Source organism: Dialister hominis, from assembly GCF_007164725.1.
Lineage (GTDB): Bacteria > Bacillota > Negativicutes > Veillonellales > Dialisteraceae > Dialister > Dialister hominis.
Window position 1 is genome coordinate 2,020,001 of the sequence record NZ_AP019697.1, and the last position, 107,500, is coordinate 2,127,500.

The following is a 107,500-nucleotide window of genomic DNA, read 5'->3' on the forward strand; positions in this document are numbered from 1 at the left end:
GTTTTCAAAGAATCATCGCTCTTCAAGCGACTTTAGTAGTATACCACACTGAAGCGATGATTGCAAGTACTTATTTTTAAGTAAGATTTGAATCAAGCTTTTCAGCGGGGACGCTGCATCAGCGACGTGTATGATAATACCACCTACGGCAGCCGGTGTCAACGGCTTTTTTAAAGAAATTTCAAAGGCGGATTGTATAATTAAGTTGAACACTTAAAAATCCATAGCGAACCCTTGTGGTAAAATGTAGTTACACAAAAAACACAACCACAAAGGAGAATCGCTATGGATCAAAATCATTTTACCACGGATACGTTACGCAAAAAAGGGGCTCATTTAACTTTTGAGGAACGAGTCATTATCCAAACGCGTCTCCGCGACAAGCAATCGTATCGGAGCATAGCCCGTGAGATTGGGTGCTGTGTCAATACGGTACGCAACGAGGTGAAGCGTGGCAAGGTTCTTTGCTATAACGGCAAGGTGGAACGCTATCGCGCAGCAGACGGGCAAAGCACCTATGAGGCGCATCGCGAAAACTGTGGTCGCAAATGCGACGCCATAGCAAAGGGAGCATTCCTCGACTATGTGCAGAAGAGACTTCAGGAACATCACTGGTCGCTCGATGCCTGCTTTGGCAGGGCACTGGTTACGGGAGAATTTCAACGTGGCGAGATGGTCTGTACGAAAACCCTGTACAACTATGTCACGCTGGGGCTCCTAGGAAAAATCAAGAGTATTGACCTGCCCTTGCGCGTCAAGCGAAAAAACGCCAGGAAGCGGGTTCGTGAGCGTAAGAAGAAGTTCGGACGCAGTATAGATGAGCGCGATCCTTCTGTGGATGAGCGTCAGGATTTCGGGCATTGGGAGTGTGACCTTGTACTGGGATCTCGCTCAAAGGACGAAGTACTGCTGACTCTGGTTGAGCGCAAGACACGCTGTTCCCTCATCAGAAAACTGCCCAACAAGGAAAGTGCCTCTGTAATAGCAGCCTTCAGAAAATTGAAGGATGGAATGTTCCGCGGCTGTTTCAGCCGAGTGTTCCTCAGCATTACGACAGACAATGGCAGTGAGTTTTCCAGCCTGTCGGAGCTAGAGAAACTAAGTCACACACGGATCTATTATGCGCATCCGTACTGCTCCGGCGACAAAGGTACGAATGAGAATCACAACGGCTTATTCCGTCGATTTCTTCCCAAAGGGAAGAAAATCCAGGATTACCCAGTGGAACACATTTCCAGAGTAGAGTGCTGGGCCAACACCCTGCCAAGAAAAATACTCGGCTATAAGACACCCGAGGAGTGCTTTAGGGAAGAAATGCTTGCAGCACTTACTGCATAAAGGTTCGCCGGGTGTTCAACTTATTATTGCAATTCGGGAAGAAATTTCAAAAACTTTTCAGATGGAATCGATGTTCTGAGGATTGAAGAGATGAAATTTTTGATGAACACTAGCTTTTTTAAGATTAGTAAGGAAATGGAAAGAGCTGCATCATGCTCAAAAATGAAGGGGATATATATATATAAAGGAGGACAAAAAAATAAAAACAAATACCGAGAAGAAAAAAACCTTTACCGCCTGGAAAACAGAATGCAGCGAATGAAAAGAAAAACCTTTACAACCAGCCTGACGGCTGAAGAAATGCAACTCATCCGTCTCGTACACCAACTTACTAGGCATTTGTGCAATTGCCATTATTGTCAACCGGTATACGAGCCACCTAGTACAATAGAAGTGTAGTAGATAGGTCGCTCCTATCCGCTGCGCTTATTGCATATAATTAGGGGAGTAGATGGCTTGACGGCGAACCACCGGTCCGTTTACTGGACGTGGAGAAGAGGGTCAGCCTTCCCCTTATTATGTGTGCTCGCGTTAGGCGGGTTTATCTCCGTGTTCGTGTAAAAAAACTAGTTTGAGTGGTAATAAGTGTGTGAAGGATTAGCGTCTACCAACTACAAATATCTTTTATAGGAGGTCACTTATGATCTGTGTAGGTATTGATGTATCCAAGAGAAAAAGTACGGTGTGTTTCATGGCGCCTGGCGACAAGATCATCCGCAGGCCCTTTGATGTTAAGCACACAAAAGAGGAACTTCAGCCTCTGGTCGATGAAATTCGGGTACAAGCAAAGTATGACGAGATAAAAGTCGTCATGGAATCAACAGGCGTCTATCACCTGTCGATAGCCTATTTCTTGCAGCAGAATGGGATTTTTGTATCTGTCGTCAACGCTCTGAAGGTTGCTAATTTTAATAAGGCAGAGAACTTCAGACACACAAAGACAGACTCCATCGACTCCACGAATATTGCCAGATATGGAATCGCTTATTGGGCAAAGTTACCGCAATTCGATCTTAATGGAGATAAGTATTTCCTCTTAAAGAGACTCTGCGATGCTTATCTTAACTTTTCGGAGGAAAGAAGCCGCATCCTTCTCCAGCCGCAAAGTCAATTGGAGCAGACCATGCCAGGAATCTTCGATCTCTTCGGAGGATTCGACATAAACAGCGGTAAAGACAAACTGCTGGATTTCCTGGAAAGGTATTGCCACATTGAGGATATTATTGCTAAATCGGAAGCAGAATTTGTCGCATCTTATCGCGAATGGGCAGAAGAAAAAGGATACCGTTCCAATGAGAGTAAAGCAGCGACGATCTACGCTCAAGCAAAGAATGGTATCCCTTCCATCCCCAATAATCCAATTGTTAGAGAAACCATCATGTGGTATGTCGGATTACTGAGAAGAGCCGACGAGGCTCTTATGGCTAGTTTAACACGAATGGAAGATATAGCCAAGGATCTGCCGGAATATGAACTCGTCGGCGAGATGGGCGGAGTCGGAAGAGTTACCAGAGTAGCGCTTATTGCCCAGATCGAAGATGTGAGACGCTTTAAAAACAAGCATTCTCTGATCTGCTTTGCAGGCCTGACCCCATCAATACATGAATCAGGGAAATTCCGAGCCTCGCAGAATCACATAGTAAAGAAAGGTCCTGCGCGGCTGCGGAAAGTATTGTATCAAGTAATGATGTCGTTAGTTATGCATAAAATCCCCAAAGATGATGCAGTATATAGGTTCATAAAGAAGAAAGAGGCAGAAGGAAAGTATAAAAAAGTAGCAAAAGTAGCAGGAATGGCTAAGTTTTTACGAATATACTACGGCCGGGTGATGCATTTGTATCGCGACTTAGGCCTTGCTGCGTAAATAAGGCAAACAAGTGAAGAAAAGCGAAAAAAGCCGAGTGTGAGATCGGCTTTTTCGTAGTGCAATGAATTAGTCGGCCAAACTCCAAAATCTAATCAGTTAGGATCAGTCAGGAAATCCGACAAGAAATTCTATAAGAAATTCAAAAAATACCAAAAAATTAAAATTGGGGCTTGTTCTTGTGTAGCAGGTCTTCTCCTTCGGAGCAAGGTAAAAGGCATTCTTCCCTCCGTCGGGGGCAGGTCAAAACCTTCCGCTACGGCACGTACCGCTATTATCACTATCAAAAGTCAACGCTCAGGAATGACGAGCGAAGCGAGTTCCACATTTTCGTAAGCACCGCTAACACTTGCCTTCCCAGACGGGGAAGGTGCCGGCCTCAAATTCTGATGCCGGCGGATAGGGTTGATTACCAACAGCCAAAGGCTGGTTTGCTTGTTTTTTTCGAGCGAAGCGAGGTTTAAGGGTGTTAACCTTGCTCCGAAGGAGAAGGTCCGGTCGGAGACCGGGAATGAGATGTAGTTCCCCAAGGCTTCAGCCTTGGTTGTCTGGTTTTATCTTTTATCTTTTATCTTTACTTTCCCCACGATGCTGCTCTGCAGCGAGCGATTTCTTTGCTCTACTCCTTGATCCTCTTTTCTTTCCATATATAAGGAAAATAAAATAGCAGTTTGTTTTCCTGGCTGTTTTTTATTTTCCGAAATGCTTTTCTATTTTCCAAATGCGTTCTGTATTTTAAAATCCTGCTTGTTTTCCGCGGAGCGCTTTCTGTTTTTTCCAAGCGCAGCGTCGTCCGGTTTTAATCATTTCCTTCAAGGCAACGCCTTGGTTTAAGGGTGTCAGAGCTCGCCCCGCAGGTGGAGCTGGCGACGGAGTCGACTGAGGAGGTTCATTTCTGCGAGCAGCGCGAGGTCGTATTGTGTTTTCAGCCAACGCCTGGTTGGCTTGTTTTCCTTCTTGTACGGTTTTCCCTTTTATCCATTCCCCTCCCTTTTCCTTTATATAGGTTTCCCCCCTTTACCATCTTTTTACTGATCCTGCTCTTTACTTCTTATCTTTACCGTGGTAAAGTATAACTACATTAATTAATAAACGCGTTAAATTATTGTAGTGGGGCGGTGTTTCGATGAATAAGACACTGGATGAGATGAAGATGATCCATGAGGAGGAGATGCAGAGTTACGGGCGGATCCAGGATCGGGTGATTTCGGTGATGCTGTCTCATGGTTGCAAGATTGTGCAGACGCCAAGTTTTGAGGATTATGACTCTTACGGGACGTATTTTCCGTCGCTGCGCAAGGAGATGATCAAGACGATCGATTCGGACGGGTCGGTGCTGGTGCTTCGGCCGGATGTGACGCTGCCTCTGGTGAAGGCGGCGGCGATTGAGTTTCCGGACGGGTCGGAGCTTTTGAAGTACGGGTACGTGACGACGGTGTTCCGCAATTATTATGGCATGACGTCGCATGGCAGGGATTTCCTGCAGGCAGGTGTCGAGGTGCTGGGGGATCCTACGCCGGAGTGTGACGGGGAAGTGATTGTCACGGCGGCGGAGTTCCTGGAGTCGGTGGGCATCGAAAGCATGCGGATCGACCTTGGCACGGTGGCTTACATGGATGCGCTTTTCGAGGCGCTGGAGCTTTCAGAACGGCAGGCGGATGAGCTTCGTTCGTGCATGGAGAAGAGAAATCTGGTTTCCTTTAGGGAAATCGCAGAGTCCCTCCCCCTTTCTGGCAAGCGGCGCACGGCGCTTTTGGAGCTGCCTTCGCTTTTCGGGCCGTACGGGCCGACGATGTCGCGGGCGCGTTCGCTCTGTCTGAACGGGCAGATGGATCAGGCGCTCGACCGGATCAGCCGGGTGTATGAGTATCTGGCCAGTGCGGGATATGAGAAGCTCGCGCACCAGGACTTCGGGTTTGCTTCGCACATGGGATATTATTCGGACCTCGTCTTCCGCATTTACGTCGACGATGCGCTCTATTCGCTCGTGAGCGGCGGACGTTATGACAAACTTTCCGAGCAGTTCGGCCCGGCGCGTCCGGCCTGTGGGTTCGGGATGAATATGAATCTCCTCTACGAGTACATGACGGACTCAGGGCTTCTCGATGAGGAAGGACCTTCCTTCCAGCTGGCGGTTTCCTACGACCGCTTCTCGAAGAACCTCGCCGCCGACCTCACGCGCTGGAGGAAGAAGGGGTACCGCGTGATGGGGTACCGTCTAGGAAATACAGTCGATCCTTCCGATTACGCCGCCATGGCCGTGTACCGGGACGGATCGTATGAAACGGGCGGGGAAATCCTCTCGCCGGATGAAATGGAAAAGAAACTGGAGGCGATGAAATCATGCTGCACATAGCTTTCGCAAAGGGCCGTATCGCAAAGACGGTCATGAAGAATCTCGCCGCCGCGGGTTTTAATTTCCCCACATACGACGATGACAGCCGGAAGCTCATTTTCACCGATGAAACAGGCATGCTGAAGGTGACGCTCGTGAAATCTCCGGACGTCGTGGTCTATGTCGAGCGCGGCGCGGCGGATGCCGGAGTCGTCGGAAGCGATGTCATCGAAGAAGACGGGGCCGGCGACACGTACGTGCTCCTCGACCTTAACATCGCAAAGTGCCGGATGGCCGTCGCAGGCATCAAGGGCCGCCAGAACGTCCTCGAAAAAAGGATGATCACCGCGGCATCGAAGTACCCGCGCATTGCCCGTGCCTATTTCGAAAGCAGGCACAAGAGCGTGGACATTATCAAGCTGAACGGATCCGTCGAGCTGGCGCCGCTGGTGGGGCTCTCGGATGTGATCGTGGATATCGTGGAGACGGGAACGACGCTGAAGGAAAACGGCCTGGAAGCCTACGATTTCTTCATGGACCTCTCGGCCCGTCTCATTTGCAATAAAGTATCGTACAAGATGAAACAGGATGAGCTCAAGAAACTCATCAGCAGCATAGAAAAGAAAGGATGACCGATATGAAATGGATTACCGTGCCGGAGGAAGGCCTCTCCCTCCGCGACGTACGCCGCCTGACCGAGCGCAGCGTCAATTTGTCAGCTGAGGTGGAAGCATCTGTTTCCGCCATTTTGAAGGACGTGCGTGAAAACGGCGATGCGGCCGTGCGCGCCCTGACAGAAAAATTCGACGGTGTCACCCTTTCTGACTTCCGCGTGACGGAAGAGGAAATCGAGGAAGCGCTGACCCTGATCGAACCGGGAATGCTTGACGTCCTGAAGGAAGCGCGTGACAATATCGCCGCTTTCCATCAGGAGCAGAAGAAGGAATCCTGGATCAAGGAATTCCGTCCCGGCGTCCGCTTAGGCGAGCAGTACGAACCGATTCAGAGAGTCGGCGTCTACGTGCCGGGCGGTCTCGCGGCCTATCCGTCGACCGTCCTCATGGATACCGTTCCCGCCTTCGTGGCCGGCTGCCCCTCTGTCGTCATGACGACGCCTCCCGGGAAGGATGGCGAAGTAAATCCGAACATCCTCGCCGCTGCCTACGTTTCCGGCGTGAAGGAAATCTACAAAGTCGGCGGCGCGCAGGGCATTGCGATGCTGGCGTACGGCACCGAGACCGTCGAACCTGTCTTCAAGATTGCAGGCCCGGGCAATGCCTTCGTCGCTATGGCCAAGCGCCTCGTCTTTGGCACCGTCGGCATCGACATGATTGCAGGCCCCTCTGAAGTCTGCTGCGTCGCTGACGGCAGCGCGAATCCGGAATGGATTGCCGCCGACCTCCTCTCTCAGGCAGAACACGACCGCCGCGCGGCTGTCTTCCTCATCACGCCCGATGCCGATTTCGGCAAAAAGGTCGAGGAAGCCATGACTCGCCAGACGAAGGAAAGAAACCGCAAAGACATCATCGAAAGCTCGATCGGCGACTATGCGAAAGCCTTCCTCTGCCAGACGCCGGAAGAATGCTTCGACATCGTGAACAAGATTGCTCCCGAGCACCTTGAAATCGAGCTTCCCGATCCGGAGAAGTACCTGCCCCTTGTCGTCAATGCAGGCGCCATCTTCCTTGGGAAATGGACATCCGAACCCCTTGGCGACTACATGGCTGGCCCCAATCACACCCTCCCCACGTCCGGGACGGCCGCCTTCTCTTCCCCATTGGGCGTGTACGATTTCATGAAGCACAGCAGCGTGGAAATCTACAATAAGGAAGCCTTCCACGCCGTCGCTCCGAAAGTCATGAAGCTGGCGCTCGCCGAAGGACTCGACGCTCACGCCGCTGCCGTGGAGGTACGATACAATGAACAATAACTGGCTTAGAAAAACACTGAAAGACTTCGCTCCTTACGCTGTCGCTCCGATCCATGAAAAGACCGTCATCAACGCCAACGAAAGCTACTTCAATATCCTCTCCCTTCCCTCCGTCATGAAGGACGCCGAGGAGGCCCTTGCGAGCCTCAAGCCGCAGATTTATCCGGCGCCGATGGCAGACACGCTGCGCGAAGCCATCGCTGATTACCTTTCCGTCGATCCCTCCTGGATCCTGGCAGGAAACGGCGGCGATGAAGTCATCACTTACATTATTAATACATTCCTCGACCCCGAGGACATCCTCCTGACGCATGCGCCGACCTTCGACATGTACGATACCGAAGCTGCCGTCATCGGGGCAAAGACCATCTCCGTTCCCGATCTTCCTGGTTTCAAACGCGACTGGGACGGGATTGCCAAAGCGGTCGAAAAGTACCAGCCGAAGCTTACCGTCCTCTGCGATCCGAACAACCCGACAGGCGAGCTCGCGCCCCTTTCTGAAATCGAAAGGATCGTTTCCCTTTCGAAGAACCCCGTCCTTGTCGACGAAGCATACATGGAATTCGCCCAGGCAGAAAGCGCCATTTCCCTGATCAAGAAATATCCGAACGTCATGGTCATCCGCACCCTTTCGAAAGCCTTCGGGCTGGCCGGCATGCGCTGCGGCTACATGGTGGCGGACAGCGACATGATCGATGCCGTTTCCAAAGTGAAGAGCCCGTACAACCTGAACATCTTCACCCAAGCCTTCGGCGCCATTGCCTTAAAGCACAGGGATGAAATCTTCAAGGTACGAGACGGCATCATTGCAGAAAGAGACCGTTTCCTTGCTGAGCTCTCTTCCGTCAATGGCATCCGCGTATACCCCTCTTCCACGAATTTCTTCCTCATGGACGCAGGGACGTATGCGCCTGCTCTCTTCGAAGCGCTCCGGAAAGCAGACATCCTCGTCAAGAAGTACAAGAGCCCTGAGATGGCCTCCTTCTTCCGCATCACCGTCACGACAAAGGACGTCGACGAAAGGGTCCTCTCCGTCATCCGGGAGGTGATCCCCAATGCGTGAAGCCTCCATCACTAGGACGACAAAGGAAACGGACATACGTCTGTCCATATGCCTCGACGGAAAAGGAACCTTCGAAGGCACATCGGGCATCGGATTCTTCGACCACATGCTGACGCTCTTTGCTGCGCACGGCGGATTTGACCTGAAGCTTTCTGCCAAAGGCGACCTTGAAGTCGACAACCACCACACCGTCGAAGACATCGGGATATGCCTCGGGCAGGCGATTGCCAAAGCCCTTGGCGACAAAAGCGGCATCACCCGCTACGGCACCTTCTTCTGCCCCATGGATGAAGCCCTCTCACGCATCGTCCTCGACCTTTCCGGCCGGCCGTACCTCGTCTTTGACGTCGATATCGCCGTCGAAAGGATCGGGACCTTCGAGACAGAAATGGTCCGCGAATTCTTCCTCGCCCTTGCGTCAAACAGCGGCATGACGCTTCACATCGCCTGCCTCTACGGCGTGAACGGCCACCACATCGTCGAATCCCTCTTCAAAGGCTTCGGCCATGCCCTTGGTGAAGCCGTATCCTTCAGAAAGGATAAGAGCGTCCTTTCCACGAAAGGAGTCCTCGTATGAAAATCGTCATCATCGATTACGGCGCAGGAAATATTGCCAATGTCTATCACGCCCTGAAAAGAGCCGGGAGCGAAGGCATCGTTTCCTCCGATCCCCTGGTCATTGCAGACGCGGATGCCCTCATCCTTCCGGGCGTGGGCGCCATGGGAGACGCCATGAGCCGCCTCACCGAAAGCGGCCTTTCCGAATCCATCAGGGACTCGGTCGAAAAAGGCACGAAGCTGGCCGGCATCTGCCTTGGCATGCAGGCCCTCTACGACTACTCCACGGAAGGCGGCCACGTCGAAGGGCTCGGCTTCCTTCCGGGCCACATCGAAGAAATTCCCGCTGCTCCGGGGCGCAAAGTCCCCCACATGGGATGGAATGAGCTCGTATTTGCCAGGGACCACTGGATTTCCAGAGGCCTTCCCGCTCATCCCTACGTCTACTTCGTTCATTCCTACTATAAAGTCCCCGCAGACACCGAAGACGTCATTGCGACGGCTGACTACGGCGTCCCCATCCCCGCGATCGTCGGGAAAGGAAACGTCATCGGCCTCCAGTTCCATCCGGAGAAATCCGGCGCCATCGGGGCCCTGTTGTTACGAAACATACTGGAGTGGTTCAAGCTATGATCGTATTTCCTGCTATAGACATCAAGAACGGCCGCTGCGTCCGCCTCCGCCAGGGAGAGGCCAGCGACGTCACCGTCTACGGGGAAGACCCCGTGGAAACCGCGCTCTCCTTCGAGGAAGCCGGCGCGGAATTCCTTCACGTCGTCGACCTTGACGGCGCCTTCGAAGGAAAGGGCGTGAATACGCCCCTCATCCGCTCCATCTGCGAAGCCGTCTCCATCCCCGTCGAGACGGGCGGCGGCATCCACACCATGGACGATATCGAAGAAAGAATTGATGCCGGCGTCTTCCGCGTCATCATCGGGAGCCGCGCCGTCGAGGACCCCTCCTTTGCAGCAAAAGCTGCAGCGCGCTGGAAAGACCGCATCGCCGTCTCCATAGACGCCAGAGGAGACGAAGCCGCCGTACACGGCTGGACAAAAAGCGGCGGCGTGAAAGTTATGCCGCTCGCAAAGGAGCTCCTTTCCTCCGGCGTTTCCACCATCATCTACACAGACATCAGCAAGGACGGCATGCTCACCGGGCCGAACTTCGAGATGCTCGAGATGCTTCAGGCACTTCCAGGCATTTCCCTCATCGCCTCCGGCGGCGTCAGCTCCCCTGATGATCTGAAGAAATTACAGGACATGGGCATTTATGGTGCCATCTGCGGCAAAGCCCTCTACGAAGGGCGCGTCACCATGGAAGACATCCGGAAACTGAAGGAGTGATACTATGCTGACAAAACGAATCATTCCCTGCCTCGACGTCAACCACGGCCGCGTCGTGAAGGGCAGACAGTTCAAGAACCTCCGGGACGTCGACGATCCCGTCGCCCTCGGCAAGGCCTACTCCGATGCAGGCGCCGATGAACTCGTCTTCTACGACATCACCGCCACCCACGAGAACCGCCCCGTCTTCACCGAGACCGTCAAAGCCATTGCCAGGGAAATTTCCATCCCCTTCACCGTCGGAGGCGGCATGAGGACGACAGAAGACTTCCGCGAAATGCTCCTTGCCGGGGCTGACAAAGTCTCCGTGAACTCCGCCGCCGTCCTTCGTCCCGAACTCATTTCCGAAGCCGCCGAACGCTTCGGCCGCCAGTGCGTCGTCCTTTCCATCGATGGAAAAAGAAACGATAAAGGCAGCTGGGACGTCTACGTCGAAGGCGGAAGAAAGAACACAGGCATCGACGTCCTCGAATGGGCAAAAAAAGGCGAAGCCCTGGGCGCCGGAGAAATCTGCATGAACTCCATGGACGCCGACGGAGAGAAGAACGGCTATGACCTTGAGCTCCTGAAAGCACTCTCAGAAATCCTCACCATCCCCGTCATCGCATCCGGAGGCGCAGGGACCATGGAAGACTTCAAGAAAGCCTTCGAAGCAGGAGCCGACGCAGCACTCGCCGCATCCGTCTTCCACTTCGGAGAAATCCCGATTCCCGATCTTAAAAAATACCTGGCAAAAGAAGGCATCCCCATCCGCCCGGCAGAATAGAGGTACACATGGAAAACGTCAAACCAGAAAACATACACTTCAACGAAAAAGGCCTCATCCCCGCCATCGTCCAGGACGCAAGAAGCGGTGAAATCCTCATGATGGCGTGGATGAATAAAGAATCCTTACAAAAGACCCTCGAAGCAAGAGAAACCTGGTTCTACAGCCGGAGCCGCCAGAAACTCTGGCACAAAGGCGAAGAATCCGGCCACATCCAGCACATCGAGCGCCTTTACATCGACTGCGACGAAGACACCATCGTAGCCCAGGTCCTCCCCGAAGGCCCCGCCTGCCACACAGGAAACTGCACCTGCTTCTTCCGCGGCATCGAGGGATTTACGAACCAGGAAACAAAAGGGACCCTTTCCATCCTCCACGCCCTCAGCGAGGAAATCAAAGACAGAAAGAAAAATCCCCAGCCCAAATCCTACACGAACTACCTCCTTGCCGAAGGCAGCGACAAAATCGACAAGAAAATCGGAGAAGAAGCCAGCGAAGTCATCATCGCCGACCAGCACAAAGACAAAAAAGAAATCACCTCCGAATCCTGCGACCTCCTCTACCACCTCTTCGTCCTCTGGGAAAACGCAGGCATCGACCTCTACGACATCATGGCCGAAATGGAAAGAAGAGACGAAGTCAAAGGAAACAAGAAAACAGTAGGACATTTGGACAAAACATTTTGAGGGAAAGAATAGGGAATAAAGAATATGGAACACAAAAAAGAGGCCCATCGAGAGCCTCTTTTTTGATGGAAGAAATCAACTCGCTCCCCTCGCCGTCCAGAGCTTTGATTTTTTGGAGCGAAGCGAGGCTTGCCTTCCCCGTCTGGGAAGGAGGGCCACGAAGTGGCGGTTAGGGTGGATTTTCAACGAGCGAAGCGAGGTTTTTTGGTTTTGCTTTTCCTCAAGGCGTTAGCCTTGGTTTAAGGGTGTTTGACCTTGCCTCGTAGAGGAAGGTGGTCCCGGAGGGACCGAATGAAGTTCATTTCTTCGAGCGACAGCTCGGTTGTATGGTTTTAAAGCCGAACAACCAGCCTTCATCTGAATGAAAACCGCACAACCTCACGTTGCTCGAGGAACCTTTTTATAAAAACCAATGAATAATCAACCCTATCCGCCCGGCCTTTTTAGAAACTGCACCTCTTTCGCCCTTCGGGCACTTCCCTCCGTTGGGGGCAGCTTGCGATGTGAAAAGAAAAAGCTCAAATCAAATTTGTCTTGAACTTATATAGGTTCCCCTTGTTCCGAGGCAGGTTTTCTCGATTCTGACGGATATCATCGAACGAGTGTCATACGATTTTCATTTACGGTGAACGTATTTAAATCACCCTCGATAATATCGGTACTAAATGATTTCGGAAGGTTCTGACCTGCCCAGCGGGGTGGATCCAGCCTATCCTTATACTGACGCTGGTGAAAGGAGTGCAGTTCTACGAGCGCAGCGAGGTTTGCTTGTTTTCCTTCAGCCGTCCGGCTGGTTTAAGGGTGTTTGACCTTGCCTCGTAGAGGAAGGTGGTCCCGGAGGGACCGAATGAAGTTCATTTCCTACGGACGAAGTCCGGTTTTATGGTTTTCTCAACCACAAAAAGCCCATGACGAAATATTTGTTCATTCCGTCATGGGCTTTTTCTTGGTTCTTCACGCTTTTTTGTGGGATAAAAATAATAACATATAAAATTGGCATTGAAAAAAGAGCATTATCTACTCCGAAATGTAAGTTGCCTAAAACTACGCACGGAGGTCGAATAATGCTCTTTTATTACTATAATGAAATCACTTTTAATTGTCAATATTATCGCACAGAAAATATCACTAACCATCCAAATCCTCATTGCCATACCCGAGTTACCAGTTTACGGACTGCCAGAGATTTTTCCTGTCTGCACTGTCACTCCCGTATGTATAGTTATGGGGCTTTTTCTGTACTCATCAAGGATTTTCCAGATCTTCCTAAGCAAAAGAAGTATATAGGGTTCTCGGGGCACAGATTCCGCTGCACATCCTGCGGGGAGACCATAACGGAAGATATCCCCTGCCAATGCCCTTTCACACGCGTTACTTGGGATATGGCCTTGTGGATTATCCATCTGCTTAAGTGTCATACATCCATTTCTGCCATTTCGGCCATGCTCTCTGTACATTGGAGTGCCATACAGAAAATACAAAAGCATATCATGGATAAGGCGTTGGCTGCCTTTGAAACCTGCCTGAAGAAAAGTAACTATCGCCCACGGTATTTGGCCGTAGATGAGTTCGCTATCCATAAGGGCCATCGCTATGCCACCTGCGTTATGGATTTGGAAACGGGATTCATCTTGTGGGCCGGCCTGGGTCGCTCCATGGCAGATTTTGAGCACTTCTTTAAGAGCATTGACCTTTCGCTTCTTTCCAGGCTAAAAGTGGTGGCCATGGATATGAACGCATCCTTTAACAGGCTGTTCCAGAAATATTGTCCGAAGGTCCCCATCGTTTATGACCGGTACCATATGCAGGCACAGTTTGGGCGTGATGTTATGGGAGCCGTGCGCCTGGAGGAAGCACAAAAGCATAGGCAGGAAGCAGAAGCATTAAAGGAATATACGAAAGAAACTAATAATCCAGAGCTCCAGAAGATGGCCAGGGAAAAGAGCCATGAAGAAAGGAAGCTTTATACCGAATTAAAGAAATCCCGATGGATACTGTTAAAGAAGGACGACCACCTGAATGAAAGGCAGAAAACTCATCTGTTGGATATCCTGAGCGAGCATAGGGATTTGGCGATTTGTTATGCCATGAAGCAGGAGATGACTCGTCTGTTCACATTGACTGACTATGAAGAAGCTCTCGCCGGATGGACAAAATGGATTCAGGCTGGACTGGAGAGCGGGATTCCTGCCCTGGTAAAGTTTGCCCGGCAAAAGCAGAAGCGAATCAAGGGACTGGCTGCTCATGCCCTGTATCCTATCAATACGGGGAAGCTTGAAGGATTCAATAATAAGATCAAGGTACTAAAAAGAATCGGATATGGGTACCGAAACATAGATTATTTCTTTACCCTTATCCGATTCCATTCTTTACCTAAAAATTATTCATCCCCCAAATTTCCGTGAAGAGCCTCTTTTTCTTCTTCTTTTCCTTTTATATCCCCTATATCGACTCTATATATTTCTCCAGCAGATCCGGGAGTTCTTCGTTGCCTGGGAGGCCCGGGGCAAGGGGTATGAACCGCAGGCTGTAGTCTGCGTCGCTTCTTCCGGGGATTTCTTTGGGGAAGACGGCCCAGACTTCTTTGACGGGGCGGCTGTCTCTGAGAGAGGCAGCTTCTGTCATATCGCGGTAGAAGCGGGTGTTCATGTCTCGGTAGGCGTTGAATTGTTTCCTGATGCTGTAGCTTCTGTTTTCGTCCTGCCAGAGGAAGAGGACGTCTCTGTATTTGAAGTCGGCTACGAGGGAGCCGTAGTAGAGGCCTTCTTTGTAGTAGTCCATCCTAAGGTCCGGCTGCCTGTGGGAGTTGTTGGTGTAGAGGGGCGCTTTGTCGCGGCTGGTGTCGGCGGAGTTTCCGGGGACGATGCCGTCGTAGACGAGGCGGATTTCTGCGTTTTCCCGTTTCAGGCGGATTTCTGTGCCGGATTCAAGGCTGGCAAGGCGGTACTTGCCTTCTTCTTTGAGGACCTCGACGCCGTCTTCGAGTTCCCATCCTTTGGCCATGAGGGCTTTGATGAAGCGGAGGAAGCCCCACATTTCATAGAGCTTATCGGTCCTTTTCCACTGGAACTGGTAGAAGGAGGAAACGTCAAGGCTCGAGAACGGGTTCTCAAGGTTTTTGTAGAGGCGGTAGAGGACGGAGTATCTGGGGTCGCGGAAGACGGCCATGGGCATGGTTTCGGGCATTTCGCCTTTTGTTTCTTCATACCATGGCGCAAGCGTAACGCGGCGGATGCTCTGCCTGAGGAGTGTCGCGCGTTTCCTGTAGTCGATGAACTGCGAGAGGGCTTTGACGCCCATGCGGTATTCACGATCGCGGGAGAAGCGGGCGATTTCGCGCTGGCGGTCTTCGAGGCGTTCTACGTGGCCGTCGATTTCCTTGATGAAGGTGAAGAGATTCTGGTCGAGTTTCATGAGGAGCGCTTTAGCGAAGCGGTTCTCTGCGACGTCCCATGTCATTTCCGTGTAGAGGGCGGGCGTCGTCGGTGCGCCGGCTCTGTCGTGGAAGTGCTGGGGCCGGATGTGCGGCTCGGTACGCCTGTCGCCCAGCGTCCTCACATGCTTCATGCGAAGAGCCAGTCGCGAATTGGCCGTGCGGGCGAGTTCGTCCAGTACGTTCAGCACCACGGGCGATTCGTCGCGGATGGTGTAGAAGCGGAGCAGCATTTCCGTATTGACGCCAAGCGCCCCTTCGAGCTGTCTGGAAATATGGATATTGCGCTTCATGAAATCGAAGGAGAGCGTCTTGATTTCCTCGACGAGCTCATCCCTCATTTCCTGCCAGCTCTGCTTTTCCATGTAGCGCGGATTGATTTCGAGGATCCCGTACCACGCGCGGCCTGCGCCTTCGACGGTCATAACGTAGTAGCCCGGGACGAGCGGGAAGTCCTGCCCGGCAAAGAGGAGGATGTCCTTCTTCCCTTCGGGGAGGATGTACGTCTGCTCGGATTCCCTCTCCTGCCCCGGAAGCGTCACGATGTCGAGGCCGTCCATGGTGAAGCGGAAGCCCGCAGGCGCTTCGAAGCGGAGGAATATATCCTGATTCTCCGTCAGGGCAAGGGCGGCAGGGAAATGGCCCGTCAGCCGGTCAGGGTCTATCGTGAAGCGCGTGGCGGAAATGATCCCTTCCTTCTTTGTCTCAAACGTGAGGGAGAATGGCAGTTTAGATCGTGTAATCATAGAGCTTCAGCTCCCCGGCTTTGATCTTCAGCACACGCTTCGACTCTTCGAAATTCGAAAGGTCGGAGAATTTCTCAAGAACGGCAGGAACTGTGCCCTTGAGCTCGCCCTTGTCGTTCAGCGAAAGGAGTATCGAAAGCTGCTGGGAAGAGCCGCGGAGCTTCGTCAGGATGCGCTGGACGACCTGGGAGTCGATGCCTTCCTTCCTCGAGAAGCCGAAGCCTTCGGGGATGTTCTCCAGGTACCTTCCCATCTGGCGTGCCACGCGGAAGCCGATGCCGCACTGGATGCCGCTGTCGTGGAAGGCATCATTCAGCGCATCGAGGAGATTGAGCTCGCGTTCAGTGAGCCCCAAGCCTCCGCGGACGCGGAATGTACTGAACATCTTCGCGCCGATTTCATCATAGCGGGCTCTCTTCCGTCTTTTGAGGCCCATGAGGTCCCTGAAGCGGCCCTGATGGAGCGTGATGACGTTCGCGCGGTCGAGAATCTTGTCGGAGAAATGGTACGTCGATTCATCGACATTGACCGTGCCCGTGAAAATGACGTTCGAACCGACAGTGATGTCTGCCGGGTAGCGGTCACCATTGTAGAGGCGCGGTGCGAGCGACGGATTGTAGAGACGGATGACCGGATTTCCTTCCTTCTCGAGCGCGGAAATGAATTGCGCGAAATAATGCTCAGCGCGGGCGAGGTTCATTTCATCGAAGCACACGATGTAGAGCTTGTCCGTATGCTGCGAAGCATCGATCAGAAGCTCGGCAAGGCCCGTGTCGGCGCTCCTGTAGACGAGATTCTTCATGTCGACATAGCCCAGGATATCGCCGTCGTCCATCCAGGACGGGCGGACAGGGAGGAAACAGATCCTCTCTTCCGGGATCCCGAGTGCTTTGCCGTAGAGGCGGACGAGGCCGGACTTGCCCGTGCCGCTCATGCCTGCCAGGATGACGAGCCTGGAGGATTTGACGGAAATATGGAAATTGATGAGATCCTTCTGGTTATAGAGAAGGCCGGCGCGGCTGGCGGTGTCCGTCAGGCGGTCGATGAAATCCTTCTCCGTGAAAGCGGGCGCTTCGTCCCTCTTCCCGTTCTTTCCCTTCGTTTCCTTGGCCGTCGTTTCCTGCTTCGGTGCTTCCTTCACGTCCTTGGGTGCTTCTTTTGCGGCATCTTTGGCCGTTTCCCTGGGAGCCTCTTTCGGCGCTTCCTTGGCGATTTCCTTCACCTCTTTGGCAGCAGGCGCTTCCAGTTCCTTCACCGGACCCTTTCCTGCTTCCAGAAGCGGTGCTTCCTTTACCTCGCGGCGGTTCTTGTTATTTTCCTTTTCCTTTGTTTCGTTCTTGTTCTTATCACTGCGGCGGGTGCTGGCAGCAACTTCTGCCTTCATGACCTTCTGCGCCTCAGCCTTCACCTCTGCCTTTGGTTTTGGATCAGCCTTCGGTGCGTCCTTCGCCGGTGCTTCCTGACGGGGCGCTTCTTTCCTGCCCCTTCCCTCGTTGGCGCGGCGCGGCTTCTCGGCATCCTTCAGGACCTCATCGGCCTTGAACTCTGCCTTCAGCTTCTTGCCCTCCTGCGCTTCCGGCATCTTCTCAAGCGGCTTCTTCCCCTTGAGATTCATCTTCCGGATCACATCGAGCACACCCTCGCCCGTTTCCTCATCCCGCTTGCCATTCAGCAGCTGGAAAAAATCGTCCTTCGTCACGAAATTTCCCTCTGACATGCCGAAAGGATTCACCTCGACACCGCTGTCCTTCAGGATATCCTCATCCTCAGGCACCGGACGGAGATCGCGGCGAAGATCAGGGAGAAATTCTTCTGGAACAAACCAGAGCGGACTTTCCTCACAGCGCAGAATATGCGAAAGGATTTCCGAATTATTGACATCGACAAGGCCATAACCCAAAGGGCCGTGATTTCTTACACGGAAATACGCCCCGCCCTCGCCGATCACCATCGAATCGAAAGCATCATCATGAAGCGGAGCGAAGACAACCCACGGCCCCAGCTTCCCCTCGAGATTTTTCGTCGCTGCTACAACCAACTGCGGACGGACGTCATTATTCCAGTTCCGCTTCGAAAGCCCCGGAAGCGGCTTCCCTGACATGATATGATGGCAGAACTTGTTGATATCCCCGCCGAAAACAGGCTGGTCGATCGTCCCGAAAGCTGGCACTGGATAATAATTCTTATCCACATCCATGAAAGGCGTCCGCCCTTCCTTCGTCATGTCGTCCAGGACAAAAAACTTATTACTCCGAAGAGCCGGCGTAAACGTCACAAAAGAGTCCCCATACTCCTCCATCAGTTTCGCGAGCGCCTGCTCCTCCGTCTGAAATGAATTGAAGCCGAAACCAATCCGGCTCATAAAACCAGTGAACCCGAACTTCTCCGCCTCCTCGAAGCCCTTTGGCAGCGGTGAAACCGGGTCAACAAAAAACCGGTAATCCTTCATCCCCGCCTGCGGTGCCGATTCCTTTACGATCGCACGCACACGGCCGAGCACCTTGCCATCAGCCTGTCTGAGGGAAAGATGAAGATTATCCGGGCTTGGAAAAAGCGCGTTATAATTCGCCATATGAATTTTCCTTCCTTTACTTAAATACGCACGAAACCGACACGTTTCGTACTTTGCGGGCCAAGCCCTCATTTATTCACGGCAGCAGGGACCGCGAAATCCCCGCCTTCGACACTGCCACCCAGTGCCGCCGCGTCTCCCCAAAGGGAATGTATACAGAATTCCAAACCTTTTTAGAATTCTGTTATTATTTTAGCATAATTGAATACGGTTGACTAATAATAAAGAAGAATGGGGAAACGAAATGAGGCGGGCAAAAGGGCCGTAGGCCGGTCTTGACCTTGCCCTGGAAGGGAAGGTGTAAACGGATACAGCATTTCCTCGAGCGCAGCGAGGTTTAGCTGTCCCCGTAAGGGGAAATTGGCGCGCATGCGCCGAAAGGGGTTCATTTCCCAAAGGAGCGGCCGTATGTTTTTCCCCACAAAAAAAGAGCCATGAAAACTCTCTCCCTTTTCATGGCTCTTCTCTAATTTATTTTTAGTTCCTCATTTTATCTATATTATCTTTCGTAGTTTCTGCTGATTCTATGAGCTTCTGGGCCTTGGCGATGATCTTGTCCATGCGGTCGGACTTGGTCTCGTAGATGACGTCGCCGCTCTGGAGGTAGCCTGCGCCAGGATTTCCTCCGGAAAGTTTGACGTAGGTGTCGCCTACGACGCCGGTGCTGGAGGTGCCTACGGTGCAGTCTTTTGGAATCAGAGCCTTCTTCTTGATCTGGAGTGTCAGGATGGCCTTGCCGTCTTTCACTTCGAAGGAGTGGACGCGGCCTACGCAGACGCCTGCGTAGAGGACGGGGCTTTCATCCCGGATGCCGCCGGCATCGTCGAAGACAGCATCGACGCGGAAGTACTGGTCGCGGAGGCGCTCGATGGGGTTCAGGAAGAGCCCGATCAGTCCTATGACGACAATCCCAATGAATGCGAACATACCGATCCTTGATTCTCTTGACATACAGCGCCTCCTTTCCTTTTCTTTGTATTATACCCTATACGGGCGAAAAGGAAAAAGGAAGAGCCGTCAGCCGAATATCTTCGTCCTCTTCATGAGCTCTCTCATCTGCATGGCGCTCCATGGCATGTATTCGGCGATGGTGAAGCCGACGAGGTCGGTTTCTTTGCTGATCTTCTCGATGAAATCCCAGACGGAAGCGCGTTTCATGTGGCCGGTGGCCGCATTGTACGGAATCGGTCCGAGGGCCGGGTTATTGAAATAGGTCGCATAGAAATCATGGGGATCCATGACGTCGCAGTCGAGGTGAAAGGCGATGTGTTTGATCCCGTTTTCACGGATCCAGGAAATGGCTCCCTCCGCGTCGAGCTCATTTCCCTTGGCTGCCGCATAAGAAACGCCGAGCCGATCAAGTTCCGCCTGTTCCACATCGACCCCGCCCTGCATGCCTTCATAGCGGACCTGTGACGGTTTCAGCGTTTTCCTCACGAGTCCGGAGAGCTTCGGATCCCCTGCGCCGAGAAGATTGGCCAGGACCATCGCATGCTCATTTTCATAGATTTCCGGGTTGGAAATATCCGGATGTGCATCGACCCAGAGAACGCCGAGGTCGTCATACTTTTCATTCAGGTATGCAAAAGGCGCCTGGGAAACAAGGCAGTTCCCGCCAAACGTAATGATCTTGTCCGGCGCTTCCTTGTCGATCGCGCTTACCGTATCCTTCACCTGCTGATACACAGCGCTCTGCGCCGTCACGCCGTTTTCCCTTTCGCGCGGTTTGAAATCGTCCGGGACAGGAATCGTGATTTCCTTCTGCCCTTCCTTCTTCGGAGCAATCACCTGCAGTATCTTCGCGCCGAAATAATAGACAGGATTATCTCCTGCCTGCCAGTCCGGAACAATGAGACGAATCGTTTTCTTTTCCATATAAATACCTCCTTATTACTTTTGCCTAGAGTATAATGTCTATAGTAAGTATAGAGTCAAGGAGGAATTATGCTTTCCATAGGAACCATGGCCGCCCTTTGCGGCACGAGCGTGCAGACGCTCCGCTTATACGATAAAAAAGGCCTGCTGCCGGCCGCCAGAATCGATCCGGATAGCGGCTACCGATACTACACGAATGGTCAGATCTTCCTTTTCCAGACCATCCGTCTTCTCCAGCGCACAGGGATGAGCCTTGCGGAAATCCGGGAAACCCTTCAGAAAGATCCCGTCGATCTCCGGAGCCTCTGGGACAGCCAGGAAAAAGCCATCCTCCAGAAACAGCAGGAGCTCCATGAAATGGAAATCATGGTCCATCAGCAGCAAAAGCAGCTCGAGGAGGCATCCCTCATGCAGCAGCACGCAGGAAAAGGACCGTATATCAAACGCGTAAGCGCCACGCTCCTTTCCCTTCCGATCGAAAAAGAAGGCATCACCCCGAAAGTGGAACCCAACGACGCCGTCAGCCTCCTCGACCAACACCTCCTCTCCCTCCATATCATCCCCGCCCTCTCCTACGGCTTCCTCTTCCCGAGAAAAGGCTACAAAGACCTCTCCGAAATCATCTACTCCCATACCATCAAGAAAATAGAATCCATCCCGCAGTCCATCCCCGAAGACCTCACGCTCATAAAGGCAGAAGAAAACTTCCTCGCCATCGACTTCATCTGGTCCAGAGAAAACTACCTTTCCTACTACCATTCCCTCCTCGATGCCGCCAGAAAACAGCACCTCAAACTTGCCAGCGTTGCCTATGAAATCTCCTATCCCCTTGACTTCTATAAAGTAGAAAGCGGCAAACGCTTCATCGCAGAACTGGGAACCAGGATCGTTGGAAAATGAAAAAGAGCTGTGACAAAATCCGTTAAAACGCTGCTTTTTCCTTTTCTCGAGCGGAGCGAGGTTTAAGGGTGTTAACCTTGCTCCGAAAGGAGAAGGTGTCAGCGTAGCTGACGGATACAGTAGTTATCGAGCAAAGCGAGGTTTTGAGGTTTTGAGGTTTTGAGGTTTTGAGGTTTTGAGGTTTTGAGGTTTTGAGGTTTTGAGGTTTTGAGGTTTTGAGGTTTTGAGGTTTTGAGGTTTTGAGGTTTTGAGGTTTTGAGGTTTTCAGATAAAACAGATATATAAATGTGTTGGATAATCCCCCCATCGAATATAAACAATGCAAAAGGGGCTGTGACAAAATGGTTAATCATTTTGTTGCAGCCTCTTTTTTGCGTCTTTATTTCATCATTTTTAGCTCTGCTGTAAGCCTTTTACGTAAAAATGCGCGTAAGCCCCCTTACCCCCATAAGACTTTTAATTATATTGTCTTAGGCGGCAATCCTTATACGCATTATTTTTGTGATGTATTTCCTTAAATTATAGCCAAGTGCTACCAGGTATAACTCGGCTTTTACAGAATCTATCCCTTTTCTGACGATTCTTTTGTACCATCTGTCATGTTTCATGATTCCAAAAGTTCCTTCAGCCTGGATTGACCGGTTCATTCTTAGCAGGGCTCCATGGATGCTTTCCAGATTATCCTGAACCTCCTGGTACATGTTATTCCGTTCTCTGCTCAATGAGATTCTTTTGTTCTTCGGGGTCTTTTTACATTGCTCTGCCAGCGGGCATCCTTGGCAGTCTTCGCATTCAAATACTTCCTCCTGCCTGCCGTATAAGTTCCCTCTGACCAGATGTCTATAGATAAATTTGAAAGCCCTGTCATTTGGACAACGGATGGTTCCATTCTCATCAACTCTAAAGTTTATTGGCCGAAACGGATTGGTATGGTATTTCTTGTCTTTCGTTTCTTTCTTGTACATGGGGAATTTCATATACTTTTCCATACCGTGCTGCTCGCAATAGATGTAATTGTTGAAAGATCCATATCCTGCATCTGCCACAGGATACTTAGGATAAGCCCCATAGACTTCGTGGAATTCCTCCATCAGCGGTACGAAGCAATCCATATCTGAACGATACTGGTTAACATCAATTACGGCAATAAATTCATCGGCAACACCTATTTGGACATTGTATGCAGGCAGAAGCTGATCATTTCCCATGTAGTCCGACTTGATTCGCATGAATGTTGCATCCGTATCGGTCTTCGAATAACTGTTTCTGGAAGTACCGCATATCTGTATCTTCTCAACATATTCTTCAAGTTTTGATGTATATGCCTTAAGCTGCTCATACTTGCGTTGATGATCGGACTTGCGATGCCCGCTTCCATGAACAAAGGCCGTCTCATCAATCTGCCAGATTTCTTTTAATTTATCCAATACCAGACGCAGATAGTCCGGAGCGTATTCTGTATTGATGTTTACACTCATATGGTCATACTTAAGATCATCATTGAGTAACTCAAAAAGGCTGGTAATCTTGGCAAAAAGCTTGTAGCGGGATTTTTCAGCGGATTTCTTCCATACCCAGCTGTATTTATTTGCGTTCGCTTCAAACTTGGAACCGTCAATATATATATGCTGCAAATCCACGTTGAGTTTGCCGCAGAGTTCTTTCGTAATTGAATAAAAGATATCCTTGAGAGAATACTTAAGAAAGCCCTTCACGAAATGACAGAATGTCCGATAGGATGGGGCTTCATAATTCATCAGGTACATATATCTGATATTAACCCTGCAATTATCTTCAAGTTTTCTAAAAGAGCAATATCCTTCTTCTGCGAAACCATAGATGATCGTTTTCAGCATGTTGACGGGATTATACCTGGGTCTGCCAGCGCCACGCGTCGGTATGTAACGAAGGTACTTTTTAAGATCGATTTCCTCCATAAATCTGTCATACATTAAAACAGGATCATCGACATTGAGAATCTCAGAGGGAAACATTGGCAAAATGCCTTGTTCTGCGGTAAAATGATTGCTAGTGTTGTTATTTTTCATTGTAAAAAATTATAACACGAAAGGCTCTGCCCCGGACCAAATGATCCGGGGCAGAGCCCTTTTTGTTGGGATGAATTTTGTCACATCCCCTTCTTCCTTTATTATCTTTATCCCATATATTCTTTATACGCTTCGAGGACCCTGTCGCAGAATATGGGCGCGAGGCCTAAGTATTGTTCCGGATTCAGCATGGTGTCGATTTCTTCTTCGGTGAAATCATCCGTGACGACCTTGGTCTTCATGAGGACGTCCTTCAGGGGGATTTCCTTTTCGTAGGCTTCCATGCAGGCATCGTAGACGATGTGATGGGCGGTGAGGCGTCCGAGTTTTCTGGCGAGGTGCATCATGACACATTCGCTCATCATGAGGCCCTTCTGGAGGAAGAGGTTCTTTTTCATGTGGTCTTCGTAGACGATGAGATTCTCGAGGATGTACCTTGCTTTTTCAAGGGCGGGCGCCGTGGTCCTGACGTTCCTAAGAAGCGCGAGGACGTTTTCAAGGACGGCCGGGTTTCTCTTGTGCGGCATGGTGGAGGAGCCGATCTTCCCTTTGAAGAAGGGTTCTTCAAGCTCGAGGATTTCCGTCCGCTGCAGAGTGAATATTTCATAGCAGATGCGGCCCATGGTGCCTGCAAGGAGAGCAAGGTCGCTCGCAAGTTCTGCCTGATTGTCTCTCGCCGTATGCCATGCGATGAGCGGCACGCGAAGGCCCAGGATTTCTGCCATTTTTTCCTGCGTCTCGAGGCCCTTTTCCGGCTGCGAGGCAAGCGTTCCGACAGCGCCGCCCATTTCCAGGACGAAGGCGCGCTTTTCCATTTCCTTGAAACGCTCGATTTCCCTTCCCAGCTCATCCGCCCAGCCGGCTGCCTTGAAACCGAAGGTGATCGGGATGGCATGGACGACGTGCGTCCTTCCTGCTTCCGGCGTATCCCTGTACTTCTTCACGAGCGCAAGGATCGCGGAAAGACAGGCCTTCGCATCGCGCAGGATGATGGAGCACGCTTCCCTCTCCATGAGGACGAGGCCCGTGTCATAGATATCCTGGCTCGTCGCGCCCCAGTGGACGTACTCGCCAGCATCGCCCGGAAGGCTCTTCTTGAACGCATTGAGAAGCGGCACGATCGTGATCGAGCTTCTGAAGCCCTCCGCCAGAGCATCCATGTCGATTTCCTCAGCGCGTGCGTGGCTGACGATTACATCCGCCGTTTCCCTGGGAATCACGCCCAGCTCTCCCTGCGCCCTTGCCAGCGCCGCTTCCGTGTCGAGCCACTTCTGCACCCAGTTCTTCTCACTCCACACCGCTCTCATTTCATCCGTTCCGAAAAGAAATCCCAGCACCCTGCTGTCTTCCATCATGCTAGCCATCACAGCCTCCTCCTGCGCGGAACCCCCGCGCCTCTCTTTCCTATATCCTACCCCCATTTCGCCCGCCCGTGAAATACCCGTTCCTTATCACTTCATAAGCCGGATTTATGGCAAGTTATACAAAATTGATAAAGAAACAGCCGAATCCTCTCTTTTTCGTATATTTTTCAATAACATTCCCAACAGTTTACGTTCATACTTGTTATAATAATAAAAGAAACAGGAAAGGAGCAGCCTATGGGAATCCGCCAACTCGAGTACTTCCTCGCCGTCAAGAACGCAGGAAGCTTCACGCGCGCCGCCGAGCACCTCTACGTCTCCCAGCCCGCTGTGACCAGCGCCATCCGAAGCCTGGAAAGCGAGCTTGGCATCACCCTCTTCGACCGCTCCCAGGGAAAAGCATCCCTCACGGCCGAAGGCAGGATCTTCTCCGCCCACGTCGAGGAAATCATGAAAGGCGTCGTCACGACCATACGCGACATGGACGCCATGAAATCCCTGAGCAGCGGCACCTTTGCCATCGGGATTTCCTCCTTCCTGTCACTGCCATCCGTCCTTTCCCTCATCGCCCGCTTCCTTTCGGACCATCCGGGCATCGAGTGCCGCGTGCAGGAAGGACCGGCAGAGGCGGTCGCCGCCCTCCTGGAAAAAGGCGAACTCGACGGAGCCTTCCTTCCCGAAGACCCTGGCGCCGGGTATGACATCCATCCCCTCGCCGAAGTCCCGCTCGCCCTCATCCTTCCAAAGAGCCATCCGCTCGCAGAAAAGAAGAGCGCCTCATGGGACGACCTCGAAGGCATGGCCTTGTTCCTCCCCGAAGACTTCGGAAAAGGAATGAGACCCTGAGCCGCGTGCACCGCGTCCTCACAGCAGGAAGCGCCGACACCATCCGGGGACTCCTCCTTGCCATGGACAGCGCGGCCATTCTCCCCGCATCCATCTTCGAAGGAGACAGCCGCCTTGCAGAAATCCCGCTTGCGCCCGAGATCGTCATCAGTCCCGTCTATGCAGAAAACGCCAGACGGACACCATCCAGAGCCGCGCGGGCATTCTCGGATTCCATCAACTGAAAGGAGACGGCCATGAAACCAGAACTCGTCGTATTCGGCACGAGCCCGCTCGTCTCCGCCGAACTCCATACAGCCATCAGGCGCCTCTTCGGAGATACTTATCCCGTCAGGGAAGCCCTCACCGAAGACGCCGCGGGGGAAGATCCGGAAAAAGACGCCTGCTGGATAGCGTCACCCATCCAGTACCCGCACGTTTCCCGTTTCCTTCCCAAGGAAAGGACCTTCCTTCTCGATATGCAGCCCGCCGCGGAATTCTTCCTCGCCATGACTGCCAGGGTCCCCGAAGGAGCACCCATTTCCGTCTTCAATAACCGCAAAGCCTACGCCGAGCGCTTCATCGGGCAGATGAAGGACCGCATCCGGGGAAATCACCCGTACACCGCGATTTCCTATGAAGACATGCCTGAAGAAACAGTCCTTTCCCCCCTTGGAAAGGCCAGGTACATCACCGGCGCCAGCTGCTTTACCGGAGAAGGTTCAATCCTCTGCGAGAGCCCCTACAAAGAATCCCTCCCAAAAGATGTGAGCATCCTTCCCGCCAGCCGCGTCCCCACCTTCGACTCCTCGCTCCGCCTCATCCTTGCCCTTGCTGCAAGAAGAGAGCGCGAGCTGAAAGAACTCCTCCGGAAAGCGGAGAGCCCGGACGAAAAGGAAATAGCCAGGGAAGAAATAGCAAGCGCCATCCAGTGCTTTGAGCGCGCCTGCAGGATAGCCCTCCTGGAAGGAGCCTCCCGCCTTCCCGCCAAGGAAAAGGAAACCTACAAACCACCTGCGAAAGAACTTGAAGAAAACGCAGAACTCATAAAAATCATCCGGGGCCGCCTGCGGCAGCAAGCAAGCGCTATAGAAAAAGCCATGCAGAACGCCCGGGAAGAGGCCATTTCCCCAGACAACAACCCGCATCCATAAGGATCCGGTCATATATAAGAAACCAAGGAAAAGAAAGGACATCATCATGAACCATCCCGTACTCATTGCCGCTGGAAGAACCCAGGCATCCAAAGACGAACTCCAATTCATCGTCACCAACCTCATCGGCACCTACTACCCCGTCGAGGCTGTCCTGACGGCAGACATCAAAGAAGCAAGGAAAGATGCACTCTACATCTGCGAAGACACAGAAGCATCCCAGCTCCTCACCGTCATCCCGGAAGAAAACCTCTTCCCCCTGCACCTCGAAGTCGTCTCTGAACACTTCTTCGTCCTGAACAAAGTCCCCGAAGGAGAGACACTCTACGTCTTCAACGACACCCGTCCCTTCGCCGACCACTTCCTCGAACAATGCGTCGACGCCCACCTGAACGCCTCTGCCTTCGAAAGAATCACCTTCGAAGACACCGACCCTGCCATCGTGGAAAAAGCACTGAAAGAAGCCAAGTACATCACAGGCACCGACTTCCTCACCAAGAAAGGCAGCATTCTCCAGACCACCTACAAACCGCTCCTCCGCGAAGACGTCACCATCTTCCCGGCAAGAAGAGCCCCGTCCATGGAAACCTCCGCTCCCCTCATCCACAGACTCCTCAGCGAAAGAATCGAAGAACTGAAACAGTCCCTCGCTGAAGTCAAGAAAGAAGGAAACGAAGAAAAAGCAGCAGCCCTCCTCGAAGAAGCCAACACAGCCAACCTCGAATTCCGCCTCGCTGCCCTCCAGAGCGTCACCATCGGAGTCCAGCCCTTCAGACTCAAAGAATCCGACATCACCGAAGTAGACGAAGGCCCGATCCCCGAAGGCACCATCCCGCAGATCGAAATGAAAATCGGCATCCTCGAAAAAGCCAAAGCCGACATCATCAACCTCATCTCCAGCCCCATCATCGTCCCGGCTGACAAAGAAGAAGCAGAAAGAAAACTCGGGAAATAAAATAAAGAAAGTGAAACAGGAAAGTAGAAAGCGGTCTCGCAAGAGACCGCTTTTTGAGTGGAGAAACCAGACGGGCAGGTTAGAACCTTCCGCAATCATTCAATACCAATATTATCAATGGTGACTTAATACGTTTACCATAAATGAAAACCGTAAGATGCTCATTCGATACTATCAAATGACGCCGTAATGGAGGCCTTTGACCTGCCCCAGCGGGGAAGGCGTCTGGCTTATCTTCTTACTGTTGCCAGAGGAAGGGGTGCAGTATTCATTGGTTTTTATAAAAAGGTTTCTCGAGCGAAGCGAGGTCGTATGGTTTTAATCTTCCCTCATCCCCCACGCAAAAAGAGCTATGAAAAATGGTCCACATTTTTCATAGCTCTTCCCCTATTTATTCTTCTTCCTCGTTGAATTTCAGGAGTGAAATGACGCCGAGGATTCCTCTATTGATCGAACCGTCATCGTGGAGAAGACCCATGGTGACGATCACGGAGATATTTCTGGCCTGGCGGGCAGCGAGGGCGATGATTCTTCTATCCTCTTTGCCGTACTTGTTCCAGTCATACCCTTCCTGATCGACGATACGCTTCAGCGCTTTGACACGGGCATGGAAATTCTTCGTGTTGCTTTCCAGCACCTTCCTCTGACCCTCCGCCAGAGTGCAGAGCTGGACAGCGAGGCGGGCAACGACCTTGGATTCCGCTTCGAACTGTTCCGCTTCCTGCGGATACATCTTCGTGCGGAAGCTCGATGCTTTTTCCTCGCCCCTCGTATGAGACGGACCATCGCCGAAGCCGACGAAGACGGAATTATTCGCATCCGGTCCGAAGACATCGCCTTCCACCTTGCCCGTCATCAGCCATTTGACAGTCGCATTGATCGAAGAACTATAGGAAATTTCATTCTTCCCCGATGCCCTTTCAAAAAGTGTCTCCGCATCAGAAACACCCAGCGCACGGATGCGAAGTCCTCTTAAATCAGGATCGTCATTTCTCTCAAGTCTCCTGATCCTGGCAATTCCTGCCTGAAGCCTTCTGTTCTCATCCCCTCCCGGAACGAAATCAGCCATTTCAGCAGCCCTGCTGCCAGCTTCAAAATCCACATTTTCAATCTTGCTGAAAATCTCAGTAAACGTCGTGAGATCCCCGGTAATTACGGCAAGTTTCTCATTGCCCAGCTGACGGATGGTCAGATCAGCCGACTTCCTCGCTGCTTCCCTCTCCTCTGCTGCGCTGCGGACCTTCGTATCCGCCTTCTTCACGGCCTTAGCCGCCTGCTTCCTTCCCAGCCTGCCGAGCACGTAAAATGCTGTGCCAAAAGAAACCACGAAAATACCGGCATCCATTAACCAGGAACTATTCACCTTTTATCCTCCTGCCATAAAGCGGGCCTCGCCCATAACCAGCTGCTAATCAATTGCGCTTTATTTTACATTATTTTTCTATAAATTAATAGTACTTTTGCTAATAGTACTTTTGCGATGTTTAATAAAATTTAATAAAAGGATAGACATCTATCTATATTATAAAATTCCGTTAATCTTTACTCCTCCTCTCCACATCTCAACCTGCTCTGACTATAATCCCGCATAAAACAAAAAGATATACTACTAAAGTATACCATTTGCAAAAAATATTCAATATCAAACAGAAAGCAAAAAGAGGACATCGAAAGGAAAGCGAAACGCATGGCTTTGATTTTCTTTCAGCCACAGGCTGCTTTGCTTTTCTTTTCGAGCGCAGCGAGGTTTAAGGGTGTTAACCTTGCTCCGAAAGGAGAAGGTGTCGCCGGAGGCGACGGATACAGTAGTTCCCAGCCTGCAAGGCGGCTGTATGGTTTTATCATGTTGTACGGTTTCAATAATCCCCCTCAAAACCTGCTAATGCAGAAGTAATCCTCTCCTTCTTTTACGATATCAAAAGGAATGAGATCATTCTCATGGACACCATAGTCCTGGTCAGGTTCATTCAGGAGCTTTCCTATGCAGCGCCCCTCTTCGACTTCCATGCTCCTCACCCAGCAGCCCTCTGGTTTGTAATCGTCCTTCAGGAAGATGACGAGAATATCGTCAGGATAGTCAGGATGCCTGGAGTCGTCGATGAGGTCGACACTGCGGATGGCCGCCACATCTTCGGATGGCGCATACGCTTCGTTGATGACGGCGATTTTCCTCTCATACGGCGTCCTGTCCACCACCGGACCGAGACGGATGCTGCATTCATTCGCCTGCTCCTTGTGCAGCTTCACCATCATATCCGGAACTCCCGGAAGAGGAATGATCTTGTCCCCCTCTACCTTTGCAGGAGCGAGGATTTCAAAAGTGAAACCGCCCTCCGTATCGACATACCCGTACGCCAGCACACCGCCATCCTCCGGCGCATCCATGCCCCCTGCGTACAGCAAGCCCGAAATCGTCTGATTTATCCCAAGCAGGCAGATCTGGTGCTCCATCTCCCTGAAATTCAGCTGCGCGACCTGTATCATAAATTTCCCCTCCCCTTATTTCTTGACTTTCCTGCGGCCCTTCCTGCCGGACTTCTCCACGAGAGCATAACTCTCATCCAGCATCCGCTTCGCCGCATCCATATCCGTTTCCTTGTCCAGAAGAATGCTGATCCAGTGCACCTTGTCCATATGGTACGCCGGGAAATACCGGTCATGATCGATCAGCCGCTGGATTTCCTCCGGATCCGCCTTCACATTCAGGACCTCCGTCATGCCCTTCCTCTCCACATGGAGCGACGTCCACGGAATGCACATGAAAAGCCCGTACCATTTCTTCGTCCCGTGCTCGCGGAGCGTGCAGTAATCCTTGTAAATCACCCGGAGATTCTCCTGCTCCGTCCCGTACCTTTCCTTCACGTACGAAAGAAGCCGGCTCCGCACATCCGAATCGAAGAAACAATTCTCCACCACATCGCGGACGAGATTCTCCGCCTCCTGGCGCACGCGGTCGACGAAAGCCCCTTCCGCCGACTCCACCTCGAAAAGCGCATACGGCACACGGTCCGGCAGCTCCACCACCGACACCGTCATTTCCCTGCCATGGACAGTGACAACCGCCGCCAGTCCATCCGTCTCCGGAAGAGCGCGCTCCAGCGTGAAAACGCCGCCCTTCTTCTTGAAGCCATAAGAAACCGCCGCATCCTCCAGGAAATCATGCGTCCTGAACACACTGCTGAAGTCCATAAGACCTCCTTACTCCTCCAAACGAAGACGCATCGCCGTATGCGGGATCCCATCCTCTAAGAACTCCTCCGAAGCCTTCACGAAACCCTCGCGCGCATAGAACCCCATCGCATACGTCTGCGCCTCAAGGAAAATTTCCTTCGGCGAATACCGCTTCTTGATCTCCTCAAGCCCTGCATGAAGAAGCTCGCCCCCAAGCCCCGTCCCGCGCTCACGCGTCAGCACACGGCCCACCTGGATCACCCCGGGCTCTCCCTCACGAGGAAACGCACGAAGATACGCAGCCACCGCTCCATCCTTCACACAGAACACATGAAGACTGTCATAATCCACCCCATCCAGCTCCGGATACGGACAATGCTGCTCCACCACAAACACATCCACCCGCGCCCGAAGAATCTCATACAACTCCTCACGCGTCAGCTCATCAAAACCCTTAGCAATAAACATCCATCCCACTCCATTCTATATATGTATATATTAATTATACACTGTAGAACCCAAGAAAAAACAACTCGCAAACTCGCCGTGCTCGCCTTCCCGGGAAGTGGGCCGCAGGCCGGTCTTAACCTTGCCCTGGAAGGGAAGGTGTCGGCGGAGCCGACGGATGAGTTGCATTTCCCCGCAGCAGAGCTGCGGTTGTATTTTTTTTAAACTCGCCTTCCCAGACGGGGAAGGGGGACCGCTTCGCGGTGGATAGGGTTGATTACCACTAGCGCAGCGAGGTTGTATGGTTTTAATCTCCAAGCACACTCTCCCCGCTAATAAACCACATCCTCCTCATTTGACAATCCCCTCCCTCCGTCTTAGAGTGAAAGATAACAACACACGAAAGGAAGGATACATATGATAGGTGCCATTATAGGAGACATTGCCGGATCGCGGTTCGAATGGGACAACTACCGCGCCAAAGACTTTGACCTCCTCTCAGATAAATGCTTCTTCACCGACGACTCCATCATGAGCCTCGCCGTCTGCGACGCCCTCCTCAAGACCGTCCCGTCCTACAAAGGCCTCTCCAGACAAGCCGTCCTCTCCATGCAGAAAATAGGACGCCCCTATCCCCAGAGCGGCTACGGCGGATCCTTCTACCACTGGATCTACTCCGATGACCCCGAACCCTACGGCAGCTTTGGAAACGGCGCAGCCATGAGAGTCAGCGCCTGCGGCTGGGCAGGAGAATCCCTCTCCGAAGTCAGGAAACTCTCCAAAGAAGTCACCAAAGTCAGCCATAACCACCCCGAAGGCATCAAAGGCGCCGAAGCTGCCGCCTCTGCCGTCTACCTTGCCAGAACCGGCGAAACAAAAGAAGACATCCGGAAATACATCGAAGAGAAATACTACAAACTGAACTTTACCATCGATGAAATCCGCCCCACCTACGAATTCAACGAAACCTGCCAGGACACCGTCCCCCAGGCCATCGAAGCCTTCCTCGAATCCGAATCCTTTGAAGACGCCATCCGCACCGCCGTCTCCGTAGGAGGCGACAGCGATACCCTCGCCGCCATCACAGGCGGCATGGCAGAAGCCTACTACGGCGTCCCCAAAGACATCCGCGAAAAAGCCGGACAATTCCTCGACCAAAGACTCACCAAAATCCTCAAAACCTTCGAGCAAAAATACCCGCCCAAAGTGACGGAATAATGCCTAACACCGCGAGATTTAGCTGTTTTTCCTCGAGCGAAGCTCGGTTTAAGGGTGTCAGAGCTCGCCCCGTAGGGGGAGCTGGCGCCGGAGGCGACTGAGGAGGTTCATTTCCCAGGCCGCAAGCCGGTTGTATGGTTTTAAACTCGCCTTCCCAGACGGGGAAGGGGGACCGCCTCGCGGTGGATAGGGGTGATTACCTCGAGCGTAGCGAGGTTGTACGGTTTCTCCTCACCCATCAAAAAACAGCGGTATCAAAATGCTCAGTCATTTTGATACCGCTTTTTTTTAGCCCCGCTGTTTTCCTTATTTCACTCGTTCCACATTCGGCACATGAAGGCCAAAGGAAATTCTCTTGATCACTCGGATATAATCCTCCACCGGAAAATCTTCCTTCGTGCACAAGATAAGATACCTGTCGCCGCCGTCGATCAGGTTGTAATCCGTACTGAAAAACCCATTCCTGCGGTAAAAATCAAGCCTTCTCACCCTCTGCTCAGAATTCGCCGCATGAGGATCCAGCGGCTCAATATTCAAGGCAACGCCCCTGCCCGAGGCCCTCGCCTTCAAATCCGTCAGAATCGCCGTCCCGTATCCTTTGGAACGGATTTCATCATTCACCGCCAGGTACAAGACGAAAACCATATCCTCATTCTCGACCGTGTACGTGAAACCACAGAAATCATCGCCATCATAATAAGCCAGGAAATGCACATAACTGCTCCACGCCCGAAGCCGCAGCAGGAACATCGGGAACTGCTCATTCTTTGGAAAAGCCCTCTCCAGGAGCCCCTTCACCCGTGAAAGATCCCGAAGACTCCCATCCACCTTCCGCGCCGTCAGCTTCATCCCGATTCCCCTTTCCTGCGATAATCACTAGAAATAATGCTTTAGGACCTATGATAACACAGAACGAAAAGCCCCCGCATGGGAGGCCTTTTTTATTTTCCATAACAAGAAGAATTCTTGAAAAGATAATTTTTCAAAATTTAATTGATGTAAATGATAATTTAGGAAAACAAATTGAGACATTATATAGCTATTGGTTTAATCAATTTAATTTTCCTAATGAAAATGGTGCTCCTTATTCTGATAGTAATGGTTTTACTAAATGGAACTCACATATAAAAAGACAAATTCCAAAATCCTGGGAAGTCAAAAATATTAGAGATATTACAAATCTTACCTGGGGACAATGTCCACAGGGAGAACACATTTTTCCAGATAATATGACTGCAGACAATCTCTTTGACTACTGTTCAGGTGCTGGAGATATGAATGGAGGTCTTTTGGTAGATTGTCAGGGTAAAACTGATGATAGTAAGCGTTTTGCATACCCTAATGATATTTTAATTTCTATTGCCGGAAAAATCGGAAATATGTGTCTCGTGGACCATAAAATATCGCTGGGACGTGCAGCATTAGCATTTACGGCAAAGGATCAAGAGATAATTCCATATATATATATGACATTAAAGTCGTTGAATAAAAAGATTGTAACAGTCTCGACTGGATCAATACAGAAAGTTATAAGCGACACAAACGTAGATGATTTCAATTTTCCATACTCCGAAGAAATTGTCAAAAAATTTTGTCTTTGTGCTAATCCACTGTTTCATAAAATTATCAAATTGGAACAAGAGAAAAAAGAGCTTATACGACTTCGTAACTGGTTATTACCAATGTTAATGAATGGGCAAGCTATTATAGAAGATTAAGCAATTAAATTATCATTTATCTGATTATTCAAGAGAATTTTATCATCTAGAGTTTTTAGCACTCGTGATATTTTATGCTGCTCACTAATATCCGGTAAAAAAACAACTATATCTTTTAATATATCTGTATTTAGGGAAGCCATCGTTGAACCTACTGCAGAATTCATAAGTTGTTTCTTCACGTGCTTACTTTCTAGATATTGGGACAAGAATAGCATATCTATATTTGTTTTAGCTCTAGCTCTTATACAATCCGATCCCTGTACCCAACCAGTCTCTTTATTCGTTATAAATGCGTGTCTATCAATAGATCCCTTCCTGCCAAATACTATATCTTCCTCTTTTAGTATATGCTGAGATAATCGATCTCTCGTTTGTTCCGATACATGTTCTATATTAGCAGTCAGGATATTACCAAATCCAATATCTTTTACATTAATAACAGGAATACCCTCTTTAGTATATTCACTTGCACTAAATTGGGTGCCAAAAGGTCCTGTTTGGAAATTCACTAAATCCCCTAATTTTAGATGATTAATATTTTTCATAAAGCCACCCATTAACTTATATACTTTTTATGTGCACTTTTTACATTACTTTGTTTAACCATTGCATAATGTAACGTCGTATCTATCCTTTTATGCCCTAAGAGTTGCTGCAGTTGTTCGATTGGCATACCTTTATCAATTGCATGAGTCGCTAACGTCCTTCTAAATTTATGTGGATGTACCTTGTTAATATTCAGTCTCAATCCGTAAGAGCGCAAACGTGTTTCTATACCACCAATTGATATTCTGTGATAAGGAGCTCTTAAACTAACAAATAGTGCGGGGTCATTATCACTTCTTTGATCTAAATATTTTTGAAGATGAATCTTTGTTCTCGCATCAAAATAAACTGTCCGTTCTTTTTCTCCTTTTCCACAGACAATACACTCTCGATTATAAAAATCAATATCTTGTCGGGAGTGTAAAATAGTTTGTGTAAATCGGTATTGCATGAATCTACTTTATGCCCCATACTGGGGTAAACAAAGATAAGGACGGTAACAGAATGGCAAAGTGTAAAACTCCACCAACTACCCCAGGCGAGCAGATTGCTCAGCAAATCCTCAACAACTACGACATCAAGAGCGCGGAAGACGTACAGGACGTCCTGAAGCAGATTTTTGGCCCCATTTTTGAGTCCATGCTCAAAGGTGAGATGGAAAATCATCTCGGCCATAAGAAGCATGAGCGCTCCGAAGACGGTGACAATGTCCGGAACGGCTATTCATCCAAGACGCTCAAGACCTCTCTGGGCGAGGTTCCTATCCGCGTCCCTAGGGATCGCCAGAGTACGTTTGAACCGCAGATCATCAAGAAGCACCAGCGCGACGTTTCGTCCATCGAGGGCAAGGTACTGGCGATGTATGCCCGTGGCATGAGCCAACGCGACATCGCTGCAACCATCGAAGACATCTACGGCTTCCAGATGTCACATGAACAGATCTCCACCATCACAGGCTGCGTCATGGAAGAGGTCGAGGCATGGCGGAATCGTCCGCTCCAGTCGTTCTATCCATTTGCTTTCGTCGACTGCATCTACGTATCGCTGCGCACGGAGTATGGCGTCCAGCAGGTGGCCGTCTATGTCATGCTTGCCTATGACGTCAACGGCTGCAAGGATGTCCTTGGCCTCTGGATCAACGAGACGGAGAGCAAGCATGACTGGATGCAGATCTTCGACGAGCTGCGGGCTCGCGGCGTTAAGGATCTTGGCATCCTGTCCATGGATGGCGTGAGCGGATTGGAGGAAGGCGCCAAGGCTGTATTCCCGCATGCCACGGTTCAGCGCTGCATCGTACACCTCATCCGCAATTCCATCCGCTACATCCCACGCAAGCAGTGGAGTGCATTCACGAAGCAGCTGAAGCTCATCTATGGTGCCATCAACGTCAAGCAGGCCCGTCAGGAATTCGAGAAGTTCAAGACCGACTGGCAGGCTTATCCAGGCGCGGTCAGCGTATGGGAAAACAATTTCTCACACGTCGAGCAGCTCTATAACTATGGCAGTGCCGTGCGCAAGATCATGTACACGACCAATGCCATCGAGAGCGTCAACTCTAGCTTCCGCAAGGTGACCAAGAAAGGCGCTTTCCCCAACGAGGATGCAGTCTTCAAGATTTTCTACCTACGCATCCAAGAGCTCTATAAAAAATGGAAAGGTCGTCACGTCGCAAGCTGGGCGATGGTCCGGAACCAGCTGCTCATGGACGACAGGATGTCTCAGCTTATGCAGCAATACGATGTTGCTTATTGAATCGATTTACACAAAACTCTTGACACACCCATCTTGTCTATTTAAAGATACCATCTCTCCAATTCTCATTCCTGAAGAAGCAAGTAAATCTATAATTGCCAAATCGCGATTTTCAACACAACTATCTCTCATAATTTCTAACTCTTCATCTGAGAATGTTTCCTTAACTGTAAACCCCGTCTTTATTTTGTGAATTCTCCTAACTGGGCTTTTCAGAATATAATTTTCATCTTCCAACCAAGAAAAGAAACTTGAGAGGATACGTCTAATATTATCTATAGTGGTCTTTCCCGAATCATTTCTCTTTTGATAAGCAGTAAGATATCTTCTTATAGAATCCGTATCAATTTCTCTCACAGCCATTCCAATCTCCATTAGAAATTTTTGGAGTGTACTTCCATAATACCTAAGTGATTTTTCAGAACATCCTTCCAACTTCTTCGCAGAAAGAAACATATTTAAAAAATCCGGTTCTTCCTCTATAAATCCTCTTCTTATAAATAAATCATACTTCGATAAAACATTTTGTAGTACATCCTCTAACTGACCACACTGGACATTATTTAAATATGGTAACATTCTCTCTACAACTTCTTTAATAATCGGTGAGCTCATAATCATTCTCCTCACTAGAGAACGATTAACAACGGCAGTCCCTATTTTAAATAACTCCCGCCGTTGAGGGAGAAAATATAACTTACATAAATGATAATTTAGTGGCCTAGTCTCCAATAACCGCCTGTCCATTAATTAATAACGGTAAAAGACTATTTCGGACATCTTGCAATCGTTGTGATTCACAAGTATTTCGTGAAATCATATCAAAATATGGTTGAATTAATTTGTTAAACAAAATTATTTCATCTTCAACAGGAACATATATAGGCCGCTCTTTAAGTATTGGTTTTTGAAGATGTTTTAAACCAGTTCCAGTAAAATACTTAATGTCTATTTCATGTTGGATGGCTTTTAATAATAAGTATAGATAATCAGCAAGATTATATTTGGCTGTTATACACCAGGTATCAGTTGAATATGCTGCTTTCCCCACATAAAACCTAATACCAACGTTCCCGCCGGTGTTGATATAACAATTACGATCGTCAACAAAAAATGAATCCCATGCTAAAATACCATTCCCACTTGTAAAAAAAGGAAACCTACCGTTAGAGCACTTTGCTTCATTTACTTGTACTTGTGATTTAGGATATTCGTGGATAATATCGCTTAATAATCCATTAGGAGTTCTGTTAAAGAAAAAATTCATGTAGATTAGCTTTGCCAGCGCCTCTAAATTATCATTTATCTTTACATTGTTTTGTATTTTAGCCTCTATTACTGATAGCAATCGGGCTATTTTAATTTGTACAGAATACGTGGGAATCATAACTGGAATTTCAGATAAAATACCCGTATTTAAATTAGGCATGTTAGAACCCACTGCATGATTTGTAATCCACTTTCTTACATGCACATTATCCAGATAATACGATAGATATTTGGAATTAATTTCTGTTGTTTTTACCCTAACTCTAAAGCACCCTGTTCCACACAAAAAATCTTCATCAGAATCAATATAAGCGTGCTTTTCGATATCCCCTCTTCGTGGAAATATTATATCTCCATTCTGTACCGAATATCGAATTAATCTTTGAAAATCATTCTCCGATATACGGGCGACATCCTCAAAATTCAATTTCCCATCTTTAATATCTTGGGGCATTATTACAGGGATGCCTTCCATCTTATAATCACTTTCATGTAATTGAGAGCCAAATGGCCCCGTAATAATATCTGCCACATCCCCTAGCTGCACAACTTTACTCATACTTCACCTTATTCAATTGTTCAATAATTTCATTTTCTAATTTCGTATTTTCTTCAAAATATTTCAACAAATCCTTTTTATATTCATCCATCTTTACTTTGAATTCTTCTGGAGTAAGGGGAATATATTCAATTTTTACATCAAAATATTGTCCTGCAGCTAATGAATACCGCTTCTTCTTAATCTCATCATAAGTTACGGCTACAGAAAGATCGTCTACCGTCTCTTTATTTCTAAATACTTTAACTATTTGTTCTATTTCTTCATCTCTTAATCTCCGTTTTTTATTTTTCCCGTCTTTATACTCCTCACCCATTTTAGATGCATCAATTAAGCAAACTTTTTCTGTTTTCTTTGAATTATCAAAAAACAATACAGAAACATTCGTACCTGTTGTAGCAAAAACATTTGATGGCATGCTGATTACACCACTAACAATTTTTTCATCAACAAGATGATGTAAAACTTTCTTTTCGACACCACTTTTAGACGTTAGAAATCCGGTAGGAACGACAATTGCGCCTTTACCATTTTTCTTTAACGAATTTACAACGTGCTGAATAAAGAGGGGGTATATTGCCATTTTAGATTTATCTTTTTTAGGCACAGTTGGAACTCCCGCCCAAAATCTAACTGGCATCTTAGCAAGTTTCTCTCTTGTATCTGAAAAATCCATCTTAAACGGAGGATTTGAAACCACGTAATCAAATTGGCGAAGATTCTGTCCATCATCAGATTTATGATATGGTTCGGACAATGTATCCCCTTGAATTACATTGTCCATAGAGGAAACTAATCCATTCAGTATTAAGTTCAGTTTCAACATTTTATTACTACGTTGAGAAATATCCTGTGAGAAGATCGTACACTTATCTTCGCCAATCTGATGAGCAAGTGCCATTAATAATGTACCGGTTCCCGCGGAAGGATCATAACATTCAACGCTATGGAGATCTTCATTATCTCCAACTAATAGTTCCGCCATAATGGCTGCAATCGAATGCGGCGTATAATATTCCGCGTACTTTCCGCCGCCAGAAGTATTGTAATCCTTGATCAGATATTCAAAAATCTGGGCAAAAAAATCATAGTTCTTAGAAAAGGCTTCATCAAACGAGAAATTAACTAATTTATCCACAAGTGCTCTTGCAAAGTCTGCCCTTTGTGATTCATCTGTTACAAAAGGGGTTAATTTCTCAAACAACGGGACTTGTGTTCTCTGAGAGGTTTTTGTTGAAAAGATTTCAGAATTAATATCCGAAATGTTAATCATAGTCGCATCAAAAATAAGATCGAAATCGCCTTTCGATTGCTGATTCCAGAGATTAGATATTAGATGTTCTGGATAAAGGACCGGCACATCTGGAGAAAGCTGGTCAAGTAAATCCTCTCGCTCACTTTCGGACATATTGGCATAAGCAGTTTCCCACTTTTCCGCTGTCGCTAAGTTAGTATCAATTTTTCTAATTTCATACCCAAACTTGTCATTCAAATATTTGTAAAGAAATACTTGTGTAATAATTTTAAATTCATTACCATCATTCCCCAACCCAAATGTCTGACACGTAGCTTTTAGTCCATCAATCAGGGCATATGTTTTCTCTTTTATTTCCATATTATTAGAATATCCTTTTTAATTCACACTATACATACTGTTATACTGTTCTAAATACTGACGTGAGATACTTTTTTGGATAAATTCTCTGTCTTCTCTAGTATTTGATAAATGTAACTTATCTAATCCACGCTTAGTCTCTACCATAACAGTCTTCGCAAAATAAGCATCTTTCTTCAAAATATCATTCCTATCATAAACTTTATCGTCTATGACATCTTTGATGTACAAAAGAGCCATCATAACTCGTTCATCATATTCCGATATCAGAGGTTCCTTGTGTTCGGCTAATCGTAATTTGTTTTCCTCATTGATACGTTTATGAACACGAGCAAATTTGTAATCCCCATGATACTTACGTAAAAGTGCATTATTACGTTGTTTCAGTTCATTAAGTTTTTTCAGTATCTCATCCAGATTTTTTGTATCTTCATTGAACTCATCAACACTATCTACCACAAAGCCATGCTCTTTAAACCGCTTCATAAAAGCTTCTCTTAGTGTGATATATTCTGGATCTTCCTGATCAAAATTTTCAGAAAAAGCTCTTACAGCTTTATTCCATTTTTCTTTTAATTCTTCCCCACCAGAAATGATTTTAAGCTCTTCTGACCCAAGGTTTCTAAACGAAAACGTGATATCCATCATTGCTTCATTAATGATTAGTTTTGTGCTATCTTCTTTCGCAAAAGCGGCTTTCTCATTAATGATTTTGATATGGTGATCAACTTCTTTAATCATTTCAGGAAGATTTTCTATTTTATACTTTGAGAAAGCTTCTTTTAATTCATCATCACCGAAAGTACGCACGATATTATAGCAATCTCGTGCTGATAACAGAGATTTCTTTAAATTCAACAATTCTTTTTTATTGTCTATCATTGAAATTTCAGAACTAAACACCTCTAAATCACTTGTAGTGTACTTAAACAGCTCCTGTTTAACTTCATGCATTTGCTTGATAAGAGCATCTTTATTTTCAAGCACGGCACGGAATGTATCAGTTGCATTCTCCGGTCCAACTTCGTCAGGATCATTAAATCTATTTAACTCCTTTAAATAGGCCGCATTTGTCTCCTCGAAATTCTTTTTTATATCTGCGAAATCGACGACATAACCATAACGATTATCTTTATATGGCCTATTGACTCTTGTAATTGCCTGAAGTAAATTATGATCTTTTAACTTTCTACCTAAATACAGTCTTTTAAGTCTTGGTGCATCAAATCCGGTCAATAACATGTTAAAAACAATTAAGAAATCTATGGTCATATTCTTCTTAAAGTCTTTAATTATCTGCTTTTGTGTCTCTTTATCATTGCTATCGTATAAGATTAAAGCTGCTTTAAAATGACTTTTCCTTGGTGAAACTTGATTTAACTCATTTTGAATCTCATTAAAATACGAGTATAGTTTCCTGGCCTGGCCACTAGTTTCACATATAATCATGCCACCTAACGTATCATCACCGTGTACCAGACGGAAAGTCTTCATATCACTGATAATAAACCGGAGCAATTCTTTTACGTAATTCTCATGCTCTACAATTGCTGCTTTATTTACATCCCTTTTATTCACTAGAGCTTCAAGCTTCCCATATATCTGGGTAAGTCTTTCCCTATATGAGGTTTCGATATCTTCTCGGATAATTTTTAGTGTATAGCCGTCTTGTATGGACTTATCGTAATAATAGGTATGCAGATACTCCCCAAATACCTTCCACGATGCTCTTTCCTCTTTCAGCAGAGGCGTTCCCGTAAGTGCTATTTTTATGGAATTCGGATCCGCCTCAAATAAATTATTTAAAAATGAACCTTTAGGGTTATATCCTCTATGGGCTTCATCTATAATAAATACTCTTTGAAGGTTAGTAGCATACGGAGGTAGGTCCACCTTTGCTTTATCTTCAGCGAATCGCTGGATATTTACAACCGTAATTTCAGGTTTCCCAGTATATCCTTCCAATGCTTGATTTTTCCTGAATTGCTCCATTAATTCATTTCTTGAATTCGCTGTTTTAATTTCTAAGCCTCGGGCCTCAAATTCTTGAGCAGCCTGTTCAAGCAGATCAAGTCGGTCTACAATGAAATAAAATTTTGCGACTTTATTATGTTTTGCAAAGTAATCTGAAAGAACGTATGTTAAATGGAAGGAAAGTGCCGTTTTTCCACTCCCCTGTGTGTGCCAAATGACGCCTGCTTTCTTCCCTTTATCAATTTTGTCTCTTACTGCAAGTGACGCGAAGAATTGCTGATATCTCATAATATTTTTCTGATCGATTGATTCAATTTTTCCATCTACTTCTCGATCAATCCTAACGTAAGCAATACCGTACTTCAGTAAAAAGAGTAATCTTTCCGGCGAGCACATCGACGTAATAATTCTATTGGTCGGTGTATTTATATTTAAATTTGTCTTATATTCCGGTGTCGAATGAATAACCTGACAGTTGAAATCCGTTAAAATTTTCTTTTCTATGCGCCTATCTATGTCTCTATAAGGATAGTCACGAATAAACGGCGCCACCTCTAAGTTCCCAGGATTTTCTTCCCTAAAGCAGTTAAATGGAGCATTCTCACGCGAAGCCGTACAATAGAAAGCTCCCTGAATAGGAACTATCCCGCCTTCAGCATCATATTCCATGTTATTAGAAAAAATCATCAGTTGCGTAATGTTAATAAACCTTCTGAATTTCCTATTTGGAAATCTAACTTGGTTCATTCTTTTACTTTCAGCAACCATACCGCCAGCATTATTTGGTTTTTTTACTTCAATAAAAACTAGTGGCAGACCATTGATAAATAATGTTATATCCGGTCTGAAATTATCATCATCTCTTTTATAGGTAAATTCAGCAGTAAAGTGATATACGTTATTTTGCGGATTATCATAGTCTATCAATTTAACTGGAGACAAAGATCTAAGCCTTTTATAAAAACTGCGTCCTAAATCATCGTTATCCAATTCCTGCCTTATTTCTCTTAGCAGCTGGTCTCCGATTCCTTTATGCTCTGGATTTAATCGATCCATTTGATCTCTAAATACATTTATTAAAATACTGTCATCCGGATCATATTCTATTCCCGCCATGTCCTCAGTAATTTTCCCAAAATATTTGTATCCCAGTCTGGTTAGATGGACTAGCGCAGGCATTTGTACACGTGTTGCCTCATTAAAACTTCTTGAATAACTCGTCATATGCCTGTCCTCCCTTCATCAACATAATCTTTTATCTTTTTCCTGCCGAACTTGGTGCCTTTTTTAGTTACACTTCTTCTTTTTATTATAAGTTGCCAATGTATAAAAGTCATTTTTAAATTTACCTATCAAAATGACCTACGCTTTGCAACTGTACAACAACGTTTTCAGCAAAAAAGTCCCCCGGATGGGAGGACTTTTTCAATTTCTATTCTATTTATTCTTCTCCTATATATACGCAGACATAGTCTTCGCCGTCTTTGACGATGCCGAAAGGAATGGTATCGCCTTCGTGAACGCCGAAGTCTTTGTAAGGTTCATTCAGGAGTTTTCCGATGACATGGTCTTCTGCCACATCCATGCTTCGCACCCAGCATATTTCGACGCCTTCCTAGCCTTCCTTCATGAAGAGGACGCGGAGATCGTCGGGGAAATCGGGATGGCGGAGTTCATCTATGGCATCCATGGATCGGAAGAATTCCAGACCTTCATTTTTGAAATAGCCTTCGTTGATGAACCGGATCGTTTCCTCAAACGGCGTCGTATCGACATCGGGATGAAGGATGATATTCCAGTGAGCGGCGCTGCCCCTGCGGACCTTCAGGGAAATCGTTCCGTCATTCGGAAGAGGAATGAACCTGTCCCCTTCCCTTTTCGCAGAAGCGAGGATTTCAAACGTGAAGCCTGCTTCGTTATCAATATAGCCATACCCCAAAGCCCCATCGGCCCCATCGGCGCCGATCTTCGCAGCCTCAAGTAACTCCGCCAGGTAATCATTCATGGCAAAGAAACAAACCCGGTGATACATGTCTCTGAAACTCAGCTGGCTGACAAGTGTCATAGAAAATCCTCCTTTTCTCCCCGTACTCGAAAAGTAAGCAGCAAGAGCCGTTCCGCACGGCCGAAGACCTTCCCTTAGCTTGATTGTAGCATACGGGGTGGGGGAACGGAGGAAAACATGGAAACCGCGTGGCTTTCCCTCTACTCCATGATTTCGTGTATCTTTTTGATGATGGTCTGGTCAGCAGGAAGCCAACCAACGGTATCCAGACTGCTCTTAGTCAGCCATTTTGCAGCTTCCGCTTCTTTGAGAACAATGGTACCTTCCCTGACTTTGGCAAGGAAGGTATCCATGCTGAGGTGGAAGTTTGGATAGTCGTATTCGATAGTGCCAAGAAGTGGACCGACTTCTATTTCCACTTCGAGTTCTTCCCGAATTTCCCGGCGAATCGCTTCTTCAGGTGTTTCGCCTTTTTCTATTTTCCCTCCGGGGAATTCCCACTGCCCTTTAAATTCTCCGTATCCTCTTTCCGTGGCGAGGATTTTGGTGGGATGGTCGAGGTCATCAGCAATGACAGCGGCTACGACTCTGATCGTTTTCATAGAGCCTCCTTACTGTGCCAGAAGCTTTCCTGTCTGGCGAATGAATTTGGCCGGGATGGGGCGTTCAAGGTGCCAGATGATATTCATAGGACTGCTGCCTTGGTGGCTCACGTATTCGGCCTTGCCGAGGTAGACGAAAGGCGCAGTACCGGTCTGGTCTTTGTTGTATTCTCTGACGAAGAGGAGAATTTGGGATCCCATTTCCTTATGGTGGATGTAACGCTGTCCAGTATTGGATGCTTCGGATGTGGTGCTCTGGCTCTGCCAGTGGAAGAGATGCTCATTGATGGAGTAGTCGGCATACATGGTCGTCGGGGAATAGTCTTTGTCGGCTTTGTTCAGCGTATTGATGAAAAAGTCGAGGTTTCTGTCTTTCAGGTAGAGGACGCCCTGACGCATGGATTTCGCTCTTTCTGGATGGCCGAGTGCGACGAGAATCTGGTCCTTGGTGTAGTGGCAATGGAGGTCGAGCGGACAGGTGAAGCCAAGATCGACATTCTCATCGACGAAGTCGAGGTGGTCGAGGTTGTATTGCAGAATATTGCAAATTTCCTGGCACATGACGGGATTTTCCCGGATAGAGGCCATGTCACCTTCCAGGTCGCTGTAATCGTGAGGATCTTTAGTGCTGTTTGTCGGCCAGACGGTATACTGGAACATTTCGAGCATGAGGCGTCTTTCTTCTTCTGTTGCATCACTGACGGTACCCGGCATGAATTCTGAAAGGATGGTCTGGATCCATCTCCGGGAGTCGATGGCACAGATTTTACCCATCGCTTTGGTAATGGTATCCTCGAGCGGTTCTTCGAAGTCCTCCCGCTTGTCCGCCTTCACGCAGAGGCGGTAGAAGCCGGCAGCATTGGTCCCTTTCGTTTCTCTATCGGTGTAGAGGTCTTTGATATCCATGCTGTAGTAGGAAAGGAAATTGTCCAGGGTGAGCGGTCTTCCGCTGTCTTCTTCAAAGGTACTAATTCCCTGGATGAGTCTGCCCTGTGCGCCAAGAGATGCGTTGATATTTCTAAGGATGTTTTTGGCTGCCTTTTTCTCGAGGTGGATATAGCAGCCGCGCGGGACGGAGATGAAACCTCTCTTGATCTCATCCGCCAGACTTCCGTGAGCTTTATTCAGAAGGGCTGTGAATTTTAATTCAAAGTCGTATTTCTTATTGGCCTGTCCTATGAAATCGAGGACGGTGAGGCATTCTTTTCCTTCAGAGAGACGCAGTCCGCGTCCGAGCTGCTGGAGGAAAATGGTCAGGGATTCGGTCGGCCTCAGGAAGAGGATGGTATTGACGGATTTGATGTCGACGCCTTCGTTGTAAAGGTCGACGACAAAGATGAATTTCACCTGACCGGAGACGAGTTTCTGCTCGGCGGATTTCCTGTCTGCATAGGACGTATCGCTCGTCAGGTACATGGATGGCACGTCATGGTCGTTGAAATAGTCGGACATGAACTTTGCATGGGCTTTGGAAACGCAGAACCCAAGGCCAGTGACATCGTTCCAGTCGGTCACGTAACGATCTGTTTCTTCAAGGACCCATTCGGCTCTTTTCTTCGCGCCGTACTGTTCCATGGAGTAGACGTTGGAAAGCTCGGAGGCATCGTAGCCGCCTCTCGTCCAGCGGATCTGGCTGAGGTCGGTCGTGTCGTCGACGCCGAAATACTGGAAGGGACAGAGGAGTTTCCTGTCGATAGCATCGGGCAAGCGGATTTCCACGGCAATGCGTCCGTCAAAGTACGGCAGGACGCTCTTTCCATCCATTCGTTCCGGAGTTGCCGTCATGCCTAGAAGAATCTTCGGCTCATAGTAGCTGAGGAGTGACTGGTAAGAAGGCGCAGCCGCATGGTGGAATTCGTCGATGATGATGAAATCATAGTAATTCTTGTCCGGGACATGTTTCGTGAAATCTTTGGACTGGAAACTCTGGATGGAAACGAAGAGCTGGTCGATAGTTTCCGGATGATTCTCACGTCCGACGAGAAGGCTGCCGAAGGTCGGATCTCTCATGACGCTGCGGAAGGTCGCAAGGCTCTGCTGCAGCAGCTCTTCCCTGTGCGCAACGAAAAGAAGTCTGGGTTTTCTCTCATGGCCGAACTTCTGGCAGAAACGACGATAGTCGAGCGCAGCGACGACGGTCTTTCCCGTCCCTGTTGCTGCGACAACGAGATTCTTATAGCGATGATGGATTTCCCTTTCCGCTGCGAGTTTGTCGAGGATCGCCTGCTGGTACGGGTACGGCTGGATTTCCATGATGTAAGGATTCGTGCCGAAGTTATTGAAATTCGGATCATCCTTATATCTTTCCCTGTAAATGGCCTCCTGCAGTTTCTTGCTGTCGCCTTCCTGGTACGTTTCAAACTCGCTGGAGTTCCAGTAACTTTCAAACGTCGCTTCCATCTTGTCCATCGTGGACGGCTGGTCCTGAGAGGTAATCTTCACATTCCATTCCAGCCCGCTCGAAATGGCCGCGCGGGAAAGATTTGACGAGCCGATATACGCCGTCGAGAAACCGCTCTCGCGGTAGAACATGTAGGACTTCGCATGGAGACGTGTCCTCGCTGTATCATAGGAAACTTTGATTTCCGTATTGCTGAGCTTGGCGAGCTCCTCGATTGCCTTCACATCTGTCGCGCCCATGTAGGACGTCGTAATGATGCGAAGATGACCCCGCTCAGTGAACTTCTTCAAAGGTTCGAGAATAAGACGAATCCCGCTCCATTTCACAAAGGAAACAAGAAGATCGATCCTGTCAGCGGACTCAATTTCCTTCGCGAGCTCCACAAACATCGGCGGTTCATGATCCGAACCCGTAAAGAGCGAACTCTGCGCCAAAGACGTGCCCGGACGCGAGAAACTCCCATGCTCCTGGAACGCGAACGCGGAATTCTTCGTATTCACGACCGACAAGAGCTGATCCACCCTGCGCTCCTGCGTGAGCGGAAGTAGATCCTTCCCGCTTTCACTGCCGAGTGTGCTGAGCATCTGATTGATCAGACGGACCTGCTCTTCTTCTGCCTCATCCTTCCCGGACTCCTCTGCCACAGCCGTCAGCCGCTTCTCAAGAAGCTTTGCCACATACTCCGCCAGAACCCGCGCCGACTCAGCAGCATCCACAGCCCCGGTCTCCACCCGCTGCCGCTCCGCCGCCTCCGCCGAGCGAATCTCCTCCTTGAGCTCCTGATTGATCAGCTGCTCATACAACCCCTGCCTCAACATCAAACCACCAAACCTTCCCAGAAAACCGTAAAAATCTTTCCTAGATCTAATTATACCAGGGAGTAATGAGTAATAGATGAGAAATTCATGAGAATGCTGGAGAAAGATGAGGGAGTATAAACCATACAACCACACGCAAAAAGAGCAGCACCTCGATTTTCTGAGATGCTGCTCTTTCTTTTTATTATTCTTTTATTACTCTGTTGCTTCTTCCGATGCCTTTTCCTCGAGATCCCTAAGTGTAACTTTATCTTTGTTTCTCCAGCTTGTCAGTCCATTTGCATTCTTTCCAACAACAAACATGGCTGCAGCAGACGGGCTGGTGGAGAACTGGTCCTCTGTTATATTCCCGTTTTCATCAAGAGAGACTTTTTCTTTGCGTCTTTTAATGGATTCCAAAACTGTACCATCATTCACGAGCGAAATGTGGCTGCCTTTATAGACGATGAAGCCTTCATTCGTCTGCCGGCCCGTAGCATGTACTGATCCCACATCCGTAATCTTCCTGTCCAAATACAGCAACGGTTCTTCATCTGGTTTTGGTTCTGGATCTTCCTGTTCATTCTCCTGTTTATCGTAAGGCTCGAATAATTTATATCCTAATGCACCCATAACGATTTTGGCGTAATCGATAAATTCTTCCATTTCGTTTTCTTTCTCTTCCGTAGGATTGCCAATATTAGGAGTATCTTTATTTTTCACTTCGTACCGTTTAGCTTTAGTGGCAGGTTCACAGAATCGATGCTCAAGGTAACTGATTTCCGTTGCCCCCAGTATATCGTTAGAGGTGGTAAATGCTACAGCTTCATTCCAATAATCTTCCTCTTCCTTACCTATATGTTCCGATATCCGATTGAGAAGTCCTTCTCCGGTTTGTCGTACTATCGCCTGGCCAACGTAAACCGCCTTTTCTTTATCTTCTTTCTCTGAGTCGCCAAACAAGAAATAGACGCCGCTCTGCTTGAGATTCTTGCGGTCTTTGCACTGCTCAAGCATGATTCTTGGAATCTTATATGCGATGCCAGTCCAGTTTGCCAGCGTACATTTAGTACGTCCCGTCGCTTCGCCGTCCATTAGAAATAATTGTATTGTTTTTCCATGAGCTGCCATTCCTATCACTCCCGATGCCGTTCCACCAATAAAAGCACTCGATATCTCCGAAAGACTTATTTATTCTCATTATAGCAGGGAATAAGGAATCACTATTACATTTCTATTTTCATGAACCACTTTGAAACTCTTATTCATCTGCTCTCTGCCAGATCGAAGAAATCTTTCCTGCTGATATCCAGGCCGCTCTTTGCCAGGCGTTCACTTCTCTCTATAAATCTGATCTAATATCTTTTCTCTGTCACTGATTCTTCCATAATGAAGGAGCCTGTGGCAGATTGGACAAAGGCAGATGACGTTGGCATAAATATCAAGACTGTACTTGAATTGCTTTTGATGGCTCAGCGGAATTACATGATGGCCTTCCATGTACGCGTGATTTGTATTGTTTACGATGAATGTCTCATGATGATGATCGACTTCGCAAAGGTAGTGTTCTGCTTTAAGGACCTGATGCTTAATAATAGGGGATCTTCTGTACCTTTCGCTGGTTATCTCATAGTGATATTTTTCTCTTGGTATGGGCTCGTCAAGTTTTGAAAGCTCCACTTTTGTATCTTCATCTTTATGTGAATCAGACCATTGACCACGGGCAAAATCTATATAACTCTGGAGCCCGCTGCGATACATCCTATGACCTTTTTCATTAAGCGCTACAAAGTCAGGATCTTTTTTCAGAATTTCTTGCACATCAAGTAAATGTTTCAAGGATTTAATTTCAAAGATGGAATGATTGACAAGCCCTTTTTCTTTCAAATACCTACTGATTACCGTGTCGAGCGCACCCATATAATGCTTAATCGAGGCTTCAGACAATCCTTTTATTTCTTCCATGTACTTAATGAAGTACTCTTTCAGAGCATATTCCTCTCCCGCATTTGGCGCCTGTTCATCGCTCATCCATGCCACCTCTTTCTCATGAATACCATTTCCGCCAGATTTCTTTTTTTATTATACCAAGATCAATCTTGTACCGTGTATGTTTCGAGGCCAGCTCTACGATTGCATTCCATAGAACGAATTCCAGTCGTACGGTGTTTTTTTCGCGATAGTTTTATTCACTTTCCCCTTCTTCTCAATTTCTTCTTGCAGATAAGTAAAAGTGAGCATGGCTTATGCCTGTTTTGATTGCTATTCTTTCGGTTATAAAATATAATTTTGTTAGTTATATTTACAAAATAAGATACTTTATGCATTCTGCAAGTATTGGAATATCAAATATTAATATTCCATACATCTGGAATACTTACTTATTTTGCAGATCTGGGAAATCTGCATTGGGAAGGAAGTTTTAGTAGGGAGGGATGTGTATGGCTTCTTTAAATCATGTCTGTATGTGGGAGGGGCATGGTTGGAAGCGGATTACGGCTGAGGAGGCTGCTAAGCGATATCCCTATGGGACAATCCATGCTGACAGCGGGCTTTTCATGTGCGAATTATGCGGTCAGTATGTCAGTCTGACGAATGGCTCCATACGGGTGCGTTATTTTAAGCACAGCCGCGCGGAGGATGAAAAGACCTGCCCGGAGCGTACCTTCGGCCCCGGCGCTTATCCTACATATAGTTCAACGGATCATGACTTGCCAATCCGTATTTGTGTTTCTGGCAATCCACCTTCTTCGTTTAGTCTGGAGATGGGTTTAGTTCGTGTTCCTGAGAATTTATTGGAGAAAAATTTTAAACTGACAATTTACCCCAAGGGCGAAATCAGATCGTTTTCTTTCACAAAAGAGCGCCTCAATAACGACCGCATCATGTATCTTCCTTTATGGGATCATCCATATGAGACTTATACGCTTCATTTCGAAAACGGGAGCAATGAGTTATATAAATTCTGGCCATCAATGGTCAAAGGCATTAATCCGAGAGGAACGTTATTTGATAAAGCCTCTGGTCGAATGCTCTCCAATGATGCTGATGTGGAAATTGGAAAGGAATACTATCTGCTGAAGCGGAGTTTTCTTCCCCATAGTTCCAGGACGGTAAAGGTCACAAAGCTCATGCAGCAGAGGTATGGAGGAGAATCGTGGATTTTAGCTTCTGTTATCGCTTCTGAATTTAATGAGGATGCAGCCCGTTTCTTTCTTGATTTCCATTACCGCCTGACGGATAAGCCGATTTCCCTTCGCCCCATTTGGCCGCTGTTTGTGGAAGGCGAGTCGAATATCAAGCACAATCAGACAACCATGTACATGCTTGTCGAAGGGAATACGACCGCATTCCAGACATCTCCTTTTACAAAGGTAGATCCATTGCATGTTAAAGCAGAACAGCTGAAGCTTTTTAAGGTGAAGTGTTCTGACCGGCAGCACTTAATATCGGTAGGCCGTTCGCAGGCTCTGCAGTACACCTATTTCTGGAGAGAAGCTCTCAATCAGGAAGGAACTTGTCCGGAAATTTCCGTCACTGATTTCAAAGATACCGTGATACAACCTGGGGAGACAGATGTGCTCCCCAATAAAAAGACCTTGCTATTTAAGTCCCCCTATGATGGTGAAATCGTTATCAATCATGCAGGACGTATAGATAAGAGAGATATTAAAGCAGACGAATCTGCCATGATTGATGGAATCACGTATGATACTTCCATTCATGTCATGATCGGACTTGATGTTGTCTGGCAGATTGAGTTCAAGAGGCAGGTATCCGCCGTTTCTAGCAATGAAATGGAAATTTTAGACGAACTGATTCATATGCCGGGTCCTTCCATCCCTGTCCCGCACGCTCTTTCAAATATTCTTCTTGGCATGAGCTGCTATCCACAGGTCTGCCTATGGATTCGAAGATGCATCAAGAAGGGCAGCATCAAAGAACAGTCTTACCGAAAACTGCAGCACATGTATCGCAGCATGCATATGAATCAACCAATCCGGCCTTACTAACTTTTATAAAGAGGGGAATATAATTATGGCTAATCCTAACAATTCAAACCATCTTGCGGAGTATGACGATACCAACCTTGCTGCTCTGCCTGGTTATGACTATGGTAACGATGATAGTGGTGAGATTATCTCCTTATGCCGTATCTTTACGGACAAATTCGAAAACCGTTGGCTATCCCGCTGCGCCGATCTGAACACTTATGGAAATTATGAGATTTTCTATCAGGATAAGAACGAACCGCCCTACTTTAGAAACAGAAGCAAACTTTACTACAATTTCTTTGAAAATAGTAATACAACTTCTGATGCTGGATTCTATGGCATATGGACCTGGTCTGCGACGCGCAGAGACACGGATGAAACAAAGGATTTTCTCGTTGTAAATTATACCCCGGAAATTGATGCTATCGAAGTTAAAATCATGGAAGATTCCTTCTCTCTCGATGAGCTGATTAGGCTTTTGAAAAAGGGAGTCGATTTTAACCTTAACAGTGGCAAGGTCATGTTTGCCATCAAGTCTGGAAGCCAATATACAGGCATTTTATGCAAGGCAAAAGATCTCGATATTAATAATGGAGTGGCCGTCTTTAGTAAAAATTACACAATAGCCCCTGTCTATCGGTTTGGAGGGAACGACATTTTAAACTTGCACAATGGGTTCCTCTTCTATAGAAAGCCTTTTGCTGGTATCCCCATCGACCTTTATCCGGTAAGAGGACCTCGAGAAATCGTTAAAGATATCATCTTTGATTCCCTTTCCTGGAACGCCTGCAAGGCACGAGGTTTGACCCATGACCAGCATAAGAGTCTGAAGAATTTTATCGGAACCATCCCCGACTCTGATGTCACAGAAAAAATTGTATCTGAATTACATTGCTCTCTTACTGAAGCCCAAAACTATCTGGATGAATTCTTGGATAACGCTGTCAGCTATATTGACGGCAGCAGCATAGAAGATGATGTACTCGGTTCCGCCATTTCAGCCAATGATGAACTTTGGGAAAAAGGCAAAAATTCGATTCGGGAAGAATTGGTTAAAGAGAATGAAGACCTTATTGCTGAATATAATTCCCTCAATGACGATTTAGGCACCATCAAAAATGAAATCAAGGCTTCAAAAAGCACTCTTGAGAAGGCAAAGGCAGATAATGAACAATTTGAACAGAGTCTTGCAAACAGAAAAAAATTAGCTGAGGATGTAGAAAAAGCTGTCGCTGAAAAAATTCAAAACGCACGTGAAAATGCTGCTGAGTTTCTTGCAACCATGGCATTCACTACCGCCCTGCCGGAGAAGACTGAAAAAGCAGTGGAAACGGCGAAAGTCCCTGCCCTCTACCACACATTGCCCGCCAGAGGTGATATTAATGATCTTGAAGTGTATCATTCCTGGACACACGTTATAGATACGACTGCTTTTGAACTTGAACTGGCTGGAGTTTCAGGGAAGTATTCCAGTGGCCTTGCTTCTTTCCTCTGCGCTGCTTACAGCAAGAAGCAGCCGATTCTCCTTGTGGGTCCAAATACCAATGATATCATTCAGGCATTCTGTGCTTCTGTAACTCATCTTGATCATATACACGGAATTCTCCATTGCGAAGGAGAATTCAACCATCAGGTAATCGCTGAAATAGGTACTCATAATGAGGACATTGTCATCATTCATAATCTTCTGGGCAGCAGATGGATGAACGGACTTCCTGAGATTCTCTCCAAGAAAGATATTTTCTACATCGTTGAACATCCCTATGCAGAAGATATCCAAATTGAACCAAGAAGCCTCTATAACTTTATACTACCCGTTTTTACGGAATTCCTTGTTGATAAAAAGGCAGAAGGTGGTTACCGTGGCGGTTACTTCACCGAAGTCCTGGATCCTAATAAAGCTCCTGAAGATAACCATGTACGGTTAAAATCACTTCCAAAACTTGGACTGCCTGCTTTGGTAAAAAATCAAATCACTTCTCTGGCTGCTTCAATGCATGGTATCTATCCGGAAGTCAGCGGAGATGATGATTTCCTGCTTGCACTCCTTCCGATTGCCTATGCCACGATGAAGATGGACAAATTGACTGAATCACTGGATTCCTCAGATATAGCTCTTTCTAAGGATTTGAAAAGCCGCATGGAATATGTATTAGGAGATATCCAATGAACGAGTATGAGAAGCTTCTGGAAAATGTATCTGACAAGTATCACATCTACCGGGGAGCTAAAGAACCTGAAAATGACTGGAAAGCCCGTGTAATTTACAGCATTTGCGGCATGATGGCGTACACATCGCTCTGGGATGACGAGAAATCGATTTCCATTGTGCATCTGAAAAGACGTGTCCGCCGCATACTCAAGGATTATCTTTCCCTATATCCCAGTGTTTCCAATGAATTCCCTGCTTTCACCGCTGATGAGGAGGCCGAGAAAGTCAGTCCGTATCCAACGACAATTGAAGATGAGATTGCAGACCTGTTCTTAAAGACGGGCGTCGTTTATCATAAACCTTACAGAATTGTCCCCGCCATGAAGCACGAGGAAAAGATTGACAATATTTGCTTCCAGCGAGGTCTTGCACCGGAAAGCATTTCCTGCGTATCCGGACTGGGCTTCTATTCTCTGGTCAAGGAGGCTTCCTCTCTGGCAGAGGAAGCCAAAGAAATGAAGGACATCAGGGATATGTTCGGCCTGTCACAGGATAATCTAAAGACTGTATGGGAAAAGACACTATCTGCGGCTTCCTGGAAATCCGTAAAGCCATTTGAAACGCCCACCAAGTACCTTCTTCTGAATCCACCTTTTTCTTATGGATATTGGACCAATAAGCCCGATAAAACCGGGCAGGTCTCTATTCTTCGAACGGGCCAGGAAGGGGCTCTTCTGTACTATCTTTATCGGTATGAAAATAACAAGCTCAAGGTAAGTCCGCTGCCTCCCTGGCAGGTGGAGTCTCATAATTACAGAGCTCTTTCCTGCGCTCTTCTTTCCGAGAACCAGACGCTGCCTCCTATTGAATATTCTGTAGATGGATCCTTGGTTCATGTCCATTTAAATTACCTCCTGCCGCCCAGGGAACTTCACTTCCTGAAGCTTTACAGTTGGCCGGAAAGAGCGAATATTCTCCCTAGCAACTTTCACAGAAAACTGACAAAGGTCGTATTCACTGTCATGCGGAAAATACTGACTGAGGAAGGCTATGCATTTAAAGAGAAATAAAGGAGGCACTACCTGATGCCCAACGGAGCAAGTTCCATTCATAAGCAGCTTCGAACGGAGCTGGAGAATTATATTAAATCGCAATTATTCGGAAAATCCCCGGTTTTACTATCATCGCTCAACGCACATATTGATGATGAAGGCCTGCTTTACCAGAAGCCTTACATTGAGTCTTCACCTGCTTATGTCACTGTAGAAAACGGTCTGGCAAAAGCAGATCTTGCTCCATGGATGAAAGACTATTTCTCCGATCTGGCAAAAGCCGGCATCGGCATTTTCCCATCGCCTTACGAGCATCAGATACAAGCGCTTGAAGCAGCCGCCAGAGGTGAAAATCTATTCGTTTCGACGGGCACTGGTTCCGGTAAAACGGAATGTTTCATGTGGCCTCTTCTGGCCAAGATGGCTTCTGAAGCAAGATCCTCAAAGAAAACATGGGAAAAGCGCGGAATCCGCACCATCATCATGTATCCGATGAATGCGCTCGTCTCTGACCAAGTCAGCCGCCTTCGGAAGATGATTGGAGATCCCAAAAAGAAATTCATTACCGCATTCAGGAAAACTTGCGGCAGCGTCCGCCGCCCTCAATTTGGCATGTACACCGGGCGTACGCCATATCCGGGAGAACAACCATCGAAGGATCCGGACCGCAAACTTGAACGGACTCTTCGCCGAATGTCTTTCCCGGAAGATGATTCAGAGAAAGAATTCTTCCAACATCTGCAGGAAGAAGGAAAGATTCCAGCCAAAGCAGACATGGCTGATTTCCTTGATCGGCTTCATGATAGCGATCATACCCCAGATCCGGAAGACGCAGAGCTGATCACCCGTTTCGAGATGCAGCAATTCTGCCCGGATATACTGATTACCAACTATTCCATGCTGGAATACATGCTCCTGCGCCCCAGAGAAAGAAAAATCTGGAGTGACACCCGCGAATGGCTCGCCTCCAGCAAAGAGAACAAACTTCTCTTCGTCATCGATGAAGCACACATGTACCGCGGCTCATCCGGCGGAGAAGTTTCCTTATTGATCCGCCGCCTTTTCCATAAACTCGGCATCGGCCGGGATCGTGTGCAGTTCATCCTGACGACAGCAAGTATGCCGAACCAGAGCCTGAGCGACAGGGATGCTGTCATGACATTTGCCAATGAATTGACAGCTTCCGATGAAAAGACGGAGTTCCGCTATCTTAAAGGCCGTCAGGAAATCATCGATAATAATGCAAAGTATGATATTCCCGCCGATCTTCTCTTACATTCAGATCCAGGAAAATTTGAGAACCGAGATCTCTCCGCCCTTCTGGATCTCTGGAAGAATGCCGGTCATTTTGATACTTCCATCAATTCCTTGGAACCTCTTTACAACTGGATGTACGATCACCTGATCGATTACCGTCCCTTCCATAATCTGATCAAGGCTTGCCGTGGAAACGCCGTTTCTCTGGGCGAACTTTCTTCAAACATTTTCCCCACGCTCAATTCGGATGATGCACTGAAAGCAATAAGCGTCCTTTTAGCGATTGCACCACTGGCAAAAAATGCGAAAGATTCCGTCCTTTTCCCTGCCCGTATGCACATGCTCTTCAGAGGTATTTCCGGGGTCTACGCCTGCACCAACCCAGAATGCAGCCACTCTCATTCAGATGGCGGCCTTACTTTAGGGGAAATTTACTTGTCTGACAGTGGCCTGACCTGCCCACACTGCGGCAGTGTCGTATACGAGCTCTATAAGGACAGAGGCTGCGGCGCGCTGTTCTTCAAAGGCTATATTCTGGATGGTGGTTTCTTTACCCATGAAAGCCATGTCTACCTTTGGCACTATCCCGGTCAGCTCATGGATAAGAATATGAAGGAAATCCATTTATTCATTCCGGAGGATGATTATCTGCCCCCTAAAAGCAGCGGCAAAAGTGCCATCAAACCATGCTATTTGGACATCAAGAGCGGATTTATTAACTTTGCCGATGACTCGCTGGCAGGCAAAGAAGGAATTCGAAAACTCTATTACTGTAACCACTCTGTCAAAGATCAGCCCGGGGTTATTACATTCGCGGACTGCCCGCACTGCACCCACAAACTTCCTTCGACTCAGCTTGTATCATTCAGTACACAGGGCAACTTATCATTCTTCAATTTAATCCAGTCTCAATTTAAACTGCAGCCTGCTGTTCCCGGGAAGGATAAAGATCCGTATCATTTTCCCAATCAGGGCCGCAAGGTTCTGCTCTTTTCGGACAGCCGTCAGCGCGCAGCAAAACTGGCACGGGACATGTCGAATGCTTCTGACATTGAAGCGGCAAGACAATTATTTGTCCTTGCTTTGGCAGAAATGGAAAAGCAGGGCTCTAAACAGTCCATGGATTCTCTTTATGATTACTTCTGCCTTGCAGCAGGGCGTCATCATTTGCAGCTTTTCCACGGAGAAGAACGAAATAAATTTGAAGAAAACTGCCGCTCCGCATTACGGAATTACGAACGCTATACAAAGCGAAACAGAGATTATGATCCAAGATACAAAATAACAAATGCACCTTTGAGGATGCAGGAATATGTCCTCCGCTTATTTGCGGGTGGTTACAATACGCTCTATGACTCTGCCACAAGCTGGATTGAGCCCACAGAGAAAGCACTTGAGGCTGCCGTTGATGAACTAAGTGACCAAGGGATAGAGATTTCGGAAGAGGAATTCAAAGATTTCTTTAATGCCTGGATGCTCTATATTTCTGACAGATATACAGCTCTCGGACACACAATCAGCGATACCATCCGCATGGAAGTCCGCCCAAACTTTGATGGCTATGGCCTTAAAGATGATTGGGCCCTTTCAGCAATTATCCGGGAAGCAGCAGGATGGCAGGAAAGCGGGAAGAAAATAGGAACTAAAGTTCAAGAGAGTAAAGAAGAACTGGTCTGGAAGCAGGTTTTGAAGGAACAGTTCCTTGACCATGCCCAGCCGGATAATGGCAGACTTTATGTGGATCTTACCAGAGTCAAAGCACGTTTCGATCCTGACCATGTATGGTACAAATGCGAGCAGTGCTCCGAGCTGACGCCTTTCCTCCTGAAAGGAAGATGCCCCTCATGCGGCGCTGAACACATCCATGAAATGAGGCCGGAAGAGTACGATGCGCTCAGCTTCTGGAGAAAACCGCTTCAAGATGCGCTCGATGGCAAACCTATCCAGGTCATTGATACGGAAGAGCATACCGCACAGCTTTCTCATAAAGACCAACGTGATGACCTCTGGAGTAAAACGGAACAGTATGAACTCCGTTTCCAGGACCTGGTTCAGGATAATGAAACTCCTGTCGATATCCTCAGCAGTACGACAACCATGGAAGTCGGCATCGATATCGGATCCCTCGTCGCCGTAGGGCTTAGAAACATTCCTCCGACACGCGAAAACTATCAGCAGCGTGCCGGCCGTGCGGGCCGCCGCGGATCCAGCTTGTCTACCATTATTACTTTCTGTGAAAACGGCCCGCATGACACCATGTATTTCAAGGACCCGACGCCTATGCTCCGCGGTGATCCACGGAGGCCTTGGATCGATGTACAGAGTGAAAAACTGCTTCAGCGTCATCTGTCCATGGTTATTCTTCAGACATATCTGGATACATGCGGCAAGAGTCTTGACACCCTGCCCGCCCATGAATTTCTGAAGGAGTTCCTCCCGGATTTCAAGAAATATATGGAAGGCGGATTGTATAATTAAGTTGAACACTTAAAAATCCATAGCGAACCCTTGTGGTAAAATGTAGTTGCACAAAAAACACAACCACAAAGGAGAATCGCTATGGATCAAAATCATTTTACCACGGATACGTTACGCAAAAAAGGGGCTCATTTAACTTTTGAGGAACGAGTCATTATCCAAACGCGTCTCCGCGACAAGCAATCGTATCGGAGCATAGCCCGTGAGATTGGGTGCTGTGTCAATACGGTACGCAACGAGGTGAAGCGTGGCAAGGTTCTTTGCTATAACGGCAAGGTGGAACGCTATCGCGCAGCAGACGGGCAAAGCACCTATGAGGCGCATCGCGAAAACTGTGGTCGCAAATGCGACGCCATAGCAAAGGGAGCATTCCTCGACTATGTGCAGAAGAGACTTCAGGAACATCACTGGTCGCTCGATGCCTGCTTTGGCAGGGCACTGGTTACGGGAGAATTTCAACGTGGCGAGATGGTCTGTACGAAAACCCTGTACAACTATGTCACGCTGGGGCTCCTAGGAAAAATCAAGAGTATTGACCTGCCCTTGCGCGTCAAGCGAAAAAACGCCAGGAAGCGGGTTCGTGAGCGTAAGAAGAAGTTCGGCCGCAGTATAGATGAGCGCGATCCTTCTGTGGATGAGCGTCAGGATTTCGGGCATTGGGAGTGTGACCTTGTACTGGGATCTCGCTCAAAGGACGAAGTACTGCTGACTCTGGTTGAGCGCAAGACACGCTGTTCCCTCATCAGAAAACTGCCCAACAAGGAAAGTGCCTCTGTAATAGCAGCCTTCAGAAAATTGAAGGATGGAATGTTCCGCGGCTGTTTCAGCCGAGTGTTCCTCAGCATTACGACAGACAATGGCAGTGAGTTTTCTAGCCTGTCGGAGCTAGAGAAACTAAGTCACACACGGATCTATTATGCGCATCCGTACTGCTCCAGCGACAAAGGTACGAATGAGAATCACAACGGCTTATTCCGTCGATTTCTTCCCAAAGGGAAGAAAATCCAGGATTCCCCAGTGGAACACATTTCCAGAGTAGAGTGCTGGGCCAACACCCTGCCAAGAAAAATACTCGGCTATAAGACACCCGAGGAGTGCTTTAGGGAAGAAATGCTTGCAGCACTTACTGCATAAAGGTTCGCCGGGTGTTCAACTTATTATTGCAATTCGGGGAAATATATGGAAGCTTACGACATCAAGAAAGACAAACATCTTCTGCCGCCCGGAGCGGCCATTAATCATGACGCTTTCGTAAATGAATTAGAGGAATCTCTGGATACACTCCACGATAAGTGTGAAGCTCATCCTGAATTATTTGGCGTTGAAGAAAACAATGAAGACAAACGGAACCTGAAATCCCTCCTTGATGCGCTTTATGAAGAAGGCATCATTCCTACCTATTCCTTCCCGAAGAATGTCGTCAGCACCTACATTCCGGACCGGAACGGGAAAATCCTTTACGAAGTATCCCGCGGACTTGATGTGGCTATCGGTGAATACGCGCCGGGCAGAGCCATCGTAGTCGATAAGCAGACCTACCAGATCGGCGGATTCTATTATCCGGGAAGTGAAAGGAAAAAGGGTCAGCTCAAAACACCTGCACGATCCTATACAGACGATCCCAATTACATGAAACACATCATTTCCTGTGATGCATGCGGCTGGTTTGATCTGTATGATCCAAGTTCCAGCCACGGTCACCCGGATTGCTGCCCCTTCTGTGGAAATACTGATCTCAAGACCACCCGTGATATGATGCGTCCCTGGGGCTTTGCTCCTAAGAATGGGGAATCGATCCCTGATGTCCAGTTATCCGAAGAATACACAGCGATACAGCAGCCTCTCTACTCCACACTTCCAGACGCAGAGGATATGGAGCTTATCCCGGGTTGTAAAAATATAAGATCCGCCAAGCGTACCAACCAGCGAATCCTTATGCTGAACAGAGGCATTGGAGACCAAGGATTCATGGTATGCCCGGACTGCGGTGCCTCCATGCCTGGAGACGACATTTCCGTCTTAAAGAATATAGAAAGGCCTTATAAATCCGGACTCAAGCTAGGGAAGTGCAGCCATATCAATGCACAGAACGTCAACCTCGGCTTTGATTTCATCACAGATATGCTCGTCCTTGAATTCAAGATCGACCGCAAGAAAATCGACACTAGGACGGACAATCCATGGCTCAGCCGCGCAGCCCAGTCCCTGGCCGAGGCCCTGCGTCTGGCAGCCAGCAAACGCCTCGACGTCGATTTCACTGAACTTGTCACTGGCTACCGCTTAAGATCAGGCGCCAGCAACACAGCATACATCGACATCTACTTGTACGACAGCCTTTCCAGTGGTGCAGGCTATGCCGTCAGCGTCGCTGATGCCATGGACGAACTACTTCATGATATGAAGGCTCTCCTGGAAGACTGTGACTGCCGGTCCGCATGCCCCAACTGCCTCAAGCATTACAGAAATCAGAACGTTCATGGTCTCCTCGACCGCTTCGCTGCCCTTCAGCTTCTTGAATGGGGCGAATTCGGGATAACCGTTCCAGAAATTACGCCAGAAGATCAGATCAAACTGATTCAGCCCTTGGAAAACATCCTCAGGGAATCCGGTTGCAAAATCACCATATCCGGAGACGAAATCCACGCCAAGAGCAATACGAGAGAAAAACAAATCATCATCTATCCCGCCATGTGGGCCGTTCCCCATGACCGCAATACCATCTACATAAGCGACGCTCTCATGAAATACGCTAAACCATCCGCCGTTAAGCAAATCGTGGATAATATGTAGAAATATAAAAGAAAAATCCTCGCTGCAGAGAGAAATATAATGCAACGGGGATTTTTGCGTGGGAAGACAAGTGTTAGCGGTACTCTCAAAAGTTAGGACTCTGTACGGCGAGCGAAGCGAGTTCTGCTTCCGCACGCAAAAAGAACCCCGTGAGGGGCGGAGATGGAAGGCGCTGGATTTCTTTATTTCCTTATATCTTTTTATGCAGCCATTCCTGGCTGTGTTTGCATTCTTCGATCAGGGCCTGCATGGAGGGTGTGAGGTCTTTGTCTTTGCGGTAGGCGATGCGGAAGATGCGTTTGCATTCGAGTCCATCTAAGGGTACTTCTACGAGCTGGCCGCCGGCTACTTCCTGACGTACGAGGGTTCTGGAGAGGAAGGAAAGGCCCAGGTTAGCCATGACGGCGTTCTTGATGGCCGTCGAGTTGTTGTATACGCCGATGACGTGGTAGGGTATGTGGTGCTCGCGCATGACTTGCTCGAACAGTTCACGCGTGCCGCTTCCTTTTTCTCGGACGAAAAAGGGGAGGTAATCGGTATCTCTTGCGGTTTTGATATCTTTGCCGGCCCATTCGCTTTCGGGGGCTGCAATGAGTGTCATGGTATCTGTCAGGATGGGTTCTGTCGTGAGCTGGGTCGAGGTAAGGCGGCCTTCGACGAGGGCGAGGTCGATCTTGTCTTCGAGGAGCATCTGCTCGAGTTCTTCGGTATTATGGACAGCGGAGAGGATTTCCAGATCGGGCCAGAGCTGGCGTGCGTGCTGCAGGAGGTCGACGAGGAATACGTCGCCAATGGTGATACTGGCGCCGATCCATATAGGCATTTGCTTTTGCAAGGCATGCATGCTTGATTCTGCCTGCTGCTGCAGGGAAAGGATTCCGCTGGCAAATTTTTCCAGATGGCGGCCTGCCGGTGTCAGGAGGATTTTCCGTCCCGTGCGTTTGAATAGGAGGATGCCATAGTGGTCTTCCAGCTCGTGGATGGCCTGTGTGATGGATGGCTGGCTGATGTGCAGCTCTCCGGCCGCTTTTGTCATGTTCATCGTTTCGCAGACTGTCAGAAAAATTTTGAGGTGTCGAAAGGTCATGGTGCGGGCTCCCTTCTTCCATAGGTAAAAGCTTATTGGTTTCATTATATCTTAGTATTTTATGAAGGGAAAGTCATAGGGTATTCTTAACTCATGTCAAAATTTCATGTAAGGAGCTTTCATATGCACGTATTCCCTTTTGCCAATAAGCGTAATGCTGTCATCGGCCTCGTTCTCACGCTGGCCTGTTCTTTCATCGGTCAGGCACTGGCCGGTCTGCCCGGTCTTTCTCTGATCGGTCATCTTGTCCTGGCTCTCATTCTGGGCATGGTCATCCAGTTTAGTCAGTCCGTCACTAAAATGGCGCGGGAAAGCACGGGATTCATCGCGAACAAATTCCTCCGCGCCGGCATTATTCTCCTGGGGTTCATGCTGAACCTGGTCATCCTCATGAGCGCCGGTTTGAAGAGTCTCGAAGCGGCCGTCTTCGTCGTCACTATTATGATCACGCTCAATTATGTGGTCGCCCGCCTGCTGCGCGTCGATCACACGCTGGCTCTCCTGACGGCCTGCGGTGACAGCATCTGCGGCGCTGCCGCTGTCATGGGCATTTCCGGTGCCATCAAGGCGAAGGCCGATCAGTCTGTCCTCGCCGTCGCCATTGTTGCGATCCTCGGCACGGTCTTTACCCTGATCATCGTCTTCCTGCAGCCGTTCCTGGGATTCTCCAACGCCCAGTTTGGCGTGATGGCAGGTCTGAGTCTTCATGAAATTGCGCACGCTGTGGCCGCAGGAGGCAGTGCCGGCGCCGTCGGTACGGACAGTGCCATCATCGCCAAGCTCTCCCGCGTACTTCTCCTCGCTCCCGTCGCTCTCATCCTCGGGACCTTCGAAGCATGGCGTGAACGCCGCAGATCCGGCGATACGAACACGAAATTCAAGATCCCCATCCCCTGGTTCATGGGCGGGTTCATCATAGCCAGCGCCATCGGCTCTTACATCCCTGCCGTCAGCCTGGCCGTCCCCGTCCTCGTCAAGGCAGCCTACATCATACTCGGCATGGCCATGGCTGCTCTGGGTCTCAACGTAAACTTCGGCGTCATCCTGCGCGAAGGCGTCCGTCCCCTGACTGGAGCCGTCTTCTGCTCCATCGTCATCATGACCCTCGCCTGGTTCATCGTACGCAGCTGGTTCTAACCTGCCTGATGAGGGAGCGATAAGGAAATTAAATCTGTTTCAGATATGGCAAAAGGAGCTGTGACAAAATGTGCAATCATTTCGTCACAGCCCCTTTTGCGTGGGTATAGTGGGTATATTCGATTAGAGGATTATCTAACAAATGTATTTATCAACTCTATCTGAAAACCTCAAAGGATGCTTCGCCTTCTTAGGAACTGCACCCCTATCGCCCTTCGGGCACTTCCCTCCGTTGGGGGAAGCTCGGCGATGAGAAACAAAAGAAATCAGTTCTTATTTGTTTTGAACTTATATAGCTGCGCTCGAGAACTACTGTATTCCCCGGCTTCGCCGGGACCTTGGTATGATTCAACAAGAAAGACAGAATAATATCATAAATATATTAGGAGGTCATTCTTATGCCATGTAAAACCAAAGCGTCCCCGGAGGAAATGTTAGACCAGATTGCTTCATATCTCTATCAGGGTGTTACGATTACCCAGGCAGCTGAAAATCTTCATATGAGCCGCATAACATTCAGAAAATGGGTTCTCCGGTATAAAGAGGAGGGCTTTAAGGGATTGCGGCCCAGGCAGCATTTGTCTTACTACTCCAATCAGATGAAGATCCAGGCCGTAAAGGAATATCTTAAAGGCGGCGTTTCCATGCTTTCCGTCTGTGCCAAATACAGAATTTCCGGCACTCTCTCCCTTAAAACATGGATTGAGGCGTATAATGAGCATAAGTTGACAGACCTCGTTCCTGAAGGAGGAGATCTTATGGGCAAACGCCAGCAATCGGTCAAGGAAGAGCGAGTCAGAATCGTTCAGGAGTGCATCGCCAGTGGATGCGATTACAACAAGATAGCCAAGAAGTACAACATGTCCTACCAAACACTCTACACATGGGTAAAAAAGTTCAAGGAGATGGGAGAAGTTGGTCTTGAGGATTACAGAGGAAAGCCAATCAGGCTCCAAACGCCCCGGACCGAAGAAGAACGGCTGCGTCAGGAGAATGCCAGACTTCTTGAAGAGAAGAAGGATCTTATAGCAGAGATTGCCCTGCTAAAAAAAAAGATGGAGATAGAGGAAAGGTTGCGTTCCTCGAAGGATTCAGCCTTACTCACCTTCTCAGAGATTTTAAAGCCATAAAAGAAGTCCATGAAGAAACCAACATCTCCATAGAAAGTCTCTGCCGACTCTCAAAGGTCTCCAGGGCAGCTTATTACGGCTGGCTGAATCATATTAAGAGCGGCCGTGAACTGCTGAGAGAAAAGGTCGCACAGGAGGTCGTGAAAATCCATCAGGAATATCCGGATATGGGATACCGCCGGATGAACGATTGGATCAAGAAGTATAGCGAGAGCCACCTTATGGTAAGTGACAGTCTGGTTCTTCGTGTCAGGCGGATACTTAATATTAAGTCCGTGATCAAATACAAGACCGATGGCTGCACTCGTAACGCAAAGGATCCAAAGTACATTTTTGAAAACCTGCTGAACCGTGATTTCGATGCAGGCGTATCCAATGCAAGATGGATGACGGATGTCACCGAATTCAAATACACAACGGCTGATGGAGTTTTGCATAAGTTATATTTAAGCGCCATTATTGATGGCCATGACCGTCGGATTGTCTCTTATGTCATCGGCGACAGAAACAATACTGCACTGGCTTTTGAGACAATGGAAAAGGCACTTAAAGAGAATCCAGGAGCACATCCAATGATTCATACTGACCGCGGATTCCAGTATACAAGCAACGGATTCCATAAGATCGTTGAAAAAGCAGGACTGGTTCACAGCATGTCCCGCGTAGGCTGCTGTGCAGACAACAGTCTGATGGAAGGGTTCTGGGGAATGCTGAAGCGCGAACGTTACTACACACGTAAATTCACCAGCCGCAAAGCAGTGGTAAGCATGATCAACGGCTACATCTACTTCTACAACAACAAACGCATTCAGCGCAAATTACATCTTTTAGCCCCAATGGAAGTATTCAACGCAGCTCCAATGGCTGCATGATTAAGATTAAGGTACAGTTAGATTTTTTTATGATATTTATTTGTCTGTATTAACAAATCCGCACCAGACTCCCCGCCTTCTACTCCCATACCTGCCGTGCCGCCAGTCATTTCTACTATGTTGTTATTGGCATTTCCATAATACGTACTGCCGCCTCTGACGAGGTAGTCGATCTGGACCTCATCGCTGACGTATACTTCATTGGCGATGGCATCGCCTGTGGCATAATAGTTGACCCTGCCGCCGCTCAGATTTCTCACCTCACCGCCGTTCATCGTTACGATATTTTTTGTGGCGCCTTCGGTCTCGACACGGGTTCCTCCATTTGCCTCATATTCAACCTTTCCATCAATCAGGCCGCCGGCTGCTTCCATATAGATGGTGCCGCCCGTGATGGTCAGCTCGTTGCTTTCTACCTTGCTGCCGTCCTGATCCGATAATCCGCCGACGGCATAGTTCATCGTGCCGCCTTCCACTTTAACCTTGTTGGACAAAGCGGTGCCCGTATGGGTGAATCCGCCGATCGCATAACCGGTGTCTTCGTTATCCTTCTCTCCAATCGTTGAATTGTCTTGGATGCTGAGTTCATTGTTTGATGCGCCTGTCTCTCCATCGCCGCCAAAGACACTCGTTCCGATCGTATTTGTGCCCGTCAGGAACACCTGCTTTCCTGAAGCGGAAGACTCCCAGGCATACCCGCCCATGACATTTTCATACGTGGTGGTGCTGCCCACGATTTTCACAACATTGTTATTGGCCATACCCTTTGCAGAAACGCCGCCAAAGACAGCACCAAACTGCTCTGTTTCTTCACCGATTGCAGCACCGTAGATTGTCACCTGATTCAGGGCAGCCTCGCCCGTCCCCAAAGTGCGTCCCCCTGTCACGCCCCTGATTACAGTGCCGCCCGCCATATTGACAACGTTTTCCTTCGCATTACCGTCGTAGGAAACACCGCCCGTGACTGCGCCGGCGACCTTAGCTGTGTCGAGCACATCCACTGTATTTGTCAGGGCATTTCCCGCGCCTTCTACCGCAACCCCGCCAGTCGCGTTTCCGGAAATATCTGCGCCGGTGTCAAGCGTCAGTATATTGCTTACCGCATTATCCCCTTCGTTCTCTGCCACGCCGGCAGAAACATTTCCTTCCACCGTCGTATTGACCTTTTTCGCCGGATTCGTCACATCCGCTGCCCATGATAAAGGTGCACTGAAACTTCCCAAAGCTGCCAGTATAGACAGACTGAGTAAAATCTTCCCTTTTTTCATTTTTCCCACCTCGATATAAAACTCCCAAATTTCATACCTTCTATTCTTTAATCATACCAAGCGCCAGACCGCTCGCATATTATCCGAAAGTATACTTATATAAGGAAAAAATAAGGAAATGAGAGAAGGAAATGATAGAAACTGGGCAGATGGGAGATGCTCTTGGGAAATAGGAAGGAGAATTAAAACCAATAGACGACCTCGCTAACGCTCGAAGAACCTTTTTAGATTTTAAAGCCCAATGAATAATCAACCCTATCCGCCCGGCATCAGATTTTGGGGCCGGGCACCTTCCCCGTCTGGGAAGGCAAGTGTTAGCGGCGCTTCAATGCTCGGACTGTTACCGCCTTCAAAAGTCAGCGCTCTGTACAGCGAGGGACGAGTTCGGGTGCTCTTTCCGCGAATGTGTTGCACTTTTATTGGCGATTTCTCCTTGTATTTCGTGGTTTATGGACAATATGTCCTGTTTCTTCACGTTACCAAAGTAAAGTAAGAAAAAGCAGATGATTTCAGCGGAAATCATGCTATAATTGTTATACATCTATATGTTTTACGGCATGTGCCGCGCATACGCGCAGTCTCCTTTCGTATGAAACCGGACCCCTGCGCTTAGAAAAAGGAGGAGTCCCCATGGCATTAAAAGAATTCGAATTCGGCTTCGGCCAAACTACTCAGAAAGTCATGCTCCCTGAAGAACATATTTCCGATGTTCTTGAAGGAAATCCCACGCCCGCTTGCGACGTGGAAGAAGCCACACTGGAATGCATGCGCCATCCGATCGGCAGCCGCCCGCTGCAGGAAATCGTCAGAAAGGGCGACAAAGTCTGCATTGTATGCGCTGATATTACCCGTACATGGAACCATTCTGATCAGTTCGTCATCCATATCGTCAATGAACTGAACCGCGCAGAGATCCCGGACAGCGATATCTGCATCCTCTTTGCCCAGGGCACTCACAGAGCGCAGACACCGGAAGAAGATATCCGCGTCGTCGGCAAGGAAGTCGCTTCCCGTATCAAGTTGTACCAGCATGACTGCAAAAACAAGGACGAACTCGTCCATGTCGGCGATACGAAGCTGGGCACTCCTGTCTGGATCAATAAGCATGCAGTCGATGCTGACAAGGTCATCGTCGTCGACGGCATCACCACCCACCTCTTCGCAGGCTACGGCGGCGGCAGAAAGCTGATTCTCCCGGGCGTTGCCGGTGATGAATCCATTCAGATCAATCACTGCAATGCGCTGGGCGCTGAATTCGGCAGCGGCATCAACCCGGCTACCCGTTCCACGCTCCTTGATCACAACCCGGTTTCCGATGATATGCAGGAAGCTTCCGATATGATCAAACCGTGCTTCCTCGTTCATTCCATCGTGAATGCAGACGGCCAGATCTGCCGCATGGTCGGCGGCGATCCTTATGAAGCATGGCTCGAAGGCACCAAGCTCGTATACCGCATCCAGAAGGTCCCGATGAAGCAGGAAGCGGATGTAGGCTTCGCTTGCGCTGGCGGATATCCGAAGGACGTATCCCTCTACCAGGGCAGCAAGTGCTATGATCCGGCTGACGTCGCTGTCAAGGACGGCGGCATCATCATCGCCATCATGGAAGCCAGCGACATCCAGGAACCGCCGGCATACCTGAACAGTTTCCAGTATGAAACAGAAGCTGACATGGAAAGAGCACTGCGCCATCATTTCACCATTCCATTCTTCGTCGCATTCAACCTCTTCTGCATGACCCACCGCTACACGATTTACCTCGTCACGAAGCCGGAAAACTTCGAAGCAATCCGCAAGACGAACCAGATCCCGGTAGCAACGGTTGAAGAAGCATGGGCACTCGCTCAGAAGCAGCTGGAGAAGGAAGGCAAGACCGATTACACCATCAACGTCATGCCGCACTGCGCCGCCATCGTCCCCTACCTGAAAGGCTAATAATAAGGGAAATCAAAATCCGGAATAAAAAGCAGGATACCCCGCAGGCATCCTGCTTTTTATGTTTTTTGAAAAAAATCGATAGATGTTTATTAATATATAATTAGCATATCTTGTTTTCTTACTTATTCCTGCACTTTTCAAGTAAGGCAACGAGATGTATCATATATAGGTTAAGCATCGTTTTAATATAATTATTTAAAGCAGAGAGGTCTATGACTGTGAATCGCCTTTTCAATAATCCATTTAAATTCATTACATTAAATACCTTGATTTTTATTTGTTTTGAGTTTTTGTTTACAACCTTCCTGACTAACCAACTGTCTTTGCCTGTGGAACGCAAAAGTATTATTCTATCTGCTCTTACAGCTGCCCTTATAGCTGGATTGTACCCCCCCCGAAAAATTATATTCCTATGGATACCTCCTCTTTTAGCAATTACCTCCATTACCGTAAAATCCATATCTGGTGAATCTCTTTCCCCTGCCGACTGTTATCAGTATATTGGCCTTTTTATGGGTATATATGGGATAATTACTTTCATATATCAATGGATATCTAAACCAACTATTAGAAAAATATATCTACCTGTTACATTCTTTCTTTACTTAATTCCTACCATCTTAATTTGGTTTTACTATAGTGCATCAGGAAACTGGCCACACCCGGACACCTTAATGGCACTTCTTCAAACAAACAGCAATGAAGCATGGAGCTACTTCAAAGACCATACAAGTATAGTTTCCATGTTCTCCATACTGGTTTCTATACTATTTTTTATATTATTTGTCCGGTCTTTTTATAAACAGATTCTCCCCTCAATAATCAAACAGAGAAAAAACAAATATTTTTATATTGGGTGCTGCCTCATTGCTTTATCCTCAGGATATTTGATTGTTCATAATATAAAACAAAATCCTTTAGGTCAGCTTTTTGCAGGAACGGTCAGATACATGAACAGATACAATGCCTTTGCAGAGAATAAGAAAAAACGGGCATCCATGATTAACCAGAATTTATCCTTTTCAGAAAATAATAAAAAAGGAATTTATGTATTAGTCATCGGAGAATCGCAGAATCGTCTCCATATGAGTGTATATGGATATGGCAGGGAAACAACCCCATGGCTTAACCAACAACATAATGAAAATCCTGATTTTTTACTATTCACTCAAGCCTATTCCTGTCATACCCATACCGTACCAACCTTAACTTATGCCTTAACTGCTAAAAACCAGTACAATGAAATATCTTTGGAAAATGCAGTCTCTATCATCGAAATGGCAAAAGCCGCCGGCTACCATACTGCCTGGATTTCTAACCAGGTGCAGTATAGTGCCTGGGATACCCCGATTACAGTCATTGCTTCAGAAGCAGAACAGCAGATATGGCTTAATAAAAATGTGGGAGAAACTACAAAAACAAATTTTTATGATGAAAAAGTAGTCAATGGGCTGCAAAATATAAAGAAATATGACAAAATGCTTATTGTCATTCATCTTATGGGCAATCATGGCAGCTACGCAGACCGCTATCCACACCAATTCGCAAAGTTCCAAGGAAGAGGAAAACAAATCGATGCTTACGATAACAGTATCTTATACAATGATTATGTAGTTTCAAAAATTTATGACTCTGCCTCCAAACTCCCGTATTTCCAAAGTTTAATTTACTTCTCAGACCATACAGATGCGGTAGACCAGGGACTGGCTCATGATTCCGGAAATTTTGTGTATCCTATGACTTACATTCCCATGTATATGTTCTTTTCGCCAGATTATAAAGCCGAGCATGAGACAACATTTAATAATCTAAAATTCCATCAAGCTGCTGTCTTCACAAACGACTTGATTTTTAATACCATTTTAGGCGTCATGAATATCAAATTCCCACCCATATATGAAGAGAAAAATGATTTCACGTCCAATAAGTACGACGATACACCTACCAGATTCAAGACATTATACGGAGCTAAAGTTATTCAGCCATATCCTAACAACAATGCCTAGCCTTAGTTCTTTCTTAACTGATTGCCTGTTAAAGTAGTTGTTAGTTGTTTGTATTTGAGGAGCACGGTTTTTCATTGACAGAACCGCCATTTCTGACTATAGTAAAATGTGTAAATAAGAAAGGGGAACGCCATGCTTCGAGCTTACAAACATAATGAAAACCACATACTCTGCGAGATACCGCTGGAGCAGCTGGAAAAGGGCTCCTGGATCAACTGCGCCGCCCCCGATACGGCGGAACTGACTAAACTGAACGAACTCACCGGCATTCCCGTAGACTCCCTGCAGACCGCACTGGATAGAGAAGAACGGTCCCACGTGGAACTGGAAGACGACTACATCTTCGTCGTTGTCAATACGCCGGTGGTCCTGGAAACAGACGCCTACGACGCCCTGCCGCTGGGCATCTTCATTACCCCCCAGTTCTTCGTCACCGTATGCCTGGAAACAAACACAGTAATCCAGAAATTTCTGAATAACTCCTTCACCAGCTTCCAGACCTACAAGAAGACACGTTTCCTCTTCCAGATCCTCTCCCAGGCATCTTCTTCCTTCCTGTTCTACCTGCAGCAGATCTACAAACAGACCGACGTCATCGAGACCCAGGTCCGCAAATCTTTGCAGAACAAGGAACTCTTACGCCTCCTCGAACTCCAGAAATCTCTGACGTACTTCAACTTCGCCCTTCATGCGAATGAAAACGTCATGGAACGCCTGATGCGCCTCAGGAACAGCCCTCTTCACTCCCTCCTCAAGATGTATGAGGAAGACGAAGACCTCCTCGAAGACGTCATCATCGAAAATAAGCAGGCATTGGAAATGGCCGAGATCTACACGAACATTCTGATGTCCATGATGGACTCATTCTCCTCCATCATCTCCAACCGCCTGTCCCAGATCATGAAATTCCTGACCTCGGTCACGATCATCCTCGCGACCCCGACCTTGATCTACTCCCTCTGGGGCATCAACGTCCCCGTCCCCTTCGAGAGCTCGCCCTTCGGCTTCGTGGAAGTCACCCTCCTGGGCGTAGCCGTCACCGTTGCCGTCACCTTCGTCCTCTGGAAAAAGAACATGCTGTAAGCGAATAAATCATCCCGCGATTGCGGGATTTTTTTGTGGGGGAATGGTGTATAGTAAAGGAAAAGCGAAAGAAGGGAAAATCATGAAAACATACGACATGCGCTTTGACGCAGAGACCATGGCCATGCTGCAGAACCTGAAAGGCAGCGTTCTCAAGAGCATCCGCTCCGATGCCGAGGCCCTGCCATCTTCCGCCTATGGCATCGCAGAAATCATCACCAGCCGCGGCGCGTACGCACTGACCAGCACCATCGAAGTGGCCGATTACTTCGGCGCCCTCGAAGACGTCGCCATGTTCCGGCTCTTTCCCTCCACCGGTAATATGCCCTCCAGGCTCATGAACACAGACATGACAAACATCCCCGTCGAAGAAATGATTCAGGAAATCCAGATCGTCAACGAACATCAGGAACTTTTCCATCTGGGCGTGAAAACCTACGACGTACAAGTCACACGCGGGATTATCTTCCTCCTGCAGAACGGAGGGGAAATCTCCTTCGAGAAAAACATATGGTTCTCCGAAATGATCTCCATCCACAAAGGAACCCCTCTCACAAACCAATTCATCCCCATCAGCGAATTCGAAGAAGACTGGACCGATGACTACGTGGGAAAATGCGAGAGAGAAACGATAAAGATTTGAGGGAGTGAGTGAAGAAAACCATACAACCAGACTAACGTCTGTCCGAAATACAACTCATCCGTCGGCTCCGCCGACACCTTCCCTTCCAGGGCAAGGTCAAGTTCAAAACCATACAACCTCGCTTCGCTCGTCGGAACCTTTTTAGATTTTAAAGCCCAATGAATAATCAACCCTATCCGCCCGGCATCAGTATTTGGGCCGGGCACCTTCCCCGTCTGGGAAGGCGAGACCCACCCAAAAAGGAGCCATTGGAATGACTGCTCATTTCCAATGGCTCCTTTTTTAATTTTTTTTAATTTATTTGCTTTCTTTCTTTATTCTTCTACGTATGGTACGATGGCGCTTCCCTGGGGGATGACGTTGATGGTGTAGTCTTCTTTTCCTTCTTCAGCGAGCTGTTTCTTGGCGAGTTCCCATGCTTCTTCCACGGTGGCAACCGGGATCTGGTGGGTTCTTTCGCGGAGGATGTCGAAGTTCTCGGGCCTGGTAACGATGTAGACGGTGTGTGTCATGGCTGTGATGAGGTTTTCGAAGGCGACGAAGAGGGGGATGGTGAAGCAGGCTCTGAGGCCTTCTTCCATTTCTGTGAGGTTCTTGTATTTGAAGCTGCCGAGGTAGGCCGGTGGTTCCTGGACGTCTTCGGCTTCGATCATGGTGATGATGATGCCGCCTTTTTTGGTGGCGATTTCGGCGGTGGTGTAGCACTTGGTGCCCTGGTAGAGGTTGGTGTCTTTCGGGTAGCCGCCTGCGGAGACGATGGTGACGTCGGTCTGGGCTTTCATCCGTACTTTCTGCATACGGTAGATTTCACGGGTACCTTCGAGCCATGCTTTGTAGGGGTCGCCTCCAACCATGGAGGAGATTTCCCCTTCTGCATTGATGACGGAGTGGACGAGGAAGCATGGTGCGATCATGTCGCAGGCTTCCTGCATGTCTTCGGAGACGGGGTTTCCTGCGATTTTGAGGAGGGCTGCGTCCGGGTTCAGGCCGCTTCCGACTGTGGGTCCCAATGCGTGGCAGTGGTTCTGCTGGACGGTTTCGAAGCCGGCTACGCCCGGGAGGATGAGTTTCCTTCCGCCGCCAAAGCCTGCCATGTCGTGGGTGGAGATGGCGTTGATGAGGATGACTTTGTCAGCTTCGACGACGCGGGTGTCGATCCATACGTCAGTGCCTCTTGTCGTGGTGCCGACGTGGGTCAGCATGGATTTGTCGGTGGAGACGTGCTGGTACATTTTAATGCGGGAAGCGACTTCCTCGCCCACGCAGGTGACGTTTTCCTCGTCGGTGTGGACGCGGTGGGTGCCCTGTGCGAAGACGATGTAGATGTCGTCGTCCGGGATGCCGGCGTCGTTCAGTTCGTTGACGACGTGGACGGTGAATTCGGAAGCGCGGTTCCATGCGCGGGTGATGTCAGCGACGACGAGGCAGACCTTGTCGCCTTTCTTCACGAGGTCGTGGAGAGGCTCAGCGCCGATCGGATGACGCATGCATTCGATGGTGGCTTCTTTCACGTCGCAGGCGGGCGTCGGTACGCCTTCGAGGACGTCAGAGATATGTTCTTCCGGCAGCATGACGGACTGCGTGCCGTGGCCGTAGGCGAGTTTAAATTCTTTCAGGGACATAGGTCATCCTCCTTACTACACTACAGGGAAATTTTCTTTCATTATACTCCAAAAAGGAGGAGGAACAATCGAATTTCTTAGAAATCTTCGAATTTCCTATTTCCCGTACTTTCCGTAGAAGATATCCAGCACTTTGTCCATGTCGGCTGCGGAAATCTGGCCGGGCGCAGAGGGCTTTTTCCCGGAGGCGAAGGTAAGCGGTGCGCCGAGGAAATTGCCTGCGGTGCGCGTCAGGACGCCGTCTTTCCCCATGCCGATGACGATGACGGGATTGTCCGGGAATTCTTCCTGCGCTTCAGCGGCGGCGTACATGACAAGGGCAGCTTCCTTCGGATGCTCGACGATGGTGGCGACCTTCAGGATGTCGGCGTCCATGGCCTGCATGTTTTCAATGACGTCGATGATTTCACGGACGCCCATCACTCTTCCGAAGGAGTGCCAGCTCATGACGACAGGCATGTCGGCGCGCTTAGCTTCGCGGATCATTTCGTACGTGTCGAAGACTTCCTGGCCGTATTCGATGTCGACGGCGTCTCCCAGGTGCTCCTTCGTGATGAAGGAAAGGAGGTCGATGTACTCGGCTTCTGTGAAATCGCGGGCGCCTCCCTGCGGTTCGCTTCTGACGGTCGTGAGAACCGGGGCATCGGGAAATACGCTTCTGATGGCTTCATACCCTTCCTTCAGATTCTTTTCCATCTGGAAATTTTGACTCGCTGCCAGGTAGTCGACGCGCCATTCGAGAAGGTCGAAAGGGGTACCGGCAAGGTCCTTGCACTCCAGAGCGAGAAGCTCGGTGCTGTCTGAAACGAGGGGAATGCAGATTTTCGGTCGTCCTTCCCCGATGGCAGTTGTTCTGATTTTTATCATACTTCGCCTCACTTTCCATGACGGAGACCGGCTTTCCAGCCGCGGTCTTCGTGGTTCAAAAGTTCACATCCGTCCTCCGTGACGAGGACGAGGTTTTCAATCCGGACGCCGAAGCGGCCCGGAAGGTAAATGCCCGGTTCAATGGAAAAGATCATGCCGGGCTTGGCAGCAAGAGGAGAATTCGGGCTGACTTCGCCTGCTTCATGCTCCCGGATACCGATGAAATGGCCAAGGCGGTGCGTGAAGTATAGACCGTAGCCGGCTTCTGCGATGCAGTCCCTGGCCGCCTTGTCGATGTCCTTCAGAAGGACGCCCGGGCGGATCAGCGCTTCGGCGCGAAGGCCCGCTTCCCTCACGGTGTCATGGACTTTCTTTTCCTCCTCCGTTGGTTCTCCCGTGAAGTACGTCCTTGTCATGTCGGAGCAGTAATGGTCCTTCTTGCAGCCGATGTCAAAGAGGACGGAGTCGCCTGGGGCAAGTTTCGTGTCGTCGGGCGAATGGTGCGGGTCGGCGCCGTGCGCACCGAAGGAAACGATCGGCGGGAAGGAGAATCCTTCAGCGCCCTCTTCCTTGTAAATCTTCCGAAGCTCTTCGGCGCATTCCTTTTCCGTGACACCCGGGTAGAGGAAATCACGGATGCGTCGGACAGCGCGGTCATTGATGAGGGAAGCTGCCTTCATGCGGCGGATTTCCTCCTCATCCTTCACAGCGCGGAGCGCGTCGATGAGCGGCGAGCCGTTCACGAATGTCCGATTTCCTCCCCTTCCCATCAGGTCGAGGAGAAAGGCCGAGTGCCATACGCCATCGACCCCTGTCCTGCCATCTGCGAGAAGGCTGGCGAGAAGTCCGATGCCGTCCTCGCCGTCCTCGAAAGGATGGTCAGCGATGCCATTGCTCTTCAGCGGGAAAAGGCGGTTCCTTACCCAGTACGGATCAGAATCCGACGGGATGACGAGCACGATCAGGCGCTCACCGGGATGGATTTCCTCTTCCGTCAGGTACCAGAGCGCTGCCGCATCTGAAACGATGATCTGGGAAAGGCCTGCTTTCCTCACGGCCTCAGATGCGCGGGCGAGCCTTTCCTTATTATATTTTTCCATAATGTCCCCTTCTTTCAAGACCCATTTCCTACATTATAATCCCATCAGTAGCCGCGGATCTGCTTTTCTCCTGACATGTCGAAAATCGGGCCGTAGGCGGCATTCGCGAGCGCCCTCACGGCATAGACGGCGTTCTGGGACGCGGCATAAATGTAGCGGTCGTCGACCGGGACGATATGCTTGGCCGCTCTCATCTGCGCGATGGCGGGGTTTGCAAGGGAACTGTCGCGGTAGCGGGAGGCCCCTGTCGTATCGGACTCGCGGTCCGTCGAGACGAAGAACATGTCCGGATCCACCTTCACGATCTGCTCGGGGGAAATCATCTGTCCGTTCGAAACGCCGGCAAGTCCGATCGCATTCTCGAGCCTGGCGCGGGTGAGGAGCTCATTGAACATCGAGCCAGGGCCGCCGTAGCGCGTCATCTGGGAAACGAGGAAGACGACGGGTTTCTTTCCTTTCTCCTCGGACAGACGTTTGTCCGACTCTGTGAGCATTTCATCCATCTTCGCGACGACCTTCTCGCCTCTTTCCTTTTCACCCGTAGCAGCGGCGATGATGCGGATGTCGCTTTCCACCTCTTCAATCGAGCGCGGCCCCTTGATGACGACGACGGGGATGCCCATATTCCGGTAGAGGTCGAGCTGCTCGCCCTTCGTGTACGTGGAGGCGATGATGAGGTCCGGCTTGGCCTCGGTCACAAGCTCCATCGAGAGCCCCATGAGCGGCACCGTCATCTTGATATTCTTCGTGTCATTGGCGATATAGGAAATGGCGGGATCCCTGTCCGCTTCCGTCGCAGCGATCAGCTTGTCCGGCGTGACGACGCCAAGGAGCATAGTGTCGATTGAAGCGCTGTTGCCCATGATGCGCTCCGGTTTCTTCGGGATCTTCACTTCCCTGCCCGTCGCATCCGTCACCGTGTATCCGGCGCCCGTGTCCGTGCTGACGCTCTTGATTCCGCAGCCGCCGATAAAAATTGAAGCCGCCAGAAGGAGCACCGCCCCTGCCATGATTTTCTTCTTCATAAGTCCTCCTCTCTTCATTTGCCTTTCATTGTACACAGAATAACACAAAATGAGAATTCATGCTTTCTTTATTAAAGGGTGTCTTTCTTTTTATTAATATTTTATTTGTTAATTCTTTTATTTTATAAGAATTGCGAGTATAATACTTTTAGTAATTTCAATATGTACGCAGGAAAAGGTCCTTCGAAGGGCAATAGAGAAGCGCGGTGAGGAGATCCGGGAAGGTCTCCGATTCCGCCACGGTCCCGCCGCTGTGACGCTGAGCCGACCCCAAGAAGCCACTGGATGAATCCGGGAAGGCGGGGAAAGCGAGGAAGCGAAGTCAGAAGAACTGCCTTTTCATGCGTGAGATCCCGATGGGATGCGTCTCTCTGCGACCGACAGACGCGCATCCTGCCGGGCTATTTTCAAGCCCCTAAAAACAGGGAAACACAGGGAGGATTTTATGAAAAAGAAGTACATCGCAGCATCACTGGCCGCTCTTTGCGCAGCAGGAGGAGCCATGACCGTCCATGCAGAGGACATGCCGGTCTACACCTTGGACCAGGTCGTCGTCACGGCCAACCGTGAGCCGGAAAAGGTCATCGATTCGAACGCCGACATTTCCGTCGTCACCGCCAAGGACATTGAAGCTAACCATTACAAATCCGTTGCCGATGCTGTGAAGCAGGTACCGGGCGTCGTTATCGCGACGAGAGGCTCTTCCAGCCAGACCTATTTCTCCGATCCGATTACAATCAACGGATCGACCAACGTCGTCGTCATGGTCGACGGCATGCGCGTCAACACGAACGGCCTCATGGGCACTCATTCGCAGCTGGGCATTCTGACCAATATGGATTCGGTCGATCATATTGAAGTCCTGAAGGGCTCTGCTTCCACGCTCTACGGCTCCGATGCTGCTGGCGGCGTCATCAACATCATCACGAAGAAACCGACGGACGGCAAAGTCCATACGACCCTCGACCTCTCCCGCGCAAGCTTTGACGGCGAGAAGTACGGCCTTTACAATGAAGGAAATAAGGACGGTTTCTTCTGGACCATCGAAGCAAATAAACAGATCCAGGGCAATTTCAAGGACGGCTGGGGACGCCATGTCATCAACCATCTCAATGCAGAATCCTTCGCAGGCAAGATCGGCTATGACCTGGGCAATGACTCTTCCGTCACATTATCCTATGAAAAATACAATGCCGACTACACCCGTCCTGACTATGGATCCAATGATCCGACAAAAGACTTTGGCAAGAAGGACAGTGACCGCATCGCACTCCAGTACAATGCGCGCATCAATGACCGCCTGACCAACCGCCTCTCCATGTACCAGAACCGTTATCATCTCCAGGATGACTACAATAATGCAGGCAGCTCTGGTACTACAGACCTCCGCCTCAAGACACGCGGTATTTCCGATCAGCTCACCTACACCATGGAAGGCCAGACCATCATCGGCGGCTTCGACCTCTACCAGGATTCCGTTCCTTACTATGCGGAAGTTGCCGGCATGCAGGGCAAGCATGCGACAAACCTTGGCTTCTACGTACAGGACAAGTGGGACATCAATGACCGCTGGAACGTCACCCCTGGCGTACGCGTCGAACACAATACGGACTACGGCACCCGCACCACACCGAGCCTTACCGTCGGCTACAAGATCAGCGACAACACGAACTACTATGCAAGCTACAAGAAATTCTTCAACGCACCGAGCCTCATGCAGATTTACTATGATAATTATCATACTATACCTAACCCGGACCTCGATCCGGAAGAAGGCTACACCGTTGAGCTCGGCGCCAACCATATCTTCGACGATACCCTGTCCGGAAACATCAGCGTATACCGCCAGTTCGCCAAGAATCTCATCTCCTGGGGTTATTCCAGTAAGGGCACCCAATACCTCAATACAGGAAAGACCATCAATACCGGCGTGAACATGTCCCTTACGAAGAAATTCTCCGATCATCTCTCCGGCACCCTGGGCTACAGCTACTTCGATGGAGACATCAGAAACGATTCCCGCGTTTACATGCCGAAGCATGAACTGAATGTAGGCCTGAATTACGCCGATAAGAAATTCGATGCATACATCAATGGCCGCGGCGTCATGGACCGCTATACATCCACAAAGAGCTCTTACGGAGTCAGTGAAAGCAAAACGATGAAGGATTACTCCAGCTTCTGGGTATGGGATATCGGCGCTGACTACAAGATCACCAAGGAAGCTACCATCTATGCCCGCGTGAACAACGTCTTCGACCAGTTCTACACGAACATCGGCTCTTCCTCTCCCAGCTACGGTCCGTCCGGCACCTGGTTCGCAGCTCCTGGAAGAAACTACGAAGTCGGCATGCAGTACCGCTTCTAATCCCTTTCTAATTTCATTTCCTTAAAAAGGTCTTGCAATCCAAGTGGAAAAAGTATAAGATAGTTGGGATAAAATTTTACAGTCGCTTAGAAAACACGGAAGGAGGCTCTTCAGATCATACTGAAGGCCTCCTTTTTTCTGAGCCAGTATTCCTGACGGAGGGATCTATTCATGGAAAAACACATCATAGAAGTAGATGAGAGGCTGCCTCTGCTTCCTACCATTCCACTCAGCCTGCAGCACCTATTTGCCATGTTCGGTTCGACCGTCCTCGTCCCGTTCCTCTTGAACGTCGACCCCGCGACCTGCCTTTTCATGAACGGCATCGGCACACTGATTTACCTCACCATCTGCAAATGGAGACTTCCGGCTTACCTCGGCTCCTCCTTCGCTTTCATTTCGCCAGTCCTCGCCGTCACCTCGACCGCAGGCATGTCCTACGCAGACGCGCAGGGAGGCTTCATCGCCTTCGGCCTGTGCTTCATGCTCCTCGCCTTCATCGTCAAGAAAGCAGGCGTCGAATGGATAGACGTCCTCTTCCCTCCGGCAGCCATGGGCTCCATCGTAGCCATCATCGGCCTTGAACTCGCCCCGCTTGCCATGAGCATGTCCGGCTTCATCGGAGACCCTCAGGGCATGAGCGCAAGTACAGCCATCATTATTTCCATGTTCACCCTGATCGTCACCATCCTCGCTACCGTCCTTGGCCGCGGATTCATCGCCATCATCCCGATCCTGATTGGCGTCATTGCCGGCTACCTCCTCTCGATCGCCATGGGCGTCGTTGACTTCACCCACATCGAAGAAGTCGCATGGTTCGCACCGCCGACCTTCTATGCGCCGGCCTTCAACTTCTCCGCCATCATGATGATCCTCCCGGCCATCTTCGTCGTATTCGCCGAACACCTGGGCCACCTCTTCGTCACCAGCGACATCGTAGGCCGAGACCTCATCAAAGACCCGGGTCTCCACAGATCCCTCTTCGCAGACGGCCTCTCCAACATGATCTCCGGCTTCGTCGGCTCCACCCCGAACACCACCTACGGTGAAAACATGGGCGTCATGGCCATGACCGGCGTCTACAGCACCTGGGTCATCGGAGGCGCAGCCGTCTTCGCCATCATCTTCTCCTTCATCGGAAAAATAGCAGCCATCATCCACGCCATCCCCACCCCCGTCATGGGCGGCGTCTGCATCCTCCTCTTCGGCTTCATCGCAGCATCCGGCATCCGCATGCTCATCGAAAAGAAAGTCGACTACACCAAATCCAGGAACCTCATCCTGACAGCAGTCACCATGATCAGCGGCCTCTCCGGCGCCACCGTAGGCATAGGACCCATCCAGCTCAAAGGCATGGGCCTCGCCACCGTAGTAGCCATGATCGTCTCCCTCTGCTTCCTCTTCTTCGACAAAACACACATGTCCAACGAAAACTAACCCGTCATCTCCCAGACCCGCTGTGATATAATTAAATAGACATCGTGATTGACCGGGAGAGCCCCTTTGCTGCCAAGCAGAGGGGTTTTCTCGTGGGAGAAATGGGCAAGCGAAGCGAGGTTTGCTTGTTTTCCATCAGCCAGAGGCTGGTTTAAGGGTGTTAACCTTGCTCCGAAGGAGAAGGTCCTGGCGGAGCCAGGGAATGAGATGCAGTTCCCGCGATTCCATCGCGGTTGTAAGGTGTTTTCGAGCGTAGCGAGGTTGTACTGTTTTAAACTCGCCTTCCCAGACGGGGAAGGCGTCCGCCCCAATTACTGATGCCGGACGGATAGGGTTGATTATTCATTGATCTTTATAAAAGGTTTCACGAGCGCAGCGAGGTTGTACGGTTTTCTCATTTTCCTCGAACCCCGCTCGGTCGTATTGTTTTCCCTTGTCTCCCAATTTTCTCCCTCCCACAAAAAAGGAGCTGCAGAAATGATTCCACATTTCTGCAGCTCCTTCTATATTGTTCTCCTAAATCCCCTCATCCATACAATACTTCTATTTCATGCTCAGCCTCAGAAATAGTTTGTCCGTCAAAAACCCGTGCTTTTTCAAAGGCAGAGACGCATTCGTCCCTGAATGCAGACGTCATGGTAAACAGCATCGAATCAGTATCAATATTACATAACTCCAATGTATACTGATCCCTTGTGAGATATCCGGAAATCATGTATCTCTCTCCCCTGAACATGAACTCCATCTCAGGATTATAGGCCAAATCATCCATAAATTCTGTAAAAGTCTTTCCGGTCATTTCTTGATTCTCCTATAATATCCAGCTTCCGCCACTCTATTCCTCTTCGCCATCACTTCTCCGGCTTTTTAGCCACATCCCACGGTTCTGCCTCAAGAATCGATCCACTCAATATCCTGTTCTACTTCCAAAATTGTCTTTCCATCAAACAGTGGAGCCTTCAGAAGATCCTGCACGCCTTCATCAATCGTCGCGCCGTCATGATTCCAGAGATCATTGTCATCTGGAGGATTGCATGCATACAGTTCCATATGGACCGTATGATCATTTGGCATATACCCTTGATACCAGTATGTTATGCCCTTGTAGATAAATGCTGTGTCCTGGCAGGTATAAAGGTACTCCACGAAATCCTCGACCGTTCCGCCCTTCATATATTTCCCCCCTTTAAAATACGTATTTTATATTTCCGCTCTAAAAATTCTCTTACCATTATTATATAACAGAACCGGCACCTATACAGGAAATAGGAAGGTGTTCCTCCCCCTCCCTTTCTCTATTTCGAAATTTCATGATACAATATAAGAAAGAAGTTCTGTAAGGGAGGCGGGAGCATGCAGCAAGATACCGGAATCGATCCGGACAGCCTGAGAGTGCTGTCCATGTTATCCGAAAAACAGCGCGACTGCGCTTTGACACTTTATGCGAACCGGGAGAAAAAGAAGTCCCTCGCCTACGTCTTCTGGATCGTTGGCGCCGTCTACTACTTCTACCTCGACCGCCCCGCGCGGAATACCGTCCTCTGGATCCTCTGGTTCGTCATCGTCGGCTTCGTCTGGTGGATCGTCGACCTCTTCCACATCGGCCGCATGGTCGAAGAACGGAACAAAGAAGTCATCGAAGAATGCATGCGTGAAGCCGTCCGCATCTACCCCGACCCCGTAAGCATGAGCCCGGAGAACGTCGTTACCATAGACAACGAAGTCTAAAGGAGAATTACCATGGACTTAACAGAAGAAATCGCAAAAATGAATTTCTATAAAACCTTCGAACCATACATCGACCCATCCGTCACCATGGAACAGCGGATGAAAGGCGACATCAGACTCAGAGAAGGCGCACCCGAAGAAGCCAAACAGGCCCTCGCCAAATGGATCGCCATGAAAATGAAGAGCCGCCTCTTCTAAAGGAGAAACTATGACGAGAGGAAACATCCTGACCGAAGAAGAAATAGCGCGCCTCGCCGCCCTCCCCGAGAAACAAAGGGACTACGCCGTGAAGATTTATGCTGCCCGCGAAAAGAAAAAATCCACAGCCTACATCCTCTGGCTCTTCTTCGCCCTCTACTACTTCTACCTCGGCCATCCCGTGAAAAACATCATCTTCTGGCTCCTCTGGAGCTGCCTCATAGGAGAAATCTGGTGGCTCATCGACCTCTTCCGCATCTCCGACATGGTCGACGAGACCAACGAAGAAATCCTCGGAACATGCATCGAAGAAGCCAAAGCCCTCTATCCATAACCCAAAGCAAAGAAAGGACCCGTCATGAGCAAAGAAACCATCAGCGAACAGGGCATAGCCCTCCTGAACGTCCTCACGCCCCGGCAGAAAGAATACGCCCTTACCCTCTACTCAGGAAGAGAAAAGAAGAAATCCACAGCCTACATCCTCTGGATCGTCTTCGCCGTCTATTACTTCTATCTCGGCCATCCTGTGAAGAACATCATCTTCTGGCTGCTATGGACCTGCTTTATCGGAGAAATCTGGTGGATCATCGACCTCTTCCGCATCTCCGGCATGGTAGACAGGAAGAATGAAGAAATCCTCCTCCAGTGCATCGCAGAAGCCCGGCAGCTCTATCCGGGAGTTACAGGAACCATGAAAGTTCAAATCATCAAACCCGACCAAACGCAAGAATAAACAAACGGAGGGAAGAATTGCCTTTGACCTTGCCCTGGAAGGAAAGGTGTAAACGGATACAGCGTTTCCCAGGCTGCAAGCCGGCTGTATGGTTTTTCATGTTTTACTTTTCCCTCGAGCGTAGCTCGGTCGTACGGTTTTAATTTAATTTCCCCCACCAAAAAGGACTGTCGAAATCCTCAATCATTTCGACAGTCCTTTTTCTGTTTTTTGTTTTGTTATTTCGGTTTTTCTCTTTCTATTTTTCTTTTTTTCTTTCCCTTTCCTACATTCCTTTTTCCTTCAAGTACGCCTTCACCGCGCCGCTGGCGCCGATCCGGTCGCATCCGGCAGCAAGGAAGTCTTCCATTTCCTTCTTCGTATGGATTCCGCCTGCCGCTTTGATCTTCACATTCTTTCCAATGTGCTTTTTGAAAAGCGCAATATCCGAGAGATCCGCGCCTTTTGTCGAGAACCCGGTCGATGTCTTGATATAATCCGCCCCGCCCTTTGTGACGCATTCGCACGCAAGGATCTTCTCCTCTTCCGTCAAAAGGCAGGTCTCGATGATGACCTTCAGCACATAATCCCCGATCGCCTCTTTGACCGCCGCGATTTCGTCCGTGACGTACTCCGCATTCCCGTCTTTCAGCGCGCCGATGTGGAGGACGATGTCGATCTCATCCGCCCCGTCAAGGACCGCCTGCCTGGACTCGAAAACCTTCGCCGCCTTCGACATATTTCCCAGCGGGAACCCTGCGACAGCGCAGATCCGGAGTCCCGGATGACGTTCCCGAATTTCCTTTACAAACGATGACGGCACACAGACAGACGCCGTATGATACATCTCCGCTTCCTCACAGAGCTTCTCGATTTCCCCCTTCGTCGCCGTGGCCGCAAGGAGTGTATGGTCTACATGAGGCAGTATTTCTTCAAATGTCATGATGGCTCCTTATAATATGAAAATAGCATTTGTATGCTGATGAATTCTTTCTTATAGTATACATGAAATGAAATTTCTCTGCTCATGCATAAAAGCAGTCCTTTCCGTGCTATACTGTATAATGCTTCTAGTAAACTCAGAAACAGAAAGGTCTTTAAAATGATTTCTTTTCTAAAGAAACACAGAAAATATATAGCGGCAGCGGCGGCTTTGATGATATTGTCGCTGCCTGCGCTTTACTCTTCCGTCATGCCGACTGTCACTTCCTACCTCTCGCCGGCAGGGGACGCAGCTGTCCCGCGTGAGAAACCGTCCGCACTGAGGCCGGGTGACACGATTGGTATCGTTGCGCCCGGGACGCACGGCGGAATGACGGATTATAACCAGGCCATCCATTTCCTGGAAGAAATGGGATACAAAGTGAAACTGGCCCCCTCGGTTACTGCCGATTACGGCTATCTCGCGGGGAGCGACGAAGAGCGAGCTGCAGATATCAATAACTTCTTCAAAGACGACTCCGTGAAAGCCATCGTCTGCCTCCGGGGCGGCTATGGCTCGGCCCGTCTTCTCTCGCTTCTCGATTATTCCATGATTGAAAAACATCCAAAGCTTTTCGTGGGTTTTTCCGACGTGACAGCGCTCCATGCAGCCCTCGGCGAAAAAAGCCATCTCGTCACCATCCACGGCCCCATGCTCAGCAATTTCAAAGGAGAAAACTTTACACCCTTCACGCTCTACAATTTTGAAAACGGGCTGACGGGAAGTTTGCCCACCGGGGAAATCCGCATGCCGCAGGGTACATCGCTCAAGACTGTCGCGCCCGGGAAAGCTAGCGGTCGCTTGATCGGAGGAAATCTGACCGTTGTCGTCTCTCTTTGCGGAACTCCTTATGAACTGGATGGCAAGGGCGACATTCTTGTTCTCGAAGATACAGGCGAAGACCCGTACCGCATCGACCGCCTGATGCAGCAGCTCTGGCAAAACGGCCTTCTCAAGAGAGTTTCTGCTATCGCATTCGGCGACTTCTACAGCCCAAGTCCCAAAAACGGGGAGTTTTCGACAGATCAAGTTCTCGACTACTATGCAAAACTGTCCGGCAAGCCTGTGATCCGCGGCCTCCCTATCGGGCATGGTGCAAACAATCTCTTCCTTCCGCTAGGCGTCAAAGCAACGATAGATACAAAAGAGGACGGCAGTGCGACACTGTCTATCGATGAGAATTATTTGAAACAATGAAAGTGAGAAATTATGAAACTGAAATTCCCCCTTCGTTACTACAGCTTCACGACAGTTCCCAAGGAATTTACGCCGAAATCCAGCCTTCCTGACGGCGGATCCATAGAACTCGGCGAAATCCTTGCTGACATTTCATCAGCGCCGGCAGAGGTTTCAGCACTGACACCATATCTTTTCGTTCTCTTTGAGACGGAAAACGGCGCGGCTTCCTGGCAGTATTTAGATCTCGCGGGCGAAACAAAAAGAATACATTTCACAAACGAAGAAAGTTACGTCACATGCGAAAAAGTGACATTCGAAAATGGAGCCTACATGTACAGGCTGGACGAAGTCTACCTGAAACGATAAAGAAAATGAATATAAAAACTGCGGAGATCATATATTTCTGCAGTTTTTTATTTACATGACTACATTTGTCATTCTATTTTTTATAATAAAGATAGTGATAAGCAAAAATTTCCTATTTTTCACGAGCGCAGCGAGGTTTAAGGGTGTTGACCTTCCCAGACGGGGAAGGCGAGTATTAGCGGCGCTCTGGGAAGGCAAGTGTTGGCGATGCTCTGGAAAGTCAGGACTCAGTACATCGCAGTTTCATTTCCACACAAAAAAGACGTGTCCATTTGCGGTACGTCTTTTTTTGTTTTCTTGTGTTCCCTGTCGTTCTGTTTTCCCCGGTTTTCCTTTACCTATCTATCTGCACGGTTCTCGTCAAATTATCGAGTACCTCGTGTTTGTCCATGTCGTAGGTTTTGATGACGATTTTGTCTTTGTAGAGGTAGAGGGAGTTGGTCCAGATGGTCTTGCCGTCCCAGGTGGGGTTGTAGACATCGAGGATCTTTCCGTGGTAGTAGTTGATGTCGTTATCAAATGTGGGCTGGGTCGGCGGGGTGTGAGTGTGGCCGGAGACCCAGAGTTTGATCTGCGGGTTCAGAATGAGGATCTGGTCGATCTTGGCGGATGGCTGGGCGAAGCTTCTCGGGCTTCCCACTTTGTCGTTATAAGGGATCAGTGTCCCGGTCAGCGGGGCGTGGAAGAAGATGATGGTTGGTTTCTTCTTGTTGGCGTCGAGTGTCTTCTTGAACCATTCGAGTTCGCCCTTGGACATTTCTGTCGGAAGGTTTCCTGTCACGTCATCGGTCGAGAGGAAGATGAGGAGGTAGCCCATCATTTCCTTCGTGCTGTGCAGGGGGCCGAAGACCTTCTGGTAATTCTCGAGGTGCTGTTTCTTCACGCTTTCGCTGGCGGAGATGACGTCGCCTTTTTTTGTAAAGACATCCCGATAGAAGATTTCATGGTTGCCTGCGGTGAATACCTTCGGCTTGTTCAGGTTGTCGGTGAAGGCTTTGACGGTGTTCATCTCGTCCATGGTGCCGGTAAGGGCGACCATATCGCCCGGGAATGCGACGAGGTCTACGTCGTCCCAGCCGTTGATTTCCTGAAGGCACTTCTGCTTGTTGTCGATTTTATACTGGCGGAGTTCCGGATCGTCCGTGCCTGTCTTTGTCGGGTAGTGGAGGTCGGAGATGACGACGATTCTCTCATAGTCTCGTCCGTCCGGTGCACTGCTTGCGACTTTGCCGCTCGTGGCAGAGCCAGAGCAGCCGGAAATGGTCATGGCAAGGGCTGCGGCCGCCAGAAAGAGTCCTATTTTCTTATTCAATTTCACCCCTTCTTTCATAATTTTCTACGTCCTATATTTACCTCCATTATACAATTTAAGCTATGATTTAAGAAGACAGGCGCATGCCCGCCCCTCTGTTTTATGATTTTATGCCCTGCCCGAAGTGCCTCAAAATTTTTTATGGTGCGGCTTAATCTGTAAGAAATCGGAAAAATTTTAAAAAATCACTTGCGCGTTTCCGGATTTCCTGTATAATACAGACAACATATTTCCAAAGAAAAAGGTATTGACGGAAAAAAGTAGGACTACGGAGCCTCTCAGAGAGCCGGTGGATGGTGAAAACCGGCAGGTGAAGCAGTGTGAAGTTCTTTCCCGAACCGCAGAGCTGAAATTTCAGTAGGTTTTGCCGGAAGCCCCCGTTAGCTGGTGTTCAAGTTGATCCGTATGTGCAGGGTGGTCCCTCGAAATTTTCGAGCCTTGGTACCGCTCTTTTTTTATTTATACGGGTAAGCAGGGTGGTACCGCGATCTCATCGTCCCTATTAGGGGCGATATTTTTTTTGGAAATTTTAATTCAAGGAGGCCCGCTATGGAAAACTCACTCATTCAAATCCTCATCATCTGCGCCTACATTGGCGTGCTCTTCCTGATCAGTGCGTACGTGAAGTACCGTTCTTCCGGTTCGGTCGAAAACTACGTGCTCGCGGGAAGAAAGCTGACGACTCCGCTCGTCATGGTTTCCGTGGTCGGCCTGGCTGTCGGCGGCGCGTCTACAATCGGCGTGGCTGAGCAGGCGTACACGAAGGGCCTCTCGGCCGGCTGGTACACCGCTGCCTGGGGCATCGGCGCCATTGTCATGGGCCTCACGGTCGCTAAAAGGTACCGCCGTATGAACATCACGACCGTGCCGGAACTCTTGGAAAGATACTATGGAAGAAACAGCATGATCGCAGGGATTGCCTGCCAGATCCTCGTCCAACTCGTCATCATGAGCCTCCAGTTCGTCGCTGGCGGCGCCATCCTCTCGGCTCTCCTTCCTGATTTCTTCACGCCTCTTACCGGCATGCTGATAAGCGCCGTCGTCTTCATCGGCATCACCCTGATCGGCGGCATGTGGTCCGCCAGCCAGTCGAACCTCCTGAACGTCACCCTCCAGTACATCGGCATCACCGTCGCTTCCTGGATCATCGTCCAGCTGGCCGGCGGCATGACGAACGTCGCCCTTCACATGCCCTCCATCCACTCCCTCGACTTCATCAGCGGCGTGGGCGGAATGACCATCACCACCTGGATCGTCGTCCTCATTACCGTGAACCTCTCCCTCCAGGCCATCATCCAGATTTCCCTCGGTGCCAAAGACGTCCGCACCGCACAGAAAGGCTTCATCATCGGCGGCCTCATTATGCTCCCCGTCGGCTTCCTCTCCGCGCTCCTGGGCGTCATCGCCGCTGAAATGTACCCGGATATCAACGCAGCCACCGCCCTTCCGCGCCTCATCATGACGCTCAATCCATGGATCGCAGGCATCACCCTCGCCTCCCTCTGGGCCGCCGACGTCAGCACCGCATGCAACCTGCTCCTCTCCGCCGCCACCCTCTACTCCCACGACATCCATAAACGCTTCGTCGATCCATCCATGACGGAAAGGAAATACATGAAAATCACCCGCCTCTCCGTCCTCGCCCTGGGTCTTCTGACCCTCGGCTTCGCCCTCACCATCAGCGGCATCATCTCCACCCTCATGGCCGGCCTCTCCCTCATGACCGCCTTCGCCGTCATCGTCCTCATGACCATGTACGCCCCGCGGCTTTGCTCCAGAAGCGCCGCCCTCTACACCCTCCTCGCCTCCATCGCCGTCCTCGCCCTCTGGATGCTCGTCCCCGCCGTCCGCATCCTCCCCCACGTCATCTACGCCGAATGGATTGTCTGCGCCCTCACCTTCGGAGGAGTCAGCCTCATAGAAAGAAAACCCATCCGCGACTACGAAACACCAGTAGAAATACCGGCCGCTGCGGAAGAAGCATAAAGAAATCCAAAAGGACCGTGCCAAGTATAATCACAAGGCATGGTCCTTTTTTCGTAATATATGCACACGCTTACTCAGAATCTCCTGCTAATCGTCGTGGAGTAGGTGAAGCCTTCTTTCTTGCCGGTCCATCCTCTGACGCGGAGGTCCAGGCCCCATGGATCTTCTTCGGTGACCTTGGTCTGCCAGCCGAGTTCGAGGAAAGCGCTCGAGCCTTTCAGGCTGGAGGACGGGGTGCTGTAGTCGCCGTGCCATGCTTTGGCTTTGCCTGCGAATTCGTAGTCCCAGGCGATGCCTGCGTAGTAGGATTTGCTTCCATTTTTATTCTTTGTCCAGCGAAGGCCGAGTCTGGTGCGGAAGGAGTCTACGCTGTCCAGTTCATATGTGGTATTGCCAAGGTCATTCTTGATCAGGATGGTATCGCTGCCCAGGCGGGCCCAGTACAGTTTGCCATAGAGGTCGTATTCGTTCGTATCGCGGACGTATGTCTTTCCAAGGCCGAGGTGCGCTGCGATGTAGTTGGAATCGGTGTCGTACCTGATGTGATTGCCGGAAACGGTGCCGTGGAGATCGCCGTCGAAGTGACCGGTGCGGATTATGCCTTCGTAATGGAAGCCGTCGTCTTTATCCCGGCGGATGAGGATGCCGCCGCCGATATAGCGCTGGTCTCCGTCGGAGCGGGCGTCTTCATAGTGGACGGTGTAGTTTCCATCCCCGTATTCAAAGAACGGCATGATGGTATCGATATAATCCTCATGATATGACCGTTTCACGAAGCCCACTTCGCCGTTGAATCCGTTCGAATCGACTTCAGAACCTGTATCATAGCGCAGGTTGTGGCCGCCGAGGACGACGTAAGGGATGAATTCCGCCTTGATGGAGTGGTCTTCGATCCAGCCTGCCTCGTGCGCAGCAAGGGCGCTTTCGAAGCCTTCATTGACCGCCAGATCGCTGCCTTCGCTGATAAGCGTCGTGCCGGATTCCCTTTCGTCCGGTATGACTTTCGTCTCCGGGTCCGTGGTGATCGGACTGTCGCCCGGGACATAGAGGACGATGGTATTCGCATCCTGCTTCTTGATTCCAACGGTCCTCTGCAGAAGGTTGACGTCCGTCACCTGGTCCTTGCCGTCCATCATGCCGTAAGTCGTTTTTTCCGTCAGGATCGGACTTTCCGTCGTATGGATCAGGTTGATGACCTCACCGGGGTTAAGCTGAGTCGTATCTTCGACAGCCGCCCTGATGGCCGCGCCGGAAACGTCTGCTGCGTCTGTGACTTCGAGCATCGTTTCCCCGGCCGTCGTACCGGCGGGTACGTAGAAATTGAGTGTCTGGAAATATTTCAGATTCTTCACGGTGACATCTTTGACGTAGAAATTGAGGCTGTTGCCGCTGCTTTCTGTCGTGCTGTATCCGCCGTAGAGGCTGGCAGCAGGCGCAATCGTGCCGCCCTTAATTGTGACGGTATTATCCAGCGCGCTTCCGTTTGCCGCGTAGCCGCCGTAAATATCGTCATTGACCGAGCCTGCGTTCAGCGTGACGCTGTTTCCTTCAGCATTACCCGTCCCCATGACAGAACCGCCGTATGTCTTGCCGGCCACAGTACCGCCGTTCAGGGTGACTTCATTTCCTTCAGCCGTTCCTGTCATGGATGCCTGGATCTGCGCGAGCTGGGTCTGGATGGCAGCCACGCGCGCCTTCTTATCCTCATCACTCAGATTCGTATTGCTGTTAATTTCTTCGATGGCCTCTTCCGCCGACTCCAGCAGCGCCGGGTCGATCTGCTGGATGCCGCCGTACACATTGCCGTCTGCCTTGGCGTTATCCTAAATGGTGATAATATTTTTTGAAATAGTACCCATGTAGACATCGCCGCCTGCGGCATCGCCCTTGACCTCGCTATTTTCCTTGATGGTCAGCGAGTTGCCCGAAGCCTCTCCCCTTGCCGAGGATCCGCCTGCCGCATTTCCTTCCAGTACACTCGTGCCGGAGAGTACGGCTTCATTTCCATCTGCGCCTTCCCGGGCATAGCCGCCATACGCATCAGATCCTGCCGTGCCCGCGCTGAAGGTCAGCTTGTTCTCATTCGCCGTGCCTGTGTTGGAGTAACCGCCAAACAAGCTGCCTTCCACACGGCCGCCTGCAACGGTCAGCGTATTCTCCAGAGCGTCCGCCGAATCCGTAAAACCGCTGTATACATTGCCCGATACAGTGCCTCCGGTGATTTCCACATAGTTATTGAGAGTCTCTCCGCCATTATTGCTGCCGCCGCCCGTCAGATCGCCGCCTACTGAGCCTCCGCTCATGAAGACCTGATTGCGCTCGACCGTTTCGGACGATATGAAACCGCCCTGATACCCGGCGAAGGCCGACCCTGCGATTTCCGCACTATCCTGAATGTACAGGATATTCCCTGCTGCCGCTCCGATGTTGGTAAAGCCGGCATAGACGGAATTGGTATCGCTGCTTCCTGCCTGGCCCGTCCCCTTGATGACTGCCTGGTTATCCAGTACGTCGCCGTACGCCGTATAAGCGCCGTAGACATTCCCGGACACAGAAGCCGCACTGATCGTTACTTTATTTCCCTGTGCCAGACCGGAATAAGAGCGCCCGCCATAGACCTCCGCCACGCCGGAGCCGCCGCTGATGGCCACTTCGTTATTCGTGACATCAGCACTCCCCGCGCTTGCAAACCCCAGAGACGTCTCTGTATAAGCGCCGTACACCGTATTCTCGTTTACATTTCCTCCGGTCACATTGACTTTATTTCCGGAAATAAGGCTTCCTGCCCGGGTATAGCCGCCCATGATCTCGCCATGAATATCCGCATCATCCTCGATGTTTACGATATTCCCGGAAGCGTTTCCATCAATCGTATAGCCGCCATAGACCGCGTTGCTCTTACCGGTCACGGCCGCGCTGCCTTTGATCGTCACGACGTTGTCATTGGCATTTCCTTCCCCTGTCTCACCGCCGAAAACACTATAGACCGTGCCCCCGCTCATGGTGACCTGATTGGACAAAACATCACCGGTACCGTCGCCAACTCCATTGATCCCGACAGCGACCCCGCCTTCTACAGTGCCTTCGACCGTGCCGCTTTCTATATACACCGTATTATGCACGGCTGCGCCGCCGCCTTCCGACTCAGCCACACCGCCGCTCACAATGTCCGACGGTCCTAAAAGACCGTCTTCATCCAGCCGGATCGTCAGCGTATTCCACTCGGCATTCCCCCAGCGCGACCAGCCCCCTGCAGACGCCTTCAACACCTTCGCCGGGCCGGAAAGAGTCAGCGCATTTTGAAGCGCACTCGCCCCTTCCTCTATCGTATAGCCCCCATACGCATTCGCCTGCGTGCCAGAAGAAACTGTCACCGACAGATTCTTCACATCTGCAGCAAAAACAGGCGCCATCGCCCCGCCGAGCAGCAATGCCGCCATAATCGATAACCGTAATAAAGCATCCCGTCTCCCCATGATGATCCCCACCCCTTGAAGACAAATAAACACTTTCTTACTATTCCCTATCTAAAATATAACATGGAAGATGGTCGATTTAAATTATCCGAAAGTATACTTTTAGGCAGATTTTATGGGAGTTTACGACAATTTTGGGAGACTTTGTGCAGGATACTTTTGAATCAGGAAATCCGAAAAAACAGTGCTTTCCAATTGCACCTTCACAACCGCAGCCGAGGGCGAGATGGAAAGAAGAAAACCGGGGAAAGTGGCGCGCATGCGCCGAAAACATCATCTCCTCGAGCGCAGCAAGGTTGTCCTGTCTTCACTCTTCCACTTACCCATCTGCCCCCAACCGCCATAAAATTTTCCTTTTATTTCATAGAATAATTTACATCTTTTTATGGCTTATTTCCTTTTGATACAAGGGAATCTCATTTATAATAAAGATAGGATAAAGTGTTTTATACTTTCTTTATATATCCGGCTGGTTTTAGCGTGCGCTGCTTTTGCGCACTGGTCATAGAAAGAAGGCGAGTAAAATGGACGCGGTCTGGAATTTCTTTGGCGACTGGAACGTGGATTTCTGCCTTGCCTCGATTCCGATCCTCCTTCTCTTCCTTCATTTCTATATGAAGAACCGCGAAATCCCGCTGAAAGATACCCTCTATTTCAGGGACACGATGGTCATGACCCTTGTCACCATCCTCTTTGGCATCGTGGGAGCTGCCGTCTGCGCGCACTGGAAGCAGGTGCCCTACTGGCTGATCTACCTTTTGAACGTCCTTTACTACATAGGCTCTCTCCTGACCGCTTTCTGCGCCTTCCGCTACACAATGGAAACGCCCCACATGGCTGACCGGATCGACAAGAAATGGTTCACGCTCTCCGCCATCCCCGTCGCGGTGATGGCCATCGTCGTCATCACTACACCATGGCATGCGTGCTTCTTCACCATCGACCCTGACCTCGGCGTCCTCCAGGGACCCCTCTATGTGCCTTTCTATGGATTCCTTCTCTTCTACCTCGTCTTCTGCTTCATCGCAGCGGCTACATCGGAAAACAAGGAAAACAAAGAACAGATCGACGGCCTCCTCCTCTCCGGCGCCCTGATTGCCGCCGGCACCATCCTCGAAGCCATCGACTGGCAGACCCTTTTCCTGCCCTTCTTCATCACACTCGGCGTTTCCTGTATTTACATCACCGTCAGGAACCCGGACCTCTTCAAGGACAAGAAAACCGGCCTCCTCTCCAGTGCTGCCTTCAATCTCCTCATGAAAGAGCCGCTGAAACACCATCAGGCCTGCGGCTTCGGATTTGCCATCCGCAGCTACAACCAGTGCCGCGTCTCCTACGGAAGCGCCGTCGTCGACCGCAACCTTTCCCATTTCGGCGAATACATCAGGAACGAATTTCCGAAGAAATACTGCTTCTATCTCCATGACGGCCATTTCCTCATCGTTTCCCCGGGCTTCATGGACATTCATGCGGCCATTGCCAAAATCCATCAGCAATTCAAGGACCCATGGATCAGGGAAGGCGAATCCGCCTCCTTTGACATCGGCTGCTGCTACATCGACAACCGCCTCAACTACTCCAGCCTTGCCGAACTCCGCGAATCTCTGGAGCTTGCCTTCAACGACATCGACACCCTCGAGCACAAGGACATCGTCGTCGACGAGAAATACAAACAGCGCGCCGAGCGCCAGACCCACATCCGCAAAATCCTCCGCAAAGCCATCGAAACCGACTCCATCGAAATCTTCCTTCAGCCGCTCATGGATGCCAAGACAGAAGAACTCACCGGTGCAGAAGCCCTCGCGCGCCTCCGTGACGACGACGGCACTATCATACCGCCGGGTGATTTTATCGAGCTCTCCAACTCCCTCGGCGTCATCAACGCCCTCGACGATCAGGTCTTTGATAAGACCTGCCAGTTCATCAGCGCAGGCGGCCTTACCCGCTGCAACATGAACTGAATCCACGTCAACCTCGCTCCCACCCAATGTCTGAACCTCGACCTTGCCGGCCACCTGAACGAAATCCGCCGCAGATACTTCATCCCCTTCTTCACCATCCGCCTCGAACTCATCGAAGACGGAGCGCTCAACCCGAACGGGAAAAAGCAGATCAACCTCCTCAAGGAAATGGGCTTCGACATCGTCCTCGACGACTACGGCACCGGCTACTCCAACGCCAGCCGCATGAAAGACCTCCCCTTCAGCGAGATCAAGATCGACATCTCCCTCGTCAAAGACTACTGCAGCCATCCCGACCCCTACCTTCCGAACCTCGTCTCCACCATGCATGCCCTGGGCCTCATGATCACCGCCGAAGGCATAGAAACAAAAGAAATGGCCGACAAGATGAAAGCCCTCGGCGTCGACCACCTTCAGGGCTACTACTACTCCAAGCCCCTCAGCATCCCCGACTTCCTCCAGAAATACAGCAAATAGCCCCCTCCAAGGACATGACTTCTTCCCTATCTTATGGGTCATGTCCTTTTTTATTGGGGGAAATTGGAAAAATGGAAAGCATTTAAAACCGGAAAACCAGACTAACGTCTGTCCGAAATGCAACTCATCCGCCCGACATCAGAATTTGAGGTCGGGCACCTTCCCTTCCAGGGCAAGGTCAAATGCAAAACCATACAACCTCGCTATCGCTCAAGAACTGCACTCCCTTCACCAGCGTCAGTATAAGGATAGGCTGGATCCACCCCGATGGGCAGTTTTTTCGATTTTGATGGATATCATCGAACGAGCACTTTATAGTTTATATTATAGTGAACTCATTTAAATCGCCATTGATAGTAGCCGCGCTCGCCGGTACGGAAGGTTTTGACCTGCCCCAGCGGGGAAGGCGTCTGGCTTATCTTTTAACTGTTGCCAGAGAAAGGGGTGCAGTATTCATTGGTTTTTAAAATATGAAAAGGTTCTGCGAGCGTCAGCTCGGTCGTATGGTGTTTTGCGAAGCTGGCTTGTTTTCCAATTTCGTTCTGTTTTCCCCTCGAGCAACCCCGTCTCCTCCCCTCCCCATTTCCTCATGTTAAGCGCGGCGAAGTTGAGGGGGAATCAATCTCTTTTAATGCAAGATTTCCTCATATATCATCGACTCGTTTTCTTGAAGCGCGATTTCCTTCGATGAAAACGAGTCTTTTCTTTTTATCTTCAGGCTGTCTCGTCTTTCTCGGGCAGGCTTTTCCCTTTTCCCTTTGATTGGCAGTCTCCATGTCCTTGCATTTTCTTCACTGTATTTGCAAATGCTTATAATCTATAATAGGTATAGAATACGTATTTTATATAATTTTGATATAACTCCTTCATAGGTTCCGCCTTACAAGCTCTTGTTTTGAAAGAAGGTGAAGGACATGGATGCCATCTGGAAATTCTTCGGCGAGTGGGATGTCGATTTCTGCCTTGCCTCGCTGCCAGTGCTTCTTCTGTTCCTGCACTTCTATACAAGAAAGCTTCAGGTTCCTCTGAAGGATATTATTTGGCTCTTCACGGAGATTTGGGGGATGAATAATTTTTAGGTAAAGAATGGAATTGGATAAGGGTAAAGAAATAATCCATGTTTCGGTACCCATATCCGATTCTTTTTAGTACCTTGATCTTATTATTGAATCCTTCAAGCTTCCCCGTATTGATAGGATACAGGGCATGAGCAGCCAGTCCCTTGATTCGCTTCTGCTTTTGCCGGGCAAACTTTACCAGGGCAGGAATCCCGCTCTCCAGTCCAGCCTGAATCCATTTTGTCCATCCGGCGAGAGCTTCTTCATAGTCAGTCAATGTGAACAGACGAGTCATCTCCTTCTTCATGGCATAACAAATCGCCAAATCCCTATGCTCGCTCAGGATATCCAACAGATGAGTTTTCTGCCTTTCATTCAGGTGGTCGTCCTTCTTTAACAGTATCCATCGGGATTTCTTTAATTCGGTATAAAGCTTCCTTTCTTCATGGCTCTTTTCCCTGGCCATCTTCTGGAGCTCTGGATTATTAGTTTCTTTCGTATATTCCTTTAATGCTTCTGCTTCCTGCCTATGCTTTTGTGCTTCCTCCAGGCGCACGGCTCCCATAACATCACGCCCAAACTGTGCCTGCATATGGTACCGGTCATAAACGATGGGGACCTTCGGACAATATTTCTGGAACAGCCTGTTAAAGGATGCGTTCATATCCATGGCCACCGCTTTTAGCCTGGAAAGAAGCGAAAGGTCAATGCTCTTAAAGAAGTGCTCAAAATCTGCCATGGAGCGACCCAGGCCGGCCCACAAGATGAATCCCGTTTCCAAATCCATAACGCAGGTGGCATAGCGATGGCCCTTATGGATAGCGAACTCATCTACGGCCAAATACCGTGGGCGATAGTTACTTTTCTTCAGGCAGGTTTCAAAGGCAGCCAACGCCTTATCCATGATATGCTTTTGTATTTTCTGTATGGTACTCCAATGTACAGAGAGCATGGCCGAAATGGCAGAAATGGATGTATGACACTTAAGCAGATGGATAATCCACAAGGCCATATCCCAAGTAACGCGTGTGAAAGGGCATTGGCAGGGGATATCTTCCGTTATGGTCTCCCCGCAGGATGTGCAGCGGAATCTGTGCCCCGAGAACTCTATATACTTCTTTTGCTTAGGAAGATCTGGAAAATCCTTGATGAGTACAGAAAAAGCCCCATAACTATACATACGGGAGTGACAGTGCGGACAGGAAAAATCTCTGGCAGTCCGTAGACTGGTAACTCGGGTATGGCAATGAGGATTTGGATGGTTAGTGATATTTTCTGTGCGATAATATTGACAATTAAAAGTGATTTCATTATGGTAATAAAAGAGCATTATTCGACCTCCGTGCGTAGTTTTAGGCAACTTACATTTTGGAGTAGATAATGCTCTTTTTCAATGCCAATTTTATATGTTATTATTTTTATCCCACAAGAAAGCGTGAAGAACCATAAATTTTATATTGGGTAAGTATACTTCCTGAAATACTGACGGTATTATTCGATGCGTCGCCTGACTCTTTATCGGGTATACTTCCGCCTGCAATAACGGATCCTGATGAAGAAGCATTACCTGACGCATTCGTCACATTCAGCGTATTCCCGCTGGTCGTCCCCGTGTCGCTGTTACCGGTAATTTTCGTATCCGTAATTGACCCCGTCAGCGTCAAAGCCTCAGCCTCTGCCGTCATGGCAGAAAATCCCATTAAGCTGGATACGACCAGAGCTGTCAAAATCTTGTACTCCCTTTTCATGATTGGCCATCCTCACCCTGAAGATGCAGCCCTGGGCATGCATCTAAAAAAAGAAACAAGTGCCTTCCTGCAAGGAATCCTCAGACCTTCCCAAGGCGCCAGATTCCTTCCCCCGAGCAGCCTTCCCAAGGCAGCTCATACACAATCAACAGGGCCAACAGGCACTTTCTTACTTTTAATCATAATTCTATGATAAAAAAATATCTATCTGTCAGAATTATAGAGAACTCCGTACGATAGATATGAACTATTTCTATAACGAATTATTTAAATGTAGATAGGCATTAACGGCATTCGATACCATCGAAAGAAAACCCCCACGCCCGCCAGAATGTCCCAAAACAGTACCATAAAATCTTTAGATACTGAACATACCCTCCATAAAAAAGCGGTAAGCTGTATAACCCTAAGGAAATGAGAGTATACTGCGGAAAATGACAGGAAAAATGCGGTAACACTCGAAGAACCTCGCTGACGCTCGCAGAACTGCACCTCCTCAGTCGACTCCGTCGCCAGCTCCCCCGTGGGGAAGCCTTTATGGTACGGTGCTTGCCGCCATTATCATTCTCAAAAGTCCCCGCTCAGGAATCCCGAGCATCGCGAGTTCTGCGGGATTCGGTGATGAATAAGGAATATGGTAAACTACATATAGGTATTCTAGGCGAAAAGGAGAAATTGTTATGAAGAAGATCCTGACTGGCGTAATCGGCTGCGTTTTCCTTTTTATCATTTTCTCTTTTTTGTTTCCAATGTCGACTGTGAAGTCGACGGTCAATTTATACTGGATCCTCAACCATAGGCCTTTCGTCACTTACGTCGACTGCGAAAGGGTACTGAACCGAGCAGCTTCGAAGGACACCGTTTATGCCGACGTTAGCCGGTACATGGATGAAGGAACGTACAACAATTTATCGGTAAAGACAAAGTCTTTTTACCACGATGGCCAGCCCTGGGATGACACAGTGCACGTGATCCAGCAGCAGAAGGAAAAGGATGCCGACGCCAGTTAGCCGTACTGGCCGAAGGAGATTCATGGAAAGTGATCAAGTACATCGAACCAATAGACAGCACCTGGTACGCCCCGACCTATTTCGAACACGTCTATTCCGCAATCCTCCCGGACGTGAAGAAGTGAATGAACCTTCGAGAGCGCCGCTAACACTCACCTTCCCAATAAGGAAAAAGGGCTGCAGACCGGTCTTGACCTTGCCCTGGAAGGGAAGTCAAGTTTAATACCATACAACCTCGCTGACGCTCGATAACTGCACCTCCTCAGTCGACTCCGTCGCCAGCTCCCCCGTGGGGAAGCCTTTCTGGTGCGCCGCTTGCCGCTATTATCATTCTCAAAAGTCAACGCTCAGGAATGACGAGCGGAGCGAGTTCTATTTCCCCGCGCGCCGCTAATGCTCGCCCCCATTTTCCCCACATGAAAAGGACACCGATTTTTCTCCGGTGTCCTTTTTTGCTTTCGCTATTTCTTATTTCCTCCGCTTCTCCCTTAGAATTTATAGCGGTACGACAGGATGAAGTTTCTTGGGGTCGCGTAGTAGTCGCTGGTGGTGTAGGAGACGATGTCTTTGCGGTTCAGGAGGTTGTCGATGGCGAGCATGATGTCGCTGGATTTGTTTGGCGAGTATTTCACGGTCATGCTGGTCAGGAGGTATGGTTTCACGCTGTGGGAATGGGCAGCAAGCGGCGACTGGACGCGGTCTGCGAGGTAGGAGAAGTTGAGGGCTGTGGTCCATTTCTCTTTTTCGTAGCCTACGCCGCCGGTGAGAAGGATGCGGCCGTAAGAGCGGTCCCAGTATCTCTTGGCGGATGTTTTTTCTGTGGTCTGCTTGCTTTTCGGGTCCTGCCATGTGAGGCCTGCGTGCCAGGTGAAGCCGTTGTCTTCCTGGCCTCTGATGCTGGCTTCGATGCCGTGGTTCTTGAAGTCTTCGTTGATGGCATACCAGCGTCCGGAGGTGCCGGAGTAGGAGATGTTGTCGTCGATTTTTTCGGTGAAGAGGGCGACTTTGTACTGGCGGTTGGTTTCTTCTTTCTTCCAGCCTGCTTCGTAGTGGAGGCCTTTCTGCGGTTTCAGGTCCGGGTTTCCGATGATGTTGCTGATGCCGCCTGCCTGCTCGCGGGAGTACATCTGGCTGAAGGTCGGAAGGACGAAGGATTGTCCTACGCTGGCGTAGAGGCTCTGCGTATTGTCCAGTTTGTGCAGGTACTGTGCCTGGCCGCTGAAGTTGTGGAAGTTCTGGATGCCGCCGGTGGTCCATGTTCCGCGGCCGCTCAGGGTCAGGACGTCCTTGGCCGTGAGATTTCTTTCCCAGGATCCGAAGGCGGAGATGATGTTGCGTCCGGTATCGCTCGTTTCATTTTCAAAGGTTTCCCTGACGAGGGATGTGCCGATCAGGAAGGTCTGGTCCGGATTTCCATCCCATACTTTCTGCACGTCGTAGCCGTAGGTCTTGTTCTTTTCCTGGCCGCGTACGGCCTTCGGCGCCGCGTATTTCTTGCCGGTTGAGGAATAGTAATCGGTGCCGTGGGTCTTCAGTGTGTTGTAATTGTAGAAGACGTGGCCGCTGATGCCGTCCAGGCCATGGAAATTGAACTGCAGGAAATCCTTGTCGTTTTCGTACCGGCGGATGTAGCGGGGATGGTCGTTCATGTCCTCGTAGTCCGGATCGGTGATACCGGTATAGGTGTAGGCCCAGCGGCTGGCTGATTCGTTATGGTTGTACAGAAAATCCGCATGGTCATTGAGTTTGTACGTGGCAAGGAAATCATTCTTCTCTGAGCCGAAGAAGCGCTGCTTCATTTCCACGGGGACGCGTGTCTTGTCCGGCTTGATGGAGGAGTCGGACGAGGAAACGTATCCCAGTTTCCCCCATTTATTGTACGTGTATGCGATGGAGAGGTCTCCTGCATTCGCTGTGACGGCGTATTCCTGGCGGCCTTTGTTGCCGAGGCCGACTTTCACTTCGTTCGGCAGTGTCTTCTTGGTGATAATATTGATGACGCCGCCGGTCGCCTGGCTGCCATAGAGGACAGCTCCGCCGCCGCGGACGACTTCGACGCGCTCGACAGCGCTGGTCGGAATGTTTTCCAGATTGTAATTCGTGCGCCAGTTGATCGGCGTGCCGTTGATCATGACGACGGTCCCGTTCGAAACGCCGCGGATGACGTTCTTGGTCGTCATGGACGATACGGAAGTGCCATTCGGTCCCATGCCGGCATCGATGACACCGTCGAGGTACTGCAGAGCGACCTGCAGATTGTCCGCGCCGGTCTGCTCGATCTGCTCTTCGGTGAAGGTCTGCGTCGCAGCAGGAATCTCCGCATCGGATTTCTCATACCGCGTGGCCGTGACGACGACTGGATTCAATGAATACACAGCGTCACTTGTCCCGTCCGCTGCGCAGGCGTTCCCATATGCGCCTGCCATGAATACTGAAAGTACTGCTCCCGTTAATAACTTCCCTTTATACATCAAATTTCCTCCTCAATGAATGATGATAAAAGGTTTCTCATTCCCCGATTTCCGAACCCTCCCTTTCTTTTTTAATTTATTATTATATGAATTCTTATTATTGACTCATCTATTATATACTAATAGTTCATCATTTGCACCAATATATTAAATCTTGACCTAACTTATTATTAATTGGTATCAAAGAAACAGGGCAGGCCTGCTTTTCTTTGCGTCTTTCTCAATCCGAACCTATAATAAAGGTAAGGAAATCAATACGGTCTTATCGAAAGGAGGATCATGATGAAACTTCCTGTTATTTTTGCCGGACACGGAAGCCCGATGATTGCGCTCGAGGATAACGAGCTGACAAAGGAATTCCAGAAAATCGGAGAGAGGGTCGTTTCCGAATTTGAGAAGCCAAAGGCCATCCTTTCCTTCTCCGCCCACTGGTTCACCCGCGGGACGTACGTCCAGAGCGATCCCGAACCGCGCCAGGTCTATGATATGTACGGATTCCCGAAGGAACTCTACGAAGTCCAGTACCATCCCAAAGGCTGCCAGGAACTCACCGACGACATCCTCGCCCTGCTGCCGGACATCTCCATCAACGACGACTGGGGCATCGAAGGGCCGCAGAACGCCTACGACATAGGAAAAGCCCTCGCGCCCCTGAGAGAAAAAGGATACCTGCTCCTTGGCAGCGGCAACATCGTCCATAACCTCAGAAGACTAGAATGGGACAACCCCAACGGCTCCCCGCAGGCCGACCGCTTCGACGCCTTCATCACGGGGCTCGTCAAAAAGAGAGACAACGAAAAAATCATCCACTACGAAGACAACCCCGACGCCGCCTACGCCGCCCCGACAGCCGACCACTTCCTCCCCTTACTTTATACACTAGGCGCCGCCCAGGGAGAAAAACCCGAGATCTTCAACAACGTAAGAAACACCGGATCCCTCTCCATGACAGGATATTTATTTGGATTTGGGGAGAAGTGAAGAGAGGGAATGATGATGGGAGCGGAGAGAAACCAAACAACCTCGCTGCGCTCGGGAACTGCACTCCTTCCTGTCACTCCGTGACACCCTTCCTCGCTGAGGCAGGTTTTCTCGATTCTGATGGGTAGTATCGAACGAGATTTAATACGGTTTTCATTTACGGTAAACGCATTTAAATCGCCATTGATAATAGCCGTTTTCGCCAGCACGGAAGGTTTTGACCTGCCCCAGCGGGGGAGGCGCGGTCAGCCAATCATTTAACTGTTGCTGACGAAAGGGGTGCAGTATTCATCGCATTTTAAAATATGAAAAGGTTCTACGAGCGGAGCGAGGTTTTGCGGTTTTAAAACCATACAGCCGCCTTGCAGGCTAGGAACTACATCTCATTCCCTGGCTCCGCCAGGACCTTCTCCTTCGGAGCAAGGTTAACACCCTTAAACCTCGCGTTGCTCGATAAAAACCTTAAAACCAAGGCTGCGCCTCGAGGAAAACCGGAAAACCTCGCTGACTCTCAAGGACGCCCAAGCCGCAAAAAAGGCCCAATGCATTTGCATGAGGCTCTCTTTGTATATCTCCGATTTTAAACTGCTCTGACAGCTCCCCCATCTGAGCGTCTTGCTGCTCAGTGCGGGTTACCTGCGGCGGTTTGTGGCGTGCTCGTATTCATCTTTCAACCACCGTACGTCCACGGTCAAGCCATAATTTATATCCTTCAAATCAAAATATTTATAGGACAGTAGGTGTTCTTTGTTAAACATGCTTGGAAGTTGCGGTTCGCCTGTTTGGTCTTCCTTTTCGATACGTTCCAGTAACTCGCCCGGGAACATGTCCTTTATGATACCACGCCCGGCGCCGGCGGTCACATGAGGATAATGGTTTCCTTTGCCCGGCTCCATGGGCCGCGTCCCCTTGAAGGTAATCTGGAATTCCCAATTGCAGCCGTAATCATAGATCATGGTCAGCTCGTCCCCGGGCGCAAGCTTCATTTTCTCCAGATGCACCCGGTTAGGCCGGCTTGCCTTAGGTCCATCGGGATCGAAGCGAAGCTCATACCGTTTACCCTTATAGTACAAACAGAACATGTGATCACGCCCCGTGTTAAAGACCACCATGATCGTGTACGCCAGCTGGGCCAGAGTAGACTTGGCAGAAATATCGATATCCCGCCAAATCTTATCCTCCATCTCCTTCACAGCCACGTGGAAAGAATAAAGTTCTGCCATAAAATGCACCTCCAAATACAAGAATGGGACACAAAAACAGAAACTGCATCCCCTGCCGAATTAATTACTGCTAAAAAGCCCGGGCTCAAACCACCCGATCATCATCGTTCTTCATAACTGTATACACTATAAAATAAAACAACGTCAATAGCAAACATTGACACCATTTTTTATGAAATGGAGGCGGTGGAGCGAGAATGAGCTGTCCCCGTTAGGGGAGAGTGGCGCCGGAGGCGACGAAAGGGGTTCATTACCACGAGCTACGCGAGGTTGTGTGGTGTTAAACTCGCCTTCCCAGACGGGGAAGGTGTCCGGCCTCAAATACTTATGCCGGACGGATAGGGTTGATTATTCATTGGGTTTTATAAAAGGTTCCGCGAGCAAAGCGAGGTTGTGTGGTCTTCCATTTGCGAAGCAAGGAAATGGTGTTGACCTTGCTCTGGAAGAGAAGGTGTCAGGCTCCAAATTTCTGTTGCCTGACGAATGAGATGTAGTTCCCACGAGCAAAGCGAGGTTGTGTGGTTTTGAACTTGACCTTGCCCTGGAAGGGAAGGTGTTGCCGAATGGCGACGGATGAGTTGCATTTCTGCAAGGCAGAGCCTTGGTTGTATGGTTGTGTGGTGTTCTTTTAAAAAAGCATATTGATATAGAAGCGTACCTTGGCACTTTAGCGATGACACGAGAGCGGCGAATCAACATGATTAAAACCATACAGCCGCCTTGCAGGCTGGGAACTACATCTCATCCGTCAGCTACGCTGACACCTTCTCCTTTCGGAGCAAGGTTAACACCCTTAAACCTCGCTTCGCTCGAGGAACTTCACCTCCTCAGTCGCCTCCGGCGCCAGCTCCCCCGTGGAGAAGCCTTTCGGTTGGCATGTTTTCCGATTCGCCATACTTGGCGGTTGTACGATTTCTACATAAGAGCCTTTAGATTTCAAGGCGTACCATGGCCTTTTAGCAGCGCAGCCGCTATTTGCACAATAAAAAACCACGTTGAGCGTTAAATCAACGTGGTTTTTCACTTAATCAGCAGCTTGTTCCTCCCAGCCATTCCAGCCGAGATGACACAGCAGGTATCTGCACAAATAAAAATGGGGATGTGACAAAATTCATCCCAACAAAAAGGGCTCTGCCCCGGATCATTTGGTCCGGGGCAGAGCCTTTCGTGTTATAATTTTTTACAATGAAAAATAACAACACTAGCAATCATTTTACCGCAGAACAAGGCATTTTGCCAATGTTTCCCTCTGAGATTCTCAATGTCGATGATCCTGTTTTAATGTATGACAGATTTATGGAGGAAATCGATCTTAAAAAGTACCTTCGTTACATACCGACGCGTGGCGCTGGCAGACCCAGGTATAATCCCGTCAACATGCTGAAAACGATCATCTATGGTTTCGCAGAAGAAGGATATTGCTCTTTTAGAAAACTTGAAGATAATTGCAGGGTTAATATCAGATATATGTACCTGATGAATTATGAAGCCCCATCCTATCGGACATTCTGTCATTTCGTGAAGGGCTTTCTTAAGTATTCTCTCAAGGATATCTTTTATTCAATTACGAAAGAACTCTGCGGCAAACTCAACGTGGATTTGCAGCATATATATATTGACGGTTCCAAGTTTGAAGCGAACGCAAATAAATACAGCTGGGTATGGAAGAAATCCGCTGAAAAATCCCGCTACAAGCTTTTTGCCAAGATTACCAGCCTTTTTGAGTTACTCAATGATGATCTTAAGTATGACCATATGAGTGTAAACATCAATACAGAATACGCTCCGGACTATCTGCGTCTGGTATTGGATAAATTAAAAGAAATCTGGCAGATTGATGAGACGGCCTTTGTTCATGGAAGCGGGCATCGCAAGTCCGATCATCAACGCAAGTATGAGCAGCTTAAGGCATATACATCAAAACTTGAAGAATATGTTGAGAAGATACAGATATGCGGTACTTCCAGAAACAGTTATTCGAAGACCGATACGGATGCAACATTCATGCGAATCAAGTCGGACTACATGGGAAATGATCAGCTTCTGCCTGCATACAATGTCCAAATAGGTGTTGCCGATGAATTTATTGCCGTAATTGATGTTAACCAGTATCGTTCAGATATGGATTGCTTCGTACCGCTGATGGAGGAATTCCACGAAGTCTATGGGGCTTATCCTAAGTATCCTGTGGCAGATGCAGGATATGGATCTTTCAACAATTACATCTATTGCGAGCAGCACGGTATGGAAAAGTATATGAAATTCCCCATGTACAAGAAAGAAACGAAAGACAAGAAATACCATACCAATCCGTTTCGGCCAATAAACTTTAGAGTTGATGAGAATGGAACCATCCGTTGTCCAAATGACAGGGCTTTCAAATTTATCTATAGACATCTGGTCAGAGGGAACTTATACGGCAGGCAGGAGGAAGTATTTGAATGCGAAGACTGCCAAGGATGCCCGCTGGCAGAGCAATGTAAAAAGACCCCGAAGAACAAAAGAATCTCATTGAGCAGAGAACGGAATAACATGTACCAGGAGGTTCAGGATAATCTGGAAAGCATCCATGGAGCCCTGCTAAGAATGAACCGGTCAATCCAGGCTGAAGGAACTTTTGGAATCATGAAACATGACAGATGGTACAAAAGAATCGTCAGAAAAGGGATAGATTCTGTAAAAGCCGAGTTATACCTGGTAGCACTTGGCTATAATTTAAGGAAATACATCACAAAAATAATGCGTATAAGGATTGCCGCCTAAGACAATATAATTAAAAGTCTTATGGGGGTAAGGGGGCTTACGCGCATTTTTACGTAAAAGGCTTACAGCAGAGCTAAAAATGATGAAATAAAGACGCAAAAAAGAGGCTGCAACAAAATGATTAACCATTTTGTCACAGCCCCATTTTCAAGTTAATCAGCAGCTTCCTATCCTCCCAGGCCGCTTCCAGCCAAGTACTTTCGGCGTTTGTGAGCTTAACTACCGTGTTCGGCATGGGTACGGGTGTATCCTCACAGCTATCGCCACTGAATCTGAGAGTCTGTTCTCTCAAAACTATATAAAAGAAGTTCCGAAGGCTCTTTCAAGCCGGTCGTGCTTTTGTGAAATTAAGTTAAGACCTCGACCTATTAGTACTGCGTCGCTCCAAGCCTCGCGGCTCTTCCACTCACAGCCTATCAACCTCATCGTCTTTAAGGGGTCTTACTCATTGCTGATGAGAAGTCTCATCTTGGGACGGGCTTCACGCTTAGATGCTTTCAGCGTTTATCCTTTCCGGATGCGGCTTTCCAGCCGTGCCACTGGCGTGACAACTGGTACACCGTTGATCCGTCCACTCCGGTCCTCTCGTACTAGGAGCAGCCTCCCTCAAACTTCTTGCGCCCGCGATGGATATGAACCAAACTGTCTCACGACGTTTTGAACCCAGCTCGCGTACCACTTTAATGGGCGAACAGCCCAACCCTTGGAACCTACTCCAGCTCCAGGATGT

The 107,500-nt window shown here is 49.1% G+C and carries 85 protein-coding genes, 2 rRNA genes, 1 pseudogene, 1 riboswitch and 1 other annotated feature (1 of these 90 only partly in view); of the genes and pseudogenes, 46 read left to right on the forward strand and 42 right to left on the reverse strand.

Annotation, left to right across the window (positions count from 1 at the left end):
• Positions 1–285 precede the first annotated feature (285 nt).
• The 12 genes from Dia5BBH33_RS09355 (at position 286) to Dia5BBH33_RS09410 (ending at position 14,288) form a co-directional block, all read left to right on the forward strand.
• Positions 286–1,338 (forward strand): IS30 family transposase, encoded by a 1,053-nt coding sequence (locus Dia5BBH33_RS09355; protein ID WP_108849579.1) that lies wholly within the window; start codon positions 286–288, stop codon positions 1,336–1,338.
• Between the two features lie 640 nt (positions 1,339–1,978).
• Entirely contained in the window at positions 1,979–3,202 is a 1,224-nt protein-coding gene (locus tag Dia5BBH33_RS09360; protein WP_143332875.1) for an IS110 family RNA-guided transposase, read from the forward strand.
• Between the two features lie 1,126 nt (positions 3,203–4,328).
• The gene (locus tag Dia5BBH33_RS09365; RefSeq protein WP_108850447.1) at positions 4,329–5,558 is read left to right on the forward strand and encodes an ATP phosphoribosyltransferase regulatory subunit; all 1,230 of its coding nucleotides are present in this window, start codon (positions 4,329–4,331) and stop codon (positions 5,556–5,558) included.
• Positions 5,546–6,169, forward strand: coding sequence for an ATP phosphoribosyltransferase (hisG, locus tag Dia5BBH33_RS09370; protein ID WP_232518045.1), 624 nt, complete (start codon positions 5,546–5,548; stop codon positions 6,167–6,169). The genes Dia5BBH33_RS09365 and hisG overlap by 13 nt, the downstream gene beginning before the upstream one ends.
• Positions 6,170–6,174: 5 nt before the next feature.
• Positions 6,175–7,467: a histidinol dehydrogenase gene (hisD, locus tag Dia5BBH33_RS09375; RefSeq protein WP_143332877.1), complete on the forward strand. Its 1,293-nt coding sequence runs from the start codon at positions 6,175–6,177 to the stop codon at positions 7,465–7,467.
• The gene (gene hisC / locus Dia5BBH33_RS09380; RefSeq protein ID WP_143332878.1) at positions 7,457–8,530 is read left to right on the forward strand and encodes a histidinol-phosphate transaminase; all 1,074 of its coding nucleotides are present in this window, start codon (positions 7,457–7,459) and stop codon (positions 8,528–8,530) included. Before hisD ends, hisC begins: the two co-directional genes overlap by 11 nt.
• Positions 8,523–9,107, forward strand: coding sequence for an imidazoleglycerol-phosphate dehydratase HisB (gene hisB / locus Dia5BBH33_RS09385; RefSeq protein WP_022383214.1), 585 nt, complete (start codon positions 8,523–8,525; stop codon positions 9,105–9,107). Before hisC ends, hisB begins: the two co-directional genes overlap by 8 nt.
• A complete protein-coding gene (gene hisH / locus Dia5BBH33_RS09390; protein ID WP_022383215.1) occupies positions 9,104–9,721 on the forward strand; it encodes an imidazole glycerol phosphate synthase subunit HisH in 618 nt (205 codons plus the stop codon). The genes hisB and hisH overlap by 4 nt, the downstream gene beginning before the upstream one ends.
• Positions 9,718–10,431 carry a 1-(5-phosphoribosyl)-5-[(5-phosphoribosylamino)methylideneamino]imidazole-4-carboxamide isomerase gene (hisA, locus tag Dia5BBH33_RS09395; RefSeq protein WP_143332879.1) on the forward strand — a complete coding sequence of 238 codons (714 nt, stop codon included), beginning with the start codon at positions 9,718–9,720 and terminating at the stop codon, positions 10,429–10,431. Before hisH ends, hisA begins: the two co-directional genes overlap by 4 nt.
• Before the next feature lie 4 nt (positions 10,432–10,435).
• Complete coding sequence (gene hisF, locus Dia5BBH33_RS09400) at positions 10,436–11,197, forward strand: imidazole glycerol phosphate synthase subunit HisF (protein ID WP_022383217.1); 762 nt, start codon at positions 10,436–10,438, stop codon at positions 11,195–11,197.
• An 8-nt stretch (positions 11,198–11,205) separates the two neighbouring features.
• Positions 11,206–11,883 carry a bifunctional phosphoribosyl-AMP cyclohydrolase/phosphoribosyl-ATP diphosphatase HisIE gene (gene hisIE, locus Dia5BBH33_RS09405; protein WP_143332880.1) on the forward strand — a complete coding sequence of 226 codons (678 nt, stop codon included), beginning with the start codon at positions 11,206–11,208 and terminating at the stop codon, positions 11,881–11,883.
• 1,064 nt (positions 11,884–12,947) lie between these two features.
• A complete protein-coding gene (locus tag Dia5BBH33_RS09410; protein ID WP_269776992.1) occupies positions 12,948–14,288 on the forward strand; it encodes an ISL3 family transposase in 1,341 nt (446 codons plus the stop codon).
• 37 nt (positions 14,289–14,325) lie between these two features.
• On the opposite strand, the gene Dia5BBH33_RS09415 is transcribed toward Dia5BBH33_RS09410, so the two are convergent.
• The 4 genes from Dia5BBH33_RS09415 to Dia5BBH33_RS09430 form a co-directional block, all read right to left on the reverse strand.
• Positions 14,326–16,062, reverse strand: a complete 1,737-nt coding sequence (locus tag Dia5BBH33_RS09415) for a DUF2357 domain-containing protein (RefSeq protein ID WP_108850440.1) — start codon at positions 16,060–16,062, stop codon at positions 14,326–14,328.
• Complete coding sequence (locus tag Dia5BBH33_RS11160) at positions 16,046–18,634, reverse strand: McrB family protein (protein WP_179951943.1); 2,589 nt, start codon at positions 18,632–18,634, stop codon at positions 16,046–16,048. The genes Dia5BBH33_RS09415 and Dia5BBH33_RS11160 overlap by 17 nt, the downstream gene beginning before the upstream one ends.
• A 477-nt stretch (positions 18,635–19,111) precedes the next feature.
• Positions 19,112–19,585 carry an MlaD family protein gene (locus Dia5BBH33_RS09425; RefSeq protein ID WP_022382005.1) on the reverse strand — a complete coding sequence of 158 codons (474 nt, stop codon included), beginning with the start codon at positions 19,583–19,585 and terminating at the stop codon, positions 19,112–19,114.
• A 66-nt stretch (positions 19,586–19,651) separates the two neighbouring features.
• The gene (locus Dia5BBH33_RS09430) at positions 19,652–20,509 is read right to left on the reverse strand and encodes an arginase family protein (protein ID WP_143332882.1); all 858 of its coding nucleotides are present in this window, start codon (positions 20,507–20,509) and stop codon (positions 19,652–19,654) included.
• A 69-nt stretch (positions 20,510–20,578) separates the two neighbouring features.
• On the opposite strand from Dia5BBH33_RS09430, the gene Dia5BBH33_RS09435 reads away from it, so the two are divergent.
• Positions 20,579–21,409, forward strand: coding sequence for a MerR family transcriptional regulator (locus tag Dia5BBH33_RS09435; protein WP_143332883.1), 831 nt, complete (start codon positions 20,579–20,581; stop codon positions 21,407–21,409).
• A gap of 98 nt (positions 21,410–21,507) precedes the next feature.
• Here the strand turns inward: Dia5BBH33_RS09435 and Dia5BBH33_RS09440 are convergent, their stop codons facing one another.
• The 3 genes from Dia5BBH33_RS09440 to Dia5BBH33_RS09450 all read right to left on the reverse strand — a co-directional run bounded on the left by Dia5BBH33_RS09440 (position 21,508) and on the right by Dia5BBH33_RS09450 (position 24,821).
• A complete protein-coding gene (locus tag Dia5BBH33_RS09440) occupies positions 21,508–21,762 on the reverse strand; it encodes a hypothetical protein (RefSeq protein WP_143332884.1) in 255 nt (84 codons plus the stop codon).
• 117 nt (positions 21,763–21,879) lie between these two features.
• Positions 21,880–23,457 carry an IS1182 family transposase gene (locus Dia5BBH33_RS09445; protein WP_143332102.1) on the reverse strand — a complete coding sequence of 526 codons (1,578 nt, stop codon included), beginning with the start codon at positions 23,455–23,457 and terminating at the stop codon, positions 21,880–21,882.
• Between the two features lie 107 nt (positions 23,458–23,564).
• Positions 23,565–24,821 carry a class-II fumarase/aspartase family protein gene (locus Dia5BBH33_RS09450; protein WP_143332885.1) on the reverse strand — a complete coding sequence of 419 codons (1,257 nt, stop codon included), beginning with the start codon at positions 24,819–24,821 and terminating at the stop codon, positions 23,565–23,567.
• A gap of 237 nt (positions 24,822–25,058) precedes the next feature.
• On the opposite strand from Dia5BBH33_RS09450, the gene Dia5BBH33_RS09455 reads away from it, so the two are divergent.
• The 4 genes from Dia5BBH33_RS09455 to Dia5BBH33_RS09470 are packed head-to-tail and all read left to right on the forward strand — an operon-like array spanning position 25,059 to position 27,755.
• A complete protein-coding gene (locus Dia5BBH33_RS09455; protein WP_143332886.1) occupies positions 25,059–25,667 on the forward strand; it encodes a LysR family transcriptional regulator in 609 nt (202 codons plus the stop codon).
• Between the two features lie 5 nt (positions 25,668–25,672).
• Positions 25,673–25,891 (forward strand): type 2 periplasmic-binding domain-containing protein, encoded by a 219-nt coding sequence (locus tag Dia5BBH33_RS09460; RefSeq protein ID WP_022382642.1) that lies wholly within the window; start codon positions 25,673–25,675, stop codon positions 25,889–25,891.
• A gap of 12 nt (positions 25,892–25,903) precedes the next feature.
• Positions 25,904–26,800 (forward strand): hypothetical protein, encoded by an 897-nt coding sequence (locus Dia5BBH33_RS09465; RefSeq protein WP_143332887.1) that lies wholly within the window; start codon positions 25,904–25,906, stop codon positions 26,798–26,800.
• A gap of 46 nt (positions 26,801–26,846) precedes the next feature.
• Positions 26,847–27,755 (forward strand): hypothetical protein, encoded by a 909-nt coding sequence (locus tag Dia5BBH33_RS09470; RefSeq protein WP_143332888.1) that lies wholly within the window; start codon positions 26,847–26,849, stop codon positions 27,753–27,755.
• A gap of 391 nt (positions 27,756–28,146) precedes the next feature.
• Here Dia5BBH33_RS09470 and Dia5BBH33_RS09475 read toward each other — a convergent pair whose 3' ends face one another.
• From Dia5BBH33_RS09475 to Dia5BBH33_RS09490, 4 genes are all read right to left on the reverse strand, one after another.
• A complete protein-coding gene (locus Dia5BBH33_RS09475) occupies positions 28,147–29,118 on the reverse strand; it encodes a hypothetical protein (protein WP_143332889.1) in 972 nt (323 codons plus the stop codon).
• Between the two features lie 506 nt (positions 29,119–29,624).
• Positions 29,625–30,239, reverse strand: a complete 615-nt coding sequence (locus Dia5BBH33_RS09480) for a hypothetical protein (protein WP_108850431.1) — start codon at positions 30,237–30,239, stop codon at positions 29,625–29,627.
• A 15-nt stretch (positions 30,240–30,254) separates the two neighbouring features.
• Positions 30,255–30,944, reverse strand: coding sequence for an MmcQ/YjbR family DNA-binding protein (locus Dia5BBH33_RS09485; RefSeq protein ID WP_143332890.1), 690 nt, complete (start codon positions 30,942–30,944; stop codon positions 30,255–30,257).
• A gap of 9 nt (positions 30,945–30,953) precedes the next feature.
• On the reverse strand, positions 30,954–31,394 hold the full coding sequence (locus Dia5BBH33_RS09490; protein ID WP_108850430.1) for a GNAT family N-acetyltransferase: 441 nt from the start codon (positions 31,392–31,394) through the stop codon (positions 30,954–30,956).
• Between the two features lie 396 nt (positions 31,395–31,790).
• Between Dia5BBH33_RS09490 and Dia5BBH33_RS09495 the strand changes: the two genes are divergently transcribed.
• Entirely contained in the window at positions 31,791–32,591 is an 801-nt protein-coding gene (locus Dia5BBH33_RS09495) for an ADP-ribosylglycohydrolase family protein (RefSeq protein WP_143332891.1), read from the forward strand.
• A gap of 306 nt (positions 32,592–32,897) precedes the next feature.
• On the opposite strand, the gene Dia5BBH33_RS09500 is transcribed toward Dia5BBH33_RS09495, so the two are convergent.
• Complete coding sequence (locus tag Dia5BBH33_RS09500; protein ID WP_143332892.1) at positions 32,898–33,440, reverse strand: GNAT family N-acetyltransferase; 543 nt, start codon at positions 33,438–33,440, stop codon at positions 32,898–32,900.
• 50 nt (positions 33,441–33,490) lie between these two features.
• Here Dia5BBH33_RS09500 and Dia5BBH33_RS09505 point away from each other — a divergent pair, with 50 nt between their 5' ends.
• Positions 33,491–34,309 (forward strand): restriction endonuclease subunit S, encoded by an 819-nt coding sequence (locus Dia5BBH33_RS09505; RefSeq protein WP_143332893.1) that lies wholly within the window; start codon positions 33,491–33,493, stop codon positions 34,307–34,309.
• Here the strand turns inward: Dia5BBH33_RS09505 and Dia5BBH33_RS09510 are convergent.
• Positions 34,306–34,857 carry a restriction endonuclease subunit S gene (locus Dia5BBH33_RS09510; RefSeq protein WP_162501794.1) on the reverse strand — a complete coding sequence of 184 codons (552 nt, stop codon included), beginning with the start codon at positions 34,855–34,857 and terminating at the stop codon, positions 34,306–34,308. The two genes, Dia5BBH33_RS09505 and Dia5BBH33_RS09510, sit on opposite strands and share 4 nt — an antisense overlap.
• A gap of 11 nt (positions 34,858–34,868) precedes the next feature.
• Entirely contained in the window at positions 34,869–35,309 is a 441-nt protein-coding gene (locus Dia5BBH33_RS09515; protein WP_143332895.1) for a tyrosine-type recombinase/integrase, read from the reverse strand.
• Positions 35,310–35,362: 53 nt separating this feature from the next.
• Here Dia5BBH33_RS09515 and Dia5BBH33_RS09520 point away from each other — a divergent pair, with 53 nt between their 5' ends.
• On the forward strand, positions 35,363–36,610 hold the full coding sequence (locus Dia5BBH33_RS09520; protein WP_143332165.1) for an IS256 family transposase: 1,248 nt from the start codon (positions 35,363–35,365) through the stop codon (positions 36,608–36,610).
• 6 nt (positions 36,611–36,616) lie between these two features.
• On the opposite strand, the gene Dia5BBH33_RS09525 is transcribed toward Dia5BBH33_RS09520, so the two are convergent.
• The 10 genes from Dia5BBH33_RS09525 to Dia5BBH33_RS09565 form a co-directional block, all read right to left on the reverse strand.
• Positions 36,617–37,225: a tyrosine-type recombinase/integrase gene (locus Dia5BBH33_RS09525; protein ID WP_143332896.1), complete on the reverse strand. Its 609-nt coding sequence runs from the start codon at positions 37,223–37,225 to the stop codon at positions 36,617–36,619.
• Between the two features lie 106 nt (positions 37,226–37,331).
• Positions 37,332–38,438 carry a restriction endonuclease subunit S gene (locus tag Dia5BBH33_RS09530; RefSeq protein ID WP_143332897.1) on the reverse strand — a complete coding sequence of 369 codons (1,107 nt, stop codon included), beginning with the start codon at positions 38,436–38,438 and terminating at the stop codon, positions 37,332–37,334.
• Positions 38,431–40,053 carry an HsdM family class I SAM-dependent methyltransferase gene (locus Dia5BBH33_RS09535; RefSeq protein ID WP_143332898.1) on the reverse strand — a complete coding sequence of 541 codons (1,623 nt, stop codon included), beginning with the start codon at positions 40,051–40,053 and terminating at the stop codon, positions 38,431–38,433. The genes Dia5BBH33_RS09530 and Dia5BBH33_RS09535 overlap by 8 nt, the downstream gene beginning before the upstream one ends.
• A gap of 18 nt (positions 40,054–40,071) precedes the next feature.
• Positions 40,072–43,251 carry a type I restriction endonuclease subunit R gene (locus Dia5BBH33_RS09540; protein WP_143332899.1) on the reverse strand — a complete coding sequence of 1,060 codons (3,180 nt, stop codon included), beginning with the start codon at positions 43,249–43,251 and terminating at the stop codon, positions 40,072–40,074.
• A gap of 217 nt (positions 43,252–43,468) precedes the next feature.
• Entirely contained in the window at positions 43,469–43,612 is a 144-nt protein-coding gene (locus tag Dia5BBH33_RS11080) for a hypothetical protein (RefSeq protein ID WP_157952076.1), read from the reverse strand.
• Positions 43,613–43,642: 30 nt separating this feature from the next.
• Positions 43,643–44,092 (reverse strand): hypothetical protein, encoded by a 450-nt coding sequence (locus Dia5BBH33_RS09545; RefSeq protein ID WP_143332900.1) that lies wholly within the window; start codon positions 44,090–44,092, stop codon positions 43,643–43,645.
• Between the two features lie 140 nt (positions 44,093–44,232).
• Complete coding sequence (locus tag Dia5BBH33_RS09550; protein WP_143332901.1) at positions 44,233–44,634, reverse strand: (deoxy)nucleoside triphosphate pyrophosphohydrolase; 402 nt, start codon at positions 44,632–44,634, stop codon at positions 44,233–44,235.
• Positions 44,635–44,643: 9 nt separating this feature from the next.
• Positions 44,644–47,853 carry a DUF3427 domain-containing protein gene (locus Dia5BBH33_RS09555; protein ID WP_144269434.1) on the reverse strand — a complete coding sequence of 1,070 codons (3,210 nt, stop codon included), beginning with the start codon at positions 47,851–47,853 and terminating at the stop codon, positions 44,644–44,646.
• A 195-nt stretch (positions 47,854–48,048) separates the two neighbouring features.
• On the reverse strand, positions 48,049–48,963 hold the full coding sequence (locus Dia5BBH33_RS09560; protein ID WP_143332902.1) for a GIY-YIG nuclease family protein: 915 nt from the start codon (positions 48,961–48,963) through the stop codon (positions 48,049–48,051).
• A gap of 201 nt (positions 48,964–49,164) precedes the next feature.
• Positions 49,165–49,863 carry an HNH endonuclease gene (locus Dia5BBH33_RS09565; RefSeq protein ID WP_144269218.1) on the reverse strand — a complete coding sequence of 233 codons (699 nt, stop codon included), beginning with the start codon at positions 49,861–49,863 and terminating at the stop codon, positions 49,165–49,167.
• Positions 49,864–50,273: 410 nt separating this feature from the next.
• On the opposite strand from Dia5BBH33_RS09565, the gene Dia5BBH33_RS09570 reads away from it, so the two are divergent.
• The 6 genes from Dia5BBH33_RS09570 to Dia5BBH33_RS09595 all read left to right on the forward strand — a co-directional run bounded on the left by Dia5BBH33_RS09570 (position 50,274) and on the right by Dia5BBH33_RS09595 (position 61,556).
• A complete protein-coding gene (locus Dia5BBH33_RS09570; RefSeq protein WP_144269219.1) occupies positions 50,274–51,845 on the forward strand; it encodes a hypothetical protein in 1,572 nt (523 codons plus the stop codon).
• A gap of 25 nt (positions 51,846–51,870) precedes the next feature.
• Entirely contained in the window at positions 51,871–53,997 is a 2,127-nt protein-coding gene (locus Dia5BBH33_RS09575; RefSeq protein ID WP_144269220.1) for a coiled-coil domain-containing protein, read from the forward strand.
• On the forward strand, positions 53,994–55,049 hold the full coding sequence (locus Dia5BBH33_RS09580; RefSeq protein WP_144269221.1) for a hypothetical protein: 1,056 nt from the start codon (positions 53,994–53,996) through the stop codon (positions 55,047–55,049). Before Dia5BBH33_RS09575 ends, Dia5BBH33_RS09580 begins: the two co-directional genes overlap by 4 nt.
• A gap of 15 nt (positions 55,050–55,064) precedes the next feature.
• Positions 55,065–58,766 (forward strand): DEAD/DEAH box helicase, encoded by a 3,702-nt coding sequence (locus Dia5BBH33_RS09585; RefSeq protein ID WP_144269222.1) that lies wholly within the window; start codon positions 55,065–55,067, stop codon positions 58,764–58,766.
• An 81-nt stretch (positions 58,767–58,847) separates the two neighbouring features.
• Positions 58,848–59,900 carry an IS30 family transposase gene (locus Dia5BBH33_RS09590; protein WP_144269223.1) on the forward strand — a complete coding sequence of 351 codons (1,053 nt, stop codon included), beginning with the start codon at positions 58,848–58,850 and terminating at the stop codon, positions 59,898–59,900.
• Positions 59,901–59,945: 45 nt separating this feature from the next.
• On the forward strand, positions 59,946–61,556 hold the full coding sequence (locus Dia5BBH33_RS09595; protein WP_144269224.1) for a DUF1998 domain-containing protein: 1,611 nt from the start codon (positions 59,946–59,948) through the stop codon (positions 61,554–61,556).
• 190 nt (positions 61,557–61,746) lie between these two features.
• Here the strand turns inward: Dia5BBH33_RS09595 and Dia5BBH33_RS09600 are convergent, their stop codons facing one another.
• Positions 61,747–62,643 (reverse strand): LysR family transcriptional regulator, encoded by an 897-nt coding sequence (locus Dia5BBH33_RS09600; RefSeq protein ID WP_144269225.1) that lies wholly within the window; start codon positions 62,641–62,643, stop codon positions 61,747–61,749.
• A gap of 123 nt (positions 62,644–62,766) precedes the next feature.
• Between Dia5BBH33_RS09600 and Dia5BBH33_RS09605 the strand changes: the two genes are divergently transcribed.
• The 3 genes from Dia5BBH33_RS09605 (at position 62,767) to Dia5BBH33_RS09615 (ending at position 65,782) form a co-directional block, all read left to right on the forward strand.
• Positions 62,767–63,780, forward strand: a complete 1,014-nt coding sequence (locus Dia5BBH33_RS09605; protein WP_144269226.1) for a YeiH family protein — start codon at positions 62,767–62,769, stop codon at positions 63,778–63,780.
• Positions 63,781–64,211: 431 nt separating this feature from the next.
• The gene (locus tag Dia5BBH33_RS09610) at positions 64,212–64,910 is read left to right on the forward strand and encodes a helix-turn-helix domain-containing protein (RefSeq protein ID WP_162501795.1); all 699 of its coding nucleotides are present in this window, start codon (positions 64,212–64,214) and stop codon (positions 64,908–64,910) included.
• A 29-nt stretch (positions 64,911–64,939) separates the two neighbouring features.
• Positions 64,940–65,782, forward strand: coding sequence for an IS3 family transposase (locus tag Dia5BBH33_RS09615; protein WP_232518127.1), 843 nt, complete (start codon positions 64,940–64,942; stop codon positions 65,780–65,782).
• Between the two features lie 17 nt (positions 65,783–65,799).
• Here Dia5BBH33_RS09615 and Dia5BBH33_RS09620 read toward each other — a convergent pair whose 3' ends face one another.
• On the reverse strand, positions 65,800–67,050 hold the full coding sequence (locus Dia5BBH33_RS09620; protein ID WP_144269229.1) for a hypothetical protein: 1,251 nt from the start codon (positions 67,048–67,050) through the stop codon (positions 65,800–65,802).
• 630 nt (positions 67,051–67,680) lie between these two features.
• On the opposite strand from Dia5BBH33_RS09620, the gene larAH10 (Dia5BBH33_RS09625) reads away from it, so the two are divergent.
• The 4 genes from larAH10 (Dia5BBH33_RS09625) (at position 67,681) to Dia5BBH33_RS09640 (ending at position 72,720) form a co-directional block, all read left to right on the forward strand.
• Positions 67,681–68,985, forward strand: coding sequence for an NPN-dependent 2-hydroxyacid racemase, LarAH10 family (gene larAH10, locus Dia5BBH33_RS09625; RefSeq protein WP_144269230.1), 1,305 nt, complete (start codon positions 67,681–67,683; stop codon positions 68,983–68,985).
• 215 nt (positions 68,986–69,200) lie between these two features.
• Complete coding sequence (locus Dia5BBH33_RS09630; protein WP_144269231.1) at positions 69,201–70,994, forward strand: phosphoethanolamine transferase; 1,794 nt, start codon at positions 69,201–69,203, stop codon at positions 70,992–70,994.
• Positions 70,995–71,126: 132 nt separating this feature from the next.
• Positions 71,127–72,077 carry a magnesium transporter CorA family protein gene (locus Dia5BBH33_RS09635; RefSeq protein WP_144269232.1) on the forward strand — a complete coding sequence of 317 codons (951 nt, stop codon included), beginning with the start codon at positions 71,127–71,129 and terminating at the stop codon, positions 72,075–72,077.
• Between the two features lie 82 nt (positions 72,078–72,159).
• On the forward strand, positions 72,160–72,720 hold the full coding sequence (locus Dia5BBH33_RS09640) for a hypothetical protein (RefSeq protein WP_144269233.1): 561 nt from the start codon (positions 72,160–72,162) through the stop codon (positions 72,718–72,720).
• A 314-nt stretch (positions 72,721–73,034) separates the two neighbouring features.
• Here the strand turns inward: Dia5BBH33_RS09640 and larAH10 (Dia5BBH33_RS09645) are convergent, their stop codons facing one another.
• From larAH10 (Dia5BBH33_RS09645) to Dia5BBH33_RS09660, 4 genes are all read right to left on the reverse strand, one after another.
• On the reverse strand, positions 73,035–74,342 hold the full coding sequence (larAH10, locus tag Dia5BBH33_RS09645) for an NPN-dependent 2-hydroxyacid racemase, LarAH10 family (protein ID WP_144269234.1): 1,308 nt from the start codon (positions 74,340–74,342) through the stop codon (positions 73,035–73,037).
• A gap of 96 nt (positions 74,343–74,438) precedes the next feature.
• On the reverse strand, positions 74,439–75,209 hold the full coding sequence (gene aroD / locus Dia5BBH33_RS09650; RefSeq protein ID WP_022383186.1) for a type I 3-dehydroquinate dehydratase: 771 nt from the start codon (positions 75,207–75,209) through the stop codon (positions 74,439–74,441).
• 8 nt (positions 75,210–75,217) lie between these two features.
• On the reverse strand, positions 75,218–76,309 hold the full coding sequence (locus Dia5BBH33_RS09655) for a M24 family metallopeptidase (protein WP_144269235.1): 1,092 nt from the start codon (positions 76,307–76,309) through the stop codon (positions 75,218–75,220).
• Positions 76,310–76,353: 44 nt separating this feature from the next.
• Positions 76,354–77,334 (reverse strand): ABC transporter substrate-binding protein, encoded by a 981-nt coding sequence (locus Dia5BBH33_RS09660; protein WP_144269236.1) that lies wholly within the window; start codon positions 77,332–77,334, stop codon positions 76,354–76,356.
• A gap of 159 nt (positions 77,335–77,493) precedes the next feature.
• Positions 77,494–77,687: riboswitch (cobalamin riboswitch) on the forward strand.
• 92 nt (positions 77,688–77,779) lie between these two features.
• On the opposite strand from Dia5BBH33_RS09660, the gene Dia5BBH33_RS09665 reads away from it, so the two are divergent.
• Both Dia5BBH33_RS09665 and uraA read left to right on the forward strand, forming a co-directional pair.
• Positions 77,780–79,702 (forward strand): TonB-dependent receptor plug domain-containing protein, encoded by a 1,923-nt coding sequence (locus Dia5BBH33_RS09665; RefSeq protein ID WP_162501796.1) that lies wholly within the window; start codon positions 77,780–77,782, stop codon positions 79,700–79,702.
• Between the two features lie 171 nt (positions 79,703–79,873).
• The gene (uraA, locus tag Dia5BBH33_RS09670) at positions 79,874–81,139 is read left to right on the forward strand and encodes a uracil permease (protein WP_022383190.1); all 1,266 of its coding nucleotides are present in this window, start codon (positions 79,874–79,876) and stop codon (positions 81,137–81,139) included.
• A gap of 526 nt (positions 81,140–81,665) precedes the next feature.
• Here uraA and Dia5BBH33_RS09675 read toward each other — a convergent pair.
• Both Dia5BBH33_RS09675 and Dia5BBH33_RS09680 read right to left on the reverse strand, forming a co-directional pair.
• Positions 81,666–81,938, reverse strand: a complete 273-nt coding sequence (locus Dia5BBH33_RS09675) for a hypothetical protein (RefSeq protein ID WP_144269238.1) — start codon at positions 81,936–81,938, stop codon at positions 81,666–81,668.
• Positions 81,939–82,030: 92 nt separating this feature from the next.
• On the reverse strand, positions 82,031–82,312 hold the full coding sequence (locus Dia5BBH33_RS09680) for a hypothetical protein (protein ID WP_144269239.1): 282 nt from the start codon (positions 82,310–82,312) through the stop codon (positions 82,031–82,033).
• A gap of 180 nt (positions 82,313–82,492) precedes the next feature.
• On the opposite strand from Dia5BBH33_RS09680, the gene Dia5BBH33_RS09685 reads away from it, so the two are divergent.
• The 4 genes from Dia5BBH33_RS09685 to Dia5BBH33_RS09700 are packed head-to-tail and all read left to right on the forward strand — an operon-like array spanning position 82,493 to position 83,798.
• Positions 82,493–82,867, forward strand: a complete 375-nt coding sequence (locus Dia5BBH33_RS09685) for a TM2 domain-containing protein (protein WP_022383193.1) — start codon at positions 82,493–82,495, stop codon at positions 82,865–82,867.
• 12 nt (positions 82,868–82,879) lie between these two features.
• Complete coding sequence (locus tag Dia5BBH33_RS09690) at positions 82,880–83,065, forward strand: hypothetical protein (RefSeq protein ID WP_022383194.1); 186 nt, start codon at positions 82,880–82,882, stop codon at positions 83,063–83,065.
• 10 nt (positions 83,066–83,075) lie between these two features.
• Positions 83,076–83,399 (forward strand): TM2 domain-containing protein, encoded by a 324-nt coding sequence (locus Dia5BBH33_RS09695; protein WP_108850402.1) that lies wholly within the window; start codon positions 83,076–83,078, stop codon positions 83,397–83,399.
• A 24-nt stretch (positions 83,400–83,423) separates the two neighbouring features.
• Entirely contained in the window at positions 83,424–83,798 is a 375-nt protein-coding gene (locus tag Dia5BBH33_RS09700) for a TM2 domain-containing protein (RefSeq protein ID WP_108850401.1), read from the forward strand.
• Positions 83,799–84,063: 265 nt separating this feature from the next.
• Here the strand turns inward: Dia5BBH33_RS09700 and deoC are convergent, their stop codons facing one another.
• Positions 84,064–84,720, reverse strand: a complete 657-nt coding sequence (deoC, locus tag Dia5BBH33_RS09705) for a deoxyribose-phosphate aldolase (protein WP_144269240.1) — start codon at positions 84,718–84,720, stop codon at positions 84,064–84,066.
• Between the two features lie 213 nt (positions 84,721–84,933).
• Here deoC and Dia5BBH33_RS09710 point away from each other — a divergent pair, with 213 nt between their 5' ends.
• Together Dia5BBH33_RS09710 and Dia5BBH33_RS09715 are read left to right on the forward strand one after the other, a co-directional pair.
• The gene (locus Dia5BBH33_RS09710) at positions 84,934–85,956 is read left to right on the forward strand and encodes a S66 peptidase family protein (protein WP_232518128.1); all 1,023 of its coding nucleotides are present in this window, start codon (positions 84,934–84,936) and stop codon (positions 85,954–85,956) included.
• A gap of 12 nt (positions 85,957–85,968) precedes the next feature.
• A complete protein-coding gene (locus Dia5BBH33_RS09715) occupies positions 85,969–86,304 on the forward strand; it encodes a hypothetical protein (RefSeq protein WP_144269241.1) in 336 nt (111 codons plus the stop codon).
• Positions 86,305–86,638: 334 nt separating this feature from the next.
• On the opposite strand, the gene Dia5BBH33_RS09720 is transcribed toward Dia5BBH33_RS09715, so the two are convergent.
• Positions 86,639–87,616, reverse strand: coding sequence for a metallophosphoesterase family protein (locus tag Dia5BBH33_RS09720; protein ID WP_232518046.1), 978 nt, complete (start codon positions 87,614–87,616; stop codon positions 86,639–86,641).
• A 238-nt stretch (positions 87,617–87,854) separates the two neighbouring features.
• Positions 87,855–88,120 (forward strand) — a binding site (T-box leader).
• A 45-nt stretch (positions 88,121–88,165) separates the two neighbouring features.
• Between Dia5BBH33_RS09720 and Dia5BBH33_RS09725 the strand changes: the two genes are divergently transcribed.
• Positions 88,166–89,602 (forward strand): sodium:solute symporter family protein, encoded by a 1,437-nt coding sequence (locus tag Dia5BBH33_RS09725; protein WP_144269242.1) that lies wholly within the window; start codon positions 88,166–88,168, stop codon positions 89,600–89,602.
• A 74-nt stretch (positions 89,603–89,676) separates the two neighbouring features.
• Here the strand turns inward: Dia5BBH33_RS09725 and Dia5BBH33_RS11085 are convergent, their stop codons facing one another.
• Together Dia5BBH33_RS11085 and Dia5BBH33_RS09735 are read right to left on the reverse strand one after the other, a co-directional pair.
• Complete coding sequence (locus Dia5BBH33_RS11085; protein ID WP_162501797.1) at positions 89,677–91,401, reverse strand: autotransporter outer membrane beta-barrel domain-containing protein; 1,725 nt, start codon at positions 91,399–91,401, stop codon at positions 89,677–89,679.
• A gap of 24 nt (positions 91,402–91,425) precedes the next feature.
• Positions 91,426–93,042 (reverse strand): hypothetical protein, encoded by a 1,617-nt coding sequence (locus Dia5BBH33_RS09735; RefSeq protein ID WP_144269243.1) that lies wholly within the window; start codon positions 93,040–93,042, stop codon positions 91,426–91,428.
• A gap of 560 nt (positions 93,043–93,602) precedes the next feature.
• Between Dia5BBH33_RS09735 and Dia5BBH33_RS09740 the strand changes: the two are divergent.
• A pseudogene (locus tag Dia5BBH33_RS09740) lies at positions 93,603–95,516 on the forward strand (EAL domain-containing protein).
• A 1,047-nt stretch (positions 95,517–96,563) separates the two neighbouring features.
• On the opposite strand, the gene Dia5BBH33_RS09750 reads toward Dia5BBH33_RS09740, so the two are convergent.
• Positions 96,564–97,754 carry an ISL3 family transposase gene (locus Dia5BBH33_RS09750; RefSeq protein ID WP_162501798.1) on the reverse strand — a complete coding sequence of 397 codons (1,191 nt, stop codon included), beginning with the start codon at positions 97,752–97,754 and terminating at the stop codon, positions 96,564–96,566.
• Between the two features lie 238 nt (positions 97,755–97,992).
• On the reverse strand, positions 97,993–98,322 hold the full coding sequence (locus tag Dia5BBH33_RS09755) for a hypothetical protein (RefSeq protein ID WP_144269247.1): 330 nt from the start codon (positions 98,320–98,322) through the stop codon (positions 97,993–97,995).
• Positions 98,323–99,002: 680 nt separating this feature from the next.
• On the opposite strand from Dia5BBH33_RS09755, the gene Dia5BBH33_RS09760 reads away from it, so the two are divergent.
• A complete protein-coding gene (locus tag Dia5BBH33_RS09760) occupies positions 99,003–99,332 on the forward strand; it encodes a hypothetical protein (protein WP_144269248.1) in 330 nt (109 codons plus the stop codon).
• A gap of 488 nt (positions 99,333–99,820) precedes the next feature.
• On the opposite strand, the gene Dia5BBH33_RS09765 is transcribed toward Dia5BBH33_RS09760, so the two are convergent.
• Positions 99,821–101,803: a TonB-dependent receptor plug domain-containing protein gene (locus Dia5BBH33_RS09765; protein ID WP_144269249.1), complete on the reverse strand. Its 1,983-nt coding sequence runs from the start codon at positions 101,801–101,803 to the stop codon at positions 99,821–99,823.
• A 279-nt stretch (positions 101,804–102,082) separates the two neighbouring features.
• Here Dia5BBH33_RS09765 and Dia5BBH33_RS09770 point away from each other — a divergent pair, with 279 nt between their 5' ends.
• Positions 102,083–102,784 (forward strand): dioxygenase family protein, encoded by a 702-nt coding sequence (locus tag Dia5BBH33_RS09770; RefSeq protein ID WP_144269250.1) that lies wholly within the window; start codon positions 102,083–102,085, stop codon positions 102,782–102,784.
• 632 nt (positions 102,785–103,416) lie between these two features.
• Here Dia5BBH33_RS09770 and Dia5BBH33_RS09775 read toward each other — a convergent pair.
• Positions 103,417–104,007, reverse strand: a complete 591-nt coding sequence (locus tag Dia5BBH33_RS09775; protein WP_022382889.1) for a plasmid pRiA4b ORF-3 family protein — start codon at positions 104,005–104,007, stop codon at positions 103,417–103,419.
• A gap of 1,185 nt (positions 104,008–105,192) precedes the next feature.
• Between Dia5BBH33_RS09775 and Dia5BBH33_RS09780 the strand changes: the two genes are divergently transcribed.
• Positions 105,193–106,770 carry an IS1182 family transposase gene (locus Dia5BBH33_RS09780; RefSeq protein WP_143332102.1) on the forward strand — a complete coding sequence of 526 codons (1,578 nt, stop codon included), beginning with the start codon at positions 105,193–105,195 and terminating at the stop codon, positions 106,768–106,770.
• 154 nt (positions 106,771–106,924) lie between these two features.
• On the opposite strand, the gene rrf is transcribed toward Dia5BBH33_RS09780, so the two are convergent.
• Both rrf and Dia5BBH33_RS09790 read right to left on the reverse strand, forming a co-directional pair.
• Positions 106,925–107,041, reverse strand: a 5S ribosomal RNA gene (rrf, locus tag Dia5BBH33_RS09785).
• 77 nt (positions 107,042–107,118) lie between these two features.
• Positions 107,119–107,500 (reverse strand): 23S ribosomal RNA (locus Dia5BBH33_RS09790) (it continues 2,543 nt past the right edge of the window).

Coding starts and splice junctions, on each gene's coding strand:
- Dia5BBH33_RS09530 (WP_143332897.1), bottom strand. CDS start 38,438: ATGAGTAAAGTTGTGCAGCTAGGGGATGTGGCAGATATTATTACGGGG.
- Dia5BBH33_RS09710 (WP_232518128.1), top strand. CDS start 84,934: ATGATATTGTCGCTGCCTGCGCTTTACTCTTCCGTCATGCCGACTGTC.
- Dia5BBH33_RS09445 (WP_143332102.1), bottom strand. CDS start 23,457: ATGAAAAATAACAACACTAGCAATCATTTTACCGCAGAACAAGGCATT.
- aroD (WP_022383186.1), bottom strand. CDS start 75,209: ATGATAAAAATCAGAACAACTGCCATCGGGGAAGGACGACCGAAAATC.
- Dia5BBH33_RS09680 (WP_144269239.1), bottom strand. CDS start 82,312: ATGAAGGGCGGAACGGTCGAGGATTTCGTGGAGTACCTTTATACCTGC.
- deoC (WP_144269240.1), bottom strand. CDS start 84,720: ATGACATTTGAAGAAATACTGCCTCATGTAGACCATACACTCCTTGCG.
- hisF (WP_022383217.1), top strand. CDS start 10,436: ATGCTGACAAAACGAATCATTCCCTGCCTCGACGTCAACCACGGCCGC.
- Dia5BBH33_RS09495 (WP_143332891.1), top strand. CDS start 31,791: ATGATAGGTGCCATTATAGGAGACATTGCCGGATCGCGGTTCGAATGG.
- Dia5BBH33_RS09510 (WP_162501794.1), bottom strand. CDS start 34,857: ATGAAAAATATTAATCATCTAAAATTAGGGGATTTAGTGAATTTCCAA.
- Dia5BBH33_RS09555 (WP_144269434.1), bottom strand. CDS start 47,853: ATGTTGAGGCAGGGGTTGTATGAGCAGCTGATCAATCAGGAGCTCAAG.
- Dia5BBH33_RS09410 (WP_269776992.1), top strand. CDS start 12,948: ATGCTCTTTTATTACTATAATGAAATCACTTTTAATTGTCAATATTAT.
- larAH10 (WP_144269234.1), bottom strand. CDS start 74,342: ATGTCCCTGAAAGAATTTAAACTCGCCTACGGCCACGGCACGCAGTCC.
- Dia5BBH33_RS09560 (WP_143332902.1), bottom strand. CDS start 48,963: ATGGCAGCTCATGGAAAAACAATACAATTATTTCTAATGGACGGCGAA.
- Dia5BBH33_RS09550 (WP_143332901.1), bottom strand. CDS start 44,634: ATGAAAACGATCAGAGTCGTAGCCGCTGTCATTGCTGATGACCTCGAC.
- Dia5BBH33_RS09630 (WP_144269231.1), top strand. CDS start 69,201: ATGACTGTGAATCGCCTTTTCAATAATCCATTTAAATTCATTACATTA.
- Dia5BBH33_RS09750 (WP_162501798.1), bottom strand. CDS start 97,754: ATGTATAGTTATGGGGCTTTTTCTGTACTCATCAAGGATTTTCCAGAT.
- Dia5BBH33_RS09780 (WP_143332102.1), top strand. CDS start 105,193: ATGAAAAATAACAACACTAGCAATCATTTTACCGCAGAACAAGGCATT.
- Dia5BBH33_RS09430 (WP_143332882.1), bottom strand. CDS start 20,509: ATGGAAAAGAAAACGATTCGTCTCATTGTTCCGGACTGGCAGGCAGGA.
- Dia5BBH33_RS09565 (WP_144269218.1), bottom strand. CDS start 49,863: ATGAGCGATGAACAGGCGCCAAATGCGGGAGAGGAATATGCTCTGAAA.
- uraA (WP_022383190.1), top strand. CDS start 79,874: ATGGAAAAACACATCATAGAAGTAGATGAGAGGCTGCCTCTGCTTCCT.
- Dia5BBH33_RS09610 (WP_162501795.1), top strand. CDS start 64,212: ATGTTAGACCAGATTGCTTCATATCTCTATCAGGGTGTTACGATTACC.
- Dia5BBH33_RS09365 (WP_108850447.1), top strand. CDS start 4,329: ATGAATAAGACACTGGATGAGATGAAGATGATCCATGAGGAGGAGATG.
- Dia5BBH33_RS09455 (WP_143332886.1), top strand. CDS start 25,059: ATGGGAATCCGCCAACTCGAGTACTTCCTCGCCGTCAAGAACGCAGGA.
- Dia5BBH33_RS09770 (WP_144269250.1), top strand. CDS start 102,083: ATGATGAAACTTCCTGTTATTTTTGCCGGACACGGAAGCCCGATGATT.
- Dia5BBH33_RS09480 (WP_108850431.1), bottom strand. CDS start 30,239: ATGATACAGGTCGCGCAGCTGAATTTCAGGGAGATGGAGCACCAGATC.
- Dia5BBH33_RS09580 (WP_144269221.1), top strand. CDS start 53,994: ATGAACGAGTATGAGAAGCTTCTGGAAAATGTATCTGACAAGTATCAC.
- Dia5BBH33_RS09575 (WP_144269220.1), top strand. CDS start 51,871: ATGGCTAATCCTAACAATTCAAACCATCTTGCGGAGTATGACGATACC.
- Dia5BBH33_RS09505 (WP_143332893.1), top strand. CDS start 33,491: ATGATAACACAGAACGAAAAGCCCCCGCATGGGAGGCCTTTTTTATTT.
- Dia5BBH33_RS09620 (WP_144269229.1), bottom strand. CDS start 67,050: ATGAAAAAAGGGAAGATTTTACTCAGTCTGTCTATACTGGCAGCTTTG.
- Dia5BBH33_RS09595 (WP_144269224.1), top strand. CDS start 59,946: ATGGAAGCTTACGACATCAAGAAAGACAAACATCTTCTGCCGCCCGGA.
- Dia5BBH33_RS09450 (WP_143332885.1), bottom strand. CDS start 24,821: ATGGCTAGCATGATGGAAGACAGCAGGGTGCTGGGATTTCTTTTCGGA.
- Dia5BBH33_RS09665 (WP_162501796.1), top strand. CDS start 77,780: ATGAAAAAGAAGTACATCGCAGCATCACTGGCCGCTCTTTGCGCAGCA.
- Dia5BBH33_RS09765 (WP_144269249.1), bottom strand. CDS start 101,803: ATGTATAAAGGGAAGTTATTAACGGGAGCAGTACTTTCAGTATTCATG.
- Dia5BBH33_RS09755 (WP_144269247.1), bottom strand. CDS start 98,322: ATGAAAAGGGAGTACAAGATTTTGACAGCTCTGGTCGTATCCAGCTTA.
- Dia5BBH33_RS09760 (WP_144269248.1), top strand. CDS start 99,003: ATGAAGAAGATCCTGACTGGCGTAATCGGCTGCGTTTTCCTTTTTATC.
- Dia5BBH33_RS09360 (WP_143332875.1), top strand. CDS start 1,979: ATGATCTGTGTAGGTATTGATGTATCCAAGAGAAAAAGTACGGTGTGT.
- Dia5BBH33_RS09535 (WP_143332898.1), bottom strand. CDS start 40,053: ATGGAAATAAAAGAGAAAACATATGCCCTGATTGATGGACTAAAAGCT.
- Dia5BBH33_RS09525 (WP_143332896.1), bottom strand. CDS start 37,225: ATGAGCTCACCGATTATTAAAGAAGTTGTAGAGAGAATGTTACCATAT.
- Dia5BBH33_RS09660 (WP_144269236.1), bottom strand. CDS start 77,334: ATGAAGAAGAAAATCATGGCAGGGGCGGTGCTCCTTCTGGCGGCTTCA.
- Dia5BBH33_RS09655 (WP_144269235.1), bottom strand. CDS start 76,309: ATGGAAAAATATAATAAGGAAAGGCTCGCCCGCGCATCTGAGGCCGTG.
- Dia5BBH33_RS09415 (WP_108850440.1), bottom strand. CDS start 16,062: ATGATTACACGATCTAAACTGCCATTCTCCCTCACGTTTGAGACAAAG.
- Dia5BBH33_RS09515 (WP_143332895.1), bottom strand. CDS start 35,309: ATGCAATACCGATTTACACAAACTATTTTACACTCCCGACAAGATATT.
- Dia5BBH33_RS09465 (WP_143332887.1), top strand. CDS start 25,904: ATGAAACCAGAACTCGTCGTATTCGGCACGAGCCCGCTCGTCTCCGCC.
- Dia5BBH33_RS09545 (WP_143332900.1), bottom strand. CDS start 44,092: ATGACACTTGTCAGCCAGCTGAGTTTCAGAGACATGTATCACCGGGTT.
- Dia5BBH33_RS09520 (WP_143332165.1), top strand. CDS start 35,363: ATGGCAAAGTGTAAAACTCCACCAACTACCCCAGGCGAGCAGATTGCT.
- Dia5BBH33_RS09425 (WP_022382005.1), bottom strand. CDS start 19,585: ATGTCAAGAGAATCAAGGATCGGTATGTTCGCATTCATTGGGATTGTC.
- Dia5BBH33_RS11160 (WP_179951943.1), bottom strand. CDS start 18,634: ATGGCGAATTATAACGCGCTTTTTCCAAGCCCGGATAATCTTCATCTT.
- Dia5BBH33_RS09690 (WP_022383194.1), top strand. CDS start 82,880: ATGGACTTAACAGAAGAAATCGCAAAAATGAATTTCTATAAAACCTTC.
- Dia5BBH33_RS09635 (WP_144269232.1), top strand. CDS start 71,127: ATGCTTCGAGCTTACAAACATAATGAAAACCACATACTCTGCGAGATA.
- Dia5BBH33_RS09485 (WP_143332890.1), bottom strand. CDS start 30,944: ATGGACTTCAGCAGTGTGTTCAGGACGCATGATTTCCTGGAGGATGCG.
- larAH10 (WP_144269230.1), top strand. CDS start 67,681: ATGGCATTAAAAGAATTCGAATTCGGCTTCGGCCAAACTACTCAGAAA.
- Dia5BBH33_RS09470 (WP_143332888.1), top strand. CDS start 26,847: ATGAACCATCCCGTACTCATTGCCGCTGGAAGAACCCAGGCATCCAAA.
- hisH (WP_022383215.1), top strand. CDS start 9,104: ATGAAAATCGTCATCATCGATTACGGCGCAGGAAATATTGCCAATGTC.
- hisB (WP_022383214.1), top strand. CDS start 8,523: ATGCGTGAAGCCTCCATCACTAGGACGACAAAGGAAACGGACATACGT.
- Dia5BBH33_RS09715 (WP_144269241.1), top strand. CDS start 85,969: ATGAAACTGAAATTCCCCCTTCGTTACTACAGCTTCACGACAGTTCCC.
- Dia5BBH33_RS09725 (WP_144269242.1), top strand. CDS start 88,166: ATGGAAAACTCACTCATTCAAATCCTCATCATCTGCGCCTACATTGGC.
- hisD (WP_143332877.1), top strand. CDS start 6,175: ATGAAATGGATTACCGTGCCGGAGGAAGGCCTCTCCCTCCGCGACGTA.
- hisA (WP_143332879.1), top strand. CDS start 9,718: ATGATCGTATTTCCTGCTATAGACATCAAGAACGGCCGCTGCGTCCGC.
- Dia5BBH33_RS09490 (WP_108850430.1), bottom strand. CDS start 31,394: ATGTTTATTGCTAAGGGTTTTGATGAGCTGACGCGTGAGGAGTTGTAT.
- hisC (WP_143332878.1), top strand. CDS start 7,457: ATGAACAATAACTGGCTTAGAAAAACACTGAAAGACTTCGCTCCTTAC.
- Dia5BBH33_RS09435 (WP_143332883.1), top strand. CDS start 20,579: ATGCTTTCCATAGGAACCATGGCCGCCCTTTGCGGCACGAGCGTGCAG.
- Dia5BBH33_RS09500 (WP_143332892.1), bottom strand. CDS start 33,440: ATGAAGCTGACGGCGCGGAAGGTGGATGGGAGTCTTCGGGATCTTTCA.
- Dia5BBH33_RS09540 (WP_143332899.1), bottom strand. CDS start 43,251: ATGACGAGTTATTCAAGAAGTTTTAATGAGGCAACACGTGTACAAATG.
- Dia5BBH33_RS09440 (WP_143332884.1), bottom strand. CDS start 21,762: ATGATTAACCATTTTGTCACAGCCCCTTTTGCATTGTTTATATTCGAT.
- Dia5BBH33_RS09695 (WP_108850402.1), top strand. CDS start 83,076: ATGACGAGAGGAAACATCCTGACCGAAGAAGAAATAGCGCGCCTCGCC.
- Dia5BBH33_RS11080 (WP_157952076.1), bottom strand. CDS start 43,612: ATGGATGTGGCAGAAGACCATGTCATCGGAAAACTCCTGAATGAACCT.
- Dia5BBH33_RS09605 (WP_144269226.1), top strand. CDS start 62,767: ATGCACGTATTCCCTTTTGCCAATAAGCGTAATGCTGTCATCGGCCTC.
- Dia5BBH33_RS09640 (WP_144269233.1), top strand. CDS start 72,160: ATGAAAACATACGACATGCGCTTTGACGCAGAGACCATGGCCATGCTG.
- Dia5BBH33_RS09590 (WP_144269223.1), top strand. CDS start 58,848: ATGGATCAAAATCATTTTACCACGGATACGTTACGCAAAAAAGGGGCT.
- Dia5BBH33_RS09570 (WP_144269219.1), top strand. CDS start 50,274: ATGGCTTCTTTAAATCATGTCTGTATGTGGGAGGGGCATGGTTGGAAG.
- Dia5BBH33_RS09585 (WP_144269222.1), top strand. CDS start 55,065: ATGCCCAACGGAGCAAGTTCCATTCATAAGCAGCTTCGAACGGAGCTG.
- Dia5BBH33_RS09700 (WP_108850401.1), top strand. CDS start 83,424: ATGAGCAAAGAAACCATCAGCGAACAGGGCATAGCCCTCCTGAACGTC.
- hisIE (WP_143332880.1), top strand. CDS start 11,206: ATGGAAAACGTCAAACCAGAAAACATACACTTCAACGAAAAAGGCCTC.
- Dia5BBH33_RS09735 (WP_144269243.1), bottom strand. CDS start 93,042: ATGGCGGCATTGCTGCTCGGCGGGGCGATGGCGCCTGTTTTTGCTGCA.
- Dia5BBH33_RS09775 (WP_022382889.1), bottom strand. CDS start 104,007: ATGGCAGAACTTTATTCTTTCCACGTGGCTGTGAAGGAGATGGAGGAT.
- Dia5BBH33_RS09685 (WP_022383193.1), top strand. CDS start 82,493: ATGCAGCAAGATACCGGAATCGATCCGGACAGCCTGAGAGTGCTGTCC.
- Dia5BBH33_RS09675 (WP_144269238.1), bottom strand. CDS start 81,938: ATGACCGGAAAGACTTTTACAGAATTTATGGATGATTTGGCCTATAAT.
- hisG (WP_232518045.1), top strand. CDS start 5,546: ATGCTGCACATAGCTTTCGCAAAGGGCCGTATCGCAAAGACGGTCATG.
- Dia5BBH33_RS09600 (WP_144269225.1), bottom strand. CDS start 62,643: ATGACCTTTCGACACCTCAAAATTTTTCTGACAGTCTGCGAAACGATG.
- Dia5BBH33_RS09355 (WP_108849579.1), top strand. CDS start 286: ATGGATCAAAATCATTTTACCACGGATACGTTACGCAAAAAAGGGGCT.